Source organism: Fodinibius sp. (assembly GCF_034521915.1).
GTDB lineage: Bacteria > Bacteroidota > Rhodothermia > Balneolales > Balneolaceae > Fodinibius.
The window spans coordinates 288,017-403,359 of record NZ_JAXHLU010000004.1; the positions used below are offsets into that span (position 1 = coordinate 288,017).

The window sequence follows — 115,343 nt, forward strand, 5'->3', positions numbered from 1 at the left end:
GATTGTCACTGCCTTTCAGAAGTCAAATGTATTTGTCCCATCAGATCGTTTGGATAGTAATATTTTAGATGAGGCGTACGATCAGTACGAGCAGCAGTTTGATGAGCAATATGGAGGATTTGGTTCATCCCCCAAGTTTCCGAGTTCGCATAACCTAATGTTTTTGCTTCGCTATGCGGATCGTCATCAGGATTCAAAAGCGCTGGAGATGGTGGAGAAAACACTAACCCAAATGCGCATGGGTGGGCTTTTTGATCAAATCGGCGGAGGCTTTCACCGCTATTCGACGGATCAGAAATGGTTGGTACCACATTTTGAGAAAATGCTTTATGATCAGGCAATGTTACTGATGGCGTATACTGAGGGTTGGCAATGCACCAAGAACGATCTATTCAAGCAGACGACAGATGAAATTTGTAGTTATTTGATGCGTAAGATGCAGGATGAGAATGGCGGATTTTATTCTGCGGAAGATGCTGACAGTGAGGGAGAAGAGGGAAAGTTTTATGTTTGGAGTACTACCGAAATTCGAGAACTATTGCCGCTGGCTGAAGCAGAACTTTTTATCGATGCCTATAACCTGACTGATGAAGGTAATTATCATGATGAGGCTACCGGTCGGAAGACAGGCAAAAATATCCCGCATCTTCAAAAATTGTTTAAGGAGCTTGCCCAAGAACGGGATATGGAGCCTGAAAAACTTCGTGCTACATTGGCATCAATTCGGGAAAAATTATTGGAAAAACGCAAAAAACGAGTACATCCGCTCCTTGATGATAAGATTCTCACCGATTGGAATGGTTTGCTCATTGCGGCATTGGCCAAGGCCGGATCAGCTTTTGAAAATGAGCAGTACCTCGTGCAAGCTGAACGTTGCTGGAAGTTTATTGATAATGAGATGCTCACTGAAAAAGGAATACTAAAGCACCGTTATCGCAATGGGGATGTTGCTATTGATGGTCATGCCGATGATTATGCATTTGTGATATGGGGACTTTTGGAGCTGTATGAGGCTACATTTAGAACGGAATATCTGCAGCAGGCGGTTTCGTTGAATGAACAATTTGTGGATCAATTTTGGGATGACGAGAACGGTGGTTTTTACTTTACGGATGAAACTGCTGAGGAGCTGCTGGGGCGGAAGAAAGAGATTTATGACGGGGCAATGCCTTCGGGGAATTCCATTGCCATGCTGAACCTACTTCGATTGGGACGAATGACTGCCAATACTGAGTGGGAAGAGATGGCTGATGAATCGCTAAAGTTGTTTGCTGAAAGTATTGAAAAAGCGCCGACGAGCTTTGGAGCAGCTCTGCAGAGTGTGGATTTTCTGGAGGGAGATTCTCAGGAAATTGTTATCGCAGGTTCTCAAGATGATTCTGATATTGAAGAATTTATACGTCCGCTGCAGAACCGTTTTTTACCCCGTGCAGTTGTTATTTTCCATGATCCGGAGGATAGCACGATTGGCGATTTGGTACCGTATCTTTCCGATTTTGGGATGAAAGATGGTAAGCCTACTGCTTATGTCTGTCAGAACTATGCATGTGAGCTGCCAACAAATAGCCCTGATAAAATGATGGAGTTTATCGAATAGTAATTAGCATTAAACGTGTGCGCTTGATGCCACTGTGGAATGATGGTCCATTGAGATAGCAGCGTAAAACATAGATCTCTCACTTCGTTCGAGATGACAATTATAAGTTTTAATTTCAGTGAGACCCGTTGATGAAGAGAAATGTTGCTTCAGGGTTCAATGCTCTCGTAACTAATGGATTGTCTCACTCTTTCTGCAGCGTAATGATGGAAATATTGGGCGGGGCTTCGTACCGAATGGGAGCCAGGGTAAATCCCAGGCCGTTATTCACGTTGATCGGCAAACCATTTTCGTTGTAAAGTCCCTGAACGTATTTGGTTTCTTGCTGGGATGCTGAAAAATTCATTCCCATAAATGGCACATGTATTTGTCCGCCGTGGGTATGCCCGGATAGCACAAGATGGTAGTTCTGTTGCTGGGCTTTCGCTATTAATTGATCGTTGACTTGGTGGGATGCAAATATCTTTAGCGCGCTATCGGAAGCGCTTTTCGTCAGTGAATCTACGGTGGAGGAATCTGATTGCTTGCTGTATACTTCGGTAACGCCGGTAATGGTAATTTTGGTGGTACTGTCAATTTGGATGGTGTAATTTTCATCCTGCAGAAGTGGAATACTTTGATTATTCAATGCCTTTTTAACATGAGGTACACCGGCCCAGTAATCATGGTCACCGACGATGGCTATGGTTCCGTATTTTGATTTCGCTTTGCCCAATTCTTCTGCCGACATCTCAATAAAGTCGGTACCGTAGGAAATGAGATCGCCGGTAAAAATAATAAGGTCCGGATTTTGGGTGTTTATTTGCTGAATGTAATTCCGGATCTCGTTACGACCGGTGTATTCGTCACCTTGGATATCGGAAATATGAACGATTTTTAATCCTTGGAGCGATTTGGGCAGGTTTTCTACGGGAATGGTATGATGCTTTGCTTGCACTTGGGTTGTGTGGAGGTAGGTTTTTGTTGCAGTAAACAGGAATATAGTTGCGAATAGTGCTACGATCAGGTGAGGATGCCACCGGCTAATCACGTTTTTATCCCCATAAAAATAGTTTGTGATTACTTTGATGAGATCGGTGACTATGACCCAGGTTGCAAGCTGAAATACGAATATGAGTCCAAACCAGAACCAGTAGACCAAAGGTTGGGGATAGCTGAGCAGGTCGATGGTACTGGTAGTGTAAAAGTCGATTAGGGCAATGAGCGGATAGGCGTAGAATGTTAGTAGGATGATGGGTATGATTGCCCGTTTTTGGGAGTGGGATTTGAGGTTTGCGTAATAGCTAAATGATAGGTAAAGTTGGACGGGTAGCATGAGCAGTGCTACCACGAGTGTCATCCTAAGGAGCCAGGGCACGTTCTAGTAATTTATTTGGTTATTATTTTTTCTGAAACTTTTATGTGATAATGACTTACGTAATATTCATCAAATATACATTTTGTGATGGCTAAACAACAAGGGAATAGGAGAACGTTTAAAGAACTTTGTGCTGATTATGTACTAAATATTCTTGATCAGGATGAGCGCATGCGGTTTGAGGAAATGCTGGATGAGGCGACAGAAGAGGAACGGGAATTGTATCAGCAGATGCGCACGAAAGGAAATGAGCTGTTATTTTCTGAAAAGGATGATCCTTCGCCGGATGAGCTGAGAGAGCAACTGCTTTCAGAGGTGGAGGACGGGAATGAGCAGGAGACGGATCGTTCTTCGGAACAAATGGAGGTTGCCTCGGATGAAAAAGTTGTAGATGAAACTGATGATAATGGAGAAACCTATGTATCTCTTACATTAGTAACATCAATTGTTTTGGGTTTTATTTGTTTAAGCCTGGTATTTTATGCTTTTTCGCTGCGTTCGGAGATTAGTACCCAAGAGAGTACTATTACAGACCAAGAGGAGGAGATAGCTGATCTTGAAAATGAGATGAATGAGCTGCAGCAAATGCTTGCGGTGATAGATTCTCGTCAGCTGCATTTGGTGAGGTTGTTGGGCATGGAGGCAAATCCCTTTGGATATGGCAATGTAATTTGGGATTCCCAGAATAACAGGGCTGTTGTCCGGCTTGCCGAGCTGCCGTCTCCGGAAGAAGATGAGCAATACCAGTTATGGGCTATTTTTGATAACAAAGCCGTAAATATCAGCTCATTTTCTGTGGATGGTAATGGAGATGCATTATTTATGACTGAAAATCTGGATGGTTTGGATAGGCAAAAGGATTTTTCTTTTGCCGTTACGCTGGAGACTGATGGCGAATCGTCTCAACTAAATGGCGAAATGCACCTTATGGGAAGCTTTAGCGGACAATAATTGGTAACTAGTAATGAGTATTGAGAAGTGTTGATCCTCAATACTCATTACCCATTTCTAAACTTTATTGCTTACTCATTTTTTGAAAGAGGTAATCTTGAAAACTGAGTACTTTAACGCCTGATGGAACTTGAACCATGGCTTTGGCAATAGAAGAGGTATTTACTTCGGTAGTTTCTAACTTTGATACAAGCTGATCGTTTTTAAATACTTCTACCTTAAGTGGAAAATATTTCTCTTTGAACACGAGGTTAGTAGGCAGGCTACTGATAATAGTTTCAGCACTGCCGCTCCATGATTCAGCCAGCATGCCCCAGTTTACATCGAGCTGATTCGTCATCCATACTTCGGTATGTTCGTTGGGTTCTTCATCATCCCGAAAAATAAATTTGTCTGCCTGGTATCCGTGAATAGTTGCTGATTCACCGGTGCGTTCGTAATCAACATCATCGGCTTTGCCAGCTGCTTTGTTTGCACTCTGGCCATTTTCAAACATGTTCATCATGGAGGTGATATCGGATTTAGAAATTTTGAGGGCTTCATTATCACCGGTTAGAAACACAAAATCTTCAAAGTCGAGCCGAACAAGTACTCCTTCTGTTTGAATGGATTCCATAAATCCATATTCCTTTTTGCCCTGCAATAGAATGCGGTCGGGGGTTATATACAATGTGAAATTATCGTCTTTTTGCTCAACTCCTTCTGATGTATAGTTGTAGCTGTTAAAGGTTATTTTGCCCTCGAATTGTGCCGAAGCAGGCTGTTGACTAAAAGAGGCAACTAAGAGCATGGCCGAGAGATAATAGGACGCTTTTTTCATGATCAAAAAAGTTTAGGTAAATAATTGAATTATGCTTTTTTACATCAAAAACAAATACAAAGTTTCGCTAAAAATAAAAAGCCTGCCCAAATTAACGAGCAGGCTAGATAACGTTTGGCAACTACAAAGATTATGCTTCTTGTAGAACGTTGGTATCCACATTTACTTTATGGATCCAGCCACCGCCGACAACATCATCACCTTCGTAACAGACTACTGCCTGTCCGGGTGTAATAGCTTCTCGTCCGGTGGGGAAGGTAACTTCGATTTCGTCATCACCCAACTGTTTTAGTTGGCCAACAACGCCGTCATCGTTATAGCGGATTTTTCCGGTAATTTCCATCTTGCCGCCGGGTACTTCCCCGTACTTACTTAAATTGATATTTTTGGCTTTGCATGTAGTAGCTACTAGATCCTCTTTTTCACCAATGGTAATGACATTTGTTTCGGGATCTATATCGGTGACATACACGCGTTTGCCAAGCGCTAGATCCAAGCCGCGGCGTTGGCCTATAGTGTAAAAGGGATACCCTTCATGTTCGCCTACGATGTTTCCATCCTGATCAATAAACTTACCGCCTTTGACGCGTTCTTCAAGTCCATCAACACGATCTTTTAGGAAACGGCGGTAATCATCATCAGGGACGAAGCAGATCTCGTAGGAGTCGGGTTTGTCGGCTACTTTTGTGAGACCAAATTCTTCTGCCATATCGCGAATTTCAGTCTTTTCATAGCTTCCCAGTGGAAAGATAGTACGTGCCAAGTGCTTTTGCTCAACACCCCAAAGTGCATACGACTGATCCTTTTTGGGATCGAGCCCTTTGGAGATTACATATCGTCCGTTTTCTTCGCGCACGTTGGCATAATGTCCCGTAGCAATATAATCACATCCAAGGTTGTCGGCGCGGCGTAACAGTGCGGCCCACTTAATGTGCGTATTACATAGCACACAGGGGTTGGGCGTGCGCCCACTCATGTAGTCATCCACAAAACGATCGATAACCCAGTCGCCAAATTCGTCACGGATATCTACGATAAAATGCTTGAAGCCATGGTTGACGGCAATCTGTCGTGCGTCGTTCATGGATTCAAGGGTGCAGCATCCGGTTTCTTTATCAGATTTGCCGCCTACACGGGAATAATCCCATGTTTTCATCGTAATTCCGATGACATCATATCCTTGTTCTTTGAGCATAACAGCTGCAACAGAGGAATCTACGCCTCCGCTCATAGCTACTAATACTCTTCCTTTGCTACTCATGGTACTGGTTGAATTCTAAAAGTGTGAATGAACCTCGAAGATAAGGTTTTTTTATGTATTTCTTATGAAGAGAATTTGGCTTACTTATCGGAGATATCTCAGAGATATTACATGTATAGGTAGGGTTTCCAATCCTCCTGAACGCCACCAAGGATAGATTGTAGAAAGGTAATATGGATGGGACGAAAAGGCTTTTGCTTTAACGGCATTTCCGCTTCTTTGGGCGTACGGTTTCCCTTTTCAACATTGCAAGTATTACAGGCTGTTACTAGGTTCTCCCACGTGTCTTGGCCACCACGGCTTTTGGGTAACACATGATCAATCGTAAGATTTTTTGATGAACCGCAATACTGACAGGTTTTATGGTCGCGTTTCATAATATTATGGCGAGACAAGACGATCTGGTTATAGGGGATGTTGATGTATCGCCGCAATCGGATTACTGAGGGATAAGAAAAATCCTTTGAAACGGTACTGATGGTTCGCTCGGGATAGTCATGAACCATTTCGGCTTTATCTAAGAATAGAAGTTTAACCGACCGATGTACCGAGCAAATACTTAATGGTTGATAATCTTTATTTAATACCAGAACATTCGCGTCCATAGCATTTAAATTATTATTACAGTAATGAGATTAACAATAAAAAGAGGTTATAACGTTTATCTACATGTTTAATGTGTAGAATCAACATTAAATTTTATTCAAATGCAACATGCTGTTATGTATCAATAAGGGAATGATGTTATATTATTTATGTTGTAATGGCAGAAAGTTTTTTTGATATGATTCTCAAATCTTACCTATATCATCTGATAATTTTTTTATACCTTTCTGTCTTTTAAAAATGACTATCAGGCAATCAATGTCATGATAGATTTATAGCATTTAACAGTAACAAGATCAGATTACTTTTAATCTCAATTTATGCCATACAATAAAAATATGTACACCACCGGTTATTACAAAGAGCCGGGGCCTAAACTTGATGAAGAATCCCCTTTTGAATCGATGTTAGAGCGTTTCCGTTTTGCTGCGGAAGTGCTTGAGCTTGACGAAGGAATGTTCCAATATTTAGCAAGTCCTGTTAAACAGGTTATTGTTTCCATTCCTATTGTTATGGACAGTGGAGATATTCGTGTTTTTGAAGGGTATCGTGTTATCCATAATAACTTACTGGGGCCTTCTAAAGGCGGCATCCGTTATGCTCCGGATGTAACCCTTGAAGAGGTGAATGCATTAGCCGCTTGGATGACCTGGAAATGTGCAATTGTAAATGTACCATTTGGTGGAGCTAAAGGTGGTGTACGTGTTGATCCTAAACAGCTTTCGGATGGGGAGTTGGAGCGGCTGACACGTCGTTATACGGCGAATATGCTCGAGGTGTTTGGTCCCGATCGTGATATACCTGCCCCCGATATGAATACTAACGAGCAGGTTATGGCATGGGTGATGGATACCTACAGTATGAATGCCCATAAAACAGAAACGGCTGTAGTGACTGGCAAGCCTATCATATTGGGTGGTTCGCACGGACGTAAAGAAGCAACGGGTCGTGGCGTGGTAACGGTTACATTGGCTGCACTTAATAAGATGGGGATATTGCCTAATAAATGTACCGTCGCTGTTCAGGGATTTGGTAATGTAGGCTCTGTTAGTGCTAAGTTGATGTATGAACAAGGTGCCAAGGTTATTGCTATTAGTGATATCTCCGGTGGTTATTACAATGAAAACGGAATAGATATTCCAGCTGCAATAGAGTATGCACAAAATAATGATAATTCACTTGAGGGATATACTGAAGCCGAGAAGATCACCAACGACGAGCTGTTGCAGATGGAGTGTGATGTATTAATCCCGGCGGCTAAAGAAGATCAGATCAATAAAAAGAACGCCCCTAATATTAACGCCAAAATTATTGCCGAAGGTGCAAACGGTCCGGTGACAGCTAATGCCGATTCCATCCTCGAAGATAAAGGCATTATGGTAGTGCCTGATATTCTTGCAAATGCAGGCGGTGTTACGGTTTCCTACTTTGAATGGGTGCAGGATCGCCAGGGATATTTCTGGACTGAAGAGCGCGTAAATCGTCGTCTTAACAGGATGATGCGCAATGCATTCGATAATCTATTTGAAGTGCGGAACCAATATGATATTACGCTGCGCCAAGCTGCTTATGTGTTTGGAATTAATAAAGTAGCTATGACGCTGAAACTGCGTGGATTATACGCATAGTAGTTTTTCGCACTATGGGGATGTTTAAGGAAAGACATCCCTGATTATATCTTTCATTTATGTCAAATCGTGATACTAAAAAACTTGTTTTGGATTCCAGGTTTGAAGAGATGGAACGGTTGGAGCCGTTCATCAAAGAACTTAAACAGTGGGCTGATATTGATGATGAGGATTCCAGCCGGATTATGCTTGCGCTTAGCGAAGCTGTGAATAATGCAATTATGCACGGCAATAATGAGAATCCGGAGAAACAAGTTGTAGTGCTTTCAACGTTTGATGAGGAAAATGAGATTCTTACTATCAGTGTTGAAGATGAAGGCGAAGGATTTGATCCTGAAGAAATTCCCGACCCTCTAAAAGAAGAGAACTTATTAAATGAAAGCGGAAGAGGTGTTTATCTGATCAAGCAGTATGCCGATGAGCTACAATTTTCAAAAGGCGGCTCTAAGGCTACCATTTTTTTTCAGTTAGATAGTTGACATCAGTTTTAAATAAAAAGGGCGATGAAGCGTAAACCTCATCGCCTTTTTTAATGGGACAATTTGTATAAGCTGTTAGTTCGTAAGCTGAGCTTCCAACTGTTTTTTAAGCTGAGCTTTAGGTACCGCTCCAACAATTTGATCAACTACTTCACCATTTTTGAAAATCAGCAGTGAAGGAATGCTTCGGATACCATATTTTGTAGATGTTTCAGGATTTGAATCAACATCTACTTTTCCAACTTTTGCTTTTCCTTCAAACTCTTCAGCCAGCTCTTCAACAACAGGTCCAACCATTTTGCAAGGGCCACACCATTCCGCCCAGAAATCTACCAGTACCGGTTTCTCAGCATCGGCATTAATTACTTCATCTTCAAAAGAGTCGTCTGTAAATTCGATTGCTTTACTCATAATATTTCTTTCATCAATTCATTAATTGTTATTAAAGTAATCCTTCAATTCAACGATGTTAATATCGGATAATATCACCCAATTATCACATCGTTTCTTATTATAGAATACATTATCAAAACTTATCTTACCTCCCGTTACCATTATAACGGTTTAGGGCAATGGCTTCTTTACCTACAATGGATTTTAGTCCATCCAGCAATTCTTCGTTGGGATCTACAACAAACTTGCGGACGTGCATAGCAAAAGGCCTTTTGGCTTCGCTGCTTAATACGTTGAAGCGTACATTTGTTTCTCCCTGATTTTCTCTGAAGAGTTGTGCCATCTGTTTCAGATCCTCCTCATCTACATAATTGGTATCGATATCCAGTTTAAGTTCAATCTGGTCCTGATATTTTTCGCGCATACTCTCGATGCGTTCAAAACCATTGGCAATAATCTGTAGTTTGCCACGGGATGAATCGAAGCTGCCGTCGACTACAACACGCGTATCTTCCTGAATCATGCCCAGGCAGCGATCATATACTTCATTAAAGACCACGACTTCCACATGTCCATGGCGATCTTCCATTTCCAGGAAAGCGAAGGGTCGTCCCTTTTTATCCGTAACACGATTAACCTTGGTGATGATACCGGCAACGCGTACGTCTGTTCCGTCGTTAAGCTGATTTAGTTTCTCGGCATCCAGCGTATGGGAGCAGAACATATTCACATCTTCTTGAAATTTATCCAGTGGGTGCCCACTCAGATAAAAGCCGATGAGTTCACGCTCCTTATTGAGTCGCTCAATGTTTGACCATTGATCAACGGGTTCCAGCTGAGGTTCGTCAATGGCAGTTGAATTGTCGCTACCATCGCCGAACAGATCTGATTGATTAGAGTTTTCCATTTCCTGTACGCGCGATCCGTAATTGAGCAGAATCTCCATATGTTGTAAAAGCTGTCGACGATTGGGATTTAGCTCATCAAAAGCACCGGCCTGGAAAAGGCTTTCCAGCGTTCTTTTGTTACAGACGCTGGAATCAACACGGCGCGCGAAATCATAAATGGAATCAAATTTTCCGTTTTCTTCCCGTTCTTTCACAATCTCTTCAACCACATTCGATCCTACGCCTTTAATCGCTTCCATGCCGTATTGGATGCGTTTCTCCACGGCCACAAACTTTCCTTGTCCGCTGTTGATGTTGGGCGGATCAACGGTGATACCCATGCGGTTACATTCCTCAATAAACTTCGACACTTTATCAATATCGCCCATGTTATGGCTGAGGACAGCCGCCATATATTCCGCGGGATAATTGGCTTTAAAAAAGGCCGTCTGGTATGCTACTACGGAGTAAGCGGCCGAGTGCGATTTGTTAAAGCCGTAGTTGGCAAACTCGGCCATGATGTCGAAAAGCTCTTCGGCTTTTTCTTCGGAGACCCCGTTGTCGATAGCGCGTTTTGTAAAAATTTCGCGCTGCTCATCCATCACCTTTTTCTTCTTCTTACCCATGGCGCGACGCAGCAAGTCTGCTTCGCCGAGTGAGTAATTGGCGATTTTTTGAGCCGCCTTCATAATCTGCTCCTGGTAAATCATGATGCCGTAGGTCGGCTTCAGGAGTTCTTCGAGGTCGGGGTGGGGATATTCTACCTCTGAACGCCCGTGTTTGCGGTCGATATATTCCGGAATAAACTGCATAGGGCCCGGACGATAGAGAGCGTTCATAGCGATCAAGTCATCCAGCTCGGTTGGCTTCAGCTGCTTAAGGTACTTACGCATGCCATCCGATTCAAACTGGAAGGTGCCAATAGTATTTCCTTTTTGATACAGCTCATACGTCTTTTCATCATTCTCGGGAATCTCATCCAGCTCGTAGTGGATTCCGTGATTATTTTCTACATATTTGATGGATGTTTTGAGAATGGATAATGTTTTTAGGCCAAGGAAATCCATTTTAAGCAAGCCGCATTCCTCGGCGTGCGGACCGTCATATTGGGTAATTAATTCCTTGTCTTTGGATAGGGCTACCGGTACATATTCGCTGATTTCACCCGGTGCAATAATTACTCCTGCTGCGTGGATCCCCGTTTGTCTCGCAGAGCCTTCGAGTGTGCGGGCAAAACGCATCATCTTTTGCACTTGCGGATCGGGATGATCAAAAAGTTGTTTAATATCTTTGGCTGATTCAGGGTTTCGGGAGGGATCCAGTACTTTATCAAAAGTGTTAAGACCCGGTTGATCGGGAAACAATTTCGTAATTCGATTTACTTCCTGCAGCGGTACTCCCAGTACGCGTCCCACATCACGGATAGCCGTTTTGGCCTTCATCGTACCGTAGGTTACAATCTGCGCAACTTTCTCGCGGCCATATTTTTCGACCACATAGTCAATTACTTCTTGGCGGCCGCTGTCATCAAAATCGATATCAATATCCGGTGGACTTACGCGCTCGGGATTCAGAAAGCGCTCAAACAGCAGATCGTGTCGCATGGGATCTACATTAATAATCCCCAAACAGTAGGCCACAACAGAACCGGCAGCCGAGCCACGTCCCGGACCGACGAAAACATCCCGCTTGCGAGCTTCAGTTGTGAAGTCCTGAGTAATTAGAAAATAGCCGGAGAAATCCATTCGACTTATAATGCCAAGCTCCTGTTCAAGACGTTCGCTAATTTCCTGGGTAATTTCTCCGTAGCGCTTTTTCGCCCCCTCATATGTCAAATGACGCAGGTAGTCATCCATCGAATCAAATTGATCCGGGATACTGTAATGCGGAAGTAACAACTCAGAGCTGAGGTCAATATCGTCGACCTTCTCAATGATCTCGTTGGTATTGTCGATCGCCTGAGGAAGATCACTGAACAACTCCTCCATTTCTTCAGGCGTTTTCAGGTAGAAATCGGTATTTAAGTTGTTGTTGTCATCCGTAAAACGAAACCGATTGGGATCATTGATGTCGGCATTCGTCTGCAGGGCAAGCAAAATGTCGTGAGCTTCCGAATCCTCCTCATTTACATAGTGGCAATCATTCGTCGCCACCATTTTCACATTGTATTCTTTCGACCATTTTACAAGGATTTCATTGCAGCGATCCTGATCATTTAGGCCGTGACGCTGTAGCTCAATGTAGTAATCATCTCCAAAAAGATTGAGATACCATTCAAAAATGGCGCGTGCTTCCTTTTCGCTTTTATTAATAATTGTTTGATTGATCTCGCTGGCAATACAGCAGGTTGTAGCAATAAGGCCTTCAGCATACTCGGCCAGCGTTTCTTTATCAATGCGTGGTTTGTAATAGAGTCCCTCGGTATATCCCAGCGAACATAGCTTAGACAAGTTTTTATAGCCCGTCATGTTTTTGGCCAGCAATACCTGATGGTATCGGGTGCGATCTTTTTTGTCGTCCATCCCCGAAGGAGTTACATAAAACTCACAACCAATAATAGGTTTGACGCCGTGTTTATTGGCCGTGTTGACGAACTCCGGCACCCCAAACATATTTCCGTGATCGGTAATGGCGATCCCGGGCATACCGTTTTTTTTGGATTTCTTGATAAGCTGATTGATGCTCGCGGCACCATCGAGCATACTAAACTGCGTGTGATTATGGAGGTGTGAAAAATTCATTCAGGAGGCTTTTCTTATGATCCTTGGATTGGAATAATAATACTATTCCTGACCGACAATATTAAGGCGTATTTTTAGATAATTTTCAAAAAATATTCATTCGGGTTTGAATGGTGAGCGGAAACATTCTATTTTTAGTTTTACCTAATCAAACTGATCTAATATGTCCACTAAATATATCTTCGTAACGGGCGGAGTTACATCTTCACTGGGAAAAGGAATTATTTGTGCGTCGCTGGGGCGTCTGTTGGTTGCACGCGGTTTGAACGTAACGGTTCAAAAGCTTGACCCATATATAAATGTGGATCCCGGCACGATGAATCCCTATGAACACGGAGAGGTTTATGTGACCGAGGATGGTGCGGAAACCGATCTCGATTTAGGCCATTATGAACGATTCCTGGATATAAAAACATCTCAAGAAAATAATGTTACCACCGGACGTATTTACAATGATGTCATCTCTAAAGAGCGTCAGGGCGCGTATTTAGGAAAAACCGTTCAGGTAATTCCGCATATCACTGATGAGATTAAATCACATATCGTTGAATTGGGTGAATCCGGTGATTATGATGTAGTGATTACCGAAATCGGAGGTACTGTAGGTGATATCGAAAGCTTGCCCTATATCGAAGCTGTTCGTCAACTGCGGTATGATGTGGGACGAGCGAACACGCTTTCCATCCATTTGACGCTGGTACCGTATTTGTCGGCAGCACGTGAGCTCAAAACCAAGCCGACACAGCACTCTGTTAAAACGCTTTCTGAAAGTGGTCTGCAGCCTGACATTATTGTAGCTCGTTCTGAGTATGCGCTTGATGATACTATCCGCAATAAAATTGCTCAATTCTGCAACGTCGAATACGACGATGTGATTGCATCGCTGGATGCCGAAAGTATTTATCAGGTTCCACTGTTAATGCAGGATGAGGGCTTGGACAAGCGAGTAATTAAGAAGCTAAAGCTGGATGCCGGTGAACCAGATCTGGAGCGATGGAAAGGATTTGTTGAAGCGGTGAGAAATCCATCTACCCAAATTTCTATTGCGCTTGTTGGCAAGTACGTAGAGCATCATGATGCTTATAAATCAATTGTAGAGGCGCTCATTCATGGAGGTGCGGTTAACGATTGTGAAGTGGATATTCGCTGGCTGCAATCGGATGATTTGACGGCCGATAATATTGCCGAAAACCTGGAAGATGTTTCGGGTGTTTTGGTTGCTCCCGGTTTCGGAGGGCGTGGCATCGACGGTAAGTTGGCTGCAGCTAACTATTCCCGTAAAAATGGAATTCCTTATTTTGGGATTTGCCTGGGAATGCAGTGTGCCGTCATTGAATTTGCGCGAAATGTATGCGGATGGGAAACTGCCAACAGTACAGAATTTGATGAAGATACTGAGTATCCTGTTATTGATTTGATGCCGGATCAAAAGAATATAGAAGACAAGGGCGGCACTATGCGACTGGGATTGTATGATTGCAAGATTAAAAAGGATTCCAAGACGTATGAAGCTTATGGCAAGGAACTTATTGAGGAGCGGCATCGTCATCGTTACGAGGTAAATAACAACTTGCGTTATAAACTAGTGGAAGACGGAATGAAGCTTGTTGGTTTTAATCCCGAACGCGATCTTGTTGAGATTATTGAATTGCCCGAACATCCGTGGTTTGTAGGCGTACAGTTCCATCCCGAATATTGCTCAACGGTAAACAATCCACAGCCGCTCTTTGTTGATTTTGTTAAAGCTAGCTTAAAACATGCTAAAGAGAATGATTTGGCTGAGCCCATTAAACGGGAAAAGGTTGTCATTAATTAATAGAAGACGACATGTCACCGGATCAGACGTTTGCTAATAAATTGCGAGTACGAGTTTGCGGAGTGCTGATCCGAAATGACGAAATATTGCTGGCACAAATTCACTCTCCCATAACTGATAAATTGGTTTGGATGCCGCCGGGCGGTGGACTTATGTTTGGGGAATCGATGAAGGATTGTCTTAAACGAGAATTTAAAGAAGAGACTAATCTTACAGTAGAAGTTCAAGAGTTGGTGCATGTAAATGAGCTTTTACGCAAACCGTATCATGCTGTAGAATGTTTCTTTGAAGTTAAAAAGACGAGTGGAACGGAGAAATTAGGCAAAGATCCCGAGCTATCTTGGGATCGTCAACTTCTGCACGATTTGCAATGGATGCCTGTTGATAAACTGTCTGAACTAGACTTTGCACCTTCCAGTCTTGTAGAGAAAATTAAAAACTGGAACCAACGGTCAAGCTATCCTGTTTTTTAACAGCTTCTTACATCTGGGATGATAATCTATTTTTTTAATCCTAATGGGATTGTAATAAATTTAGAAGCTTAATTTTTAACCACATCTACTCTTATGTATAATCTTCGATTTTCAGTTCTAGCTATTTTGTGTGTGGCTTTAGTAGGGTATTCCTGCCGGAGTAATCAAAGTTCGAAAACAACGGTAATCCAAAATGTTAAGGGATATACCTTTTATGGTGGTGAGCTGAAAGAATTTTCAGCGTTGGCGTTTAAAGATGGTAAGGTCGTGGATGTGTATTCTGATACAACCTTTGAATCGTCGTCTCAAACAGAAGTGATTGACGGGGAGGGAAAGGTAATGCTACCTGGCCTTATTGATGCCCATGGTCACGTGATGGGATTGGGAACAATGCTCATGAATGTAGATCTGATGGGTATTAAATCGTTGGATTCGGCGCTGGCACATATCGAAGAATATGCATCTGAGAATCCCGATTTGAAGTGGATTGAAGGACGAGGCTGGAATAATACGCATTGGGGCGATGGCGGTTTTCCCACAGCCGAAGATCTTGATAAAGTGGTAAGTGATCGTCCCGTTTGGTTGAGCCGAGTCGATGGTCATGCCGGCTGGGCAAATAGCAAGGCTATGGAGATGGCAGGTATTACTGCTGAAACGGAAGCGCCGGAAGGTGGAAAAATTATTCGCGACGAAAATGGGGAACCTACTGGTGTGTTTATAGATGAAGCAGAACAGCTTATTGCTTCACATATTCCCGAACCAACGGATGAAGAGCAGCAAATGGCTTTGAAAAATGCACTCCAGCGAATGCGCAGCAAAGGACTGACAAGTGTCCACGATGCAGGGATTTCTGCAGAAATTTGGGAGCTCTATAAAAAGTTTGCCGATGAAGGAGAACTAACAACACGAATTTATGCGATGATTGGCGGAGCCGGTGACACGTTTGATGAGCTTGGCAAAAATGGTCCCATTACTTCATACGCAGATGATTTGTTGGCACTGCGCAGCGTTAAAATTTATGGCGACGGTGCATTAGGCAGTCGCGGTGCTGCTATGTTGGAGCCTTATTCCGATGATCCCGACAATACTGGCCTGCTGTTCCACACCCAGGAGGAGATGAACCAGATGGTGTTAAAAACAATGTCGGAAGGATTTCAGACAAATATCCATGCGATCGGAGATGCAGCTAATCGTCAGGTGCTTAATGCCTTTGAGAATGCGAAAGATAGTTTGGGAGATCAGGGACTCAGAAATAGAGTAGAACACGCACAGATTGTTTCTCAGCAAGACATTCCCCGTTTTAATGAGCTTAGTATTATCGCTTCCATGCAGCCAACCCATGCTACTAGTGATATGAATATGGCAGAAGATCGCGTGGGCCCCGAACGCATTAAAGGCGGCTATGCCTGGAAAACGTTTGTAGATCAGGGTACGACGGTAGCTTTCGGCTCAGATTTCCCGGTGGAACATGTGAACCCGTTTTATGGTTTGTACTCAGCGGTAACCCGACAAGATCATCAAGGGAATCCCGAAGGTGGTTGGTATCCATCCGAAAGTTTGAATCGGGAGCAGGCACTTCGCTCTTTTACCTTGGATGCCGCTTATGCTGCCCATCAGGAAGATATGCTTGGCAGCTTAGAGCCGGGCAAATGGGCTGATTTCATCCTTGTGGATCGCGATTATTTCGAAGTTCCGGAAAGTGAGATTTGGCAAACAAAAGTGCTCGAAACCTGGATGGGCGGCGAAAAAGTATATTCTGCAGACAAATAATTTTTGATTTATGATCATACGTTTAGAACAGTTAAATCCTATAATTGGGGATATCAGTGGTAATATTTCGCTCATTGAGAGGGCCATGGCCGATGCAGAAGCAGATCATGTGGATTTGCTTGTGTTACCGGAATTAGTGGTTTGTGGGTATCCGCCGATGGATTTAATTGAGCGCCAGACGTTTTTAGATACTATCTACCAGGCGAATGAAAGAATTATAGCAAACTCTGGGGATACTGCGGTGTTGTTTGGAACGGTAACCTCCAATAATAGTTCCGGTCGCAAATGTTTTAACAGTGCGCTTTTGGCTCATAGCGGAGAAAAGATTACAGAAGTGCATAAAACACTGCTTCCCACCTATGATGTGTATGACGAGCTCCGGTATTTTGAGCCCAATGATACGTTTGAATGCGTTGAGTTTAAGGGGACACAAATTGGGATTACCGTATGTGAAGATATCTGGTATAATTTTGAGCTTCCGTATTTGACGTATGATGTAAACCCTGCAAAGGAGTTGGTGGAAAAGGGAGCTGAAGCAATTTTTAATCTCTCGGCATCCCCATACACTCGAAACAAGCCAAAAAGTCGTCAAAAAATGTTACAGCAGCATATTGAACGTTTGGAGGTCCCTGTGTTCTATGTAAATCAGGTGGGAGGAAATACAGAGCTGATTTCAGATGGTGATTCAATGGCTATTAACAGCGATGCCAATATAGTGGGAAGAGCTCCGCTATTCGAGGAGGCCCATATTGATCTCGACTGGGAGCCTAAAACAGATGCATTGGAAAATATAGGACCTGCGCCTGCAGAGGTTTCGGAGAAAATTGCTCAGATGTTCAACGCTTTAAAGTTGGGCTTACAAGATTACCTTGATAAAACAGGTATTGCCGATGATGTTGTTTTAGGACTAAGTGGAGGAATTGATTCTGCGTTAGTTGCCGCCATTGCAACGGAAGCTTTAGGGGCAGAGAATGTGGTCGGTATTACCATGCCGTCAGAATTTTCATCAGAAGGAAGCGTTACCCATTCGCAACAACTGGCACAAAATCTTGGAATCGAGCTACATGAGATCGCGGTTAAAGATCTGTATGATCAGTTTAACACTGCCTTGAAGCCGTTATTTAAAGACGCTTCTTTTGGAGTGGCCGAAGAAAATTTGCAACCTCGTATTCGAGGTACATTGTTGATGGCATACTCCAACAAATTTGGTAATATGCTGTTAAATACCGGTAATAAATCTGAGCTGGCCACTGGTTACTGTACCTTATATGGCGATATGGCCGGAGGATTGGGAGTTATAGCGGATCTGTATAAGCTTGAAGTGTATGAAATGGCTCGCTGGCTGAATGAAAAGTATTATGGCGAAGAAATTATTCCGCAAGAAATCATTGACAAGGCACCGAGTGCCGAATTGCGTCCCGACCAAAAAGATGCAGATAGTTTGCCGAAATATGATATTTTAGATCCTATTCTGGAGGCTTATATTGAAAAGCAGCTCTCCATTGCAGAAATTGCCCAACAGGGCTTTGATATTGATACCGTTCAAGAAATTGTTGCACTGGTTGATCGTAATGAGTATAAGCGCTTTCAGGCGGTTCCTGCACTAAAAGTTAGCGATAAGGCTTTTGGGACGGGCAGACGTTGGCCGTTGGTACAGCGTTGGACAAATAACCGAAATTGACGTTATTAAAAGAGCGTATCAAAAAATTTAACTATATATCGAAGCATGCTATGCAGAATAAGCTACAGCTTTTACTTGTTTTTGTCTTAATTATAGGCGTTACTCCCGCATTGTCCCAGCAGCAGGATGAGGATATACAGCTGGAGGAAAGCCCTATGCCTGCCAAGCTTCTTCCCTATAATAATCCCATGGTATCCGGGGATGATGATTTTGCTGACGAAGAAGCCCGACCGCAAGCAAAACTCGATAATTTCCAAAAAGATTTGATGCGTCGCATCGCTGATATATATCGCATGCATGTAAATGCAATTGAGGCGCAAATTCAGGATGATCCGCTGAGTGCCGAAACGCATATTACTGATGCCCTTAATGCTATGCAAAACCTATTGGATACCTACCCGGAGGTACAATCCAATGAGCGATTTAGTGCATTGTATCGATCGGTAATGACCGAATACCGAGAGTTTTATGGTGTAGAAGATTCTTCGAAACAGGTTAAGGGCGAAATTTTTGCCATTCAGAAAGAGCTGTACTCTAAGGAGGACGACTGGATGAGTGAAAATGAGGAATACGTACTCCCGGATAATATAACAACTCCCAAGACGGAAGTGCCTCTGGTTCAAAACCGTCAGGTCAATCGTCATCTGATGTACTATACGCTTAAACGTCCGGAAGTAATGGAAACGTGGTTGCGGCGTACCAAGAAGTATTTTCCAATGATGAAAAAAATATTTAAAGATGAGGGGGTTCCAACTGAGCTAATTCACCTTGCGATGGTAGAGAGTGGATTGAACCCTGAGGCGAGAAGCTGGGCATCTGCCGTTGGAATGTGGCAGTTTATTCGGGCAACCGGCTCTATGTACGGGCTGGAGGTTAACTGGTGGATTGATGAACGGCGCGATCCTGAAAAGGCAACACGAGCAGCAGCCCGACATTTAAAAGATCTCTACAATATTTGGGGCGACTGGCATCTGGCTATTGCTAATTACAATATTAGTCCCCGTGGGTTGAAAAGGGCCATTAGAGCAGCCGGCGAAGAGGATTATTGGGCAGCACTGCCTTATTTGCCACGCGAAACACAGGGATATGTGCCTGGTTTTATTGCCGCAACAATGATTGAGATGAATCCCGAACAATTTGGATTTAAAGGAACATATGAGGCCGATGAATATAATTACGAAGTTTTTGAGGTTGCGCCACTAATGCCGCTTGATGCCTTGGCAAATGCTGCTGGTATTACCACAGAAAAATTGAAGGAGTATAATCCTGAGTTGCTACGATGGGCAACGCCCCCGGGTAATAGTTATCCATTAAAATTGCCAGTGGGCACGAAAGAGAAGTTTGCGGCAAATTACGATAACATTCCCAAAGAGGAACGCAGCCAAAATGTAGCTATGCACACGGTGAATAGAGGAGAAACATTGGGATATATCGCTCGAAAATACGGTACTTCGGTACGAGCACTTTATGAGACGAATGAAAGTCTTTCAAATACTATCTATCCTGGTCAAAAAATTGTAGTGCCATTGGCACCTGGAAGCAGTGAAAAGATTGCCGTTAACAAACCTACTCATCAGCCCAGAGGTAAAACCTCTACAAGACAACAACGATCTAAGTCAAAAGCGCCGGCTAATTCAGCTCAGCTTAGTTATAAGGTGAAAAAAGGTGATACGATTGGTCATATCGCAGAATGGTATGATGTTCGAGCTTGGCAAATACGATCTTGGAATGGGACATCAAATTACATTCGTCCGGGAGAAGACCTGATTATCTATGTACCTCAATCTAAGCAGTCGTATTACAGCCAGATCAACAGCATGTCGTTTAGCAAAAAGCAAAAACTGGAACGTGAGCAGCGGTCAGGCAAAGATATAACTGAAGCGTATTTGGCATCAGCTGATGATGGAGAAGGAATTACATACACTGTCCAATCTAATGATACCCTTATTCAGATCGCTAACTCTTTTGGCGTCTCAGTAAATCAGATAAAGCGTTTAAATAATCTCAATGGCTCAAGAATTTTTGTTGGGCAACAGTTGAAGATTAAATAAGATGTACTTCAATGGGTAAAATGAGGAAATTTTTAGTTGCCGGCTTGCTGGCGCTGACATCGTTGGCGCTTATAGGTTTAGCGCGTAATCCGGATATTTATTTCCTCATTAAGAAGAACTTTACCATATTCAGCGAGGTATATCGCACGGTTTCCCTGGAGTATGTGGATGAGGTAGATCCTGAAAAACTAATGCGCAAAGGGATTGATGCGATGTTGGAGTCCCTTGATCCATATACCGTAATGATTGATGAAGCCCAGCAGCAAAATATGGAGATCATCAGTCGTGGCAGTTATGGAGGGGTGGGTTTGGATGTAGGATTTCGGGGAGGCCAGATAGTAGTGGTTGCACCTATCGAAGGATATTCGGCACATCGTAAAGGTATTCGAGCGGGTGATGTTATTAAAAAGGTTGATGGCATATCGGTTGCAGATTTGATGCCCGAAGAAGTCCAGAAATTAATAGATGGAGAGCTGGGGTCTACAGTTACGTTAACTATAAAGCGGTATGGTATAGACAATCCCATAAATTTTGAGCTGGAACGTCAACGTATTGAGGTAAAAAATGTAGGATATGCCGGTTTGGTGGGGGATTCTAAAAATATAGGCTATATACTGTTAAATCGTTTCTCAAAAGGTACGGCAGAGGAAGTTCGAAAAGCGATTGAAGATCTTACCACCAATAAGCAGCTTGATGGAATGATTTTGGATTTGCGTAATAATCCCGGTGGATTGTTAGAGGAGGCTGTAGGTATTGTTGATAAATTTATTCCACAAAATCAGATGGTTGTGGAGACGCGGGGACGCCAAAGTGAACACAATAATATATTCACAACCGAAGAAACGCCTGTTTTACCGGATATGCCTCTGGCAGTATTGCAAAACGGTGGTAGTGCCAGCGCATCAGAAATTGTGGCCGGCGCATTTCAGGACTACGATAGAGCTGTAATTATGGGAGAACAAAGTTTTGGTAAAGGCTTAGTGCAGACTGTAACTCAGCTTTCGTACAATACAGCTCTCAAAATGACCATTTCCAGATATTATATTCCCAGCGGTCGTAGCATTCAATCTATTACTTATACACACGATGATGATAACAGTGCGGTATTAAAACCCGACTCACTTCGCAAGGAATTTAAAACACGAAATGGCAGAACGGTATATGATGGCAACGGTATTGCCCCGGATATCAACATAAAAAATGAGGAACCATCGCTGCTGGAAACTTCTCTATTGAGAGAGAATCTATTTTTTGATTTTGCTAATCGATATGCAGCAATGCATGACAGTTTGAATGAGCCTTTTGGTTCTGATGCTCTATATGAAGAATTTACGGCATTTGTGTCTGAGAAGAATTTCCATTACCAAACGCCCTCAGAGAAGCATTTGACGAAAATTGATTCCCTGCTCAATGGTATAGAGGGGGATGGCAAGGAACATATTCAGGAATTGAAAAACGTTATTGGAGAAAAAAAGAAGCAACAGTTTATCCGAAAACGATCTGATCTTGAAAGAAGATTATATTTGGAATTGATAGCGCGTTACAAAGGCCGGCAGGGACAAACAGCTGCGTGGCTGCCACATGATGAGGCAGTTAATAAAGCAATTTCGATATTACAGAATAACGAACAGTATAATAGTATTTTGGCAGGTTCAAATTAGGAGTGGCTAAAGCAGATCTACATATTCATACAACGGCATCCGACGGACATTCAACGCCGCAGCAAATTATTAAAAATGCGGAAAGGCATAACCTGGATGTCATATCTATCACCGACCATGATACTATTCGCGGCTATAGAAAGGCGGTGGCAGAAGCTGAGGAAACAGATATTACATTACTTCCCGGGGTCGAAATCACATCAGATTTTAATGGCCGAGAGTGTCACCTGTTGGCGTATTGCTTTGATCCGGATCATACAGTTATTACTCAGTTATTAGCCCAGCATTATCGCTCCCGGTTGAAACGTGGAAAATGGATTGTTAATGAGCTCACAAAAAAGGGGCTTGATATAGATATTGAAGAGGTGAAGGCTGAGGCGAATGGTAGTAATATTGGTCGTCCGCACATCGCTTCTGTACTTATTGAAAAGGGATATGTTGCTTCTTTCAAGGAAGCATTTATTCGCTATCTGAGTGATCAGTCACTTGGTAGCATTTATAATGAGTATTATTCACACCAGAAAGTTATTGAGAGTGTGAAAGAGGCCGGCGGGGCTGTTGTTCTTGCTCATCCGGGAAATTTATATTCCGAGGATGAACTCGAAGAGCTTGTTAAGGCTGGAATCGACGGTATTGAGTTTATTCATCCCAGCCACGATTACGATCGGCAAAAACAGATTGAGGAATTTGCCGAAAAATATAACCTGCTGAAGACCGGTGGCAGTGATTTTCATGGGAGAGATAAGGAATATCAGAAATTTTTTGGAGTCGTCACTATTAATACCAAGTATGTAAATCGATTGGTTCGATTGACTGATCAGCGAAAAGCACTCAAAGTTTAGGTTATGGCAGAAAATATTTTACAAGGTGATACCGATGATAACGAGTTTACTATTGGTATTGCCATTGCAAAATGGAATTCTTTTATCACGGATGAATTACTGGATGGAGCACTTAATACGCTTAAAAGCAAAGGGATTAGTGACGAACAAATATTGATGGCTCGCTGTCCCGGAGCGTATGAACTACCATTTACAGCCCGGAAATTATTAGACCATACTGACGGAGTAATTACGCTGGGAGCCGTCATAAGAGGCGATACGCCACATTTTGACTATGTTTGTGATGCCGTAAATCGAGGTGTGACGGATCTTAATTTAGAGGGAAATAAGCCGGTGGTTTTTGGCGTTTTAACAACGGATAACGTAGCTCAGGCGCAGGAACGTGCTGGGCTTAAAGGGGATAAAGGAAATAAGGGAGCAGAAGCGGCGCTTGCCCTTATTGAAATGATCTCATTGACTAAAAAATTTGAAAAATTATAATTCTTATTAGCTTGAAATAACGGGTATAAAACTCTAATATTGATAGCTTAATAAAACACTGATCCTACGCATTGGAACCAATTTCGCTCACAAATAAAGAACAGAATAACAGTGACAAGAAGTCACAGTCCACGCTGATAGAGCAAGGGGCAGTCCCCGAGCATATCGCTATTATCATGGATGGTAATGGACGCTGGGCTAAAAGTCGCGGTAATATTCGTTCTTACGGGCATAAAGTTGGTGTGGAGTCTGTTCGGGATGTTACCGAAGCTTGCGCCCAAATTGGCGTTAAGTACTTGACGCTGTATGCGTTTTCCACAGAAAATTGGGGTCGTCCTAAGATGGAAGTCAGTGCTCTAATGCGTTTGCTGGCTCGTTCACTGCGTAACGAGGCTGAAAACCTGAATGAAAATAATATTAAGCTCGAAACAATCGGACAGATCGATCGGTTTCCAAAAAATTGTCAGCGAGAATTATCTGAAGCTATTGATCTGACCAAAGATAATGACCGGCTACAACTCTGTCTTGCACTCAGCTACTCGGGCCGTTGGGATATTACCGAAGCGGTTAAAAAGTTGGCCAAATCGGTAAAAAAAGGCGAAATTGATCCCGATGAAATTGACGATGAGATGATAAGTGACCATTTATCAACGGCTGATATCCCCGATCCTGAACTTATTATTCGAACAAGCGGTGAATATCGAATCAGCAACTTTTTGCTGTGGCAGCTGGCTTATTCCGAACTCTATATAACAGAAACATGCTGGCCGGACTTTCGCCGGGAAGAGTTATATAAAGCTATTCAATCATTTCAACAACGGGAACGTAGATTTGGTAAAGTTTCTGAGAACTCGCAAAAGAAATCTTCAGGTCTATACGTTCAAGAGCTGACACCCTAACCTTTCATATAAATATCGTAAGCTCAATTTTGTTTCAACAAAGAATCCACGTGAAGAAATTATTAGTTACTCTTTTCGTTCTCTGCTTCATCTATAATCCTGGTTTTTCTCAGGATAACTCCATTAATATTGAAAATCCGATGAATAATCGTCCCCAGCAGTTCGAAGTGCTGGGAGTAGAAGTGGAGGGGTTGACAACTTCGCGAGAGGATTTTGTGATTGGTACCAGTGGCCTGCAAGTTGGCACCCAGATCACTATTCCGGGGCAGGACTTGTCTAGAGCCATTAAAAGTCTCCACAGAACAGGGTTGTTTTCTGATGTTGAAATAATTGAGACCGGTCGTGAGGCAGGTGGTATATATCTGAAAATTGTTGTACAGGAACAGCCCCGGCTGGAGGGTTTTGAGATACACGGCACAAAACGATCGCATCGTAAAGATCTCGAAGAAAAGATCACCCTGCTTAGAGGCTATGCCGTTACTGAATCATCGTTAGCGCAGGCTAGAAATACCATACAGAGATATTATGACGATAAAGGGTATTGGTATACTGACATAGAAATTGAGAAATCTCAGCCCGATACAGTTCGGAATCGCGTAACGGTTCATTTCAATATTGATCCCGGAGAACGTTTGGAGGTAAAGGAGATTTCGTTTGAGGGTAATGAGGAGTTTAGTGATCGCAAGCTGCGGAAAGAACTTGGTGAGATTAATGAAGATCGCTGGTGGAAGTTTTTCTCCAAAAAGTTATTCAAGGAAGAAGATTTTGAAACAGCAAAAGAGAATTTGCGAGATTTCTATGGCAAACATGGGTTTCTTGATTTTCGCGTAATGAGTGATACGGTTTATACCTTTCCATATACGCAACGCAGGTTATTATTCCTTAAAACTCCTGCAGAAGGTATAAAAGTAAATCTTACGATTGATGAAGGACCCCAATACAAAGTCCGGGATATTGAATGGGAAGGTAATACTGTTTACACGGATGAACGGCTTACTCAGGTACTGGGATTTGAAAAGGGAGATATCTTCAACCAGAAGAAATTTCAAGACAAGATGCAATTCTCTCAAGAAGGCACTGATATAACTAGTCTCTATAGAGATATTGGGTACTTGTTCTTTAGAGTTGAACCTGAGATCGAGGTCGTTGGTGAAGACTCCGTGGATTTAAATATGAATATCTACGAAGATGAAATTGCTTATATCGAAGAGGTTTCTTTTACCGGTAATAACAAGACCCATGATGATGTAGTGCGAAGAACCCTGCGAACGGTACCGGGTCAGAAATACAGTCAGCAAGCTATTGTACGTACCATTCGTGAGCTGGGTCAGTTGGGATACTTCCGACCACAGGCAATTACCCCAAACCTGTCACCTGATCGTGAAAACCACACCGTAGATATTAATTACCAGCTTGACGAATCACAGAGTACTGATAACTTTGAATTCTCCGGTGGATTTGGTGGACAGGGTATTGGACTCATTTTATCAGCGCGATTGAATTTTAATAACTTTTCTATGCAGCGTGCCCTTAGGGGAGAGGGGTGGAACCCAATTCCTTCAGGAGATGGACAAAAACTATCACTTGGGGTACAGGTTACTGGCAGTGGATATCAGAGTTATAGTCTTGGTTTCCAGGAACCGTGGTTAGGCGGTAGGCCACTGTCGCTGGGTGTAAATATGAGTTATGATTTAATTAGTTATCGAGGCAGATCTTCCCGAAATGAATTGCTTTCAAGTAGCGTATCTCTCGGGAGGCGATTGAACTGGCCCGATGACTATTTCACTCATCGTTCTGAAATTTCGTATCAACTGTATGATGTGGCAGGCGGAGCATCATTCTTGGCAGAAGGGACATCCAGTATCCTTAGTATACGCCAGGTATTGGAGCGTAACTCTGTGGATAATCCTATTGCACCTACAACAGGTTCAAAGTTTAGCATCTCGGGCGAACTTGCCCCACCTTTACCCGGCTTTTCTCAGTTCTACAAGTTGAAGACAAAGTATCAAAATCACACAACGGTTGCTGGCAAACTGGTGATGACCAATACTGTTGAGTATGGTTACTTGGGTTATCTGAGCGATAGCCAGCGTAGTGATTTCCAACGTTTTAAGTTGGGGGGTACTCAGATGCAGCAGCGCCAGAGCTTTTTAGATGATAATATAGATCTTCGTGGCTTTCCTGGTGGACGCAATGGCTCTATTTCCCCAATACAAAATGGAGAACCCGTAGGCGGACGCTTATATACAAAGTACTCGTTTGAGCTCCGTTATCCTGCAATAACTGAACAGCAGGCACAGGTTCACCCATATATGTTTTTTGATTCAGGGAATGCATTTGCGAATACTCGAGAATTTTCACCTTTTGATGTAAAGCGTTCTGTTGGATTCGGAACTCGCATTTACTTGCCTATACTTGGGTTGGTTGATCTTAGTTATGGATATCGTCTTGATGGTATTCCAATTCCGAATAATCCAGTCAGACCGGGCGAATGGCAGTTCTTGTTTAACATAGGAGCTCCTTTTAATTAGTGAAAAAGCTGTTTTTACATAGCGCAATTACTTGTTGTTTACTGATGATCTGTGTAAGCATTACTGCTGCCCAAGATCAAAAAATCGGGTATGTAAACACTGACCAAATTTTGGCTCAGATGTCGGAATACCAGGGAATACAGGAACAGCTGAGTACGCTCAGTTCTGAGTGGAACAAACAGCTGGATAAAATAGAACAGGAGATTGAGCAGCTGAAGGAAGACTTTAAAGCTAAAGAGATTTTATATACTGAAGAGCTCAAAAAGCAGAAACAGCAGGAAATACAAAATAAAGTACAGCAACGCCAACAGTATTTGGATGAAAAATTTGGTGCTGAAGGCGAGTATTTCCAAAAACAGAAAGAGCTGCTTGAACCTATTCAGCGCAAAGTATTTGAAGCTATTAATAAGGTGGCGAATGACCAGAATTTTGATTTTGTTTTTGATCGTGCCCAAAATTCCAACATGCTTTACAGTGAGCAAGAATGGAATTTAAATGATGAGGTACTACAAGCGCTTGGTATTTCGTTAAATGGAGGAGGCAATTGATAAAAATAGTTTTTATACTCACAGGCCGAATAATTGAATCCTAAAGATAAATTGATCTGATGTTTAGAAAGTTAACAAGTTTATGTTTCTTATTTCTATTTGTTGTAAGTACATCGGCATTTGGGCAGCTGAATATAGGGTATCTTAATACCCAAGAGGTAATGAGCCAGATGCCTGAACGCCCACAAGTAGAGCAGGAATTGAATAGTTTTATTCAGGAAAAACGACAAGAACTACAGCAGCGTACAACGGAATTCCAGGATTCAGTTGCTGAATTCCAGCAAAATCAGGAAAATATGTCTGAGGCTGAAATCCAGAAGAAAGAAAAGCAGCTTGCTCAAATGGAAAGGGAAATGACCCAATTTCAGCGGGGACTTCAGCAGCAGATTCAACAACGCAGGGCTACATTGTTAGAACCCTTGTACAATAAGATGAATGAGGCTATAAGTACTGTTGCGGAAAGAAATGATCTCGATTTTGTAATTAACGAGGCAACCAGTAATGGTGAAAATGTTGTTTACTACGCTGCCAGTGAAAAAATGGATATTACCAAGCAAGTTTTACAATACATCAACGAAACATCTGACCAGAATTAATTGAAAACACATCATACTATGTTAAAACGAATACTATCAATATCACTACTTTGTTTTTTGGCCGTTGGCTTTACAGGCCTTTCTACTGCACAGGCACAGGGGCAGCAAATGGAAATAGGCTATGTTGATCCCCAGGCGATTTTGAATAAAATGCCAGAAATGAAGGCGGTTCAGCAGCGTTTGCAAAACTTTATTGAGCGGAAGCGAAAAGAATTTACGAATAAGCAGCAAGACTTCCAGCAGCAGCTTACTGAATACCAACAAAAAGCTGATGTTATTAATGAGTCGGCTCGTAAACGCGAAGAAGAACGTCTTGGTAAGTTGAATGCTGAGTTACAGCAGTATCAAACACAAATTCAGCAGGAAATTCAGAAGAAACAGCAAGAATTGGTAGGTCCGCTTCTGGATCAGATTGACAACGCTGTTGGTACTGTTGCTGAAGAGAAGGGCCTTACATATGTGATCAACACTACTACCAGTCAGGGCGATATGATTATTCTTTACGCTTCTGATGAAGCCCAAAAGAAATACAATATTACCGACCAGGTAATGCAGGAGCTGGGCATTTAAGGTAGCATGCATTGTTGGATTATATTTTGAGGCAGCTCATAAGGGGGCTGCCTTTTTTATTTCACCCTTCTCTTTCGGTTTCGGATATAATCCTCAAAAATATAGCCGCCCAGGTTATCAAGGGAGGCAAAATAAGCGCGTCCTTTATTTGCCTCGGTAAGATCTCGAACAAAATCTTGCAGATAAGGATCTCTGGCAATCATAAATGTTGTGATGTCAATATCATCACGTCGACATTTAACAGCTTCATCTAACACCCTGTTTACAATTTTTCGGTCGAGACCAAAACTGTTTTTATACATTTTCCCATTCTCAATAATACAGGATGGTTTACCGTCTGTGATCATAAAAATTTGCTTGTTGGCAAACTTGCGACGATGCAGGGTGTGGCGAGCCAGTTCGAGTGCCTGCTGGGTGTTCGTGTGATAGGGACCCACTTTTAAATAGGGAAGATCCTCGATATCCACTTTCCAGGCTTCATTACCAAAGGCAACAATATCCAGGGAGTCTTTGGCGTAATTATTCAGGATAAGTTCAGACAGTGCCATAGCCACCTTTTTGGCGGGTGTAATACGATCTTCGCCATAAAGTACCATAGAGTGGCTTAAATCAATAAGCAATACCGTAGCTACGGATGTGTAGTGATCGGTGTCATGAACACGTATATCGTCTTCATGCAGCTGCATCTGATCAATGTTACTGTGTCGCAGCATATTCATCATGGTACCCACACTGTCGATATTGGCAATGTCATCTCCCTGTTGCCACTTGCGCGTTTCGGGCTGACGTTCTAAGCCTTTACCGGTATGATCGGTCTGGTGATTTCCGGCAGCACCCTTTTTGAGATTGTTGAATATTTCTTCCAGCGACCGTTGGCGCAGACTTCGCTCTGTTTTGCGTGTGATTACATATATTTGTTGGTTATCATCTTGTTCGATGTATCCGCGTTCTTTCAGTTCATCGACAAAATCACCAATATTATAATCGTCAAACTGATTGGTGAGATCATAATCATTGTCAAGCTCTGTAAGCCAGCGCAGGGCCTGTTGAACATCACCGCTGGCAATGGTTAGTAGTTCTTGAAAGGTATCCCAAAGGGAATCAAAAGGGGATTGTCCCTTGGATTTGGCAAACCGTTCATCCCATTTTTGGTACTTGAAATGCATAGTAAAATGATTGACTTTAGCCTGAGTAATCCTAACGCTTTATAAATCCTTTTAATTCATTGTAATGAATAATTCGAGTAACTTAAATAACGCTGAATCCACGGATCGGATCGTGTTCGAGCGTCAGCTTTGGGAAGAAGAGTATGAGCGAGTGATGGGTTTGGATGAAGTGGGTCGGGGATGTCTGTCGGGACCCGTAGTAGCGGCGGGCGTTATTTTTGAGCCGGGGACTTTTGTGGAGGCGATTCGTGACAGTAAAAAGCTTACACTCGATAAGCGTAAGCAACTGACAGAGCAGATCAAAAAAGAGGCGCTGTATTGGACTATTCAATGGTGTAGCCCAACCGAGATTGATGAGCTGAATATATTACATGCATCAATTAAAGCAATGACAAAATGTGCCGAAGCTGACGGTGCCAATCCGGATTACCTGCTTGTTGATGGCAATCGGTTTAGTTCGGGGTTATGCCCGCACAAATGTATTGTCGGAGGGGATGACCGGTCGATGAGTATTGCTGCGGCCTCGATAATAGCAAAGGTGTATCGCGACGAGTTGATGATTGAGCTCCACGAGAAATATCCTCATTACGGTTGGGATACAAATGTAGGGTATCCTACAGCCAAGCATTTTGAGGGCTTAAAGAAGCACGGAGCCACAAAATTCCATCGACAGAGTTTTAATTTACGTACTGATAAGCAGTTAGACGAATAAAAGCTATCGGTAAATGCTGAACTGCCTTTTGTAGAAATCGAGATTTAAACAAATCCCTAACATTAGGGTGTTGGTGATGAGCGCAGATCCACCATAGCTAATAAAAGGGAGGGGAATCCCAATAACAGGTAATAAGCCGGTGGCCGATCCTACATTTATGAAGAAATGAGTAAAGAAAACAGTTAGTACACCCACCATCACCAGCTGAGCAAAGGGGTGCTTATGGACAGCGGCCATTTGCAGCAACCGTAATGTAAGTGCAAGCAATAGTAGAACAGTAAACCCGGCTCCGATAAAACCGAACTCTTCTCCAATTACGCAGAAAATAAAATCGGTCCACTGTTCGGGTAAAAAGCGCAGTTGTGTTTGTGTTCCCTCAAGGAAACCTTTGCCGTAAATTCCGCCGGATCCTATTGCTGTTTTGGCTTGGATAACGTTCCAGCCTGCCCCCTGAGGATCAAAAGAAGGATTTGTAAATGCCTCTATCCGGGCACGCTGATGCGGCTGTAATACTTGGTTGAGGGCAACCTGAATTCCAATAACAAGCAAAACTCCGGTGACAAATGAGGTAAATGTTAACCATGTTCGCCGCTGGATCATGAAAATTGCCAGTGTAATAATTACTGCGGCAATAAGTCCCCAGTACCAGGATATTATAGTGAGGTAGCCAATAATAGCAGGAGAAATTATAAATAATGAAATACCGTAAGGCAGTCCTGACCAAAACAATACCACCGGTATCAGTGCAAAAAAGATAATGGCCGTACCCATATCATTTTGAAGGATAACCAGAAAGGCCGGTAATACAATTAGGGAAACAGCAATAATTGCAGATTTTAGATTCTCTGCTGATATATTACGGCGGCTGGTTAAATAATTAGCTACGGCAAGTATTGTGGCAATTTTCATTACTTCACTCACTTGCAAGTTAAAGGGGCCCAGTTCAAGCCAGCTTCTGGCACCGTTTACTTCCTTGCCGATTAAGAGCGTAAGAATCATTAACACGATTCCAAGCCCGTAAAATACATAGGACCCCTCTTGAAAAGTTCGGGGATTGATAAATTGAAGTCCTATTAACAGTAGCACAGCAATGCCAAAGGAGATCAGTTGTTTGTAGAAATTAAATTGGATATAGCTGGGTAGAAACTCAGCCACAGGACCCTGCGTAGCACTGTAGATAGCTACCAATCCCACGGCAATAAGGCTTGCCCAAATGATGACAAGCGACCAGCTAAGTTCCTTGAGATTGATCATCTATATTTTCCTCTTCTTCATCAGTTTTTTGTTTTTTAGGCTCAAAAGTCTTCACATAGTTGTATACATACGATCTATCTATTTCTCCAGTTAGGTATTGCTCAATTAGGAGAGAAGCGATCGGGGCTGCAGAAATGGAACCATAGCCTCCGTTTTCAACAAGAACGGCAACAGCAATTTTAGGATCCTCTACCGGAGCAAAACTGATAAACCATCCATGATCTTGTCCATGGGGGTTTTGGGCTGTTCCAGTTTTTCCGGCAACTTTAACGCTATCGAGGTCAGCGTAGTAGCGACCACTGCCTTCGGTAACAACTCTGCGCATACCGTCTTTTACTACGGCTATTTCATCGGGATCGATCCAATCAATTTTTCCCTTTTTGGGGTTGGTTAACAGCATTGTTCCGTCATTTTGTCTTATTGCACTAACAAAATGAGGTTGGACTTTATATCCGCCATTGCCAATCTGGGCAGCGACTAATGCCATTTGAAGCGGAGATACGGCTACAAATCCCTGACCTACACCCAGACTAAGCTGGTCGCCAATTCCCCATTTCCCTTCGCCCAGCACACGATTTAAAAACGTACTGTCCGGAATGGTCCCTGCAACTTCATTGGGAATATCAATATTATTGTGCTCTCCCAATCCAAATGATGTAGCCAATTCGTGCCATTTATCAAGCCCCTTTTGAGTAGCAATTTTATCCATCAGCCAAAAGAAAAAAGTATTGCTGGATTCTTGAAGTGCCTTCCCTACATCATATTTGCCGGGATCGGCCAAATCATTGTATCGTCGACCACGGTAATAGTAGCCCGGATTATTGATTTCAGTTTCCGGAGTGATTATTCCGAGCTCTAATCCCATCAGAGCCATAAGCGGTTTAAAGGTAGAGCCCGGCGGTTGCTTGCCTGATACTGCACGATTGTATAGTGGATTGGTAGTGTCGGCATTGATACTGTCCCAATACGTTTTATCGAGACGCCCTGATAATTTTCTGATATCATACTCTGGGGCACTTACCATGCTGAGTACAGCGCCGTTTTCCGGATTTAATGCTACAACAGCCCCCTGTTTGCCTTGCATAAGATCTTCGGCCAGTAGCTGCAATTCTGTATCAATGGTGGTGTATAAATCTGAACCTTTTTTAGGACTCTCATCGAGTGCCCCATCTTGATAAGATCCCAAATTCTGCCCCATGGCATTAATTTTAATGTATTCGGTACCAAGAGTGCCGCGTAGTTGTTCTTCATATGCCATTTCCAATCCGCTTTTCCCTGTTTTATCACCGAGATGGTAGCTTTTTGTCCTCAGATATTCATCTTTGGATACTTCTCGCAAATATCCCAAAATGTGAGAAGCCTGCAGGCTATCCACGGGATAATCGCGTTTACTCTCAATTTGGTGACCTACTCCCGGGAGCTGCCAAATGCTTTCTTGAATGATGGAAAATGTTTCGAAATCGACTTCCGTAAAAATGCGGGATGAACGATAATAGGAATAGTCACGGGCCTCTTGTACTCTTTTTTCGACCTCTTCTACCGGCACATCCATAAGTTCAGCCAGGATGGGGGTATTTTTGGGATCGTAACTGGCCGGTGTAACGGTTATGGTATAGATTGGTTGGTTATCAACAATCAGGTTCCCATTGCGATCGTAGATCAATCCCCGGGCGGGATTGATAACTTCTTGCCGAAGCGAGTTTTCTCGACTGAGCGGATTATAAGTATCGTAGTCCAGTATTTGTAGCTGGAATAAACGTCCTAAAATGATAAGTCCCAAAATAATAATACATACCTGTAGTACACGCAGGGAGGTCTTGGTACGAATTTTTTTTCGGGATTGCATCGAATTAATTTGTTCTAAATAATTGAATAAAACTTGCTACAAAAGCAGTATATAAGCTGCTGCCAATAAGGTGTCGCCAGAAATACTGTTCTCCGGTATAACTTTCAATAGCAATATTGAGTCCAAGAAATATGAGATTATGGATCAGGGCCGCAATAGCAATAGTTAAAAATACCTGTCCAATAAGTAATTGTTTTTTTGATCCTCTTGGGATAAAGTTATAGCTCATGAATACTAATAACGTTTTGGAAAACATATTTAGTCCCCATAAATCGAGCATAGCATCTTGCAAAAATCCTAATCCTGCAGCCATAAGTAAAGCAGCTGTTCGGTCTTTACGTGCCATGTACCATACCAAAAATATAAGTAACAGATCGGGTTGGACCTGCATGATTTTAAGATGCCGGAAAAGCATAACTTGAATCAAGAGGAAGGCAAGCCCAATGCCAAAATTTTTAAAACGTTCAGGATTCATTGTAAAAGATTTTCATAATCTTCATTCAGTTTTCTGATGGTGGTATCCGGCTCAAATTTTACAATAAAGCCTTCGGCAATTTCAAACAGGTTTACAAATGGTTCAATATATACGCGTTGGGTTTCTTTACCTTCCTGTGGTTCGGTTCGCAGTACTTTTCCGATGGGGATATCAGGTGGAAATTGGTTGCTGTATCCTGAAGTAACTACCACTTCGCCCGTGTCAACATCGGTAGTTTGAGGAACATAATTAAGTTGTAGTTCTTTTTTACTTTCGCCATCCCATGAAACGATACCGTAGGCATTGGATTGCTGGAGTTTGGCACTAACCTTAAACAACGTATTATAATAAGGCATGATTTGCGAGTAGCCGTTTGCTGTTAAAATCACTTTGCCTACAAGTCCTTCGGATGAAACCATGGGCATACCATTGGTTATTCCTTCTTCCTTTCCGGCATCTACAGTAAGAGAATTGGTAACCGGATTGAGCTCTTTGCCCACTATTTGAACCGGATACAGGCTTAAGTTGCTCTCACTGCTGAATTGCAGTTGCTTTCGAAGTTGTTCGTTGCGCTGCTCTGCTGCTCTGAGACGGCTCAGTTCATCTAATAGTAAGACATTTTGTTTTCGCAGATAGGTGTTAGTCTTCAGGGCCTGTCGATATACCCGAACATTCGAGAGCGGTTCTTCCAGATAGCTGAAAAACGTTATTGATGCTTTCCGTAGATTATTGAGCCCGCCTTGATATCGACTAATCATCAGCGCTACAGCAATAATCAGAATGAGCGCTGTTATTATATGATCTTTAGCATCAGCTATTCTGGGAAGTTTGAATCGCATTCACCTTCTCTGGGTTTAAGAAATGACAGTTCTGTAATATTCTATATCTTCAAGAATCGCTCCCGTTCCGCGTACTACGGCCGTCAGTGGATCTTCAGCAATGTGAACAGGAAGATCGGTAGTTTCTATAATTAATTTATCAAGATTTTTGAGTTTGGCACCTCCACCGGTTAGCATAATACCACGATCAAGGATATCAGCTGAAAGTTCGGGGGGCGTCTGCTCGAGCGATTTTGTAATAGATTCTACAATAGTATTTACCGATTCAGATATCGCTTCCCGAACGTCTTTAGAAGAAACGTGACGAATTCTGGGGACTCCGTTGACCAGATCGCGTCCTTTCGTTTCCATTTCCAGTTCCTCATCCAATGGGGCCGCAGAACCAATTTCGCACTTTATCTTTTCGGCCGTACGCTCTCCAATTAATAGATTATGATTCCGCCGGAAATAATTGATGATATCGTCATTTAGCTCATCGCCGCCCAGACGAACAGATTGAGCATAAACAATACCTGAAAGGGCTATAACGGCAATTTCGGTGGTACCGCCGCCGATGTCCACAATCATATTTCCAATAGGTTCATGGACATTGAGCCCAATCCCAATAGCCGCTGCCATTGGTTCATCAACCAGATGTACTTCTTTAGCGCCGGCATGTTCGGCACTATCACGAACGGCTCTACGCTCTACCTCCGTAATGCCGCTGGGAACGCATACAACCATTTGACGCGTGCTTGAATACCATTTCATTTTAACCTTGTCGATCATTCCGCGGATCATCTGCTCAGCTACTTCGAAATCGGCAATAACCCCATCACGGAGCGGCCGAACGGTACGAATATTTTTGTGTGTTTTTTCGTGCATCAGTCGAGCTTCGTGCCCCGTTGCAACCGGCTCATTTTGTGAGTTCAGCGCTACGATAGAAGGTTCGTTTAGTACAATGCCCTCGCCGCGCGAGTAGATGAGCGTGTTAGCAGTTCCGAGGTCAATAGCAATATCGGTATATAGCCAATCAAACCAGCCTGCATTTTGCTGATCTTTCTTCTTTTTAGATCCGTGTTTATCCATGATTATGTTGTGTAGATGAGCTAATTATGATCAAGATGGTCGCCTGAATAATTTCAAAGAATGAAAATACAATTTTGTACATCTATTTGCGAATTAATCAGGATTAAAAGTAAAAACCAAATTGTTGGTTAATTTAGTGTCTGAAATGTCTGTTGCCGGTAAAGACCATAGCCATATTTAGTTTGTCAGAAGCTTCAATTACTTCTTCGTCGCGAATACTGCCACCGGGCTGTATTACACAGGTGGCGCCTGCATCGGCCGCAGCTTCAATACCGTCTGCAAATGGGAAAAAGGCATCTGAGGCAATGGCTGTGCCTTCCAGCGAAAGTTCTTCTTGTTCAGCTTTGGCAATGGCAATTTCTGATGCCTCGACGCGACTCGTTTGTCCTGTGCCAATGCCAATTGTTTGCCCATCCCTTGCATATACAATCGCATTCGACTTAACATGTTTCACAACTTTCCAGGAAAATAGCAGATCTTCGATCTCTTGTTCTGTTGGCTTTCTTTCCGTAACGGTTTTCAGATCCTTTCTGCCGATAGTTTTCACATCTGCATGCTGGCCTAAAGCTCCCCCAAAAATTGATTTGAACCGAAGATTTTGGTCAGTATTCGGTAGCTTTTTGATGCGAATGAGCCTGCGGTTTTTCTTTTGCTGAAGAAGTTCTAGCGCTTTCTCGCTATAAGAGGGAGCAATAATAATTTCCGTAAATATCTCATCAATCTTTTGGGCTGTATTTATATCCAGTTCTTTATTAACGACTACAATGCCGCCAAAAGGAGACATGGTATCAGTAGCAAAAGCTTTGTCCCAGGCATCTTCAAGTTTATCTGAGACTGCTACGCCACACGGAACGGTGTGCTTGAATATAGCACAGGTTGGCTTGTCATTTCTAAAATCAGTGATGAGATTAAGTGCGGCATCAACATCTGTAAAGTTATTATAGCTGAGCTGCTTGCCGTGGAAACAATCGATAAATTCGTTTTGATTGCCGTAAACCGCTGCTTTTTGGTGCGGATTCTCACCGTATCTAAGTGTTTGTGATTTTGGCAGCGAAATATTTACCTGTTGAGGTAATTCTTCATCTCCCGTTTCCAGATGATTAAAATAGTTGGCGATAGCTGCATCATAATTGGCTGTATGATTAAAGGCTGCCGTGGCCCACTGCCGGCGTTTTTTAAATGAAACTTCAGTCTGTTGTGTAAGTTCTTTACCAAACTCGCTGTATTGTTTTGGCGATGTTAATACACAGACATGGGCAAAGTTTTTAGCTGCTGCACGAATCATCGTCGGACCACCAATATCAATATTTTCAGTAGCCATGGCAGGGGTGCAATCGGGATCTGCTATCGTTTCTTCAAAAGGATATAAGTTGACCACAACTAATTCAATGGGAGTAATGTCGAGGCGATTCATCTCCTCCACATCGGGTTTATGACTGGTTCGCCCTAGGATACCTCCGTGAATAATGGGGTGAAGTGTTTTGACGCGTCCGTCGAGGCACTCTTCAAAACCAGTAACGTCACTGACATCGGTCACAGGGATATTGGCTTCTCGTATTTTTTGTGCTGTTCCTCCGGTAGAAATAATTTCTACATCTGATTGATGCAGATGCCTGGCAAGCTTAACAATGCCTGTTTTATTTGAAACAGAGAGAAGTGCTCTTTTAATCTTTAGGGGGTTTTTGGGGAGAGAGTCGAGTGGTTGTAATGACACGATTGAAAGATATAATTAAGAGTTGGATTTGTTATTGATCTGTTTAGCTAATTTCGCAATTACTTCGGGAAATAATTTGTGCTCCTCTTTTAAAATTCGCTGGGCCAGTGATTCGGGATCGTCTGATTCTTTAACCTGCACTTTACGTTGTCCTAAAATGGGTCCCTGATCATATTCTTCGGTGACTATATGTACCGTGCAGCCCGATGTTGTTTCTTCATTATCAATTACTGCGCGATGTACATTCATCCCATAAAAACCCTTGCCACCATATTTCGGTAACAGGGAAGGGTGGATGTTTACAATACGGTTCTTGTATCTATCAATAATTTCTGATGGGATTTTGATCATATAACCTGCCAATGCGATAAGCTGTGTATCCCATTTTTTAAGTTGGTTGATCAAGGTTTCAACGTAACTGGAATGAGAGGAAAAGTCGGTGGGACTTAAATATTTGTGATCAATATTGTGTTTTTGAGCGCGATTAATGGCTTGGATACCTCTTTTATTAGTAATAAGTCCGGCAATGCGTCCATTAATCTGGCCGCTTTCGACAGCATCAATAATTGCTTGGAAGTTTGTACCCGATCCCGAGGCAAATACTATAATATTAATCAAGATAAAGGAGCAAAATGGTTATTGATTTGCTCGCAAAGATAAATAAAAAAGCAGACAGATTAAGTACCGATTTTAAATGCTTTATTCTGCTTCTGAAGAATTACCTGCTCTGAAAACGTAGTAATTATTGAAGCTCCAGCTGATCTGGTTAAATGTGATTTTAATAATCGTAGCTATTGGTACTGCCACTAACATCCCGAGAATACCGGCCGTTTCAGCGCCAATCATAATAATAAACAAGATGGCTACCGGGTGGATATCGGCAGAACGAGAAAATATAAGAGGTTGCAGAACAACATTATCAAGAATTTGAACTGCAAGAATGGCAAGTACACAAGGTAGTACGAGGGAGAAATTTCCTGTCTCAATAATGGATACCACTATTGACAGGATGTATCCGATAATGGGCCCGAAGTAGGGAATGGTATTGGCAATTCCTACTGTAATACCCACAGAAAGTGAATTGTTAAGGCCAACGATTGATAATCCAATCCAAGAGGAAATTGCAATGATCAGACTCTGAATCATTACTCCCCTGAAATACAGGCCTAAACGACTTTCTATTTTGTCAATTAAGCTTAACACTGTTTCAAAATATTTGTTGGGAACTAATTTTAGAATATTGCGACGGATTTGGGTGCCATCTTTCAGGAAGAAGAAGGTGGCGAAGGGAATAATGAGTGCAGCAGAAAAAATATTAGTAAATATGCCGATAATGTTACTCAGCGCAGAAGGTATTTCGCCGACATCAAACAGGTCTTCCAGTACTGCAGCTAAGTTATTACTCAGGATACCATCCGGTAAAAAGGTAAACTTCTCTGTAAGCTGAATTTCAATTTTCTGCGTTATACTTTGGATGTTTTTAATGCTCAGCTGACTGGCTAACTCTACCATTTGATTGGCAATTATCGGAATAACATTAGTCGAGATCCAAACCAGAATTAATATAAGTGAGCTTAAGGTCAGCGTTATGGAAAAAGTTCGATTCATACCCGCCGCCTGCATCCGGTTTACAAGGGGATCCAGAATATAACTAAATATCATAGCTATAATCGCGTATCCAACCAGGGTGCCATAACGAAACACCAAATAACCAACTACAGCAATAGCAGCTAGCCCCACCACTGATTTTATTACGCGCTCAAGAGTAATATTTTTCATTGCTCAATAGCTTTCATTAGCTCATCTATATGTTGATAGATATTTGAGGATCGATACCCTTTGCGAGCCAGATGGTCAACCACCTTTTTCTTTCTTTTATAGGGATCTTCTTCTCTCAAAAAGCGTCTTTTCCCCTTTAAAACCAAATGTAACAAAACCTCTTTAATATTTTTATCCTCAAATACTTTTTGAATACTTTGCTCGGCTACATCACCCGAGATCCCCTTTTTATATAGGTGTGCCTTTATTTTATTGGGTCCCCAATTATTTAGATGACTTTTATCCTGTGCAAATTTTTCAGCAAAACTGGTATCATTCAGGTAACCCTTTTCTTCGAGCTCATCAAGGACGTTCTCGATAATATTTTTGGGATATTCTTTGCGTATTGCTTTGGTAAATAGTTCTTTCCGAGAATGGTCACGACTGCCCAAGCGCTTCATCATATATGATTTGACAGCAAATCGTCCCTCTTCGCGTTCGATTTTTCGCAGCAGCGCATGGGTTACCGTCTCTCCCTTGGCCAAGTTGAATTTGAGGAGCGTCTGCTCGGAAACACCGATCAGAAACTCCTCATCAACAAAAATGGAATAACGCTGCTTGTTCTTTTTTTGAACGCTGATGGAGCTTATTTTCCCGGGTAATTGTTGATCTGATTCATCAGCCATCACTAATCGTCGCTGTCAGAATCTTCTTCTTCAGTTTTTTCTTGGCCGTTTTCTTCCGCTTTTTCACTTTCTTCAGGAGGATTCATTTGCTCTCGAACCTGTTTTTCAATTTTTTCGGCAAGTTCGGGATCAGACTCAAGGAATTCGATCGCATTATCAGTGCCCTGACCAATAGGTTCTCCGTCATAGCGATACCAGCTGCCACGTTTTTCGATGATGTCAAACTCTACAGCCATATCGAGAACTTCGGCCAGACGTGAAATCCCCTTGCCATAAATAATATTGAACTCAACTTCTTTGAAAGGAGGAGCAACCTTGTTTTTTACAACCTTGACTTTTGTACGGTTACCCACCATGTCGTCGCCTTTTTTGAGGGAACCGATACGACGGATATCAATTCGAACAGAAGAGTAAAATTTTAGGGCGCGACCGCCGGAAGTTGTTTCGGGATTACCGAACATAACTCCAATTTTTTCACGAATTTGGTTAATGAATATAACCGCTGTCCGAGTTTTATTGATAATACCGGTAATTTTACGCATCGCTTGAGACATCAAGCGTGCTTGCAGGCCCATGTGTGAGTCGCCCATTTCGCCTTCCAGTTCAGCCCGTGGCACAAGTGCTGCTACAGAATCAATGACGATTACATCTAGGGCTGCAGAACGGATAAGGGTTTCTGTAATTTCGAGTGCCTGCTCACCGCTGTCAGGTTGCGATACGAGCAGTTCGTCGGTATTAATACCCAGATTTTTGGCATAACGAGGATCAAAAGCATGTTCGGCATCAACGAAAGCGGCATATCCGCCACCTTTTTGGGCTTCGGCAATAACATGAAGTCCCAACGTAGTTTTACCGCTGGCTTCAGGCCCGTAAATTTCGGTAACGCGTCCGCGTGGAATGCCCCCTATACCCAGTGCGTAATCTACCATAATAGATCCGGTAGAAATGCTGGGAACATCTTGGGTGGCTTCATCCCCAAGCCGCATAATGGTGCCTTCGCCGTGCTGTTTTTTGATTTGGCCGATGGCCATTTCCAGTGCCTTTTCGCGATCCTTATTGTCTTTATTGTTAGACATAAATGTTAGAATAATTAGATTTTTGTGTTTTCATCGGTCAATATATTAAATAATAATGACAACGTAGTGTCAGTTTATCTTCTTGTAATATAGTAGAGAACTACGGGGGCACTGAGCTATTAAAATATGTTCTAAAACTTTTCAATGCGTGCCGTGTGGTGGTTCTCCACTTAGTAAGATCGGTAAGACAGTGAATCCTTACACTAAGGATTTATTTTTGATGCCACACGTTTCAGCTCATCCATTGCTTTGGTGATTTGTTGACTCGTAATGTAAGGCGCCACACCAAAGCGGAGAATATCACCACGGGCATCAGTAAAAACTCCTTTTTCCATCAGTTTTGCTCTGATTGTTCGTGCAAAAGGAGATTGTAAAGCCAGGAAGCCACCGATATTTTCGACCGGCTGCTGGTGGGCAAGTTGAATAACCTCGGTATCAAAATCTTTGTCTAAAAAAGTCTTTTGAAGCAGCTTAATCTGTTGTTGGTACTGTCTGTAAAGCACCTCTGAAGTCAGTTCCATATTTTCAAAAAATTCTACGACTTTAGCTGCCCGGAATTGAGAGGAGGAGTCGAAAGTGCCGCTGGCAAAGCGCTGGTGATCATCGGCATAAGAAACACGATGCTCTTTGGTTTTATCGAGTTCACTAAAAGAGGCAAACCACCCGGTGATAGCGGGACGCAAATCACAATCGCTGGGATACCGCAAAAAACAATTTCCTTCGCCCCACTGCAGATATTTGTAACCGCCAATAAGGACATAGCAATCCGTGAGGTTTTCGTCAGAAATAGAAAGTGGTACGACGTTGGTTCCGTGGTAATCATCAATTAAAAGTGGAATATCGTGTGAACGACTAAGTTCGGCAATTTCGGTAATATGTTGATTTACAATTCCACTGTTAAAATAAACGCGTGAAAGCATCACCGCCGACACCTGATCATCTATTTGTCTCTCAATTTGTTTAACAATATCTTCGGCATGACCATCAACAGTAACAACCTCAAGCCCCTCCTCTTTAAGACGTTTTAGCTGGCGCGACATGGAATGAAATTCGCTGTCAGTAGTAATAATTTTAGGTTTGTTCTGCAGGTCAAAACTGGATAGCCACGATACTAATAACTGATGAGTATTTTGTCCCAGGCAATACATGCCATCCGGATCCTCGTAAAAGTTGCGTAGATACCTGCGAAGTATGTCAACTTTTTCAAATGCTGCTTCCCATTTATTGTCAACGTCAGTAGCTGCTACCTCAAACGATTCCTGAAGACCTTCTTTGGCAACATCTGGCCAGGCTTGGTGAGAATGTCCGGTAAAAAGCAGTCGGTTGCTGACATCAAAATGGGAATAGTGCGGTGCCAGTTTTTGGGCAAGTTCATCAATATCGTGTGTCATTGATACAAATTTTATAGGCTGTGATTTTAAATTTCTGATCGAATTTCCCAAAGGTCGGGGAAAATGCGTTGGTGCAGCGTTTTACGTAAATATTCAACGCCGCTTGATCCGCCGGTACCCATTTTATTTCCAATGGTACGTTCCACCATTTTTACGTGCCGATAACGCCATTCCTGCATTCCCTCATCAAAATCTATTAACAACTCACAGAGCATAGCCGTTTCCTGATCGGTTTGCATGATATCGAGCAAGACTTCTTGGTTTTTTTCTGATGGATCATAGAGTAATCCATTCTTGTGTTTGCGCTCCGGCATTTCGGCATCGTAGCCCTTCTGTTGAAGGTACTCGCAAAAACATTCCCAGAGTGTAGGTTCGGCCATTCGCTCTTTCATTCGATTCACATATTGGGGTTGGTGCTCGTGAACTTTAAGGATATGCTCAGATCGATGTCCGCACAAAATCTCCACCTCGCGAAACTGCACTGATTGGAATCCGCTGGCCTCATCCAAAAATCCGCGAAAGCTCTCAAACTCCAGCGGGGTCATAGTTTCCAGGATATCAATTTGGGCAACCATTGTTTTTAGTATAGTTAAAATGCGTTTCATTGTTTTAACAGCCGCCCAGGTTCTAGCCGCTTTTAGATCATCACGAAGCTTATCCATTTCGTGTAGAATCTGCTTAAACCAGAGCTCGTAGGTTTGATGGATAATAATGAAGAGCATTTCATCGTGCTCCTCCGGTTTTGAGCGCAGTTCTTGCAGATCTAAAAGTTCATCGATTTTCAGATAGTTGCTATAGGTAAGTTTCATCCCCAATAAGTATTTTTATACATTTACACAGCAGCTAATAATAGGTAGAATTTGCATTAGTCTCTATTACAAGATGAATGGCTGTTGTATGGATCTAAAATTGCTTAGATTTGGCGCGGAATCATCAATAAAAAAATGTTTATGAGTATTTTAATTGTCGATAGTGGAGCTACAAAAACGGAATGGTGTTTGGTTAATGATCAGACCAAAACATATTTTACCGAAGGGTTGAATCCCTATTATCATACCACAGAGAGTATTGAAGAAGTTATTCGCCAAAAGTTATTGCCTGAGCTTGAGGAATCTATCGACGAGGTTTTCTTTTATGGGGCAGGGTGCGACAGCGATGAAAAAGATCAAGTAGTGAAAGAAGCGCTCGATTCCTGTTTCGCTGATTCAAATAATAATGTATATCACGATCTGCTGGGAGCAGCAAGAGCTTGTTTTCATAATGAGCCCGGTATTGCCTGTATTCTTGGAACCGGTTCCAATTCGTGCCTGTATGACGGTGAAAAAATTGTCGAACATATTCCCTCGCTGGCTTTTATTTTAGGGGATGAGGGAAGCGCGGGCTATTTCGGTAAAAAGCTGATTAATAAATATTTTCGTTTCGAGATCCCCGAGGATCTCAAGCAAGATCTCGAGCAAAACTATAATATGTCGCTCGCTCATATTACGGAGGGATTATACGACGGCGATCAGAAAAGTAGATTTATCGCTTCTTATGGGGCATTTTTGGGCGACCATGCCGACCATCCTTTTATTAAAGAAATGCTGTATGAGGGATTTGAGAGTTTTATTTCCCGCATCTTATTAAACTATACGAATGCCACGGATTACGAAGTTCGATTTATTGGATCAGTCGCATTTGCCCATCAGGATTTAATCAAAGAAATTTTGAATAAGTATAATCTTAAACCGGGTTTGTTTGTTAAGAATCCGATGGAACGACTTGTAACTTTTCACACAGATCCAACGCTCAAACAATCGTGATTGATACGCATTGCCACCTTTATCTTGATCAATTTGAAGATGATCTTGATGCGGTTTTAGATCGTGCAGCCAAAGCGGGAGTCTCGCATATTTTTTTGCCGGCCATCGATCTGGATTCGCTTCCAAAAATGGATCAGCTTCAGCATTCAGAAATTGCCTTTCATAAAATGGCAGGGATTCATCCCACCAGTGTGAATGACGGTAAAGATATCATCGAAGAAAAACTGCATGATCTCTGCAGCAGGCCAGAATATGTAGCGGTAGGTGAAACAGGATTGGATTATTATTGGAGCGAAGATTACAAATCAGAACAGCAGGAGAGCCTACAGATGCATTGCAGGGTAGCTAAAGAAGTTCAGAAGCCCATTGTGTTGCACAACCGTGAAAGTACGGGTGATCTTCTTGATATTATTGAGGAGGAGCAGGATGGCAATTTAAACGGCATCTGGCATTCCTTTACCGGTTCGGTTGAGGAAGGTAAACGGGCTGTTGATCTGGGGTTAGAGTTAGGCATCGGAGGTATATTTACGTTTAAAAATGCCGGTGTTGATAACGCAGTAGCTCAGCTGCCTATCGAACATATGATGATTGAAACCGATGCTCCCTTTCTGGCACCTGATCCCAAACGCGGAAAGCGAAACGAGCCGGCTTTTGTAAAATATACTGCCGAGCGTCTGGCCGAAGTGATGGATATGTCGCTTGACGAGTTGGAATCGGTTACGGATGAGAACGCTTTACGGTTTTTTGGAATTAGCTAATCTCCGAAAATCCCAACTCTTTAAGGATTGGAAATTGCTTGAAGTAGGTTTTAGTCAGGTGGATTTGTGCAAATTGCTGACGCAGGGGAAATTCTGCTCGTAATTTGTTGAACATCTCACCTCGTTTGTGGGGATGATTTTTGACGATTTCCGTTAGCTGTTGCTCATAGTTTTTGATAGGATGTAGTTCGATCAAAAGGGATGACAGTGAAGTAAATTCATCCGGACGCTTGTCAAAGATGATTTTTTGATCATTCGTTTCAATTTGAGGCCGTTCCAAATCAAAGTGGTCAATTAAATCATCGGCAATAAATTTTGAGGCATTTTCTTTAGCCTGTATTGAATACCCTGCGATATGAGGCGTTTTTAAGAAGGCTGCTCCAGCGGTATCCAAGTGGATGTCAGGCTCATTTTCCCAGACGTCTATAATAATATCCCGTATTTTGCCCTGTTTCATGGTGTTAAGTAACGCACGTTCATCCACTACGCCGCCACGTGCTGAATTTATGATTAGATCAAATGTTCGGCCTTCTAATTTTCTTTGGTCTAGCCAGTGATACGTTGGATATTTACCCTTTTTGTTAAGCGGAGTATGGAAAGATAAAATATCACAACTTAATGCCTCTTCAAGTGATGCTGTTGTAAAACCGGAATCACGTTGGTCGCGGGGTGGATCATATGTTACTGTTTGTAATCCTACTTTTTTTAGGATGTCGGCCACCTTTGTACCAACATGTCCAACACCAATAATGCCAACAGAAACAGTTGACAAGTCCTTATTTCGTTTTTCCGACCAGAGTAAAAGTGCCGTTGCTATGTATTCAGCAACTGATCGAGCGTTACATCCGGCGGCATCCGCAAAGTGAATATTGTGATTACCAAGGTATTGGGAATCCACATGGTCTGTTCCTGATGAACCAGTGCCGATAAAGGTTAGGTTCTTTGGAATATTTGGCAGTGTCTGTTTGTTTATGGGGATAACCGTACGAATGAGCATTGCATGAGCCTGCTCAACCTCGGACGGTAAACCTTGAGCGGGATCAAAAAGTTGCAAATTTACACTTTCAGGTAGATAAGACTGTATATTATATAGATATTGATCGGCTAAAACGTTGATCATCAATGATTTTATATAAAGAGATTAATTAATCTGAGTCACCAAAAGGCTAATTTAACAGCATTATTTTATGAGTACCAAAGGGTATAATATTGTTTCTTTAATTCGAAAAAAAAGAGACGGACATTCACTCACCAGAGATGAGATATCTTATCTGATTGACCAATATACAAAAGATGAAGTTCCTGATTATCAGATGAGCTCTTTTTTAATGGCCTCGTTTTTAAATGGAATGGATGAAGATGAAGCTTCGGCTTTGACACATTCAATGCTCCATTCGGGTCGTGTGCTTGACCTCAGCGAAATTCCAGGCAAAAAAGTAGATAAACACTCAACAGGTGGCGTGGGTGATAAATTGTCGCTGATTCTGGCTCCTATTGTTGCCAGCTATGGGGTACCCGTACCTATGATTTCCGGTCGCGGATTGGGACATACTGGTGGAACGCTTGATAAAATGGAGTCTATACCGGGCTTTAACGTAGATATGACCTTGGATCGGTATCAAAATATTTTAGCTAAGTGCAATATGGTGATGGCGGGACAGACGGAGGAGGTGGCTCCCGCAGATAAGCGCTTGTATGCTTTGCGCGATGTGACAGCCACCGTAGAATCTATTCCCTTGATAGCAGGCAGTATTATGAGTAAGAAATTGGCCGAGGGTATCGATGCTTTGGTACTGGATGTGAAATTTGGTTCCGGGGCCTTTATGAAAATGCATGAAGATGCTCAGGAACTGGCTGAAACACTCGTTGCTATCGGTGAAGATTTTGGAAAGGAAACGGTAGCTTATTTGACGAATATGAATCAGCCTCTGGGATATAAAGTTGGAAACTGGTTGGAGGTTGAAGAATCCATGGAAGGGCTACAAGGGAATGGTCCGGATGATGTGATGGAGATTACCCACATGCTGGCAGGGACCATGATCATGCTGGGCGGTAAGGCTGATATTGTAGAAGAAGGTATAGAAATGAGTCATGAAGCCGTGCAAAATGGTCAGGCTTTTGATAAATGGCTGGAGTTGACTGAAGAGCAGGGCGGAGATACCAGCGTGTTAAAAGACTTTTCGACCTATGATCACGCGGAACACTCTTTTGATTTTACAGCCAGAGAATCAGGATATATTTCCGAAATAGATGCGTATAGTATAGGTATGGCGTCGCTTGAACTGGGTGCGGGACGTAAGAGAAAGGAAGATGATATAGATCCGGCAGCTGGAATAGAACTACACCATAAAATTGGATCTAAGGTTGAAAAGGGCCAGCCGCTGATAACAGGTTACATGAATGATAAAAGTTTAGTTGAGTCATCAAAGAATTATTTAAAAGAGGCATTTACAATCAAAAATGAAGAGCCTGAAGAAACTGAGATGATTACACATCGTGTGGATCGTGAAGGCATTCATACCATCGGAGGTTAATATGATTACCCTCCAGGTGTAGCTCCACCAGTCATTAGGTAAATACCTAACGCTAGTAATACCAATGCCAAAGCGACTTTTAGTCTTTTAACTTGGATGCGTTGAGCAAAATACCAACCTGTGGCCGTACCGATTAATAGGGGAACGACTAAAATGCCGGCTAATACCCAGTCTACGGCTCCCTGTAGAGTATAGCCCACAGTTGCCATTCCCGAAATAAAGATAGATTGCACCTGTGCTAAGGCAACAGAAAGTAGCATGGGAGCCCCTAAAACAACAAGCAGGGGAACAGCCAATACGGGCCCACCTACACCCAATAATCCACCTGGCAATCCCACCGCAATGCCTACTGCTCCCATCCAAATGAGTCCTTTTGCGCTGTCAATATCGAGGCGTTTATCGGGGGCAAGCTCGTTGTATTGGCGATAGAGAATTATAAATCCGGTGACAAAGACAAAAAGTCCGAGAATTACAGCGAATGTCGCAGTGTCTAAAAGCTTATTGATTTCTGATCCGGCGTAAGCCCCGGCAATTGATGTCAGGCTAAGTACCATGGCCGCTTTTAATGCCTCTTTTCTTTTTAGTTGCCCCGATTGTAGATATCCCAGGCTACCCAATATTCCTGTTGCAATAAACATGGCACTTGCCGTTCCTGCGACCGTACCGGGATCTAGCGGGAGCAATACAAAAAGGGAAATAGTTACGAAAATTCCGCCCGGTCCAATGGTGGTGATACAGAATCCACCAATTAGGGCGATGACAATTAGCAGAACGAGTAAGGCGGTGCTAACTGATGTACCCGCAATAAAAAATGTTGTCAATAAACTCATTTTTAATATAGCACTGTTATGAAAGCATTCCGCCAAAAATAGCTTCAAGAACTCCCTGACCAGAATTAATGGCAATGTAAATCGAAAATAGTACTAAAACGACATTGGCAATATTTAGTTGCCAGTTATTGGTTTGACTTCCCATCAGGTTTTTATCATTAACCGCCCAGAAAAGTAATACTGCTGTAACGGGAAGTCCAAAAACCCCATTATAGGCTGGGAACAGGGTCACCATCTCAACAACACTTAGGCCCGTAATTTCTGAAACTAGCGGTGAAAACATCCCTATCACAATAGAACCTGCAAAAATAATTTTAAATGCTTTGCTATTTCCTTCTTTATGATCGATATCCAGTGCTTCAAGAATCATAAAGGGAATGGTCCACATAATAGGGACTATGCTATTAAAAGCTGCAGCAATGACGCCAATCAGAAAAACAATCATCGCCCATTGGCCAAGTACAATTTCGAGCGCTTCGCCCGGTGCAATAAATGAAGAAAGTTCGGTATATCCTGCGGGACGAAGAACAGCTGCTGCAACAATGATAATGGCAAGCGTGATAAGGCCGCCAACCGTATAACCCAGACTGAGATCGGTACGCATCATTTTAACATGCTTTTGGGAGTTCCACCCTTTTTGTTTTACCAAGATAGATTCCAGAAAGAAGTTAGGCCACAAGGCCGTTGTCCCCAGTATAGCAGCGCCCATCATCATGGCCCCGGTATCAGGAATGGATGGAATAAAGCCGGCCATGGTATCTACTAATGAGGGTTGGCTTGCTCCGGCTACTACAAGATAGAGGATGAGCAAAAGGAACATCATTGCCGTCATTACTTTCTCAACATAGGAGTAATTGAGAATTCCTACCAATATGGCACAGATGCCGGTAACGATAGCGAGGGGTTGCCAGGAGACAGCTCCGCCGGAAAGAATCTCAAAACTCTTTCCTACAGCTGCTGTTAAGCCCAAGGTCCATGCAATACATCCAATAGATAAGAAAAGTGCTATGGTTAGAGCTCCTTTTTTTCCAAGTTTTTGACGGATGAATGACATGAGCGTATCACCAAAAATACCCAGACGTGCACTCATGTCTTGAGCCATAAAGCCTAATAATACAGCCCCAATAACGGCCCAAATGAGTACATAGCCGTATTCAACGCCTGCTTGACTAGCGATAAAAATTGACCCTGAACCGAAATAACTGGCTACCATAATGAATGATAAACCGTATTTATCAAAGAAATTTACAAATAGTTCTTTCATGTACTGTGATTATCAGTTTAAATCTGTTAAAAAAAGAGTTCTAATTTTTTGATCGATTATGTTGGTAGAAAGGTAGGATATTAAAAATAGGCAATGGCCAACTTTTAGCTTGATATAGGTAGTAATGCTTTTACTACTTAAATATCTGATTAAAAGTCATTTATAGCGTATAAGCCTATCTTTTGGGCAGGGGAAATATAGTTATCTTATTAGGTATAATAAACTAAAATAGCCGTATAAAATATTTCTATAATTACTAGTAAAAAGCTATACGAAGCAAGGAATATGAAATAGGCTGCAATTTTTTAAAATTCTTATAACATTTCTCTATCCTTTACGTAAGTTCAAAATGATACATTTAATACATAATATCAGGTATATTACAAGTTAATCTAGTAGTAGGGCAGGGCAAAATTTAATAAAACCAATAATACTATGTTTAAAAGATTTGTACGAGCAATCAAGTCGCTATTTGGTGGGTTCGTGAGTTCAATGGAAGACCCAAAACTTATTCTGGAACAGAACATCCGGGATCTTAATGATCAGATTCCCCAGATGAATGAAAATATCGCTACGGTAAAAGCGAATAAAATTATGCTCCAGAAAGAGGTGAATAAGCTGGAGAAAAAGATTAAGGATTTAACGGCTAAGATAAAGTCTGCTATCCAGGCCGATCGCGACGATATCGCCGAAGGATATGCCATGCAGCTTGAGAAGGCCAAGGAAAACCTGGAGACTTCAAAAGAGCAGTTAAAATTTGCTGAACAGGCTTATGAAAAAGCGTTAAAGGTAAAAAAAGCATTTATGCGCGAAAAGGATCGTAAGATTCAAGAAGCAAAAGAAGCGATGCGTGCTAGTGAACGTGCTGAATGGCAGGGTAGAATTGCCGATGCGCTGGAGCAATTTGAAACTGGTGGGCTCGATCAGACACATGATGAGATGGTTAATCGGCTTAATGAACAAACGGCTAAGAACGAAGCCCGTATGGAAGTGGCTTTGGACAGTGTTGACACGGAAACGATGGAAATCGAAGCCAATGCGGAGAAGCTGCGCGCCCATGAGCTGGTAGAGCAATTTAAGGCCGAAATGGGTAAGGTAGATACCTCCGAAAAAGAAAAGAGTGTAGGTTCGTCTGATGGTGATAAAGAGATTGAAATTGATGAGCAAACATCGGAAAAGCAACAGGATAAAACGATTGGTAATAAAGAACAGTCTAAATCCTAATCAATGATGTTGAGCCATGGCTAACGATAGCAGAAGTGAGCGGGAACGTCTCAAAGAAGAATACAAGGAGCACTATCGCAAGATGCGCGAAATAAAAGAACGCGCATCACGAGCCAAGCGTACGCAGAATATTGTCGGTGCGCTTAAAAGTATGGATAAAACAGAAATGCTGAACTCTTTTGATGACTTTCTCTATTCGGTAAAGCATAAGTTGGCCTCGGTCGAGGCCCGGCTTGATTTGGCCATGGATAGCCTCGCAGATGAAAGTGAGGATACTATAAGTCAGCAAGAAATGGACGAGGAGATGAGGAAGTCCAAAGCAAAAGATACCCTTCGTCAAGTAAAAATGGAGATGGGACTTTTGTATAATGAGATCGAAGAACAGGCAAATAACATCAAGGTTAATAAAACGATCGGCAGGGATTCTACAGCACTTTCTGACAGATCTGACAATGAATATGAAGAAGAGTAAGCGATTATGAGTGATGATAAATCCATAAATTTTACGCGCGAAGCATTTTTACATCCCATTAATTTAGGAGTACTGCTTATTGCCGCAATTTCTGCTTTTGCAATGAGCGGCATGGGATTAATTTCGAGCCTGATTCTTACGATGACATTCGGTGTGGAGCTTATGTACTTGGGTATTGTTCCGCGTTTGCCCCGATTCCGAAAAAATATAAAGCTGAAAAAAGTGCGGGAACAAAATCCTGCAGCAAAGGAAAAATCTACCTTCCAGGAACTTGATAAAAAAAGTCAGAAACGCTTTTTGGTGTTAAAACACCTTGCGAAATTAATTAAGGAGAATTTTGATAAGCTTCCGTATAGTTCACAGGGATTATTGGAAAATATCCGCGATAAGATTAAAGAACTTCTTTCGAATTATCTTACCTTGCTGGATCTCCACAAGCGGTATCGTTTATATATGGATACCTCGGTAGAAGAAAGCCTGAAACAGGAGGTTCAAAAAGAGGAACGCGAGATGCAGAACATGGATTCGGAACGATTGAAAAGAACGACAGCCCGGCGCGTAGGTATTTTAAAAAAGCGGCTCAAAAAGTTTGAGGTAGCCAAGGAAAAATATCTCATCTGCGAAACACATCTTGAAACGATAGAAGATGCCATCAGATATATTTATGAGCAATCCATGACGATGAGTAATCCCGAAGAAATTGGATTCCAGCTCGATAATCTTCTTGAGGAAGTTGAGGAAACATCGCAGCTAATTGATGATTTAGATGGAGATATTTTACCCTATAGTTCCGATCTTGACGATATTGATTTAGATTCTGATTTTTTAGAAATCGAAGATGAACTAAAACAGGAAAAAGAAGTCGACTCGAAGGTTGATGCTTCAAGTCGAGTTAAGGAATAAAGTATTTATGAGTAAATCGTTTAGTACTATTACGCTTGAAACCGACGACAAGGGAATAACTACTGTTACTATTAATCGCCCTAAAAAACTGAATGCCTTAAATGACGAAGTGTTAAATGAGCTTGCCGATGTTTTTAAGGATATTCAAATAGATGAAGCAATAAATGCCATTATTGTGAAGGGAGCCGGAGACAAGGCTTTTGTAGCTGGAGCTGATATTAAAGAGCTTCGCGAGTTGGATAATCGATCTGGAAGAATGGCCTCTCAAAAGGGACAACAGATTTTTCAACTTATCGAGGATACCCGCAAACCGGTTATTGCGGCCGTAAATGGATATGCATTAGGCGGTGGGGCAGAGTTGGCTATGGCGTGCCACTTGCGCATAGCTGGTGAGAATGCGGTATTTGGGTTGCCTGAAGTTGGATTAGGACTGATTCCGGGCTACGGCGGTACGCAACGCTTGCCCGGGTTAATAGGGAAGGCTCGTGCCTTGGAAATGATTTTAACCGGAAAACAGATAAAAGCCGAAGAGGCCCACCAGCTGGGTTTGGTTAACGAAGTAAGTTCAGATCCCGTAAAAGCTTCAAAAGAGCTGTTACATAATATTCTGAAAAACGGTCCCCTTGCTGTCAGAAATGCTATTAAAGCTGTTTATCATTCTGACCACCGTTCCGGCTATCAGGTAGAAGCGGATGTGTTTGGTGAACTTTGCGAAACCGAAGATTCTATGGAAGGAACGTCAGCATTTCTCGAAAAACGAAAACCTGAGTTTAAGGGGAAATAATTACGTAGAATACTGTATCTCTTTCGAGATTTCCTGTAATTTATTTCAGTAAATTAATCTGTATAATACCTGGCAGTAAGCTAAGGTACACAAGAAACTATAGTGATCGAATTACTCCTTATAATATTTACCATTATTCTCAGTGGATTTTTTTCGGGATCCGAAATAGCTTTTGTCAGCTCCAATAGACTAAAGCTGGAGATAGAGTCCCGAAAAGGCTCATGGACGGGGCGAATTGTAAATGATTTTATCCATAATCCGGAAACCTTTTTAACCACTACATTAGTAGGTAATAATGTAGTTAATGTAGTGTATGCTACGTTGATGACGATTTTCTTGGTGGGCCCCATCACCGAAATTTATCAAAGCTGGGTGGGAGCAATGCCATCCGAAGCGCTTGTTTTAGTGATTCAGACGGTGATTGCCTCCGTAGTGATTATGCTTTTTGGTGAAATAATTCCCAAGGCCCTGTTTCGCATAAATGCTGATTGGTGGATGAAAATAATTGCCATTCCCCAAAAAGTGTGTAACCATCTGTTTAAACCACTTATCTTTGTAGCTGATAAATCCTCGGATTTAATTATTAAGCTTATCAATCCCGAAGTTGATCGCTCGGGCAAAGTTTTTCGACGTGAAGATGTAGAGCTGATATTTCAAGAGCTGCGTGATAGCGGGGGACATGATCTGGATAAAGATGATTCTGAAATCCTTCACAATGTGCTTGAGCTTTCGAATAAGCGGGTGAAGGAATCGATGATACCGCGTACTGATATAGTGGCCGTTGAAAAAAATACCAGCATCGACGAAACCTTAAAGCTTTTTATCTCTTCAGGATTTTCAAAGCTTCCCGTTTACCAGGAATCTATTGACGATATCATTGGAGTTATCTTTGCTTACGATCTGTTTAGCAATCCCGATAGCTTGTCAGAAATAATACGTCCCATTAAGTTGGTGCCCGCATCACAAAAGTCGAAAGATCTGCTTTCAGAATTTCGCAGCTCAAATATTTCGGTGGCTATCGTTATCGATGAATATGGAGGTACGGCCGGAATGATTACCATTGAAGATCTTTTAGAGGAGGTTGTCGGTGATATTCAGGATGAATACGATACTGAGGATCGAATCCTGAAAAAGATATCCGGCAATAGTTATATTTTGAGTGGCGGGGTCGAGATTGAGGATCTGCTTCAGAAATTTCCTGAGATTGATCTTCCGGAGGAATCCACTGAATATGAAACGATAGCCGGGTATATTATTAATGAATTGGGGCGTATTCCCAAAGTGAATGAAGAGCTTTTGATTGACGGTAAGAAGATTATTATTAGTAAAGCAACACCAAGCCGTATTGAGACCGTTAAAGTAATTGTGATGGATCAACTCTGATCATTTCTATCAAATACATACAACATTTATGTTTGATCATTATCCCAGTTGGGCTCAGGAGTTTGCCCAGAAATATTTAAGTCGTACGATTAATCAGTTTATCCTGCATGGAAATGTACACGATTTGGTTCCACTCCAGCGCAAAGAGCAAACAGATTTTGTTCGCCTAAAATCGTTTTTGTCAGAAGAGTTTTTCGGCGCGCGTGACTATGTTATTTTCTATGATCGCTCATCGGGTATTTACTTTCGGGATGGGGAGTCGAAAAAAGATTTCAACCGTGCGTTGTCGGGCCGCGATTCATTGATGGGAACGGATTACGCCAATAAGATGCCCAAGGATCCCGTGCGGGTGTTTTCGTTGTTGGAGCAGTATTTTCGAGTTCGTATTGACGATAAAAAGAGTATTGCCCTGATCATTGATTATGCAGATACCATCGTGCCTATGAACGAAGCTGGCACCAGTGGATCTGAAGATCGTACGTCAATGGTTTATTTGTCACGATGGGCGCATGATCCCATGTTTTTAGCGGCTGATTTTACCACAGTATTACTGACCGAAAATCTCGCAGATCTAAATAAAACGCTGGTACAAAATCCATACACGACGGATATTAAAATCAATATTCCTGATGAGCAGCAGCGCCGGCAGTTTATCGATTTTGAATCTTCAGATGAAGAATTCCAGGCATTTTCAAATGTAAACGAGAAAGTAGTTGCTCAGCAAACGGCCGGACTCAATTTCATTAATCTTCGTAGTATTCTTTCCAATGCCCGGGAGAATAATGAGAAAATTACCCATAATCGACTAAGCGAAGCAAAGAAAGAGCTAATCGAGGCCGAGGCGTATGGACTTTTGGAATTTGTGGAAACGGAATATACGCTCGAAAACGTGGCGGGACATATCAAGGTCAAAGAGCATCTTCGGCACGCTGTTAAAGCCTTAAAATCTGGGCGACAGGATGTGCTTCCTATGGGTTACCTTGTTTGCGGACCCGTTGGTACGGGCAAAACTTTTTTGGTGACCTGTTTTGCAAGCGAGGTCGGTATCCCGATGGTGAAGCTTAAAAACTTTCGGAGCCAGTGGCAGGGTGTGACTGAAGGAAATCTGGAGAAAATTCTCGGGCTGCTCAAAGCGATGGCCCCGGTTGCAGTGATGATTGATGAAGCCGATGCCTACCTTGGTGATCGCGATGCAAGCGGTGACAGTGGTGTTTCTAGTCGCGTATTTTCGCAGATCGCTACCTTTATGAGTGATACCCGGAATCGAGGTGAAATTATATGGTTTTTAATGACTGCGCGGCCTGATCTTATGCCAGTAGATCTTAAACGCCAGGGACGAGCCGAAGAACACCTGGCATTGTTTCCACCGCACACCAAAGAAGAAAGAGTGGACTTATTCAATGCTATGAAAAAGAAAACAGGCCTGCAGCTTACCGAAGAATACATGCCGCAGGTTATAGAGCAGGGACTCAAATCATTTTCTGGGGCCGATATGGAAGCTGCCCTTACGCGTGCAAAGTTCCGTGCAGCTGCGCAGGATATGGATAAGGTTACCCCCGAAATTTTAGATTTAGCCCTTAACGATTTTCTACCGCCAACCTATCCCGAGGAGATTGAGTTGCAAACGCTCAGTGCCGTTATCGAATGCACTTCCAAAGAATTATTGCCGGAGCGATACCAGGAAATGGACCGAGGCGAAATTCTTAGTAAAATCGAAGAATTGAAATATCGTATCGGCTAATTAGAGCTAAAAAAGATTATTATTATCCTGATAAGATTTGGCGAGCAATTTTTGGGATGCTGTTATATATGGAAAACTGATCACAGCGAAAATTCGTCCAATTCACTGAATTTTTCTTCTAATTCTTCTTTCATTAAAGTACCGAATCTGAAATTCTAAGAGTTCTCTTATTCAACCGAAATATAATCCGATGTCCGACAAACTCAATTCCATACGTATATTACTCGATAAAACTGATAAGAAGATCGTCGAGGCTTTGGCCAAGCGGCAGGAATTAGTTCGTGAAATTTCGGAACTAAAAATCAATGATGAGTCCGATATAAGAGATATTGAAAGGGAAGAAGAACTGCTGTCAAAAATAACAACATTAGCTCGCGAAGCCGGCCTTGATCGTTACTTTGCCGAGCAGTTGTTTAAGGATATTATCCATCATTCTGTACGTTTTCAGACTCATTCACTGGTTGATCATCAGAATGTTGAAAAAGAGGCCGATGTTGTTCAAATAGCGTACCAGGGAACCGACGGGGCCTTCAGTCACCAAGCTGCATTCCGTCATTTTGAAGAGCGCTATGATAAGGTTGAATGTTTCGGCTATGATACATTTCGTCAGGCTGCCGAAGCTGTAAAGGAGGAAAAGGTGGATTACGCTATTTTGCCCATCGAAAATACGACAGCCGGTTCCATCAATGAAACCTATGATCTTCTAGCGGATGATGATCTGCATATTGTCGGTGAAGAAGCGATTCGCATTATTCATTGTTTGTTAGCTTTGGAGGATATTCCCGTTGATCGCATCCGACGAATTATGTCTCATCCGCAGGCTATAGCGCAGTGCAGTAACTTTCTGGCGAAGCTTCACGACTGCCGGGTTGAATCCTATATCGATACGGCGATGGCGGCAAAGAAAGTGCTTGAGGACGGTGATTTATCTCAGGCTGCTATTGCCGGAAGTTACGCGGCAGATATTTACGGACTTAAAATATTAAAGCGCGATTTAGCCAATCAATCCGAAAACTTTACCCGTTTTGTGGTGGTTGCACGTCAGCCGGTGGACGTTGATCCACAAATTCCATGCAAGACATCGTTATTGATGGTGACAACGCATGAACAGGGAGCACTAGTCGGGTGTTTGAATATTATAGCAGATCATGATATTGACATGACTAAGCTCGAATCGCGTCCCAAGCCCAACGAACCGTGGAAATACCAGTTTTATCTGGATATCAAAGGAAATATTGCCAACGCGGAGGTCCAAGTGGCACTTCAGGAATTAGAACAAGAAGCTAGTTCGCTGAAGGTGCTCGGATGCTATCCCGCCCAAGTGGGAACCCCGAATGAATGATGAACTGTTATTGAGGCTGGCCTTCTTCTTTGAATACTTCGATTAAGAATGCAATATGATCGTTGAGATCAGTATCAATTAATTGGGCTGCTTTTTTGATATCATCACGCGGTACATCCGCCGCAAAACTACTGTCTTTAAGTTTTTTGGTAACAGATTTTACCCGCATATCTGCGAATCCATTGGGACGAACCAGAGAAACCGCGTTCATAAATCCGGAAAGTTCGTCGCAGGCAAACAGATACCGCTCTATTTCAGTTTCCGGTTCTCGTCCGGTACGTTCAGGTGCATGAGCTTCAATCGCGTTAATGATTGCTTCGGGATAACCTTCTTCAGGAAGGATCTCTTCTACGGCTTTTTTGGGGTGCTCTTCAGGATACTTTTCCCAGTCCAGATCGTGTAGCAGACCGGCTGTCCACCACGCTTCAATCTCTTCGTGAAATTTATCCAGTTTACGGGCATAAGCCTCCATAGCCCTGGCCACCATATGGCAGTGATGCCTGAGGTTTTCGTTTTCAATATACTGTTGCAGTAACTCTACAGATTCATCTCGTTTTTTCATGGTATCACTCTTTTAGGTTCACGGTTTTGATCACATTACCACAGATTAATTAATTGGGGTAGAAGTTCAGAATCAAATAGAGGGTTTCGTTAACTGGAGAAATTTACTGTATACTGCGATCTTTCCAATCTTGATAAAATCGAATAAGATTTGATACAGAATAGATCAGTAGAAAGGTGGCAATTAGGTAGGCCACCGAATCGGGATTTGCAACGATCAGTAAAGCTATAATTAGCGTAAGAGCACCCACGATGGAAAATTGAAATCCAAATAGCAGGATAAAGCCAAAAAGCCCTAAAAAGGCTGCAAACGTCACGGGAATAAGTTCAGGAAAAATAAAGATAAGTATTCCTGTGACTATTGGAATTGCCGATACTGTGGACGAAACTCGGAAGGCTATAAATAACAATCCTAATGCAACGAGGTAACCGCCCGCAATCAGGTAAAGAAAATTCGGATAAATGAGCGTGAGACATCCGGTAGCTAGTGCCAGCAGGGCGTTTAGAATTTGTCGCTCCCGTGTTCTGTAATCAATTTGAATACGATATTGCTCAAGCATAATGACTGAAAAAGTTAAATAGATTTATCTAATTGGAGTACAAAAGGATTGATTCAAATTAGGTTTAAAATGCTAGAAAAATTAAATGTAAAGAAGGGAATTATTACGATATTCCCATAATTAATCATTCATCAAATCAAGCGGATCTTCGGCACTGCCTACAATTGTTTCAATGGCATCAGTTAGAGTGACAAGACCAATTACACTACCATTTTCTTGTACAAGCGCCAGCTCATGATTTTTTTGCTGAAAATGGTCAATTAGCTTACTAACCGAAAGATCTGGCTGAACAGTCATTTTAGGCCAGTCAAAATCGTCAAGTTCCTTTTCTCCGCTCATTAGGCTTTCTGTGTTAGCCGTTATTTGTGGGGTATATAGTATGCCCTTGAAGTCATCAAGTGTATTGCCCACCAGAGGGTATCGTGCATGCATATGGTTGTGAATGGTATTCAGGTTTTCGCGGAATGATTTTTCAGTACTAAGGCTGATAATATCTTTTCGTGGAACCATAATTTCTTTTACAGTAATATCATCAATATCGAGTGCATTGATAACCTCTTCAAGACGATCATCTGATACTCCTTCTTTTTTCTTTAAGAGGTTAACCATCTCGGAACGGATATCACCGGAAGAAGCGTCTTCTTTAAGCCAGGCACGACCTATTTCAATGCCAAAAAGTTTTAACGTTGCTTTTGTTACCCGATCCCCAAATAATAGAACCGGATAAATGATGTAGGTCCACCAGTAGAGTGGTAAAGAAGAATAACGTGCTACCGTTTTGGCTCGCTCTACACCCAGGTAGGTGGGGGCTTGTTCGCCCCAGATTGTATGAACGAGATTAATAATTGTAACTGATATTACGATCGAAATAGTATGGGAAGAGAAGGAGCCGATTGTTCCTGCGGGCATAAGTAATTCAATTATTTCAGTTACGGCCGGCTCAGCGATAACTCCCAGTAGAATACTAGTGGTAGTAATACCTATTTGGCACGAGGTGAGATAAATTTCAAGTGTTTCGGTCATTTTCCAGGCACGGTTGAGACCGGCACTGTCTTCCAGTTCTTCACGATCGTATTGACGAAGACGTGTCAGTGCAAATTCAGCAGCTACGTAAAATGCATTAAGAAGAAGGAGAATTACACCACCGAGTAATCGTAAATACAGCTCCATAAAATCAGATTATTGTTGTTAAATAGTAACGATTGGCTACGAATATATTATGAGATACATATTCTTATTTTAAATATCCTTGCGGTAATTAACAGCCATAATATGAAACTCTGTTTTAATTAATCGTCGTATCTCCATCTTTCCACTCGATGGTTGTTTCTTTATCATCGTCAAATTTATCAACAGAACGAATCCATTCTTCGTTTTGCCAGATACGTGTGTATCCCTGTTCAAGAGCAAAATTGGGATTTTTGAGCTCCAATCGGTGACGCAAGCCCTTCAGTTTATCGCGCTTTTTCATGAAATGTACTTCACGCCGATGACGGATACGATCTATCAAACTATTTACTTTTTCGTGACTGCTTTCAACTTTTTGCTGAACCACTTGCAGGGCGTGTGATTGTACCAACTGCTGAATACGTTCTTTTTGTTCAGTAGTTCGCTCTTGGATGATATCGTGCAGTCGCGTAGTCAGATCATCGGCAAACATACGTACTTCGTTGATATCCGGGGTAGCCAGAATTGCAGCCTGTGTAGGCGTGGCAGCCCGGGCATCGGCCACAAAATCGGAGATACTGAAATCCACTTCGTGCCCCACAGCGCTAACGGTTGGAATGCTGCAATTAAATAGGGCACGGGCTACCGCTTCCTCATTGAACGGCCAAAGATCTTCCAGCGACCCACCGCCCCGACCAACGATGAGCAAATCCACATTTTGCTCTTGAGAAAACCAGTTGATGGCTTTTACCAGTTGCGGGGCCGCATTTACGCCCTGCACGCTTGCGTGATGGAGCAACACTTCGGCCACCGGCCAGCGGCGTTGCAGCGTATCGCGGATGTCATGAAAAGCTGCTCCCGTAGCAGAGGTAATAACGCCGATTTTAAAAGGGAATTTTGGTAACGCTATTTTGTGCTTGTCATCAAAAAGTCCTTCTTCTTTAAGTTCCTTTTTGAGCTTTTCGAAGGCTTCCTGCAGCGCACCTTTGCCTGCTTGCTCCACTGATCGGACGATAAGCTGGTATTTTCCGTGTGGCGGATAGACCTGAATATCACCGCCGGCAATAATTTGTTGTCCGTCTTCGAGCTCAATGCCCAGCCGTTGATTAACGCCCCGCCAGATCACAGCCGAAAGCTGAGCATCTTCATCTTTGATTGTAAAATAGGTGTGTCCTGCCCGGCTGGTAGAGGCATTGCTAACTTCACCCTCTACTTTGATATCGAGGAAGTTACCTTCGAGCAGAGTTTTTATTTCATCGGTTAATTCTGAAACCGAAAGTATTTGGGGAGTAAAAAGATCCGATTGACCCATTTTTTAATATAATTTTCAGAGGTCAGCATTCAGTAGTATCTTTGTTTTTCTGATTACTGATAGCTGACAGTAATTTGCAGGTTATTGAATTCTGTTGAAAACATGTATATTTGCTCACAAAAATAACGGAAAGTTTTTATGAGTTACACGCCTAATTTATTGCTACAAAACGTCAGGCCGGTCGGCAAAGATTTTGACGGTTCGCAAACGGTTGATATCCGTATAACGGATGGGAGTATTTCTGAGATTGGCACTGAATTGCATTCCCAAAAAGAAAATGAGACGATCTATGATGCCGACGGTTCTTTTGTTTCGGGTGGATGGATGGATATGCACGTGCATCTGCGTGAACCCGGTTATGAGCATAAAGAGACAATAGAAACCGGTTGTGCGGCGGCGGCTTTCGGGGGATTTACCGAAGTGGCTTGTATGCCTAATACGAATCCGCCAATTCATACCCGGGATGTTGTGGAGTTCATTAAGAAAAAATGTGAGCAATTACCGGTAGAAGTACATCCCATCGGCTGTGTTTCCAAAGAGCGGGAAGGCAAGTCGATTGCTGAGATGGGCGACATGAAAGCGGGCGGTGCGGTAGCGTTTAGTGATGATGGTGATCCGGTTTATAATTCACAGTTGATGCGCGTAGCGCTGGAATATTCCTCGATGCTGGAAATGCCAATTATCAATCACGAGGAGGATTTGAAGCTTTCGCGACCGGGGCACATGCACGAGGGAAAAGTTTCGGCGCGGCTCGGAATTGAAAGTACTCCCGGCATTGCTGAAGAAACAATGATTGCCCGAGATATTCTGCTGGCCGAATTTACCGGCGGACATATTCACGTTGCGCATATCAGTACGGCCAAAGCAGTGGACTTGGTGCGACAGGCCAAGGCCGATGGCATCAATGTAACGACCGAAGTGTGTCCTCACCATTTTGATTTGACGGATGAGGAAATTGAGCGACGCGATTTCGATACCAACGTAAAAATGCATCCCCCGTTGCGAACGCAGGAAGATGTGGATGCCATGATCGAGGGACTGGCCGACGGTACTATCGATGCAATTTGTACCGATCATGCGCCCCATGCTATTGAGGAAAAAGAAGTGGAATTTATCTATGCTCCCAACGGAATTATCGGCTTGGAAACGGCCTGGGCAGTGAGTGTAAAACGCCTGTTGGATTCGGATATCTTAGATTTGCAAACGTTACTGACAAAATTTGTGGAAAAGCCGCGTGAGATTTTGAATCTCGATATCCCAAAAATAAAAGAGGGTGCAAAAGCTAACTTGACCTTTTTTAATGTGGATGAGGAGTGGACGTTTAATGAATCAACCGTACGATCGAAATCCAAGAACTCTCCCTATTTAGGGGAAAAATTAAAGGGACGAGCTGAAGCAATTTATAATAACGGCCGATTGGTGATCAATGAAATTTAATTACAGAATGAAACGGCTGCTTATACGTTATTGAGTTCTAAATTCGAATTGATGGCATTTCTTTTGGATCGATTTTTTCTGATAACTGTATTTATTGTACTGCTTGGCATTAGTGGGGTTTCAGCGCAACATGTGCCGGATGCAGAATTTGGCAGTATACCTGACTCGTTGTTTCAGATGCAGCAACCGGGTAATGATACGCCCTATAGGATTACTAATAAAGAGCTGGATGTATCATTTCAAGAGGCAAATGAGTCAATAGTAGCAGTGCTGGAACATCATATTCGGATTAAGGTTTTCGATGATTCGGTTCGCGAAGCCTCGGTTGTTGCGATACCCTATTATTTTGATAATGATATGGAGCGCGTTACTTCACTTGAGGCCTATACCTATCTGCCTTCCGGCGAACGAGCGGCTTTGTCAGAGCAGGATATTCGTACTATCAATATCAATTCACGTTATAGCGTTAAGGAGTTTGCTATGCCTGCTGTTGTAGAGGGGGCAGTGATTGAATATCGTTATACGATTGAACGTCGGTATATTGAGGAGTTGCCCGATTTTTATCTCTCCCACGAAGTACCTACAGATAACGCCAAGCTCACGATTACTTATCCCAAATACCTGCGATATCAATCGTTTATCGAAAATTTTGAAGGCAAGATAAAACACGATGTGGTGTATACCGATACCAGCTCGGTCCCGAAAGTGTTTACGATTCCTCAACCACAGCCAATTGTCACTGAACGCTGGATGGCCCGGGATATTCCGCCTGTTAAAGAAGAGGCTTATATATCTACGTTGGATGATTACAGGGGTAAGATTAAATTTTTGCTCAGTGAATTTGGTATACCACGTCAGCAGCTCGAAAATAACTGGGAAGTTGTAGTGGCTCGTATCCGGGATAAAACGGATCCCTGGGAATCGATCAACAAGAATAGTGCAGCGAAAGTGAAGTCTGATTCTATTGAACAAGCGTTGGATATTGCACCCAAAAGACAGATTCAGGATAGTATTTATCACTATCTGAATAAGCGGGTTAATTTTTCAGGCCAGCATACGGCCTTTAGTCAAGCTTCGGGGAAGGAGGTGTTGGCCGGCGAATCTTCCAGTCAGGCGGCTATCAATCAGACCCTTGTTGCTATGCTTCGGGCTGCCGATATTGATGCTCATCCTGTGTTAATTTCTACCCGGAAGTCGGGAAAAATTAATATGGATTTTCCTTCTTTTTATCAGTTTAACGGGTTGATGGTTCGGTCAGAAATTAATGGAGAATCGTACCTGATGGATGCAGGATTTCCTTATAGTCAGCCGGGATTAATTCCTGTGGATACCTATGGCAGTCGTGGGTTGGTGCTCAGAAAAGATGGATACGAATGGATCGATATAAATCCTGATAAAAGTCTTTTTGATATACAGGTTCAAATTGATGGTCAGCTCGAAAGAAATGGTACTATTAAAGGAACTGTAGATGCGGTGCAACAGGGCTATCCTGCCCAAATAATACGCCAAAAAAAGGCGGATGGAAACAGTGAAAGCGAGATTTTGCGTCAAACGCTTTTTGACGGATATCCTCAAATGAGAATCTCTGATATAAAAGTTAATAATGCAGAAAAATATGGACAGCCGATAGCAATTACGGCTGATTTTGAGATCGAAAACTATGCTACGAGTTTTACTGATGGACTTAAATTTCGTCCTTTGATTGTGGGGTATAGGAATGAAAATCCATTTTCGGGCCCCGATCGTAATCTGCCCATCACACTTGATGCCCCTGAAAAGCTTGACTTGTCATATTCAATTGAACTGCCGGCGGGCTACACCATAGCTGTTAATGATGACCGAACGATTAGGTTTTCAGGGGCGGAATTTATAGAACGTTATGATAATACATCGGGACAGCTCAATTATCGATATCAGATAAATATTGATCAGCGGAATTTTTCTGCCGATTATTTTCCATCACTATACAAGTTATACAACCGTTGGGTTGAACTCAGTAACAGCTCATGGCTTATCGAAGAATAACTGTTATCATAAAACTGATATCCTTGTAACAGAAATCTTTTAATGAAGAGAATATAATAATGCTGCTTGCTTTGGAAACAGCAACAAAAGTATGCTCTGTTGCTTATTGTGATGAAAATAGAAACGTTTATGAACAAAGGACCAACAAACGGGGTACGCATTCCGAACAACTTTTTCTTTTTATTGAACAATTGCAGAATGAGCACGATTTCGAAATAAAAGATCTTGATGCTGTTTTGGTAAGTGAAGGTCCGGGTTCTTATACGGGATTACGCATTAGTGCCAGCGCAGTTAAGGGGCTTCTTTTTCAAACTGAGGTGCCTCTGATGGGTATAAATACGCTGGCATCGTTTGCGATGCAGGCAACTCGGGAAAATCCCAAGGTTAATCGTATTCATAGTATTATAGATGCTCGGCGCGTGCATGTATATCACCAGCAATTTGTTTTTGCTGATGGAAATTTATCAACGGAGGATGAAGTGGAAGTGATTCCTATCAAGGCATTTGAAAAAATGTTAAGGAAGGATGATGTTGTCATAGGTACGGGATTAGATAGAATCGATCAGCAGGTATTGAGTAAGACCGGTACATTTGGTATTGATTTAATAACTGCAAGATCACTTATTTCGCTATATCAAGCAGGCTTTTCTGATTTTTATAAGCAAGATAATCCGGAATTATTTGAACCAAAGTATTACGCGTCAAATCAGGTAAATTAATATAGAATTTTTGCAATTTAGGTTCTGTAGATTCCTAAATTGCTTAAAAAAGTTTTGAGCAATTAAACAGAAGTCAGAAAAAAAATAATTATGAAAAAGTTATTAAAGCTAATTGCGATAGTTGGAATTACGGCTGTGATATTGTTCCCGGGTAATGCCAATGCCCAAAACGATTATTATTTCCCGGAAATAAATGAGAAGGAATTTAATGAACAGATTCCGTCGCCTGCACAGTTTTTGGGTTACGATATTGGAACCCATTATACGAGGCATGATCGCATTGTGGCTTATTTAAAGGAATTGGCTCGTATTTCGGATAAGGCAAGCTTTCAGGTTATTGGGGAGACCTATGAAAAGCGACCGCAAGTAATACTGACGATTACATCTTCAGATAACCACTCAAACATTGAGAAAATTCGAGAAGAACATCTTACCCTTCTTAATCCTGAAGTGCCCGCGTTGGAACCACAAGAAGGAAAGTCTATAGTGGCCCTGAATTACAGTGTGCATGGCGATGAGACATCTAGTGGCGAGGCAGCAATGCTGACGGCTTATTATTTAATTGCTAACCAAAGTGAGGAAACTCAGAAGTTTTTGGAAGAGTCGGTAATCCATATCGATCCTGCTCAAAATCCTGATGGCCGTGACCGTGCGGCTCACTGGCATAACAGTTATAAATCTTTTCCACCGGTCGCTGACCCCGCTGATGCTGAACATAATCAAGCCTGGCCCGGAGGACGAACAAACCATTTCCTGCATGACTTAAACCGCGATTGGTTTGCAGTTACGCAACAGGAGAGTGAAAATCGTATCGACTTTTATCATAAGTGGTACCCCAACGTGCAGATCGATTTTCATGAAATGGGAACCAACAGCACATATTACCTTGAGCCGACGAAGCCGGTTCGGACCTGGAATCCCATTATTCCGGACTATCACTATGAGGTCATGAATCCACTGCTGGCAGAGTACCAAACTGATGCCCTTGATGAACTTGGGGCATTATACTGGACGAAGGAGATTTTTGACAATATTTCGCCTATTTATGGTTCCACCTATCCTGATATTCAAGGTGGAGTTGGAGTCACTTTTGAAGTCGGCAGCTCTCGGGGACTGGTACAGGAAAGTGATGCGGGGAAAGTCACTTTTCGATCGACGATTCGCAAACATCTGCATACGGGTATTGCTACAGTTCGTGCCGCCGTTAATGAAAAACAAAAACTATTTAACTATCAGAAGGATTTCTTTCAGTCAGCCCTTGAAAAAGCATCCTCACAGCCTACAAAAGCGTATATTTTCGGAGATGCTGATGATCCTTCGCTAACGCACAAATTTTTGGATCTGCTGCTGAAACATCGTCTTGATGTTTATGAGGTAGATAGAGATATAGAACAAAGTGGTAAGGAATTTAAGGCCGGGAGCAGTTATATGGTGCCAACCGACCAGATCCATTACCGGGTAATCCATGATATTTTTGAGGCTAATACCTCATTTCCTGACAGTGTGTTTTATGACATTACCGGGTGGTCGCTGGTACATGGCTATGGCATAAAGTATGAGGAGTTGGAGTCGGATAACTTTCAGAATTTTCAAGGGAATAAAGTCTCGGAACTCCCCGAACGTAAGGGAATGGTTAAAGGTGGATCTACTGAATACGCTTACCTGCTGAAATGGTCGGATTATAATGCATCGCCGGCACTTTATGATCTTGCTTGATTCAGATCTTACGGTGCGTGTAGCACACAAACCGTTTACAGCAAATATAGGATCAAATAATAAAGAAGAATTTGGATATGGCAGCATCGTAATATCAGTGCGTGAACAAAGTATGAGCTCCACTGAACTATATCAGAAATTGCGTTCTGTAGCTAGTACTCATAATGTCACATTTTATTCTGTGGGTACCGGAATGACGCCGTCGGGTATTGATCTGGGAAGTACAAATATTAATCCAATAGACAAACCTGAAGTAGCTATGGTAGTGGGAGAAGGAACCAGCAGCTATGAAGTTGGTGAAGCATGGTTTTTACTTAACAAGCATGTTGGAATGGAGGTTACAAAACTTCGCAGTCAGCAGTTTGGCCGGACTGATCTGCAGCGATATAATACCATTGTGCTCGTTGATGGTAATTACAGTGACTGGGATGAGAATGCGGTGGAAAAGCTGAATCGTTGGGTAAATTCCGGAGGTGTGCTTATTACAAATGAAGATGCCTCGAAATGGGCAATTGAAAAGGAATTGGTCAGCGAAGATTTGATCAAGAGTTTCGAAGAAGACACCACCTCTAAAAAGCGTTATGATTACGAAGAACAGTCCGACCGATGGAGAGCAAAAACAATTCCGGGCACTATCCTGGAGGCTGATATCGACCCATCAAATCCCATTGCCTTCGGTGTGCCAGATCGCCGGCAGCTATTTATAAAGAGTAGCGATTTGTTTTTGAAGCAAAGTGAAAATCCCTATGGTACAGTTGCCCAGTATTTAGATGAACCTTTTGTAGGGGGGTATATTAATGATGAAAATCTGGAAAAAGTCAGCGGTACTTCTGCTATTGTAGTTCGAAGTGAGGGAAAGGGTAATGTGGTGTTATTTGCCGATGATCCCAATTTCAGAAGCTATTGGCACACAACCAGTCGCTTATTTCTAAATGCTATTTTCTTTGGTCAGAACCTTAATTTATAATGGGTAAAATGGTTTCTGGCAAATAGGCTGAAGAAATAAAAGATTTTAGCTTCGACCGATAATCATTATTTTTGAGAATCATTTAAAATGAAATAGGACATACATGGCTTGGTTTAAACGTAAGGACAAGAATATACAAACCGATCAGCGTAAAGAAATGCCGGAGGGTGTTTGGATAAAAGTACCCAAAACCGGTGAAACAGTGCACCGCCGAGAACTCGAGGATAATCTCTGGGTAGATCCGTTGAGTGGGTATCACTTCCGTATCGGGAGTGATGAATATTTCTCTTTCCTTTTTGATAAAGGAGAATTTAAGGAGATCGGCCAGGATATTGTTCCCACCGATCCGCTGGAATTTGAAGATCGCAAGAAGTACAGCGATCGTCTCGATGAATACCAGGAAAAAACCGGTAAGACTGATGCCGTGCGCGTAGGCATTGGCAAGATGAACGATCTGGATGTCGTGATTACGTGTATGGACTTTAATTTTATCGGTGGCAGCATGGGCTCGGTCGTAGGTGAGCGTATTGGTATGGCGATTGATCATGCCCGTAAAAATGAAAAACCTCTTATTATCATCTCACAATCGGGCGGCGCGCGTATGATGGAGAGTGTTTTGAGCCTTATGCAGATGGCCAAGACGTCAGCAAAGCTGGCGCAGCTCGAAGAATCGGGCGTTCCCTATATTTCACTGATGACGAATCCAACGACGGGTGGCGTAACGGCCAGCTTTGCAATGCTTGGTGATTTCAATATTGCTGAGCCGGAAGCCCTTATCGGCTTTGCCGGCCCACGAGTAATTCGTCAGACCATTGGTCGCGATTTGCCGGAAGGATTTCAACGCTCGGAATATTTACTTGAACATGGTTTTCTGGATTTTATAACACCTCGTCCCCAAATAAAAGGAAAGCTCACCAAATTGATTAAGATTCTACTCCATAAATACGAGGAGTAACATATTAAAACGCCATAATTTTATAGCTCTTCGCAAAATTGTTTAATAAAATGACTCTCCATGGTTTCGGAGCACCATTCTTAGTATAAAAATTATTTATTATGAAAAAACTGCTTCTAATTATTGTTGCAATAGGTTGGCTGATTCAGCCCGCCTTGGCTCAGGACAAGAAACAAATTACATTTGAACATGTCGTTGACCAAACGTTTTCTCCGGAAGAAATACGCAATGTAAACTGGATGCAAGACGGTCAGTTTTATACCGCTTTGGAGCGAACAGAAAACGATATCGAACTCCGTAAATACAACATTCTCAAAGGGGATTACGAAGTTCTCGTGTCAGCTTCTGATCTACAAGTTGAGGGTCGAGAGAAGCCAATTCCTATTCAGGGATACCAGTTTTCATCTGATGAAACGAAGATTCTGATTAAATCAGATGTTGAACAGATCTGGCGGAGAAGTACAAGGGAAAACTATTTTGTATATGATCTTGAAACCGGAGAAACACAAAAGCTGACGCAGTCTGATCAAAAGCAGCAGTACGCACAGCTCTCTCCTTCAGGAAACAAAGCCGCCTTTGTGCAGGATAATGATCTCTATTTGGTGGATTTAGAAAGCGGCGAAGAGAAGGCAATTACTGAGGATGGTAAATTCAATCATATTATAAATGGAGCTACCGACTGGGTGTATGAAGAAGAGTTCGGTATCGCCAAGGCGTGGTACTGGTCACCCGATGGAAACAAGATTGCCTTCTATCGTTTTGATGAATCGCATGTAAAAGAGTTTTTTATGACGGATTGGGGGGAGTTGTATCCCGGGTTGACGCGCTTCAAATATCCAAAAGCCGGTGAAGAAAATGCGATTGTTAAAATTGGCGTTTACGATCTGGAATCCGAGGAAACAACCTGGATGGATGTTGGGTCAGAGAACGATCAGTACATTCCCCGTATCAATTGGACGAAAAATCCGGAGATGTTGGCGATCCGCCGAATGAATCGCCTGCAAAATAAACAGGATCTGATGTTGGCTGATGTGAAAACCGGTGATACGGAGATCATCAAAACAGAAACATCGGATGCCTGGATAGATGTAAATGACGATCTAAAATTCCTGGAGAACGGGGAGCAGTTTATCTATGTAAGCGAGGAATCGGGTTATAACCATATTTATCTGTATGACATGTCCGGTGAGCAGATTCGCCAGATTACGAAAGGAAACTGGGAGGTAACCAATTATTTGGGGTATGATGAAAATTCGAATAAAATCTACTATGTAAGTACAGAAGAATCACCGCTGCAGCGCCATTTGTACAGCATCAATATTGATGGCAGCGGAAAGAAAAAGCTGAGTGATGGTGAGGGCTGGAACAGCGTCAATATGAGTCGTGATTATGAGTACTATATACAGACAACTTCGTCGCCCGGAAATCCACCAACCTATACCTTGCATGAAGGCGATGGTATGCAAGTTCGTGTTCTTGAGGAAAATGAGGTACTGGAGCAAAGGCTTTCGGAATATGCAATGCCATCAAAAGAATTTATTGAAATACCATTAGAGCAGGCTTCGCTCAATGGATACATCATGAAGCCTTCCGATTTTAATCCTGATAAGAAATATCCTACGCTGTTTTATGTGTATGGTGGGCCGGGAAGTCAGACGGTAACAAAGAGTTTTAGCTCAGGACAACGTGCTATGTGGCACAAATATATTGCCGAGCAGGGTTATATTGTGGTAAGTGTCGATAATCGCGGTACGGGTGCTCGTGGACGTGATTTTGAGAAGCAGCTCTATAAAAAATTAGGGCAGTACGAAGTAGTGGACCAAATTGATGCTGCCAATTATCTAACGGATACCTATGACTTTATTGATGAAGATCGATTAGGTATCTGGGGATGGAGTTATGGCGGGTATATGTCGAGCCTGGTGCTGGCACAGGCCAATGATCTTTTTGACACTGCTATTGCTGTAGCACCGGTTACAAACTGGCGCTTTTATGATACTATCTATACCGAACGATTTATGCAGACCCCACAAATGAATCCGGAAGGATATAAAAAAGGGTCTCCTCTTACCTATGCCGATCAGATTGAAGGCAATTACTTGCTGGTGCACGGCACCGGTGATGACAATGTTCATTTCCAAAATTCTGTCGAACTGGTAAATAAATTGGTGGCTGAAGGAGTTCAGTTTGAATCGATGTATTATCCAAATAGAAGTCATGGCATTTATGGAGGCAATGCGCGCAAGCACCTCTACAAAATGATGAGTAATTTTATTTTAGAGAATTTATAGTATGGGCCGAGTTCAATTTGCCGATTACGCAAAAATTTATGTTACCGGCGGTGACGGCGGACCGGGATCGGTTCATTTTCGCCGGGAGAAATACGTACCAAAAGGCGGACCCGACGGTGGTGACGGTGGCGATGGCGGTGACGTGATTTTGAAAGGGAATGAGCAATTGAATACGCTGCTTGACCTCCGCTATAGAAAATACGTCAATGCTAAAGACGGAGATCGCGGCGGCCCCAGTAAAAAGAAAGGTAAAGACGGAAAAGATGAGATCCTGGAAGCTCCGCTTGGCTGCGTAGTGTATGATGCGGATACCAAAGAACGTCTCGGTGAGATCACCGAACATGAGCAGGAAATTGTAGTGGCACAGGGCGGTAAAGGCGGATTGGGGAACTGGCATTTCCGAAGTGCAACCAATCAGACCCCACAGCATGCCCAGGATGGTGAAAAAGGAGATGAGCGCGCGATCGAAATCGAGCTTAAGCTCATTGCCGATGTAGGTCTCGTTGGATTTCCCAATGCGGGCAAAAGCACACTTCTTTCAACAATGTCTGGCGCCAAGCCAAAAATTGATTCCTATCCCTTTACGACACTTCAACCCAATCTCGGGGTAGTGACTATGCCCGATTATCGTACGTTTGTGATGGCGGATATTCCCGGTATTATCGAAGAGGCGCACGACGGGCGTGGACTCGGGATCCAATTTTTACGACATATCGAGCGCAATAACGTGCTACTTTTTATGGTAAGCTCGCAGCAGGATATTGAGTATGAATATAATGCGTTGCTCGAGGAATTGGAGCAATATCGGGCTGATTTGCTGGATAAACCACGCGTTTTGGCCATTACAAAGATGGATCTTCAGGAGAATTACGAGCTCGACGAAGAAAAAAAAGTTGATTTAGATATCCCAGTAGTTGAAATTTCGTCTGCAACCAACTACCATATAGATGAACTTAAAGAAATCATCTGGGAGAAATTACAAGAAATTGAATCAACAAGAGAAGACGTATAATCCGCCGATAAGAGAATTTGTCGCCTTACATTTAATGGATAATCTGGGTGCGCAGCGTATTCGTTTGCTGTTGCAAGCCGTAGAACATCCACAGCTTATTTTTCGCCTTGAGCGCCACGAGCTGCAATCTATTCATGGAATTGGCCCCAAGACAGCCGATGAAGTACTGGGTTTCAACGAGTGGAATGAGGTCGATCGCGTCCTTGAAAAGACCGAACGCACCGGCGCACAAATTATGACGTACTGGGATGATGATTATCCCCATTTGCTGCGCGAAATTTACGATCCACCGCTCATGCTCTGGATCAAAGGGGATCGCTCGGTACTCGATACCGATGCCATTTCTATTGTTGGTACTCGTCGCGTCGGGAACTATGGAAAGAAAATGGCCCAAAAATTCGCTAAGGAATTGGTTGACCATGGCTTAACAATTATTAGTGGATTGGCATATGGTACGGATGGAGCAGCCCATCAGGCCACAGTAGATGCCGGCGGAAAAACGGTGGCCGTTCTGGGATCGGGCATTGACTGGATTTATCCGAGTGATCACAAAGGATTGGCAAAAGCCATCGTAGAAACGGGTGGCGCAGTTATTTCTGAGTTTCCGCTGGGCACAGCTCCGGAAATGGGTAATTTCCCAGTTAGAAATCGGATCGTCAGTGGAATGAGCTTAGGAACCTTGGTAGTGGCATCGGGTTTGGAGGGAGGCAGTATGATTACCGCCAAATCGGCCCTGGATCAAAACCGGGAAGTGTTCGTTATTCCGCATCCGGTAGGTCATCCCAATGCTATTGGTTGTAATAGTCTTATTAAAAGAGGTATGGGAAAGCTCATCCAGAATGTTGAGGATATTCTAACCGAAATTCAGGTTCATATCCAGGAAAAGGAAACTGAATCAAATTCTGTAGATAGGCCCAGATCTTCTCAGAATAAATGGGAATCTATGGAGTTGGATAATCTATCAACAAGTATTTGTGAAGTGCTTACGGAACAACCGTTGCATATCGATCACCTGGCAGAGCGGTTAGAAATAGATACGCATAAACTTATGCCAAAGCTCTTGGAGCTCGAAATGCAGGGTGCGATCCGTCAGACGGCAGGTAAAAATTTTGAATTATTATAATCTGTTATTGTTTCTATTCGGTTTTTAAATTAGCCGTCAGAAAAGGTATTTTAATTCTAATGTTTCGAGTTCAAGATACCATATTGTCCGATGATATTGCCACGGCGCGCTTTGCATGCGATTTGCCGAAGTGCAAAGGGGCGTGTTGCGTGGTTGGTGATGCAGGTGCTCCTGTCGACAGTAATGAGCTCCCTCATTTAGAACAGGCTTTTGAACTCTTGAAGGATGAACTGCATCCTGAAGCCCGTAAAACGGTTGAAAAACAGGGCATTGTAGAGCAATCGAAACAGGGATTAGAATTATCGTGCCGTGATAATGAAGAATGCATTTTTGTTACCTATGAAGATGATATAGCCTATTGTGCTATTCAAAAGGCTTTTTTGGAAGGTCGCATCGAATGGGAAAAACCGATAAGTTGTCATTTATATCCCATCCGGTTGAAAAAAGTAGGCGAAAAGGAATATGCTAATTTTGAATACATCAATAAATTGTGCTCGGCGGCTTGTATAAAAGGAGAAAAAGAGAATATTTATTTATCTGAATTTTTAAAAGAACCGCTTGTCCGCCGTTATGGAAAAGATTGGTATAACGAGTTTGAAGAAAAGTGTAAGGAGATGAGAATTAAAAATAATAAGGCCGCCGTACTATGATTAAAACCGGCCAACAAATGAATCAGAAGCAGTCGCAACAGCAGCGGCTGTCTCCTCAACAGATACAGTATATTAAATTGCTGCAGCTGCCGACGGTGGCGTTGGAGCAGCGTATCAAAGAGGAGCTGGAAGAGAATCCGGTCTTAGAAGAGGGAGAACGGGAAGATTCTTTTGATGAGTTGGAGCAGCCGGAATTGGAAGAACAGCAAAAAGAGGAGGAGCTGGATCCCGTTGATCAAAATGAAGAGATTGATTGGGATGAGTTTATGCAAAATACTGATTATGACGGTGAAAATTATAGTCGAAGCTCGAGTTACTCAGGTGGTGGAGATGAAAGCTGGCGCGATTTGCCGAATCCTTACCACGAATCGTTATTGGAAGAGCTCGAACAACAGGTTAGTCTCCTCGATTTTAATGAAGAGCAAAAACTGATTGCGGATCAGATTTTAGGTTCGCTGGATCAGGATGGCTATTTTCGGCGCGAAATTGAGGCCGTGGTTGATAACATAGCCTTTAATCACGGGACGCTGACCAACGAGGAGGAAGTCGAGAAGGTACGTAAGGAAATCCAGCGATTGGATCCCCCGGGTATTGCTTCAAGGGATCTCCGCGATTGCCTGCTTGTGCAACTTGAATTGATGGATGATGAGGAAGGGCGCGATAATGCTATTAAAATGCTGCGCGATCACTGGGAGCTTTTTGAAAAAAAACACTTTAAGAAGCTAAAAAAGAAGCTCGATATCGATAATGAGGAGCTCCAAACAGCTTTTGACTGCGTTACGGGATTGGATCCCAAGCCGGGGGCCGTAGGAACTGCGGTTGATGACACTTCTAATTATATTGAGCCTGATTTTGAGGTTTATTATCAGCCGGCAGAAAAGGGAGATGTTGAGGGGGAAGAAGAGGGTGATTTTGTGATCACGCTCAATAATGGGAATGTGCCTCCGTTACGTATTTCTCCCCGTTATAAAGAGATGTGGGAAGATCTTAAAAAGAAGAAAAAATCCAACAAGCAGACCAAGGAGACGAAGAATTTTATAAAGAATAAGATAGAGTCTGCGCAGTGGTTTATTGATTCTATACGTCAGCGGCAAAATACGTTGATGAATACCATGAAAACCATAGTGGCTCTGCAGGAAGATTTCTTTAAACACGGAGAGGGATTAAAGCCAATGATCCTGAAAGATATAGCGGAGCGAGTAAATCTGGATATTTCAACTATCTCAAGAGTAGTAAATGGAAAATATGTACAGACTCATTTTGGCGTTTTTGAGCTGAAGTATTTCTTCAGTGAAGGTATCGAAACCGAAGATGGGGAAGAGGTTTCAAGTACGGAGGTCAAAAATGCTGTGCAGGATATTGTTGATAATGAAAATAAACAAAAGCCCCTCAGCGATCAGGCGATCGTTAAAAAACTCAAAGAGCGGGGATATAAAGTGGCACGTCGTACGGTTAGTAAATACCGAAAGAAGCTAAATATTCCTGTTGCTCGCCTCCGAAAACAGATTATGTGAGATTTAGAGCCAGAGTTAAGGCTTCCATCCACTGATCATATGTGAAAAACCACACGATAAGCCCGGCAATTATAATTGTGTAAGGAATAATTGTCTTAAACAGGTATTTGGTTTTAGATCTAACAAATCGACTGATATCAAGTGCTGAAAAGATGTAACTAAACAAGAATAAAAGTAGGCCAAGGGTTGTGAAAAGTGTTGCGCTTATAGATTGTGATGCTGAAAAGAATGTTATTGCCGCCGTACAAAAGATGAAGTTAAGTTGCAGTGGCCATGCTAAAACGGTTGCTATCTGTGTGAATGATTTTATCTTGTTATGGCTAAAATAGAGCCAGATTATATTTAGGAGTGACCACAGTACAATGATCAAAAACGTCCATACAAAAATTGACATTGGACTATTGCCAGCTATTGAAAGTTTGGGGAAATGATGGAAAAAAGCCTGTTGTCCCATTGGGGTTAGTAATGTAGAGAATACTGCATATGTGGATATCGATAAGAGTAGTACATTTTGCAAAATGATAATGATAGCGGGCACCGGAGAGCGAATGAGGCGCTTAAAAATATCATCAATAAAAAACTTGTGAGCGGTAAAGTATCGGAATAATGATTTGCGATATAACGGGCTGGTATTATAGTGCAGCGCCACGGTTCCCCAGGCCAACAAGAGCAAGATCATAGGCAACGTAGTGTTGCCTGGAGATGGAATATTTTCGTTGGGAAGAGGAAAAACCTGTTCCGATGTTGAGGAGATACTCTGTAAGGTTTCTTTAAATTGAGGATGCTCTTCGATCATTGTAAGCAGCCATCCCGAGTCAACAAAAATCGTGTTGTTTTTAGATTGAGTAACTGCTGTAACGAAATTTTTGAAGGGTCTTAAAAATGGTTTCATTTCAACCGAAGGGGCGTAATAGAAATAACTGCCGGTGTTTGTTGAGAAAATAGGTGGAGAATCAAAGTTTTTAGGTGTTATGGGTATCTCAACAATTGAAAATGAAACGACAGAGCTATCTGTTTGCGAAGTGGTCCTGCTTATGTGGTATAAGTCTATTTTTCTTGCCTGCTTTATTTTTTCGGCAAACGATGCAGCCGCTTTCCAGAAGTTGGGATTGTATACGCTACCGTAGTTAAATAAGCCTATTGCCTCTACCGAGGGTTGTGAAAGGTAATTGGTGGCATTGTTTTCGATGTGGGTAATGAGACTTGAGTCAGGTTGGGCGAACGTGTTGGTAACGGGAAAATTAATATTCAGGTTACCATATACCGTAAATTCCAAACTGTCTATCTGATTCCATACTTCTGATGACGGGGGGCTATGTATTTCAAGAATAGAGATACCAAGCTCGTGAAATTGCTTCAGATCTGTGTTGGCAGAGTCGGTCTCACTTGGAATATCCCACGCCACACCTAGCGTTGACTGTCCATATAGCTCTGTTTGTGAGCCCCCAAGGAGTAAAAGCGCGACGAAAAAATAACGTAAAAGAGAGTTTGTCAATGTACGGCAGAAAGAGATTTATTTGGGATCAATCGTCTTTTCGATAGGCAGCTCAGTGGTTTCCTTAAAACTACTGAGAACAACATTTGATCGGCTTTTGCTAACCCCATCCCAAGATTGGATTTTTGAAAGCAGCTGTTCGAACGAGGATGTATTTTCGGTTCGAATTTTTAGAATATGTGATCCGTCCCCGGTTATAGAATGACACTCCAGAATTTCCGGTTCCGCCACTGCATTTTCAATAAAGATAGGGTAATTATCCGACCCATCTACTTCTACAAATACGAATGCTGTTATATCAAATTTAAACTTTTTGGAATCAAGAAGGGCAGTATATCCCTTTATTAATTCTTTTTCTTCAAGTTTGCGCATCCTTTCTGACACAGAAGGGACGGACAGGTGAACAATTTCAGCCAGTGTATTACGCTGTGACCGTCCATCTTTTTGTAGATGTTTTAATATCTTGATATCAATTTCGTCTAATCCTTGAGCCATGATCTGTAATATATCCTTAATTTTCTATTAATTTTTAAAAATAACCTTAAATAATTAGGAGTTCAAGCTTTTAGAATGAGTTTGATGAAGATTTTTTTGATAATTTTAGAAAGAAGTTTTTACTGATATTTTGAGTTCAAACCTTTCATCAAACTCTCTTATCTTTAGCCAAACTGTCAACGAAATTTCAAATAAATTATCCGATGTTAGACGTCACTTTTATCAGAAATAATCCCGACTTAGTTAAGCAGGCGATGAAAAATAAGGGAGAGGAAAATCCCCAGATTGTTGATGAGGTTATCAGTGTTGATGAGCAGTGGCGTTCGCTGGTGGAGGAGACGGATAACCTGCGTAATGAGAGCAATACAAAAGCTAAGAAAATTGGTGAGCTAATGGGGCAGGGTAAAAAAGAGGAAGCCCAGGAAATTATTTCTTATACCACCAAGCTAAAGGAGCAAATCCAAGAAAAAGAAAACAAGCTGCGTTCACTGAAAACCGCTCGTGAAGATCTGTTACTTAAAATACCTAATGTCCCGCATGAATCGGTTCCGGTAGGAAAAACTGAGGAGGATAATGAGGTTTTTAAAACGTGGGGAGACCCCGACAAAGAAGACTGGCGTAAGCCGCACTGGGAACTTGTTGAGGAGCAAGGGTGGATTGATTTTGATCGTGGTGCCAAAGTTACGGGTGCGGGCTTCCCTTTTTATGTAGGTCCGCTGGCCAGGTTACAGCGTGCGCTGATTAACTACTTTTTGAATAGCGCTGCCGAGGCTGGTTATACGGAGTTACAGGTGCCTTATTTTGTAAATGAAGATTCGGCGCGTGGTACGGGACAAATCCCCGACAAAGAAGATATGATGTATGAAATTCCACGTGATGAGTTTTTTGCAATTCCAACGGCCGAGGTACCAGTAACCAATTTCCATCGCGACGAAATTTTAGAGGATGACGATCTACCGATCTATTATACCTCCTATACGCCTTGTTGGCGACGCGAGGCCGGTTCTTACGGCAAAGATGTGCGGGGACTCAATCGCCTGCACCAGTTTGACAAAGTTGAGCTGGTAAAAATTGTGCATCCCGAAAAGGCTTATGATGAGCTGGAAAGCCTGCGCCTACACGCTGAATCACTACTGGAAGAGCTGAAAATTCCGTATCGTACCCTTTTAATGTGTACCGGGGATATGGGCTTTACCCAATCTAAAAAGTATGATCTTGAGGTTTGGAGTCCTGGCCAGAAGCAATGGCTGGAGGTAAGTTCCTGTTCCAATTTTGGGAGCTTTCAGGCACGACGTATGATGATCCGTCGCCGGAAAGAAAATGGGGACACCGAAATTGTACATACGCTTAATGGATCCGGGTTGGCATTACCTCGCGTCGTGGCAGCAATTTTGGAAATCTACCAGCAAAAAGATGGCAGCATCGAAATTCCAGAAGTGTTGCAACCGTTTATGGGTACTGATGTTATAACACCAGAAAATTAATTATCCATTAAAAGAGAGAACTATGGAGCACGATATTTGGGGCAGTCGATCGCTTGCAGAAAATCAGGTAGAATATATTACCATTGGGGATCTGCACCTGTGGATAAAATACAGGAATGAAGAGGTATGGATTGCTGATGTATATAGTGATGAACTTAAACGAAAAGCCAATCCCGAACAGCCTCCAAAAAATGTGGAATGGTCGCGTTGGGCGCATAAAAATAGTTCTCCTGAAATTACTGTTTTCCCGGCTTATCCTGATAAACCGTTAGTGGTTCATTCGGAGTTTAGCCTGAAAGTAAGTCCTGAAACCCGGATACAAATATTTACGCGTATTCCTATCTGGGTTCGTATATCTCTGGCTAAAAATAATTATCAACTTATTGAATTACCTGCGGTAAAGCTTTCGCGAACTTGGTTTGGTACTTTTACTGAGGGAGAACTTTGTTATCATGCAATCACAAAGGCACGCAGAGATTTATCTCACGTTGACAAAAAGCCTTATTTAGTGAGTTGTCCAATAAAAATTGTTAATAAATCTGATGAAGAGCTTACCTTTACAAATTTTTGCCTTCGGGTAGAACGGTTAAGCATGTATCTTCATGATAACGAGCTGTGGGCCGATGAAACGGAGATTATCTATCAGGGCGAAGATCTGCACAGTGAAGTTATTATGACGGGTAAACTTCCCGAGGGAATCACTAAAAAACAGTTACTCACCAAGCCACGTAAGCAGGTACATAAGAGTTTGGCTACCCGGACATTTAAACGCTTTTTTAAAGATACAGGTCTTATTGATCGTTAAATCATTTTATACCAATGGATTTATTTAATATTTACAATTATTTGTCGGAAGAAGCAGTACACCAGATTATAAAAGTGCTGCTTATAATTGTTATAAGTATTCCGATTTTGTTGTTGTTTCGGGGATGGGCTCGCCGCTTTTTTACCAAAAAATATGCTCCTCATTATGGTATGCTGGCCGGTAAAGTCGTCTTCTACACCGGTATTATTTTGATTATTATTACCGTAATGGGACAGCTGGGCATAAGCTTGGCTCCACTGCTTGCCGGTGCAGGTATTGTAGGTGTAGCGCTTGGCTTTGCCTCACAGACTAGCGTGTCTAATATTATTAGCGGTTTGTTTTTAATTGCTGAACAACCCTTCAAAGTAGATGATATTATTGATGTTGGGGGAACTATAGGAATTGTAATGTCGATCGATGTTTTATCGGTGAAGCTTCGCACTTTCGATAATAAGTTTGTACGTATTCCCAATGAGACGATCATTAAAACCCAGGTTATTAATTTAACACGATTTCCGATCCGTCGTTTCAATGCAAAAGTATCAGTAGCTTATAAAGAAGATATCGAGAAAGTGCGGGAAATATTGATGGAGGTAGCCGAAAAAAATCAGTATTCGTTAAGTGAGCCTGAGCCCCAAATTATTTTTGAGGCATTTGGCACCTCATCTATTGATCTTGATTTTAGAATTTGGGCTCCTGTCGATGAGTGGATTTTCCTGAAGAATACTATACAAGAAGAGATTAAAAAACGGTTTGATAAAGAGGGAATTGAAATTCCATTTCCGCATGTCTCTTTTTATACCGGGGAAGCATCTAAGCCTTTACCGATTGAGTTGATTCAAAAAAAGGAATCATTATCGGTGACTAATGATCAGTAGTAAGAAGATCTGTTTTCAATAGAAGTTCGAATAGCTTTGTAAATGAAATACAGACCTGCTATTGCCAATGCTAAAATTACAGCAACTCCCCAGAAGATATAAGCAAGATAAGGGATTAAAAGTATACAGAGCATACTGATAAAAAATCGCAATGGGTTGGAATAAAAGCTGTAGGCATTGATGCCGGTAGCAAACAGTCGAAGGATTCTGTTAAACATTTTGTTTTCAATTTTTTAGGATTCTTACATCTTCCTGTACGATTCTTAAGGAATATTGATTCAATAGAAATTCAAGATAGTTTAAATAATGCCCGATTTATTGATTGGCACAAGCGGTTGGTCCTATCAAAACTGGAGCGACTTTTATCCAAAGGATGTTTCCCAAAAAGATTACCTTGAATATTACACCAAACAGTTTAACTCTGTAGAGGTCAATGCTACTTATTACAATCTTCCATCAGAAAATACGGTGAAAAAATGGAGGGAAACGGCTGACGACGATTTTTGCTTTTCAGTAAAAGGTCATCGTCGGATTACCCACTATAATAAGATGAAAGATATTGATGAGCCGCTAAATCTATTTTTAAATCGAGTTCGGTTGTTGGATGATACACTAAAAACTATTTTTTGGCAGTTTCCTCCGAATTTTAAAAAGAATGCACAACGGCTCAAAAGCTTTTTGAAAAAGCTTCCCGATGATCAGCAGTTTGCTTTTGAATTCAGGCATATTTCGTGGTTAGACGAAGAGGTGTATGATATGCTGTCAGATAAAAATGCAGCCATTGTCTGGCAGAGTTCAGGAGAATTTCCCAATGACTGTACGCCCACTACAGATTTTATCTATATCCGATTTCACGGACTCACGGGATACCGGTATTCTTACAAAAAATCGGACTTGGAGCCATGGGCAAAAATTATACAAGACAACCTGAATGAGGATCGTGATGCACAGATCTACTTTAACAATCCGGGAGGTAATGCTGCGGAGAGCGCCCAAATGATGCGAAAATTACTCAGCTGATCTTATTACTTAGTTCTTTGTTGGGATAATAAGTTATAATGCTACTGCAAACATCTCCTGCTCTTTGAATTTCATAAGCAGATTGATAATCGGGTCCATCTCAGACTCTTTCATGATTTCGGCGCGGATTTGTCGACTATTGTGAATGCCTTTTAAATACTGACCGTAATGTTTTTTCATGATGATAACTCCGTACCGCTCTCCGTGATGATCAACCGATCGTCGCAATTGTTCGGCACATAGGTCAATGCGATCTTCGATCGTGGGTTCCGGTAGTAATTCGCCGGTATCGATAAAGTGGCGCGTACGTTCAAAAATCCATGGATTACCGATGGCACCGCGTCCGATCATTATGCCGTCAACGCCGGTTTCGTCGAACATACGTTTTGCATCTTCGGGGGATGTAACATCACCATTGCCGATAATAGGAATCTCCAAACCTGGTGTTTCCTTAACGTATTTTAGATAATCCCAGCGTGCATCACCCTTATATTTTTGGGCACGTGTACGGGCATGTATGGCCAGAGCTTTAATACCAACAGATTGCAGACGAAGTGCAACTTCACGAATTTTAATTGATTGATCATCCCAGCCGAGACGCGTTTTGGCGGTAACCGGAATATTGTCAACAGCATCAACAACGCTGGCGGCCATGCGTTCCATCATATCAAGATCGCGCAGGCATCCGGCACCGGCACCTTTTTTAGCAATTTTATAAACCGGGCATCCAAAATTGATATCTATAATATCGGGGTTATTACTCTCAGCTGTTTTGGCAGCATCTTCCATTGCTTCCTCGCGTCCGCCAAAAATCTGCACGCCAAAGGGACGCTGTTCCTCGGTAAAATCCATTTTGTGCAGGGCTTGGTCGTTATCACGAACAATGGCCTCTGAACTTATAAATTCGGTATATACGACAGCGGCTCCTTTGCGACGGCAGATAGTACGAAATGGAGAGTCCGTCACATCTTCCATAGGTGCCAGAAGAACAGGTTTATGGCCGAGATCAAGGTCGTCTATTTTCATAAAAAATTGCTATTTTAATTCCTTTAAAATGACTATTAAAGATATTGATTTTTTATCAAACATCGATAGGTCACATTTTCGAGGTTTTGAAACATATTGCTTACTATGTTGACTAGTCATTTCAAATTGAATCACTTATATTAATTATCCTATAAATCGAAATAATTTTAGTTTAAACCCGGGAGCTACGCTATGGCTTTAGCAAAAAAAAGTATTGAAGAGTTACTTGGAGATGAAGCAGAAGATCTGCTGACACACAAGTGTGAAACCATTTCAAAAGATAAATTGCATTTACCCAGCCCAACATATGTTGATGATATGCTGGGTGGATCTGATCGAAATCCGCGTGTATTGCGAAGTTTGCAAACGTTATTAGATAATGGTCGATTAGGGGGGACAGGATATCTTTCTATTTTACCTGTTGATCAGGGTGTTGAGCATTCGGGCGGAGCTTCGTTTGCACCTAATCCTGATTATTTTGATCCGGAAAAAATTGTTCAACTTGCTATTGAAGGCGGATGCAATGGCGTAGCATCTACATTTGGAGTGTTGGGATCTGTAGCGCGCAAATATGCTCACAAGATTCCTTTTATCGTTAAGATTAATCATAACGAACTGATGACCTATCCCAATGAATATAACCAGATTATGTTTGGGTCGGTAGAGCGTGCTTTTGATATGGGTGCTGTTGCTGTTGGAGCAACTATCTATTTCGGATCTCAAGAATCGAGCCGCCAAATTCAAGAAGTGTCCAAGGCTTTTGAACGGGCGCACGAGCTGGGAATGGCTACTATTCTGTGGTGTTACACCCGAAACTCGGCATTTAAGGTAGATGGTGAAGATTATCATGCTGCCGCTGATCTTACCGGTCAGGCTAACCACTTGGGTGTGACAATTCAGGCGGATATCATCAAACAGAAACAGCCAACCACTAACGGAGGATACAAGGCGCTTAATATGGGCGATTCTTCGTACGGTAAGTTGGATGAAGATATTTATGATAAACTCTCCAGTGATCATCCTATCGATTTAACGCGCTATCAGGTAGCTAATGACTATATGGGGCGTGCGGGATTGATTAACTCTGGTGGTTCTTCCGGGGAGAATGATTTTGCACAGGCAGTCCGTACTGCTGTAATTAATAAACGTGCCGGTGGCATGGGATTAATCAGTGGGCGCAAGGCATTTCAGCGTCCTATGGATGAAGGCATCCAATTACTGAACTTTATCCAGGATGTTTACCTCGATGACGATATTACGGTAGCATAAAGAATCCCCCTACTTTTCAGGCCTTATGGAGTTTTCCATAAGGCCTTTTTTATGAAGTAAAAACAGTTTAACTACGTTTTATGGTATAGCTCCCTTATTTTTGTTTGATTTATATTACATCCCAGAAGTAAAAATAATAGATACTTAATTCTACTGTAGAACTACTTTCTTTGTCTAATAAAGAAGAGCAAATACAAGAGGACCCCAAGCGGTATTTTCCCAAAAAATATCTCTTTATTTCTATTGGGCTTAGTGTAGCGACAATGGCATTTGTCATTTGGCTTACCTATACACCCGGGGTTTTGACTCATCTTAAGGCGAAGCGGCTTCCCGGTATTATTATTGCAATCGTGGTTTCTTTTATGCGGTTGGGATTTTCAGCTGCAAAGATTAGATATTTGTCTGAAAAGGCACTCGATTGGATGGCATCATTCAGGGTAATGCTGAGCTGGGATTTTATCTCCTCAATTACGCCATCGGTTGTGGGCGGAGCTCCCATGGCTACTTACGCATTGACTAAGGAGGGATTTAATTTCGGACAATCTTCGGCCATCATGCTTTATAGCCTGCTTCTTGATCAGCTTTGGTTTGCAATGGCTGTACCTATTTTGCTGGTGTCGGGTATTTTCTTTGAGGTCGTGCCGAACAATACGGGATTTATTGGCCATGCTTCCATGATGTTACTCTATATTGGCTTGTTAAGTTATGCCGGTTTGATGGCTTATGGAGTGCTCAAAAATCCCAATGCGATTCGAAAAGTCGTAAACTGGTTATTTAAACTTCCATTTTTACGCAAGTGGAAAGATACCATTGCAGGCGAAGTTGATAACTTGGTTGAATATGCCCATGAACTCCGCAAAAAACCGAATAGTTTTCTGTTTAAAGCATTTTTTCTGTCCACAATGTCGTGGCTGTGTAGAATTGCACTGCCGACTATTGTAGTGCTGAGTTTGCTGCCTGCTGATGTTATTTTATCGGTGTTACGAAGCCTGGCAATGAATCTGGCATTTCTGATTATGCCGACTCCCGGTGGCAGTGGGGGCGTTGAGGGGTTGTTTGCGATTTTCCAGGGTCCGCTTATGGATCGAAAAGCTTTTATAGGCTTAGCCGTTTTTGCCTGGCGGGTTATCAGTTATTACATAAGTATCGGATTGGGAATGATGGCAACGACTTGGTATATCAACCGTTCTATGGTAGATACGCTAAGTGATGAGGCGGCGAAAGAAAAGATTGAGAGTGATTTACCATCATAAAACAAATTAACACATATGCCTAAAGATCGATTACAGTATGTTTGTGGAGATTGTGGACACACTTCTACCAAATGGTTGGGGAACTGTCCCAATTGTGGTGCTTGGCATACGTTTAAGGAGTTTAAAGTAGAGCGCAAAACGAAATCCGAGAAAGAACATAAGGGCAAGGTGGAAGGACTTGAAGATTCGCAACCTCCGCAAAAGCTCGACGATATTGATATGGATTCCCAGGAGCGGTTTCTGAGTAATATTCAGGAATTTGATCGCGTACTGGGCGGGGGCTTTGTTACCGGTTCTTTTGTATTGATTGGTGGTGATCCCGGGATTGGCAAAAGCACGCTTACACTACAGATTGGTAAAGCACGTCCCGATTTAGAAATACTCTACTGTGCAGGAGAAGAATCTGCGGGACAAATCAAACAGCGCGCAAAGCGGTTGGGTGTAGAGTCGGATAATTTCTATATCTATACCGAGACCGATATTAATAAGGTACTCAAAGAAGCACAAAAATTAGATCCGGATTTGTTGATCGTGGATTCAATTCAGACGGTATACCGTACCGAGCTGACGAGCATGGCCGGAAGTATACAACAGGTTAAGGAGTGTGCAGCGTTATTGCAGCAGCTGGCTAAAAAGCAGGATATTACTACATTGGTGATTGGTCACGTAACGAAAGAGGGAACTATTGCCGGTCCGCGCGTGCTGGAACATATGGTGGATACCGTGTTGCAATTCGAAGGCGACAGCAATTACAACTATCGGATGTTGCGTAGTATAAAAAACCGATTTGGACCGGCGCAGGAAGTGGGCGTTTTTGAGATGAAGGAATCGGGTCTGGAAGATGTGCTAAATCCATCTCAGCTGTTTCTTTCGGAGTATAACAGCAAGGTGAGTGGCAATGCCGTAATTTGCTCTATTGAGGGTTCTCGTCCGCTTTTGGTTGAAGTGCAGGCATTGGTAACACCCAGCAACTATGGAACGCCACAACGTACGGCTACAGGCTTTGATCATCGCCGCTTATCCTTATTGCTTGCCGTTTTGGAAAAACGTGGAGGATATCAGTTCTCAGGGCAGGATGTTTATCTGAATATAGCGGGTGGATTAAAGATAAATGACCCGGCTGCTGATCTAGGTGTAACTATGGCTCTGGTATCCAGTTTTCTGGATAAACCGATTTCCAATAAAGTGGCGTTTTTGGGAGAGGTTGGGTTAGGAGGAGAAGTGCGTACAGTCAATAAAATTGATCACCGGTTAACGGAAATCAATAAGCTCGGCTTTAAAAAAGCTATAATACCTCAATCAAATACCATTGAGCAAGATATAGATCTGAAAATAAACGGGGTAGGCAATATTTCTCAAGCGATAAAAAAAGCCCTTCAGTCATAACTAAAGAGCTTTTAAAAATCGCATAAAAAGTTCTTAATACTTGTTACGCTCTCGTCTGCGTTGTTCACGGATGCTCTTCTTCAGTGCCTCGCGACGTTCTTTCGAAGGCTTGGTATACTGTTGATTATCTTTGTATTCGTTGAGAATTCGTGAACGTGCAACTAGTTTTTTGAACCGGTTAACCGCTCGATCAATGCTTTCGTTATCTTTTACTTTAACTCCAACCATATATTGTATATTGTTTTACTTTCAATTCTCGGACGCGAAATATAAGGATTCTTTTATAAAGGTACATATTTATAACAAAGAAAAAGTGCTTGCCATTTCTAATAAATCTTAAACTGGATGCCGAATCCAAATTCAAAACCTGAGCCGTACCATTTTTGATTATCTGTGGCATGAACTCTATAAGGACTTCCATCAGGATACCGCTCTAAAATTTCTTCTATTGTGGTGATATCACTTCGCACTAATCGATATCCCCCTTGCAGGGTAAGTGAGATAGATTTTGCTAAAGGCCATTCTATTTCAAGATAAGGTTTAAATGTATCCGGAAATTGATCTTCAATCTTTCCGCCCACAACATCGCTTTCTCTTCTGTAGTCATTAACCGCAAACCGACTTATGTTAATACCACTTTTAAGCCTAAATATATCATTGTTAATAACGGCATAAAAGATTCCGGCACCATATAAAAAATCTACGGCAGAATGGAATCCCCGGAAAAGTTGAAAGTTCACGCCAAAGCGAGATTGTTCAAAATCTGAAATAGAAATAATGATGCCTTGTGATTGTGTACCTGTATGTTCGATGCTGTTGACCTGAAAAGCAGGTATAACATTTGCCTGAATCCCCGCCCAAAGGTTTGGTACTTTGTTCCCCTGAGCCAAAGCTGATGTTGTCGAAACTGAAAGTATGAATAAAATTACAATGCAGAACTGTTTCATCCCTAAAAGTTTAATAGTACATTAAAAGTTAACGTGCCTCCTGAGTGTTCCTGTGTGAAGTTATATCGAAGCCGATATTGTGGTTTGACAGTAATAGAAAACGATTTACTCACGCTAAATTTAGTATCCAATCCCAGTTGCGGACCGGCTACAAAGCCGTCAAATCCCTGCCGTAGATTCCCAGACGAAATTGGTGGTTGGTAATCGCCGATTCCTGCTAATGCCCCGATATTTGGCATAAATGTAATATTATCAGAAATAGATAGCGATTTATAAATTGATGATACACCAAGTATGGAGGTTAGAGAGGGATTAGTTAAACCCTGATAATTTTCAAGGTTTACATTAAAGCTATGATAAATAGATAGCTCATTTCGGAGTAACAAGTTATTATCCCAGTGATTGATTTGCCCGGCTGTTATACCAAGGTTCAGAATTGATAACCTTGAATTATTTGAACTACTATATTTTAATTCGGAAAATAAGAATTCACTGTGCAGGCTTACATCATATCGGTTGTTGAATCGATACCCAACAGCCGGACCGATAAGTTGGGTATCTTCAAAAATCCCACCTTGCAGATAAAATGATTCTATGACTGGAGTAAAAAAGCCAGGCTCATCGTCATAGACGGTTTGAGCGTGAGTAGGAGTAATTAAAGTCGTGAAAATTATAAAAACTAATGCTAATATAAGCGGGACTGTTTTGTAAGGTTGCATAATGTGGTGTTAGGGAGTTAGTAGCGTCTGATGATCAATAGATTAATTAATCAATATTATAATAAAATTAAGGGGGGCGAAAATCTAATCCAATACTATTGGATTCTTAATAAACTCCTCTGGAATTTCATCCTGATTGACTCCCAGCCCAAATAGTGCATAATCGTATTTAGCGGGATCTTGGGGGTCCAGCAGCCGAAGTGCTTTGGTGAGTTCCTGCACCGCCCACCAGTCGTTATACGTTCGGGAAAGAAGACCTAGTGCTCGCGCCTGCCGTGCGACATGTACATCGAGGGGAATCATTAATTCTGATTGCGGTAAAAAGTCCATTAATCCCAGGTCGACAGGACTATCATCTCGCACAGCCCACCGTAAAAAAAGATAGAGTCGCTTGCAGGAACTTTTTTTATCGGCATTGGATACGTGTTTGCGCGTACGCTGCGGAGCTTCTGGATGTTGGGCAAAAAACTGCTCGTGAAATACCGACATCAGCGGACGGTTACTTTTATCAGCTTTTTGATAACAGTACGTCCAGAAATCCTCAAAAGAATTATAATCCTGTAGAATATTCTGCAAAATTTTTACCAGCCACTTCATATCCATAGGTTTAAAAGTGCGGTGTTTGAATCCCTCGAAACGTTTGGCATCGCGATCAGAAAAATTGGCAATAAAATCGGCGGGACGATTATCCATACGGTCCAGAAAATCGCGCACTTTTCTAATGACCACATCACGGCGTCCCCACGCCATCGTGGCTGCAAAAAATCCGGCTAAAAGCTGGTCCTCTTTTTGATTGAAGGCGTGCATAAATAAAATAGGGTCATCATCGATATAGTCGGGCTGTTCAATCTTTTTTACCCATTGATCCAAGAAGGGTTTTAGCTCTTTGATCTCGTCGGGTGATCGCTTTTGAAGTTTCGGTGGCATAAAATTTATCGTTGAAGTTAGTGTCATACTGAACCCCAATGTGTCGGAACAGGTTTGGTTTAAGCATCTGAAACAATAAATAACAGATCCTGAAATGAATTCAGGATGACATCCTGCTTATATCTTCAGTTCCTGCTGACCTTTATCTAAATTCATCAGCTTTTCGGTAAGCTTTCGATTGGCTTTTGGAAATGGATAGTCTTCAAGCTCATTAATAGCAATCCAGCGGATTTCCTGGCTTGATTTTGGTTTGGGTATTCCATCCACCAACGTACATAAATATGCGTGCAGAGTAATTTTAAAATGAGAATACGCATGATTGAGCTTCATAAACGGTTTCGAAATTGAAATGTCAATATCCAGCTCCTCTTTAAGCTCCCGACTCACGGTATCTTCCATATCCTCGCCTTCTTCCTGTTTGCCGCCTGGAAATTCCCACATGCCGCCCAACATGGCGTCATCAGGGCGCAGGGCTATGAGAACTTCTCCATCCTTATTCGTGACGATACCTACGCCAATGTGATGGTGTGGTCGTTTTTTTGCGGATGACTTATAAGGAATTTCTTCAGTTTTGGCTGTTTTATAGGCTACGCAATTTGCTTGTATGGGACACTCCTCACAATCGGGATTAGAGGGCGTGCAAATCGTAGCGCCGAGCTCCATAAGGGCCTGGTTATAATCGCCGGGGCGTTCATCAGAAATCAATTCATCAGCGGCATCCTGTATAGCATTTTTTGTGGATGAACTGCGCACATCATCTTCAATTCCAAGATAGCGGCTGAGCACGCGAATCACATTCCCATCTACTACAGCATGCTTTTTTTGAAAAGCAATGCTCAGCACAGCTGCCGCGGTATAAGGTCCCACCCCTTTAAGTTTGGTTATCTCATCCCAGGTTTCGGGAACATTACCATCGAACTCGTCTACAACAAGCTTTGCCGCAGCATGAAGGTGTCGAGCACGGCTGTAATAACCGAGTCCCTCCCACACTTTAAGGACTTCTTGTTGGTCAGCTTTGGCCAGATCGTAAACTGTGGGGAAATGCTCCATAAACCGATTGAAATAGGGAGTGGCCTGATCCACACGGGTCTGCTGCAGCATAATCTCTGAGACCCATATTTTATAGGGATTATCACAGTCGCGCCAAGGCATCTCACGTTTATTTAGATCGTACCAATCCAATATCCGACTTTGAAATGTACCCGTATCCAATGGTTGCTACTTTCTAAAAGTTAAAATGATCTGCGTTAATTGTCGGCTTATTCGTTGCGGGGATTCTCAATAACATTAATGGTGATGTCAATCGATTTTGCAGCCCCATATTGATCAGTTGCAATTACCCTGAATTCATTCTTACCTATTTGGCGCGGAGTAGGGGTCCACGTGAATTCTCCTGTTTTTTCGTCAATAGAAGCACCTTCGGGCAAGTCTACGCCCAGATATCGAATCAGCTCTTTGTCGCTCCCGTCAGGATCGGTTGCTTTAATGGGTAACGAAAACTCCTCGTTGATGGGGATACTTATCGTTCGTATAGGTGCAAACCGGGGTGGCGAATTAAAGGATGTGACTTCAATATTAATGCTGCTACTATCCGTTTTACCGCTGTTGGTTGACGCGATTATTTTAATGCGATGATTTCCAACATCATCGGCCGTAGGTTGCCAGAAAAAACTCTGTCCCCGTATTTCGGCATGTGTTATGTTATCAGACTGATAAGAAATCTGCACTGCATTTGCAGGAATATTTTGCTCAAATCTAATGGGAAATAACAACGATTTTGTATGTGGAACTACCTGATCGGAAATATCTTTCAAAGCAATTTCACCGGAGTACGTTTTACTTAACTCTGTACTTACATCATCGTCAGAACCACCGGGAACGGATGTTATTGTTCGGCTAAGCTTATCATATTCAGAAACCCATAGGTCACCGTTTGTCACTGTAAAGTTATTCCCGGCGTCTTTGTCTTCTTTCCATAAGTCAGGGCTTCTATTTTGATAGGAGGTCCAAACTCTGTTTGAGCTGCCCTGAATAATGAGCCAGTTTTTCCAGGATTCTATCTTAACCACAGGTTCGTCGATACTGCCAAGTTGTGATGTGTTGCCGGAGCTGTCGAGTTCGTATATAGTACCATTAGGACCTGAACCGTAAACAGTGTTATCGATCAAAAATATTTTACTGATATCTTCGGATAACTCCAGCTCTTTTGCCAGCGTTAGTTGCTCATCTTCATAATCAAAATGATAGAGTTTTTGGCTGGATGAAAGCGCAAAAAGCTGATCGTTCGAGGCTTCGAGATCAACAATATTTTCTCGACTCAAGCGGGAACGTTCTACATAATCCATGGTGGAATCAACTGCAGCAGGCGTACGTAGCGAAAGTTTTCCGAGTCCTTTATCACCGAGCGCCACATATAGATTATTGCCGATCCTTTTAGCGTCTCGGGGATTGGCAGGCAATAGAGTGGAGGAATAGACTCCCAATACCGAAGTGGGTTCCAGAACAGTTAGCCGCCGGCTGTCGCCCCAAAGGTAAGCAAATCGAATATCAGCCGTCATCGTATTTCCCCGCTGCTCCATGCCGGTTGATGAATAGAGCCACTGCAGGGTATCTTGCTGAGTGCGAAATACAGCCATCCCTTCACTGTCAGACAAAACATAAACATGGGCAGCTGAACTGCCTACTGTTATGGTTGATGGAATTTCTAATACATAAGAGAAATCTTTTTGCAGGGTAGGTTGGGCCTGAACATTGATTGCAATACAGAAGAGTAAGCCGACAAAAAAAGTGAATAGTTTGTTATTCATAAATTTATAGCCAGTGATGTTTTTGATACCAGTGGATGGTACGCGAAATCCCTTCACCCAACGAGTATTGCGGGGTATAGCCAAGTTCACGGTGTGCTTTTTCATGGGAGCACGTCCATTCCAAAATTAATTCTTTTGCTTTTTCCCTGTTAAGAACGGGATAAACTCCAAAAAATGATGCAGCTTTTTCTACCGTGCCCGCGATGGTTTTTACAAGCTTGGGCTTAACGTAAATGGGTAACGTTTTTTTACCTAACACTTTAGAAGTAGTTCCGCGAATTTGATTCCAGGTGTAGATTTCCGGCCCGGATATAAAATAGGTATGAACTCCTTTGTCGGTTTGACCCACTGCTTTTAAAATCCCATTAATTACATCACCCACATAAATCATCGAAATTTTGGGATGCTCACCATCGCCAATAATGGGACAGATCCGTTTATTGACCATCTTAAAGAAGCTGTAGATTTGATCTTCGCGCGGACCATAAACAGCGGGCGGACGCAAAACAGTAATAGAGGTATTTCCATTTGATACCTCGTGTATAACTTTCTCCATTTCTTTTTTAGATTTCCCATAATTACTAATGGGATTCATCGGCTGGTCTTCGGTAACAGGACCGTCTTCGCTGGGGCCGGCTGCAGCCAACGATGATAGTACTACCATTTTGGGAACGCCTTCTTTTTGTGCAATACGGAGAAGGTTTTCAGTGGCATCCACATTAGCATGCCTCAGCTCCTCATAAGTGGGGGCTTTCACACGTCCGGCAATATGAAAAATCACATCTACATCTTTGAGGGCTTTTTTAAGCACAGGCAGGTCATCAAGATCACCGTGGACACGAGTAAAATCCTTGTTCTTAAGCCATTTTTCATTGTTGCGAATGAGACAACGTACCTCAGAATAGTCGTCAGAATCTATTAACGTATCGGCCAGATGACTTCCAATAAAACCTGTGCCGCCGGTTACGAAGGCTTTCATCAAATTTTGTATATTTGGGGCCTAAATTAAACTGTGATTGTTAAAAACATCTCAAGTTTAAAACAGTTATTAAGATACAAATATCAAAGATGTATTGGAAAATTTATGCAAGAACTTAGAGTTGCCATCTTTACCGGAAATTACAACCATATTCAGGATGGTGTTTCGTTGACTCTGAATAGGTTAGTTGGGTTTTTAGAGGAAAAAGGCGTTCCGGTAATTGTCTTTGGACCCACTGTTGATGAGCCGGCTATTGATCATGAAGGAGAATTTGTGCCCGTTCCCTCGGTTCCGGTCCCGGGACGATCAGAATATCGTATTACCGTTGGATTTCCCGAAAAAGCTCAGCGACGACTTCGAGAATTTGATCCTACGCTTATTCATTTAGCTACCCCCGATGTGTTGGGATTTCGTGCTATGCGGTGGGCTCAGGCCAATAATATCCAGCTTGTAGCCTCGTATCATACTCATTTTACCAGTTATTTAAAGTATTATAATTTGGATATGCTAGAAGTGCTGGGTTGGAAATATATTGGCTGGTTTTATAGTCAGTGCAAACATATCTACGTACCCTCGCCTTCGATGGCTGATGAACTTAATGAGGAAGGGATTGATGAAGGTATCCGGATTTGGGCTCGCGGCGTAAATACGGATCAGTTTAATCCCGATTTTCGGGATATGGAATGGCGCCGATCGATTGGGTTTGAGGATGACGATAAAGTTGTAACTTTCGTTTCTCGACTTGTTTGGGAAAAAAATCTCCAGACTTTTGTCGATACCGTGAAGCGTCTGCAGCAAAATCACTCCAATATCAGAGCGATGATTGTGGGTGACGGTCCGGCTAAGAAAGAACTCGAACACATGTTGGCCGAAGCTCATTTTACGGGATTTATTACCGGTGATGAGTTGAGCCGTGCTTATGCCAGCAGTGATGTATTTCTGTTTCCATCCGAAACTGAAACTTTTGGAAACGTAACGCTCGAAGCGATGTCCAGCGGTTTGCCTTGCGTTGTTGCTGATGCTACGGGAAGTCGTTCACTGGTCGAATCAGGGGTAAATGGATTTTTAGCTGCCCCTCGCGACACTCAGGGATTTGCGGAACGGGTGGCTGATATTGCATACGATGAAGAGCTTTGGGATCAGATGAGTAAAGCAGCGCGACAAAAAGCGTTGGCTTATTCCTGGGAAAATGTAAACAATAAGTTATTGGAAAATTACCGGGAAGCGCTCAACGAACCTCAACCTACCCTTAAATTTTAGTTTAATTTTTAATCGTGCGAATTTTATACGTTTCTCATACACATCCGCCAGAAGGAGAAATCCTTGAAAATGTAGGTGGAATGCAGCGAGTAAGTCAGCAGTTGATAAATGAACTCAGGCGCAAAAATGAGGTAGAAGTTTTTACAGAGACGATTAACGTATCTGAAGATGGTAAAATAGCTTTGCAAACTGCTGCCTTTCTTTTTAGAAACTTGTTTGAACTACCTCATAAAGTTCGCGAATGCGATGCCGATGTAGTGGTATTTTCGTCAATGGTTACGGCAAGTCTGGCCTATTTTATTCGGGATAAAGTTTCGGTACCGATGATTACTATAAATCACGGTCGTGATGTTACTCTGCCGGTTAAAATTTATCAGTGGTTTGTACCAAAGATTTTTGAAAATCTTGATGGTGTTATTTCCGTATCTCGTGCAACGCGGCAAGAATGCATAAAGAGGGGAATGGATCCCGAAAAAGGAGTGGCATTGCCGAACGGATTTGATTTTAAAAAGCTGAACAATTTTCCGGATAAAAAAGAATCCCGAAATCGATTGCAGCAGAACTTTCGGATTCCACTCGAAAATAAGTTTATGCTTCTTACTGTTGGGCGAAAAGTTAAACGCAAGGGACATGAATGGTTTATACGCGAAGTTATGCCCAGGTTGGGTGATAATATTGTTTATGTAACGGTGGGAGATGGCCCGGAGTTTGATAATATTGTTGAGGCAGTTAATCAATCAGAATGCGAAGATCGTATCTTTCTTTTGGGACGACAACCTGATGAAGTATTGAACCAGGCTTATGCAGCTGCTGATCTCTTTGTGATGCCTAATATTCCGGTAGAAGGGGATATGGAAGGATTCGGTATTGTACTACTCGAAGCTAACATGGCACGAACACCTGCTGTAGCTGCTGATCTCGAAGGTATAAAGGATGTAGTTACCCAGGGTGAGAACGGATATCGTGTGCCGACTCGTGATGCCGACCAATTTGCAGAAACAGTAAATAATATTCTTTCCAATAATTTGGAACAATTTTCGAAGCAAACGCGTAGTTATGTGCAAGAGCAATTTAGTTGGAAGCATGTAGCAGACCAGTATATTGATTTTTTTCAAACTATAAACAACAGATATACTCCTGAGAACTCTAATTAATATTATCTTATTGATAATTTGATTGACGGTTAATATGGAAGTATATTTGCAACGATAAGCACTTATTTAAAAGCCGAAAAATGGAACGAATGGCTGATTCTAAATCAGATGTAAAATCAAACGATATTTTTGCCAAGGCCTACGATTTTACCAAAGCTGAGGAAATAAAATCCAAGGGACTTTATCCCTACTTCAAGCCCCTTCAAGCTACCGACGGGACAACGGTTCAGATCGACGGTCGCGAAGTAATTATGGCCGGCTCCAATAACTACCTGGGATTGACAAATGATCCGCGTGTTATTGAGGCTGCTACCGAAGTTTTAAAAGTTTATGGAACAGGTTGTACAGGGTCTCGGTATTTGAACGGTACGCTTGATTTGCATATCGAGCTTGAAGAGAAATTAGCAGAGTTTATGCGCAAAGATTCCTGTGTGTTGTTTAGCACGGGATACCAAACTAATGAAGGTGCGATTCAGACTATTGCAGGTCGTAAAGATGTGATCTTTTCCGATAAAGATAATCACGCCTGTATTGTAACGGGAACACTTGTTTCGAATGCCAAGACGATGCGTTTTCAGCATAATGACATGGAACAGCTGGAGATGTTGATGAACCGTGCCGAAGAGGATGCCGGCAAAATTATTGTTAGCGACGGTGTCTTTTCGATGTCGGGAACTATTGCAAATGTCCCGGAGCTTGTACAACTGAAGAACAAATATGATGCTCGTCTTTATCTCGATGATGCTCATGCAATTGGTGTGATTGGTGAGGGCGGCCGTGGTTCAGCTTCAACATTTGATTTGCTGGATGAGGTCGATTTGATTAGTGGAACATTTTCAAAATCATTTGCTTCGCTTGGTGGATTTTTGGTTGGCGATCATGAAGTAATTGAATATATCCGACACAATTCGCCCGCACATATTTTTAGTGCGTCTATGCCTCCCGCCAACGTAGCAACAGTTCTTAAAGCACTTGAAATCTTACAGGATGAAACCTGGCGTCTGGAGCGATTGGATGAGATTTCCAATTATATGCGGGAATCGCTACGCGATATGGGCTTTAACGTCTGGAGCAGTCAAACGCCAATTATTCCGGTGGTAATCGGCGAAATGATGGATTGCTTTAAGTTTTGGAAAGGTCTTTTTGAAGCTGGTGTTTATGTGAATGCAGTGGTTCCTCCCGGAGTACCACGCGGTCAATCACTGGTCCGCACCAGTTATATGGCAACGCATACTGATGACCATTTGGATCGCATTCTCGATGCCTTCCGTAAAGTGGGTATCGAGCAAGGTATTATTGATCAGAATGGCCATTCACTTCTCGAAATGGATTAAGTTGTGAAAACTACTCAGCGAATAAATGGTATTACGCTTGCCACCACTAAAAAAGAGCGTAAGCAATTTATAAATTTTCCATATCAGCATTATTCTGAAGATGAGAATTGGATTCCTCCATTAAAAATGGAGCAGAAAAAACTCATCGATACAGAGAATAATCCATTCTATAATAATGGTGATATTGCCTTGTTTTTAGCCGAGCAGGATGGTGAACTCTGTGGAAGAATAGCCGCTATACAGGATCGTCGCTATAATGAACATCACAACAACAAGACTGGTTTTTTTGGGTTCTTTGAGTGTATTAATGATCAGTCGGTGGCTAACCTTTTATTTAAAGTGGCAGGCGACTGGCTAAAACAGCGTGGACATACCGATGTCTTGGGTCCGGCAAATCCGAGCATGATGGATGAGATCGGTATTTTGGTTGATGGTTTTGAATATGAACCCAGCTTCATGATGCCATATCACAAGCCTTACTATGATGATTTGATCACCAATGCCGGACTTGAAAAGGAGATGGATTTGTATGCTTTTCGGGTGACGCAGGCTAATGTAACACTAGATCGAATTTATCGAGCTGAAGAGATTGTCCGCCGCCGATTACCTAAACTCAAGATCCGCGAGATTGATACCAAAAATATTGATCAAGAAGTGGAAATTGTACGAAATATATTTAACCAGGCATGGTCGCAGAATTGGGGGTTTATTCCGCTTTCAAAAGAAGAGTTGGAAGAGTTGGCCAGTGATCTGAAGCTTATACTGGATCCGAAAGTTGCCCATGTGGCAGAAGTTGACGGTGAGCCGGTAGCCTTTTCGATTGCTCTTCCGGATTTAAATCAAGCCTTGAAACATACCGACGGAACATTGTTTCCAACAGGTATTTTTAAGTTGCTTTGGCACCGTCGAAATATTAATCAAATTCGTACAGCCTTGATGGGAGTTATTCCAGAATATCAGGGCAGAGGCATTGATGCTCTGCTCCATAAAGAGGCAATAATTAACGGTAGGGAAGTCGGGTATAATTCGTCTGAGTTGAGTTGGGTTTTGGAATCTAACAAAAATATGATTCGTGTGGCTGAGAAGCTTGGTGCCAATATTGAAAAGACCTATCGCATGTACCAAAAGGATTTGTAGCATCAAATTTTAGCTCTTGTGGGGTTCTTTGATGATCTGATTTGGAGCAAATTTTACTGCCCTCCCAGACTCCGAAATCTCCGAAAAATTTCCTACCTTTGTATGCCTAAGCAGAATATACTTTCTGCAGTATTGAAAAGAATTTCTGACTAAAAAAATTGAGTATTATGAGTGATTACCGGATTGAAACTGATTCAATGGGAGAAGTTAAAGTGCCGAAAGATGCTTATTACGGTGCGCAAACTCAGCGCGCGGTCGATAATTTTCCGGTAAGTGGAATAAGATTTAGCCGGGGATTTATTGAGGCGCTTGGATTGGTTAAGAAAAATGCTGCAAAAGTAAATGCGGAATTGGGCGAACTTGATGAAGGTGTTGCAGAGGCAATTCAAAGAGCGGCATCGGAAGTAGCAGAAGGTAAGTTTGACGAGGATTTCCCCATTGATATTTTCCAGACGGGATCGGGGACATCAACTAATATGAATGCCAATGAAATTATTGCAAAACGGGCGAATGAGCTTAAGGGAGATGATGTTGATACCGAAATTCATCCCAACGATCACGTGAATTATGGACAGAGTTCCAATGACGTTATACCGACTTCAATTCGTATCGCGGCAATCTTAGCTATAAAGAACAATTTAATTCCCGCTCTGGAGCATTTGCAGCAAGTATTTAAGGAGAAAGGAGAAGAGTTTGCTAATGTTGTTAAAACAGGTCGCACTCATCTTATGGATGCCATGCCGGTCACGATCAAACAAGAATTTGACGGCTATGCACGTCAGCTTGAGCTTGGTGTTGAACGCTTGGATTCTGCATTAGAGCGAGTGACCGAACTCCCGCAGGGAGGAACAGCAGTGGGAACGGGATTAAATACCAATCCCAAGTTTGGTTCAGAAATGGCTAAAGCGCTATCCGAGGAAGTTGATGCTGATTTAAGCGAGGCCCAAAACCATTTTGAAGCACAGGCAACGGTTGATGCCCCTGTGGAATTGAGCAGTCAGCTAAAAACGATTGCTACTGGACTGATGAAGATTGGGAATGATCTTCGGTGGATGAACTCCGGCCCCAACAGTGGAATTGGAGAAATTCATATTGAAGCACTGCAGCCGGGCTCCTCAATCATGCCTGGTAAAATTAATCCAGTCATTGAAGAATCAATTACACAAGTATGTGCGCAGGTAATTGGTAACGATTCTGCAGTAACCGTAGCGGGTCAGTCTGGAAACTTTGAATTAAACGTTATGCTGCCGGTTGTTGCTCGTAATTTGTTAGAATCAATCAATATTTTAGGAAACGCCGTGCGTAACCTGGCCGATAAATCCGTTTCTCGATTGAGCGTAAATAAGGAACGTGTTGCCGATATGGTGGGTCGAAATCCCGTGCTGGTTACTGCGTTGAATCCACTGATCGGATACGACAAAGCGGCAAAAATTGCGAAAAAAGCGTTTTCTGAAAGTCGTCCGGTCAAAGAGGTAGCACGTGAGATGACAGACTTGAGTGATGAAGAATTGGATCAGGCATTAGATCCTATTAAAATGACAAAAGGCGGTTTTATGGAGTAGGTTTTAAAATAACTATCTGAAAATAATTTATACTGCTGCAAAAGTTTTAACTGAAAACGGATATTATGGCACCTACAAAGACAAAAAAGGAGAAGAAATCGTCAGATGTTTCTTACTCCCAAGAGCAGAAGCAAGAGATCTTAAGCGATTATAAATTAGCTTTTAAAAGTCGAGAAGCTTCTTACTTGGGACGAAAAGAAACCCTTACCGGAAAGGCGAAGTTTGGAATTTTTGGTGACGGTAAGGAGATGCCGCAGATTGCGATGGCAAAATTTTTTAAGGAGGGAGATTTCCGTGCCGGCTACTATCGTGATCAAACTTTTATGATGGCGATTGATCAGATTACGGTGCAGCAGTTTTTTGCCCAACTCTATGCCCATGCGAATGTTGAGGAAGAGCCTCATTCCGGCGGACGTCAGATGAACGCGCATTTTAGTACGCGCAGTCTCAATGAGGATGGCAGCTGGAAAGACCTGACGTCAATGAAAAATACGTCACCGGATATTTCTCCTACTGCAGGACAGATGTCTCGTTTACTGGGCTTAGCTGAAGCTTCAAAAGTATATCGCAATCATGATTCGCTTTTGGAGCAGGAAGAATTCCAAAAGTTTTCGGATGGAGGAAATGAAGTTGCATGGGGAACTATTGGGGATGCCAGTACCTCAGAAGGTGTTTTCTGGGAGACTATCAATGCTGCAGGTGTTCTGCAGGTCCCTATGGTGATGTCGGTTTGGGATGATGGGTATGGTATTTCGGTACCCCGTAAATATCAGACGACAAAAGAAAGCATTTCTGAAGTACTAAAGGGGTTTCAGCGAACGGAGGAGCAGGAGGGAATTGAAATCCTGAAAGTTAAGGCCTGGGACTATCGAGCGCTTATGGAAACTTACGAAAAGGCTGCACAGATTGCTCGCGAAGAGCATGTGCCTGTGTTGGTTCATGTTACCGAGGTTACCCAGCCGCAGGGGCACTCTACATCAGGATCGCATGAGCGTTATAAGTCTGATGAGCGCTTGGAATGGGAAGAAGAGTATTGCTGTCTCAACAAAACACGAAGCTGGATGATCGAAGAGGATATCGCTTCGGAAGAGGAGATCGAAGCAGTCGAAAAGGAAGCTGAGGAAGAAGTTAAGGAAGCTCAAAAAGCGGCCTGGAAGTCATTTAAATCAGAATTAAAGGAAGAGCTTGAAACGGCAACAGCGCTGATTGAAGATCTGGCTTCTGAAAGTAGTAAGCCGGAGAAGATGGAGAAAGTAATAAAGGATATGAAGGCTCCCCTTGTACCGCTTAGGAAATATATCCTTTCCGGTGTTCGTAAGGCATTGCGATTGACGCGGAATGAAAACACTACTTCGCGCGAAAGGCTAATGCAGTGGCTGGAAGAAAGTAAAGAGGCTAACAGTTATCGCTATGATAGTTATTTGTACAGCGAGGGCGAACAGTCACCGTTAAATGTGGAGGAAAACCCACCTGTGTACAGCGATGATCCCAAAAGTGTGGATGGACGTGTTGTACTGCGGGATAATTTTGATAAGCTTTTTGAAAAGTATCCTGAAACGCTGGTTTTCGGTGAGGATACCGGAAAGCTGGGCGATGTAAACAAGGGACTTGAAAATATGCAGGATAAATACGGAGAGCTGCGTGTCAGCGATACCGGCATTCGTGAGGCTACTATTCTCGGACAGGGTATTGGTATGGCGCTTCGCGGATTGCGACCTATTGCTGAAATCCAGTATTTGGATTATCTGCTCTACTGTTTTCAGGTGTTGAGTGATGATCTTGCCACTGTTCGTTATCGAAGTATGGGTGGTCAAAAGGCTCCACTAATAGTGCGAACGCGTGGTCATCGTCTGGAGGGTATCTGGCACACCGGATCGCCCATGGGAATGATTATCAACGGTATAAGAGGCGTACATGTTTGTGTGCCGAGAAATCTTACCGATGCTGCTGGAATGTACAACACGCTGCTTAAGGGTGATGATCCGGCGTTAATAATTGAGCCACTAAATGCGTATCGATTAAAGGAAGATCTACCCGAAAATCTTGGAGAATTTACGGTACCGCTTGGTATTCCCAAGGTGGTTTCTGAAGGCACGGATATCACCATCGTTTCTTACGGATCTACCTGTAACATTTGTGAAGATGTGTTGCCGGAATTAGAAGAGGTTGGCATATCGGCTGAGCTTATTGATGTGCGAACATTATTACCATTTGATCGCAATCATGATATTGTGGAATCCCTCAAGAAAACCAATCGTATTCTGTTTGTGGATGAGGATGTTCCCGGCGGTGCTTCAGCCTTTATGATGAATAAGGTAATTCAAGATCAAAAAGGTTATTACTACCTGGATTCCGAGCCGCAGTGCCTGACGGCTAAAGAGCACCGTGCTGCATACGGCTCAGACGGAGACTACTTCTCAAAACCCAACGAAGAAGATATCTTTGAGGCGGTATATGCCCTGATGAGTGAGGCTAATCCGGCAAAATATCCCCCGATTTACGAATAGAAAAATAGAAAGGGACTATTTTAAATAAAAATATCAGTTTCTATCTTTCTGCAACAGGAGTTGGTCTTGTCCATTACGGGCTGCAACATAGATATCGAGTAGATTATCCCCATTGAAGTCCGCTACTTCTATATCCATAACGGGAGGAGTAAAATTTTCGGGCAGCCAATTGGTCGATTGATCTGAAAAATATCCACTACCATTATTGATAAGTATACGCAAGCCTCCATTATAATTTCCAATGATCAGATCGAGATCACCGTTATTATCAAAATCAGCAAATTCAGCATCAAAAGTATTGGTCGAAATTGTAGGCAATCGATCGGATGTTTGATCGGAGAAAAACCCCTGACCGTCATTGATTAGCAGGCGATCTTGAGGATTTGCATTTTCCTGAAACCCGGTATTACCGTAATAGATATCCAGGTCGCCATCCCTGTCGATATCAGCAAGTGTAATATCTTGGCTTTCCTCAATAGCATTAATATATGGAATGCGGTTTGCAGATTGGTTTGAGAAAAAACCCGACCCGGTGTTAATAAGTACGATGTTAGGCCCCTCATTGGTAGCTAAAAGATCAGGCAGATTATTACCGGTGATATCACCAACCGCAATATCAAATGTGGCATCCAGGATTTGAGGAAGCCGCTGAGAAGTTTGATTATTGAAAAATGCATTCCCGCTGTTTTCGAGCAGTATGTTTTGTCCGCGATTTCCAATAAATAAATCCATCGATCCATCATTGTTGAAATCGAGTGATGTTGCAGAGGTAAAATTGCCGGCTACAGGGATTCGATTCGATAAATCCGAAAAAGTGCCCGAGCCGTTATTAATTGCAAGCTCACTGGATTGATTTTGTTCACTTGGAAAAAAAAGATCGAGATTTCCATCAATATTGAAATCAGCGATGGCAATATCTTGTGAGTTTAAATTTTGTGTCGTCAACCGATCGGAGGTTTGATCGCCAAATAGACCGTCCCCATCGTTTATTAGAATTTTGTTGCTTTGTAGCCCAATGGCTAAGACAAGATCGAGGTTGCCATCATTATTAATATCAACGGCTTTAGCGGTATTTGTCTGGAAGTTGCGATTACCGGGAAGGTTGGTAGAACTTACGTTATTAAAATAGGGTGTTCCATCACCTGGATCAGATCCGCCATTATCATCATCCGGGGCATTCAAGTTCCATCCGCATGCGCTTACCAATAATCCCGTAACAAAAAGAAGTATGATTGGATATCTCATGAGAATAAAGGTAATTACTTCTCCGGATTTTCGCTAAATACTTCTTTTCGCGATTAGAATAGAACTGAAAATAATTACAGGATCAGAATATCGATAATAACAAATGCCCAGATGGCAGGCAGGTACCCGAATGAGGCAAACATTAATTTTTTGGCGGAAGGTTTGTCGCGATCTTTGGCGAAGATAAGTCCATAGTACAAGAATACTATACTACTTAAAAGTCCGCCGATCAGATAGATCCAACTGTTCATTCCAATATAAAACAGTCCATAAGAAACCGGGAGTAAAGCAATCAAACACCCAACGATTAAAATTGTTGCCTTAATTCCTTTGGGGTCATTTTTGGGAAGCATCTGGAAGCCTGCATTGCTGTAGTCATCTTTGCAGACCCAGGCAATGGCCATTACGTGGGGAATTTGCCATAGAAATACGATACCAAATAGTAGCCACATGCCCGTACTTCCCAGATGGCCTGTTGCAGCGGCCCAACCACCTACCGGAGGTAGTGCGCCCGGTATTGCGCCAATGAACACGTTAGCGACCGAAATACGCTTCATAGGCGTGTAAATTCCCAAGTAGATCAGGGTTGTCAGTAGTGACACTAATCCCGCCACGGCATTAACGGCAAGTATTAAATAAAATAGTCCACCGGTAATTAATGTGAGGGAAAATAATACGCTTTTCTTAGGCGATATTTTACTTGCTGGAACAGGACGTTTTTGGGTCCGCTTCATTTTGCCGTCGTACCGCCATTCCAGAAATTGATTATGTGCTGCTGTGCCGGACGCGATCAGCCAGGTCCCAAGTGTGGCATGAATGAGAGTGATGTAATTGATTTGACCAGCTGATCCCAAGACAAATCCGATCAGCATGCTTGCTAATACCGTGAGGGTAATACCCGGTTTGGTAAGCTCATAGTAAGCCGCTATTCGCTGGGTATCTAAAAGCTTTGAAAGGGAATATTCTGTAGTTAGCTTCATTACTGAATCCGTAGTTTTGTCAGGTGCAAATGTACTAATTTAAATTGAAAATTGTTACCCCCTCTGAGGTTGTAAATATTATATTGGTTGTATGAAGAGATTGGATGTATGGAGAATAATATCTAGTAGAACTACTATTTTTTATTCTACAGATCAATCAATAGTTATCAAGCAGATAATTCTATTTATATCTAAAATGGGAATATGGGGCAATAGAAAAGCCGATCGAGGATACGATCGGCTTATAGTATTTACAAAGGTATTAATCGTTTTTCTCAGAAAGCTGGTATTACTTCAGCACGGAATAGGGTATCTAAAAGTGTAAGACTCACTAACAGTCCAAAAAAGGCTAATCCTGCCACTAACAGTATGGAATTAAATCGTTCATCCCAATAAAGATTCATGAAGAACAGGGCAACGAGGCCTGCTTTTACAACAGCGATTCCCATTGCTGTGATTATATTCCAAGGCGTGGGCATGTGGATATAATTTACTCCAACGGTAAGAATTGTTAATACCAGCAATGCGGCTGCAACGCCAAGTAAGGTTTTATCTGTGGATATATGATGTCCGCTCATGAGCTGTAAAATATTTTAAGTTATCATTCAATGAGATAGAAAAGGGGAAAAAGGAAAATCCAGATGATATCAACGAGGTGCCAATATAGACCCGTAATTTCAATGGGGGTATAATACTCGCTGTCAAAATGGTTCTTTAAGGATCTCCAGAGCAACCAGCTCATTAATCCCATTCCAATTAACACGTGAATGCCGTGCAGGCCAGTCATCAGGTAGTACAGGCTAAAGAATACATTTGCCTTTTCATGTGCAATGCCCCCAAAATCATAGAATTGGCCGGGAAAAATACCGAGCTCAAACTTATGGGTCCACTCAAAGTATTTAATAATCATAAACACGGCGGCAAGAGCCAGCGTTATGCCCAAGTTAATGGCAATATTCTTCTTTTGATTAAGCTGAGCTGACTTGATAGCCATTGCCACTGTTAAACTACTACCGATAAGTACTATGGTATTAACACCGCCCCATAAAGTATTGAGCTCTGTAGAAGCTTGGGTAAACAGATCGGGATACCATAATCGGAATACAATGTAGGCGGCAAAGAGTCCGCCGAACATCAGAATTTCTGTTACCAAAAATATCCACATTCCCATTTTTGCAGTCTGGAACTGCTGTTCGGCATCCACAAAATGATGCTGAAAAAATCGTGAATGTGTTGTGGAAGATGAATGATCTGCCATAATCAGGTTTTAATGATTTTCAGGTTTATACGTTGTTACTCAGCGTTAATTTCTTTCCCATCAGTTGTTACTTCGAGATCACTCTCTTGGCCGTGTCCATTAGTTGTAGATTCCGCCAGACCTAACTGAAATTCTTCCATCGGCTTGTGATAATCATATGGACCGTTAATAATTACAGGTATATGATGGAAGTTATGCAGTGGCGGACGTGTATTTATTTGCCATTCGAGTGCACGACTTCCCCAAGGATTTGCTGTAGCTTTTTGGCCGCCAAAGAGTGACTTAACCAAATAGTAGAACACCATCAGAAAGCCAAGCCCCAGAATATACGATCCTATAGTTGAAACCTGATGGAACGGTTGAAACTGTTCGATATAGTTGAAATATCTTCTAGGCATTCCCTGAGATCCCATTACAAACTGGGGAAGGAATGTGACATTAAATCCTACAAAGATAATGGCACAGGCAATTTTTGCCATTGTTTCGTTGTACATTCGCCCGGTGATTTTAGGCCACCAGTAGTGCAAGCCGGCTAAGAACGCCATCACCATACCGCCGACCATTACAAAGTGGAAGTGTGCTACCACGTAATAGGTGTCGTGCAGGTGAACATCCAAGGCAATTGATCCAAGTACAATACCCGTAAGTCCGCCTACTAAGAAGAGGAAGAAAAATCCAAATATATATAGTAGCGGTGATTTTAGATCAATCGAACCTTTATACAGGGTTGCGGTCCAGTTAAACATTTTAATGCCTGTTGGAATGCCAACCAAGAAGGTCAAAAATGAAAAGACCATTGAAGCCAATGACGCCTGCCCGGATACGAACATGTGGTGTCCCCAGACGAGGAATCCGATAAAGGCAATGGCTAGTGATGATAGTGCAATAGCCCAGTATCCAAAGATATGTTTGCGAGAGAATGTAGTTATAATTTCTGAGACGACACCAAAGCCGGGCACAATCATAATGTATACCGCGGGATGGCTGTAGAACCAGAAAAAGTGTTGAAATAATACCGGATCGCCGCCCATTGCCGGATCAAAAATCCCGATTCCCAAAATGCGTTCCATGCCAACAAGTGCAAGGGTTATTGCAAGTACGGGTGTTGCCAAAATTTGAATAATACTTGTTGCATATAATCCCCAGCAGAAAAGCGGTAGTTTATCCCAAGTTAGACCCGGGGCGCGCATTTTATGGATGGTGGTAATAAAGTTTACTCCGGTAAGAATAGAGGAAAATCCGATTACAAATACCCCGAAAACCATCGTTGTTACGGCACCACCGGTGGTAGAGGAGTAGGGAGTATAAAAAGTCCATCCTGTATCAATCCCACCATTGAGAATGGAAAAGATAGCGATACCGGCTCCAGTTAAATAGAGATAGAAACTTAATAAGTTAAGCCTGGGAAAGGCTACGTCTTTGGCTCCAAGCTGCAGTGGCAAAATGAAGTTTCCAAGCGCTGCAGGAACTGAGGGTACAAGAAACAGAAATATCATTATTGCACCATGCAGCGTAAACAGCTGATTGTAGGTATTAGCTTCAATAAAGGTCTTGGCTGGGGTCCATAGTTCGGTACGTACTAAAAGGGCCATTATACCACCAACGAAAAAGAAGAAGGTAATGGCTCCCAAGAACATGATGCCGATCTTCTTGTGATCGACCGTTGTCAACCAAGACCAGAGACCCGTTTCCTCATTTAAATAGTGCTTGTCAGGGTTATCATCGGGTTTATACCGCTGGACCTGTATCTTTTTAGATGTAGAACTTGCGTCTGCTGTATCCATATTACTTCAATGTTTTGATGTATTCGATAATCGCATTAATCTGCTCATCGTTAAGTTGTCCCTGGTAAGTATTCATAACTGCAGGGTATCCTTCAACGATTTTTGCATTAGGCTCCAGAATAGATTCGCGAATGTAGTTTTCATCTACGGTCAACGTTGAGCCGTCTTCAAAAGTTTGTTCACTGCCAAATTTTCCTTGCCAAGTGGGGCCGGTCATTTGGCTGCCATCCACAGAGTGACAGGTTGTACAAGCCCATTCCTGAGCCAATTGCTCGCCCCATTCTTCCGGAGCAAGATCTTCAGGTTTAGAACCACCGCCGGCATTTTCAGCAAGCCAGTTTTCAAATTCTTTCTCTTCATGTACAATAACTTCTCCTAACATATCGGAGTGGCCATCACCGCAATATTCCGTACAAAATATGGTCGATTTCCCGGGCTCAGGAGCATTAAACCACATTTCGGTATATCGCCCCGGCACAACATCTTGTTTCAGGCGATAGTCCGGAACAAAAAAGGAGTGAATCACATCTTTTGAGCTCATGATAAGTTTCACGGGACGATCGGCCGGTACGTGTAGTTTGCCGGTTGATTGAGCACCATTTTCGTACTGAAACTGCCAGATCCATTTTTGGGCCGTAACGTTCACTTCATAGGCATCGTCAGGTACGACCGTTTGATTCATAAATACTTGGTATCCCCATCCAAATACGATAAGAACCATTATCAGGGGAATAACTGACCACGTAACTTCCAAGGCATTGTTATGGGTTATTAGTGGTGTTACTTCATCTTCAGACTTGCGACGATATTTATAGACGAAATAAACAATGACTGCAATGAGTCCAATCGTCAAAATAAGACTGCTGCCATGTACAAACCAGAAAAGAGCATCGGTTTGTTCGGCCAGCGTAGATTTTGCCGGGGGTAAAAAGAAGTCTTTAATCGCGTCCATTCGTTTCTTTTATTTGCTTTTCATTATTAGAATATCTGTGCCGCAACCACATAAAACCGAGGAATATACCCAGAATTAACATGGTAGCAAAGCCGCCAACCTGCATGATTTTCCAGGCTACCGGTACATATGTATTGGAATCCGCATCGTATTGATAACAATAGAGTAATACTTGTTCTGCAGCACTTCCGATGTTACCATCAGCTGCGTCATATAGCGCATTCCGCAAATTAAATTCATCAAACTTGAGCCCGTATAGGTAGCGTGTTATTATGCCATCGGGACTGAGAAACATGATAGCAGCGCCATGTGCATATTGTCCATCTTCAAGACGCCTCATGTTAAATCCAACGGCCTCAGTAAGTTTGTTAATATTTTCTTGACTTCCGGTTAGAAAGTGCCATCCGTCACCGGCACCTTCTCTGTCTAGTTTATTTAAAAAACGTTCCTTGTTTTCAGCAGCCAAAGCTGTCTTTTCACTGGGATCAAAACTGAATGTAACAATATTGTATTCCGTGCCCGGCGACCACTTTAAATCTTTAACTCCTTTAAAAATGGCCTCTTTTATCATCGAGCAAAGTTGCGGACACTCATAATAAACCGGATTCAACAGTACCGGCTTGCCGTCAGTGAATAATTCTTCAAGTTTTATAGAATCGCCTTTTGCATTGGCGAATGTTAAATCGAGCGGTATCTGTTCACCTAATCGCTCTTCAACTCCTACATCTTCCAGTTGGCTCGGCTTTTTTTGATTCAGTTGCGCATTGGAAGAGTAGGGTAGTAAAAACAGGCTTATTACTGCTATTGAAAGCCCAAAATGTTTCATAAATTTTTATCTATTCTTCATCGGCAGCCATCTTATTGATGGCACTGTCGATAGGAATTCTGTAAGTACCGTTTTCAAGATCTACAACACCAAAACTATCGAGTTGTTGTCTTGCTTGTCTTTTCATCTGGTTAACCTGATAGTATTCACTTTCAGATGATACACGTTCTTGAGTAGCTTCTGTGTTGTACTCATACATCTCATAAAGACCGCGTACAAATATAACAACCAAAATTGTACCAAAAAGACTCCAAAAAATAAGGCGTTTGTAATTTAGCTTATCTTGCATCACTCCGTGTTCAACAGAGTTGGCTAACTCTTCGTCAGTTACTTCAACATCAATGGTTTCAACTGGTTCTTCAGGAGAAGATGTATCTTTATCTTCTTCAGTCTTAAAAACATCTTCTCCACCTTTTTCAAGCTCAGTTGCCCACATTAGAATAACCGAAACGGGTACATCATATTTCTTTGATAGTTTGTCCAGATTTTGCTTGGACTGGTCTAATGCTTTTTGCGCAACTTCTTTTTTAAAATCGGCAGAATAATTTTGCTTCTCGTTAGCCATGAAAATAAAAGCTTTATTAGCAGTGACAGCTTTACTGCGTTAGTAACAGATTTAATGTTTGTTAAGTGAATCTCCCAATTTCGGATCGTTAATAGGCACCATTTTATTTTGTTTAAACTTATAGAAGAATAATCCTAAAAAGATGCCTCCAAGTCCAATGAAGCTGGTAATAGTCATCCAGTTAAGATGAAATCCATGGTGATTGAGTACCGGCATAACAAGCCAGTAAAGTTCAACCAGATGTGATACTAAAATCAAGGTGGCAATACTGCCTACAACTTTTGGTTTGGATTTTGGTCCTTTTGGAAGTAAAACTATAAATGGAATTACAAAACGTCCCAATAGGTAAAACCATGCTAAATATTCATATCCACCGCTAAGCCGTTCTAAATACCAGACGGTTTCTTCGGGGATATTGGCATAGTAAATCAGTAAAAATTGACTAAAGGCGATATAGGCGTAGAATACGGTAAAGCCAAACATCTGCACACCCAGATCATAAATATGTCCTTTCTGGATGGTATTTGTAAGTAAATCATTTTTCCAGAGGAAAAATATGATTAGAATCAATGCTGCGAATAATCCCTGGAAACTCATTGCGAAGTAATAAACGCCAAAAATAGTAGAATACCAGTGGGGATCAAGCGACATGATCCAATCAAAAGAGGCAAAGGCAAGGGTAATGGCAAAGAAAAATAGTCCCGGACCACTGGTTCTGCGCAGTAGAGTTTGCAATCCCCAGTCGCCGGTTTTATCCATTTCAACCGATTTTGAATAAAGCCGATAACCAAGGAAGCTCCAGAGGGCGAAGTAGATAAACTGACGAATGATGAAGAATGTCGTATTCAAATAAGGTTCTTTCCCCTGTAAAACCGGATCGGCGGCAATGGCATCAGCGTGGGTCCAGTGATAAAGAGAGTGCATTCCAAAAAAGATGGGAATAATAAACAATCCCCAGATCCAGAAATATGAAGAAAACGTCTCTGGAATTCTTCGCAGCACGGCACTCCATTCTGATCGTGTTAAATGCTGAACCATAACAAAGAACAAACTTCCGAGTGCTATGCTTGAGAAAAAGGAAAAACTTACCAGATAAGAAAAGAAAAACTGATCATGATCAAGGAAGTATCCAACACCGGTAGCCAAAAGGCCTACAATTCCCACTCCAAATAATGATTTGGTTACATTCAGATCAGAAGGAAACTCCAGTGTATCAGTTATTTTGGGCTTGCTCATAGATTAAACCAATCGTTTATATACGTTAAATACGTTTTTAAAATATTATTCAGCGTTTTCACTCAATGATTTTATATACTCAACGAGTGAGTTTATTTTGCTATCACTTAGAAAATCGTATGAAACCATAGAAGGAGGATATCCTTCTACTACTTTAGCTGATGGATTTACGATAGATTCTGTCAAATATTCTTCATCAGCGGTGGCTGTGGATCCGTCGTCAAACGTTCGTTCAGACCCATATAAATTTTGCCAGGTTGGCCCAACCATTTTAGAGCCATCGATAGAGTGACAGGTAGTGCAGCCGTTATTTTGTGCAATCGTTTTACCACGTTCTACGGAAACTTCTCCGCCATCGCCGCTCGCCTGGGCTTCTTTTTTGGCCTGTTCGGCAGCTAATTGTTCCTGATAATCTTCTTCTAGAGCAGCCAGATCTACATCGTACTCTTGAATTTCATCTTCAGAAACATTTTGACTTTTCTGCAGTGCACGCACATAAGCTACAATAGCCCATCGATCTTTGACAGAAATTTGCGTAGCATATGATGGCATGTTTCGAATTCCATTTGCAATAACAGAGTAAAGGTATCCATCGCTTTGATTTCTCAAACGTTCAATATGGAAACTCGGAGCGGGAACATATCCGTAATTGTTTGCCATAATAATGCCGTTTCCGTCACCTGCTATTCCATGACAGGGCGTACAAAATACTTCGTATTGATCTTTACCTCGGTAAATAAATGATTTTGTAACATCAACGGGGATATCTTCCACAAAGCTGCTGTCCTCATTAATGCCTTGGTATAAAGCTTTGTCTTCTTTAAGGTTTCCACGTGCTATTGTTCCATCAACCGGCTTTCGCATAGCTCGATTGTCCGCAAAGAACTCATTCTTTTCCTGTGCTTCAAAACGTTTTTGTTGATCCATATTCATATTAGGGTGAACAGGCTGAGATTGAAACTTTTCACCCCTGCACCCAGCTAAAGCCAATGGGAAGACAATAACAGCTAATAATAAGTACTTGGAAACTTTCATCGGATCGTTATGCGAACTAAAGATTTTTGTGGTCAATTATTCCGAATCGTATACGGTTTCAATGTGTGTTGCTCCATTATCCTGGAACAGCTTTTTTACTTTCTCTTCAGAAAAGAGATCATCAGAAGCTTCAATATGAACAAAGAAGCCATCATCCGACGCCTTTGAAAAGCGCTCTACATTAAATAATGGATTATACAGGCGTGGCAATTTATTGAGAGCAAGCATACCAAAAGTAGCGGCAAAGGCTGCAAGCAGAACGGTTATCTCAAATGTTATGGGTACATAAATTGGAAAGTTGATAAATGGCTTACCGCTAATGTTCATCGGATACTCGTAGCCCATTACCCATATCATTAATGCCAGTGCACCTATCATACCGGTAAGAGCTCCACCCAGTACAATCCAGCCAAGGGGAGATTTTTTTAATCCCATGGCTTTTTCCATCCCGTGGATGGGAAAGGGAGCATAGGTATCGAAATCCTGGTATCCGGATTTTTTAACCGAAGAAGCGGCATCAACGAGCTCTTTTGGATTTCTGAACTCGGCCAATACACCGTAAATTTGTTTGTTTTCTGCGTCCATAAATATCAGTTACTAAACAGTTTGCTCTTGTTGAACAACAACAGGTTTGGTTTTCTCTATATCAAATTCGTTGGTTTCTTCATCGTAGTTGTGCGGATCTGCCTGCGGCATAACTCCTTTAACTTCTGCAATGGCAACCATTGGCAAGAAGCGCAGAAATAGCAGGAAGAAGGTGAAGAAAAGTCCAAATGTTCCAACGTACGTTATAATATCCCAGAAAGTGGGTGAATAATAGTCCCACGCAGAGGGCATAAAGTCTGTTGAGAGTGAAGCAACGGAAATCATAAAGCGTTCAAACCACATTCCAATGTTCACAATAATGGAAATAACAAATGTGATAGCGACGTTGCGTCGTATCTTCTTGAACCAGAGGAATTGCGGGGTTACCACATTACAGAACATCAGGATCCAGAAGCCCCAGGCATAGGGACCAACGACGTAAAGCCAGAAAATTCCTTGTTCGTAAATATAGCCGCTATACCAAGCTATAAAACCTTCCATCAGGTACGCAAAAGCAACCAGGTTACCTGTTATCATCATCACAAGATTCATCTTTTCCATGATATCAATGTTCATGATGTCTTCAAGACCGTAGATTTTTCGAGCGATCAACATCAGCGTTAATACCATGGCAAAGCCGGAATAAATAGCACCGGCTACAAAGTAGGGCGGAAAAATGGTACTATGCCAGCCCGGTATAACTGAAACGGCAAAGTCAAAAGATACAATGGTGTGAACCGAAAGTACCAGCGGAGTGGCAAGGCCGGCCAAAATCATGTAGGCTTTTTCGTAGTTCCACCAGTTTCGAAAACTGCCCGTCCATCCGAGGGAGGCAATTCCATATGAAATTTTAGCAATTTTATTCTTGGCTTTATCGCGGAGCGTGGCAAAGTCGGGAATCAATCCAACATACCAGAAGAGTAATGAAACGGTGAAATACGTGCTTACCGCAAAAACATCCCAAAGTAGCGGACTCGAGAAGTTCGGCCAGGCTGCCATCGAGTTGGGAATGGGGAATACCCAATAGATAACCCAGATACGTCCCACGTGGATAGCAGGGAAGATACCGGCACACATTACAGCAAAAATTGTCATGGCCTCGGCAAAACGGTTAATCGCCGTTCGCCAACCTTGTCTAAAGAGGAAAAGAATAGCAGAAATAAGTGTTCCGGCGTGACCAATACCAACCCACCAAACGAAGTTGATAATAGCCCAACCCCATCCGGCCGGGTTATTAAGTCCCCAAATTCCGGTACCATCCCAGACCAGATAACCGATTGCCCCTAAAAGGGTAATCAATAAAATATTGGCAAGGCCAAAAGCTAAGTACCATAATTTTGGAGTGGGAGATAATGGAGTCTTGGCAATAAGATCAGTTATACTCCCAAAGGAATGATCTCCTTTTACGAGTGCTGGCTCTGGTACGTATTTATAATCTGTGCTCATCGTAAAGTATGTTGAAAATTAAGCCAATTTGGGATTGGGATTACGAACTTTAGCAAGATACGACGTTCTTGGTCGCGTATTAAGCTCTTCGAGAAGCAAGTAGTTACGGTTGTTCTTCTTCGTTTTTACTACTTCGCTTTCGGGATCGGTGAGATCACCAAAGTAGATAGCATCTGCGGGACAAGCTTGCTGACAAGCCGTCTCTACAGCACCATCTTCAGGTTTCATGGTTTCGCCGTTTGTTTCAATATCGCGATTGATCTTGGCGCGGTTTACACGTTGTACACAATACGTACATTTTTCCATCACGCCGCGGAATCGCACGGTTACTTCCGGATTCATCGCCATCTGGATGATTTCCGGATCGTCTCCACCTGTTAAAAATTCCTTAGTATAGTTGAAGAAGTTGAAGCGACGAACCTTATATGGACAGTTATTTGCGCAATAACGGGTTCCGATACAGCGGTTATAGGTCATCTGATTCATGCCATCATCGCTGTGGGTGGTTGCCGCTACAGGACAAACCTGCTCGCAAGGAGCCAGCTCACAGTGCATACAAGGCACAGGCTGGTGTAGGGCATTCGGATCGTTGACATCACCGTCAAAATAGCGGTCATTTCTGATCCAGTGCATCTCGCGTCCACGACTTACCTCGCGCTTACCTACCACCGGAATGTTATTTTCGGCCGTACAGGCAATCGTACAAACGCCGCAACCGGTACAGGTATTTAGGTCGATAGACATACCCCATTGCGGTTCTTCTTCGGGATACTCCTGTTCGTCAATAGAATTAAATATCGAAAGGGGCCGATCTTTTCCGTGTTCATCAGCATAAGCAAGACCGGGCATCTCGGCATCGTAGGAAGATTCGTAAGTCGAGAAATTTGGATTCTCTTTATATTCTTGAAGGGTGGCATGTCGCAATAGCGATCGCCCTTCCATCGTGTTATGGTCTTGCGTACAGGCTATCTCATACGTTTTGCCAGTTTTTTCTACTGATACATTGCTGGCAAAATGCATATTAGTTGTTGTGCGCAACGGATAGGTATCAACACCTGTTTTATTAGCTACGCGCCCAACACCTTCGCGACCATATCCCACGGTAATGGTGATGCTGTCGTCGGCATGGCCGGGTTGAACCCAAGCCGGAATCTCAATAGTAGTACCGTCAACAGTAATAGAAATAACTTCGACTTCTGATTTTCCAAGGCCTGCTTCTTTTACACCCAGGTCGTCTGCTGTTTTCTTACTCATCAGCGCAACATTATCCCAGGTGATCTTTGTCATCGGCTTGGGAAGCTCTTGCAGCCATCCGTTA

The 115,343-nt window shown here is 42.3% G+C and carries 101 protein-coding genes (2 of these 101 running past the window's edge); 52 read left to right on the plus strand and 49 right to left on the minus strand.

Going from position 1 to position 115,343, the window contains the following annotated elements:
• Positions 1–1,597, plus strand: the 3' portion of a protein-coding gene (locus tag U5J89_RS03940) for a thioredoxin domain-containing protein (RefSeq protein WP_322574303.1). 494 nt of this gene lie to the left of the window's left edge; 1,597 of the gene's 2,091 nt are visible here — the last part of the coding sequence; its start codon lies beyond the left edge, outside the window; its stop codon occupies positions 1,595–1,597.
• A 184-nt stretch (positions 1,598–1,781) separates the two neighbouring features.
• On the opposite strand, the gene U5J89_RS03945 is transcribed toward U5J89_RS03940, so the two are convergent.
• Entirely contained in the window at positions 1,782–2,936 is a 1,155-nt protein-coding gene (locus U5J89_RS03945) for a metallophosphoesterase (RefSeq protein WP_322574304.1), read from the minus strand.
• A gap of 105 nt (positions 2,937–3,041) precedes the next feature.
• Between U5J89_RS03945 and U5J89_RS03950 the strand changes: the two genes are divergently transcribed.
• Positions 3,042–3,905 carry an anti-sigma factor domain-containing protein gene (locus U5J89_RS03950; protein ID WP_322574305.1) on the plus strand — a complete coding sequence of 288 codons (864 nt, stop codon included), beginning with the start codon at positions 3,042–3,044 and terminating at the stop codon, positions 3,903–3,905.
• Between the two features lie 64 nt (positions 3,906–3,969).
• Here U5J89_RS03950 and U5J89_RS03955 read toward each other — a convergent pair whose 3' ends face one another.
• The 3 genes from U5J89_RS03955 to U5J89_RS03965 all read right to left on the minus strand — a co-directional run bounded on the left by U5J89_RS03955 (position 3,970) and on the right by U5J89_RS03965 (position 6,591).
• A complete protein-coding gene (locus tag U5J89_RS03955) occupies positions 3,970–4,725 on the minus strand; it encodes a hypothetical protein (RefSeq protein ID WP_322574306.1) in 756 nt (251 codons plus the stop codon).
• A 130-nt stretch (positions 4,726–4,855) separates the two neighbouring features.
• Positions 4,856–5,986: a tRNA 2-thiouridine(34) synthase MnmA gene (gene mnmA, locus U5J89_RS03960; RefSeq protein ID WP_322574307.1), complete on the minus strand. Its 1,131-nt coding sequence runs from the start codon at positions 5,984–5,986 to the stop codon at positions 4,856–4,858.
• 107 nt (positions 5,987–6,093) lie between these two features.
• Positions 6,094–6,591, minus strand: a complete 498-nt coding sequence (locus U5J89_RS03965; RefSeq protein ID WP_322574308.1) for an HNH endonuclease — start codon at positions 6,589–6,591, stop codon at positions 6,094–6,096.
• Between the two features lie 321 nt (positions 6,592–6,912).
• Between U5J89_RS03965 and U5J89_RS03970 the strand changes: the two genes are divergently transcribed.
• Both U5J89_RS03970 and U5J89_RS03975 read left to right on the plus strand, forming a co-directional pair.
• Entirely contained in the window at positions 6,913–8,220 is a 1,308-nt protein-coding gene (locus tag U5J89_RS03970) for a Glu/Leu/Phe/Val dehydrogenase (protein ID WP_322574309.1), read from the plus strand.
• A 59-nt stretch (positions 8,221–8,279) separates the two neighbouring features.
• On the plus strand, positions 8,280–8,699 hold the full coding sequence (locus U5J89_RS03975; protein ID WP_322574310.1) for an ATP-binding protein: 420 nt from the start codon (positions 8,280–8,282) through the stop codon (positions 8,697–8,699).
• Between the two features lie 75 nt (positions 8,700–8,774).
• Here the strand turns inward: U5J89_RS03975 and trxA are convergent, their stop codons facing one another.
• Together trxA and dnaE are read right to left on the minus strand one after the other, a co-directional pair.
• Positions 8,775–9,110, minus strand: a complete 336-nt coding sequence (trxA, locus tag U5J89_RS03980) for a thioredoxin TrxA (protein ID WP_322574311.1) — start codon at positions 9,108–9,110, stop codon at positions 8,775–8,777.
• 127 nt (positions 9,111–9,237) lie between these two features.
• The gene (gene dnaE, locus U5J89_RS03985; protein WP_322574312.1) at positions 9,238–12,720 is read right to left on the minus strand and encodes a DNA polymerase III subunit alpha; all 3,483 of its coding nucleotides are present in this window, start codon (positions 12,718–12,720) and stop codon (positions 9,238–9,240) included.
• A 163-nt stretch (positions 12,721–12,883) separates the two neighbouring features.
• Between dnaE and U5J89_RS03990 the strand changes: the two genes are divergently transcribed.
• The 13 genes from U5J89_RS03990 to U5J89_RS04050 all read left to right on the plus strand — a co-directional run bounded on the left by U5J89_RS03990 (position 12,884) and on the right by U5J89_RS04050 (position 28,638).
• Positions 12,884–14,536 carry a CTP synthase gene (locus U5J89_RS03990; protein ID WP_322574313.1) on the plus strand — a complete coding sequence of 551 codons (1,653 nt, stop codon included), beginning with the start codon at positions 12,884–12,886 and terminating at the stop codon, positions 14,534–14,536.
• Between the two features lie 11 nt (positions 14,537–14,547).
• Entirely contained in the window at positions 14,548–15,009 is a 462-nt protein-coding gene (locus U5J89_RS03995; RefSeq protein WP_322574314.1) for an NUDIX domain-containing protein, read from the plus strand.
• Positions 15,010–15,102: 93 nt separating this feature from the next.
• Positions 15,103–16,779 (plus strand): amidohydrolase, encoded by a 1,677-nt coding sequence (locus U5J89_RS04000; RefSeq protein ID WP_322574315.1) that lies wholly within the window; start codon positions 15,103–15,105, stop codon positions 16,777–16,779.
• A 10-nt stretch (positions 16,780–16,789) separates the two neighbouring features.
• Positions 16,790–18,460 (plus strand): NAD+ synthase, encoded by a 1,671-nt coding sequence (locus U5J89_RS04005; RefSeq protein WP_322574316.1) that lies wholly within the window; start codon positions 16,790–16,792, stop codon positions 18,458–18,460.
• Positions 18,457–20,511 carry a LysM peptidoglycan-binding domain-containing protein gene (locus U5J89_RS04010; RefSeq protein WP_322574317.1) on the plus strand — a complete coding sequence of 685 codons (2,055 nt, stop codon included), beginning with the start codon at positions 18,457–18,459 and terminating at the stop codon, positions 20,509–20,511. Before U5J89_RS04005 ends, U5J89_RS04010 begins: the two co-directional genes overlap by 4 nt.
• A 20-nt stretch (positions 20,512–20,531) precedes the next feature.
• The gene (locus U5J89_RS04015; RefSeq protein ID WP_322574318.1) at positions 20,532–22,172 is read left to right on the plus strand and encodes a S41 family peptidase; all 1,641 of its coding nucleotides are present in this window, start codon (positions 20,532–20,534) and stop codon (positions 22,170–22,172) included.
• Positions 22,173–22,174: 2 nt separating this feature from the next.
• Positions 22,175–23,014: a PHP domain-containing protein gene (locus U5J89_RS04020; RefSeq protein ID WP_322574319.1), complete on the plus strand. Its 840-nt coding sequence runs from the start codon at positions 22,175–22,177 to the stop codon at positions 23,012–23,014.
• Between the two features lie 3 nt (positions 23,015–23,017).
• The gene (gene ribH / locus U5J89_RS04025; RefSeq protein WP_322574320.1) at positions 23,018–23,494 is read left to right on the plus strand and encodes a 6,7-dimethyl-8-ribityllumazine synthase; all 477 of its coding nucleotides are present in this window, start codon (positions 23,018–23,020) and stop codon (positions 23,492–23,494) included.
• 80 nt (positions 23,495–23,574) lie between these two features.
• Entirely contained in the window at positions 23,575–24,393 is an 819-nt protein-coding gene (locus U5J89_RS04030; protein WP_416208497.1) for an isoprenyl transferase, read from the plus strand.
• Between the two features lie 50 nt (positions 24,394–24,443).
• Entirely contained in the window at positions 24,444–26,924 is a 2,481-nt protein-coding gene (gene bamA, locus U5J89_RS04035) for an outer membrane protein assembly factor BamA (RefSeq protein ID WP_322574322.1), read from the plus strand.
• A 44-nt stretch (positions 26,925–26,968) separates the two neighbouring features.
• On the plus strand, positions 26,969–27,472 hold the full coding sequence (locus tag U5J89_RS04040) for an OmpH family outer membrane protein (protein WP_322574323.1): 504 nt from the start codon (positions 26,969–26,971) through the stop codon (positions 27,470–27,472).
• 59 nt (positions 27,473–27,531) lie between these two features.
• A complete protein-coding gene (locus tag U5J89_RS04045) occupies positions 27,532–28,068 on the plus strand; it encodes an OmpH family outer membrane protein (RefSeq protein ID WP_322574324.1) in 537 nt (178 codons plus the stop codon).
• Positions 28,069–28,086: 18 nt separating this feature from the next.
• Complete coding sequence (locus tag U5J89_RS04050; protein ID WP_322574325.1) at positions 28,087–28,638, plus strand: OmpH family outer membrane protein; 552 nt, start codon at positions 28,087–28,089, stop codon at positions 28,636–28,638.
• Between the two features lie 56 nt (positions 28,639–28,694).
• Here the strand turns inward: U5J89_RS04050 and U5J89_RS04055 are convergent, their stop codons facing one another.
• Positions 28,695–29,804 (minus strand): vWA domain-containing protein, encoded by a 1,110-nt coding sequence (locus U5J89_RS04055; protein WP_322574326.1) that lies wholly within the window; start codon positions 29,802–29,804, stop codon positions 28,695–28,697.
• 64 nt (positions 29,805–29,868) lie between these two features.
• Here U5J89_RS04055 and U5J89_RS04060 point away from each other — a divergent pair, with 64 nt between their 5' ends.
• The gene (locus U5J89_RS04060; RefSeq protein ID WP_322574327.1) at positions 29,869–30,516 is read left to right on the plus strand and encodes a ribonuclease HII; all 648 of its coding nucleotides are present in this window, start codon (positions 29,869–29,871) and stop codon (positions 30,514–30,516) included.
• A 3-nt stretch (positions 30,517–30,519) separates the two neighbouring features.
• Here the strand turns inward: U5J89_RS04060 and rodA are convergent, their stop codons facing one another.
• From rodA to U5J89_RS04120, 12 genes are all read right to left on the minus strand, one after another.
• Entirely contained in the window at positions 30,520–31,770 is a 1,251-nt protein-coding gene (rodA, locus tag U5J89_RS04065) for a rod shape-determining protein RodA (protein WP_322574328.1), read from the minus strand.
• On the minus strand, positions 31,748–33,616 hold the full coding sequence (gene mrdA, locus U5J89_RS04070) for a penicillin-binding protein 2 (protein WP_322574329.1): 1,869 nt from the start codon (positions 33,614–33,616) through the stop codon (positions 31,748–31,750). The genes rodA and mrdA overlap by 23 nt, the downstream gene beginning before the upstream one ends.
• Before the next feature lie 4 nt (positions 33,617–33,620).
• Positions 33,621–34,091, minus strand: coding sequence for a rod shape-determining protein MreD (gene mreD, locus U5J89_RS04075; RefSeq protein ID WP_322574330.1), 471 nt, complete (start codon positions 34,089–34,091; stop codon positions 33,621–33,623).
• Entirely contained in the window at positions 34,088–34,930 is an 843-nt protein-coding gene (gene mreC / locus U5J89_RS04080; protein WP_322574331.1) for a rod shape-determining protein MreC, read from the minus strand. Before mreC ends, mreD begins: the two co-directional genes overlap by 4 nt.
• A gap of 15 nt (positions 34,931–34,945) precedes the next feature.
• Positions 34,946–35,998 carry a rod shape-determining protein gene (locus U5J89_RS04085; protein WP_322574332.1) on the minus strand — a complete coding sequence of 351 codons (1,053 nt, stop codon included), beginning with the start codon at positions 35,996–35,998 and terminating at the stop codon, positions 34,946–34,948.
• 133 nt (positions 35,999–36,131) lie between these two features.
• Complete coding sequence (gene purH / locus U5J89_RS04090) at positions 36,132–37,712, minus strand: bifunctional phosphoribosylaminoimidazolecarboxamide formyltransferase/IMP cyclohydrolase (RefSeq protein ID WP_322574333.1); 1,581 nt, start codon at positions 37,710–37,712, stop codon at positions 36,132–36,134.
• A gap of 15 nt (positions 37,713–37,727) precedes the next feature.
• Complete coding sequence (purN, locus tag U5J89_RS04095; protein ID WP_322574334.1) at positions 37,728–38,330, minus strand: phosphoribosylglycinamide formyltransferase; 603 nt, start codon at positions 38,328–38,330, stop codon at positions 37,728–37,730.
• 81 nt (positions 38,331–38,411) lie between these two features.
• Positions 38,412–39,491 carry an AI-2E family transporter gene (locus U5J89_RS04100; RefSeq protein WP_322574335.1) on the minus strand — a complete coding sequence of 360 codons (1,080 nt, stop codon included), beginning with the start codon at positions 39,489–39,491 and terminating at the stop codon, positions 38,412–38,414.
• A complete protein-coding gene (locus tag U5J89_RS04105; RefSeq protein ID WP_322574336.1) occupies positions 39,488–40,156 on the minus strand; it encodes a regulatory protein RecX in 669 nt (222 codons plus the stop codon). The genes U5J89_RS04100 and U5J89_RS04105 overlap by 4 nt, the downstream gene beginning before the upstream one ends.
• Before the next feature lie 2 nt (positions 40,157–40,158).
• Positions 40,159–41,232 carry a recombinase RecA gene (recA, locus tag U5J89_RS04110; RefSeq protein ID WP_322574337.1) on the minus strand — a complete coding sequence of 358 codons (1,074 nt, stop codon included), beginning with the start codon at positions 41,230–41,232 and terminating at the stop codon, positions 40,159–40,161.
• Positions 41,233–41,435: 203 nt separating this feature from the next.
• Positions 41,436–42,623: an aminotransferase class V-fold PLP-dependent enzyme gene (locus U5J89_RS04115; protein WP_322574338.1), complete on the minus strand. Its 1,188-nt coding sequence runs from the start codon at positions 42,621–42,623 to the stop codon at positions 41,436–41,438.
• A gap of 26 nt (positions 42,624–42,649) precedes the next feature.
• The gene (locus U5J89_RS04120; protein ID WP_322574339.1) at positions 42,650–43,432 is read right to left on the minus strand and encodes a tryptophan 2,3-dioxygenase; all 783 of its coding nucleotides are present in this window, start codon (positions 43,430–43,432) and stop codon (positions 42,650–42,652) included.
• Positions 43,433–43,573: 141 nt separating this feature from the next.
• Here U5J89_RS04120 and U5J89_RS04125 point away from each other — a divergent pair, with 141 nt between their 5' ends.
• A complete protein-coding gene (locus tag U5J89_RS04125; RefSeq protein ID WP_322574340.1) occupies positions 43,574–44,425 on the plus strand; it encodes a BadF/BadG/BcrA/BcrD ATPase family protein in 852 nt (283 codons plus the stop codon).
• Positions 44,422–45,183, plus strand: a complete 762-nt coding sequence (locus U5J89_RS04130) for a TatD family hydrolase (RefSeq protein WP_322574341.1) — start codon at positions 44,422–44,424, stop codon at positions 45,181–45,183. Before U5J89_RS04125 ends, U5J89_RS04130 begins: the two co-directional genes overlap by 4 nt.
• On the opposite strand, the gene U5J89_RS04135 is transcribed toward U5J89_RS04130, so the two are convergent.
• Positions 45,176–46,303 (minus strand): 4-phosphoerythronate dehydrogenase, encoded by a 1,128-nt coding sequence (locus U5J89_RS04135; protein WP_322574342.1) that lies wholly within the window; start codon positions 46,301–46,303, stop codon positions 45,176–45,178. The genes U5J89_RS04130 and U5J89_RS04135 overlap by 8 nt on opposite strands.
• Before the next feature lie 67 nt (positions 46,304–46,370).
• Between U5J89_RS04135 and U5J89_RS04140 the strand changes: the two genes are divergently transcribed.
• Complete coding sequence (locus tag U5J89_RS04140) at positions 46,371–47,717, plus strand: thymidine phosphorylase (protein WP_322574343.1); 1,347 nt, start codon at positions 46,371–46,373, stop codon at positions 47,715–47,717.
• A gap of 5 nt (positions 47,718–47,722) precedes the next feature.
• Here U5J89_RS04140 and U5J89_RS04145 read toward each other — a convergent pair whose 3' ends face one another.
• Positions 47,723–48,547, minus strand: coding sequence for a sulfite exporter TauE/SafE family protein (locus U5J89_RS04145; RefSeq protein WP_322574344.1), 825 nt, complete (start codon positions 48,545–48,547; stop codon positions 47,723–47,725).
• Positions 48,548–48,563: 16 nt separating this feature from the next.
• Positions 48,564–49,811 carry an Nramp family divalent metal transporter gene (locus U5J89_RS04150; protein ID WP_322574345.1) on the minus strand — a complete coding sequence of 416 codons (1,248 nt, stop codon included), beginning with the start codon at positions 49,809–49,811 and terminating at the stop codon, positions 48,564–48,566.
• A gap of 435 nt (positions 49,812–50,246) precedes the next feature.
• Here U5J89_RS04150 and U5J89_RS04155 point away from each other — a divergent pair, with 435 nt between their 5' ends.
• The 7 genes from U5J89_RS04155 (at position 50,247) to pheA (ending at position 57,660) form a co-directional block, all read left to right on the plus strand.
• A complete protein-coding gene (locus tag U5J89_RS04155; protein WP_322574346.1) occupies positions 50,247–51,035 on the plus strand; it encodes a PspA/IM30 family protein in 789 nt (262 codons plus the stop codon).
• Positions 51,036–51,051: 16 nt separating this feature from the next.
• Positions 51,052–51,507, plus strand: a complete 456-nt coding sequence (locus U5J89_RS04160; protein ID WP_322574347.1) for a hypothetical protein — start codon at positions 51,052–51,054, stop codon at positions 51,505–51,507.
• Between the two features lie 6 nt (positions 51,508–51,513).
• On the plus strand, positions 51,514–52,410 hold the full coding sequence (locus U5J89_RS04165; RefSeq protein ID WP_322574348.1) for a hypothetical protein: 897 nt from the start codon (positions 51,514–51,516) through the stop codon (positions 52,408–52,410).
• 7 nt (positions 52,411–52,417) lie between these two features.
• Positions 52,418–53,194: an enoyl-CoA hydratase/isomerase family protein gene (locus U5J89_RS04170; RefSeq protein ID WP_322574349.1), complete on the plus strand. Its 777-nt coding sequence runs from the start codon at positions 52,418–52,420 to the stop codon at positions 53,192–53,194.
• A 102-nt stretch (positions 53,195–53,296) separates the two neighbouring features.
• Complete coding sequence (locus U5J89_RS04175) at positions 53,297–54,577, plus strand: hemolysin family protein (RefSeq protein WP_322574350.1); 1,281 nt, start codon at positions 53,297–53,299, stop codon at positions 54,575–54,577.
• 28 nt (positions 54,578–54,605) lie between these two features.
• Positions 54,606–56,318, plus strand: a complete 1,713-nt coding sequence (locus tag U5J89_RS04180; protein ID WP_322574351.1) for an ATP-binding protein — start codon at positions 54,606–54,608, stop codon at positions 56,316–56,318.
• Positions 56,319–56,508: 190 nt separating this feature from the next.
• Entirely contained in the window at positions 56,509–57,660 is a 1,152-nt protein-coding gene (gene pheA / locus U5J89_RS04185) for a prephenate dehydratase (RefSeq protein ID WP_322574352.1), read from the plus strand.
• Between the two features lie 7 nt (positions 57,661–57,667).
• On the opposite strand, the gene U5J89_RS04190 is transcribed toward pheA, so the two are convergent.
• The 4 genes from U5J89_RS04190 to xseA all read right to left on the minus strand — a co-directional run bounded on the left by U5J89_RS04190 (position 57,668) and on the right by xseA (position 61,260).
• A complete protein-coding gene (locus U5J89_RS04190) occupies positions 57,668–58,222 on the minus strand; it encodes an HDIG domain-containing metalloprotein (RefSeq protein WP_322574353.1) in 555 nt (184 codons plus the stop codon).
• A gap of 103 nt (positions 58,223–58,325) precedes the next feature.
• Complete coding sequence (locus tag U5J89_RS04195) at positions 58,326–58,781, minus strand: hypothetical protein (RefSeq protein ID WP_322574354.1); 456 nt, start codon at positions 58,779–58,781, stop codon at positions 58,326–58,328.
• A 120-nt stretch (positions 58,782–58,901) separates the two neighbouring features.
• On the minus strand, positions 58,902–59,951 hold the full coding sequence (locus U5J89_RS04200; protein WP_322574355.1) for a CNNM domain-containing protein: 1,050 nt from the start codon (positions 59,949–59,951) through the stop codon (positions 58,902–58,904).
• 115 nt (positions 59,952–60,066) lie between these two features.
• A complete protein-coding gene (xseA, locus tag U5J89_RS04205) occupies positions 60,067–61,260 on the minus strand; it encodes an exodeoxyribonuclease VII large subunit (RefSeq protein WP_322574356.1) in 1,194 nt (397 codons plus the stop codon).
• Between the two features lie 138 nt (positions 61,261–61,398).
• Here xseA and U5J89_RS04210 point away from each other — a divergent pair, with 138 nt between their 5' ends.
• From U5J89_RS04210 to rpoN, 11 genes are all read left to right on the plus strand, one after another.
• Positions 61,399–62,697, plus strand: coding sequence for a dihydroorotase (locus tag U5J89_RS04210; protein ID WP_322574357.1), 1,299 nt, complete (start codon positions 61,399–61,401; stop codon positions 62,695–62,697).
• A 30-nt stretch (positions 62,698–62,727) separates the two neighbouring features.
• Positions 62,728–64,722, plus strand: a complete 1,995-nt coding sequence (locus U5J89_RS04215) for a DUF3857 domain-containing protein (protein WP_322574358.1) — start codon at positions 62,728–62,730, stop codon at positions 64,720–64,722.
• Between the two features lie 71 nt (positions 64,723–64,793).
• On the plus strand, positions 64,794–65,441 hold the full coding sequence (gene tsaB / locus U5J89_RS04220) for a tRNA (adenosine(37)-N6)-threonylcarbamoyltransferase complex dimerization subunit type 1 TsaB (RefSeq protein ID WP_322574359.1): 648 nt from the start codon (positions 64,794–64,796) through the stop codon (positions 65,439–65,441).
• Between the two features lie 90 nt (positions 65,442–65,531).
• Positions 65,532–67,157, plus strand: coding sequence for a M14 family zinc carboxypeptidase (locus U5J89_RS04225; protein ID WP_322574360.1), 1,626 nt, complete (start codon positions 65,532–65,534; stop codon positions 67,155–67,157).
• Entirely contained in the window at positions 67,144–68,124 is a 981-nt protein-coding gene (locus U5J89_RS04230) for a hypothetical protein (protein ID WP_322574361.1), read from the plus strand. Before U5J89_RS04225 ends, U5J89_RS04230 begins: the two co-directional genes overlap by 14 nt.
• Positions 68,125–68,227: 103 nt before the next feature.
• Positions 68,228–69,079, plus strand: a complete 852-nt coding sequence (gene accD, locus U5J89_RS04235; protein WP_322574362.1) for an acetyl-CoA carboxylase, carboxyltransferase subunit beta — start codon at positions 68,228–68,230, stop codon at positions 69,077–69,079.
• 101 nt (positions 69,080–69,180) lie between these two features.
• Complete coding sequence (locus U5J89_RS04240) at positions 69,181–71,370, plus strand: S9 family peptidase (RefSeq protein ID WP_322574363.1); 2,190 nt, start codon at positions 69,181–69,183, stop codon at positions 71,368–71,370.
• Between the two features lies 1 nt (position 71,371).
• Positions 71,372–72,382: a GTPase ObgE gene (obgE, locus tag U5J89_RS04245; RefSeq protein ID WP_322574364.1), complete on the plus strand. Its 1,011-nt coding sequence runs from the start codon at positions 71,372–71,374 to the stop codon at positions 72,380–72,382.
• Positions 72,318–73,505, plus strand: coding sequence for a DNA-processing protein DprA (gene dprA, locus U5J89_RS04250; RefSeq protein ID WP_322574365.1), 1,188 nt, complete (start codon positions 72,318–72,320; stop codon positions 73,503–73,505). The genes obgE and dprA overlap by 65 nt, the downstream gene beginning before the upstream one ends.
• Before the next feature lie 59 nt (positions 73,506–73,564).
• Positions 73,565–74,155, plus strand: coding sequence for a DUF3109 family protein (locus tag U5J89_RS04255; protein ID WP_322574366.1), 591 nt, complete (start codon positions 73,565–73,567; stop codon positions 74,153–74,155).
• The gene (gene rpoN, locus U5J89_RS04260; protein ID WP_322574367.1) at positions 74,152–75,669 is read left to right on the plus strand and encodes an RNA polymerase factor sigma-54; all 1,518 of its coding nucleotides are present in this window, start codon (positions 74,152–74,154) and stop codon (positions 75,667–75,669) included. The genes U5J89_RS04255 and rpoN overlap by 4 nt, the downstream gene beginning before the upstream one ends.
• Here the strand turns inward: rpoN and U5J89_RS04265 are convergent.
• Positions 75,662–77,074 (minus strand): hypothetical protein, encoded by a 1,413-nt coding sequence (locus tag U5J89_RS04265; protein ID WP_322574368.1) that lies wholly within the window; start codon positions 77,072–77,074, stop codon positions 75,662–75,664. The genes rpoN and U5J89_RS04265 overlap by 8 nt on opposite strands.
• Positions 77,075–77,182: 108 nt before the next feature.
• Positions 77,183–77,659, minus strand: a complete 477-nt coding sequence (locus U5J89_RS04270; RefSeq protein WP_322574369.1) for an Lrp/AsnC family transcriptional regulator — start codon at positions 77,657–77,659, stop codon at positions 77,183–77,185.
• A 203-nt stretch (positions 77,660–77,862) separates the two neighbouring features.
• On the opposite strand from U5J89_RS04270, the gene serS reads away from it, so the two are divergent.
• The 4 genes from serS (at position 77,863) to U5J89_RS04290 (ending at position 81,846) form a co-directional block, all read left to right on the plus strand.
• The gene (gene serS, locus U5J89_RS04275) at positions 77,863–79,143 is read left to right on the plus strand and encodes a serine--tRNA ligase (RefSeq protein ID WP_322574370.1); all 1,281 of its coding nucleotides are present in this window, start codon (positions 77,863–77,865) and stop codon (positions 79,141–79,143) included.
• Between the two features lie 22 nt (positions 79,144–79,165).
• Complete coding sequence (locus U5J89_RS04280; protein ID WP_322574371.1) at positions 79,166–79,948, plus strand: DUF432 domain-containing protein; 783 nt, start codon at positions 79,166–79,168, stop codon at positions 79,946–79,948.
• A gap of 14 nt (positions 79,949–79,962) precedes the next feature.
• A complete protein-coding gene (locus U5J89_RS04285) occupies positions 79,963–80,826 on the plus strand; it encodes a mechanosensitive ion channel family protein (RefSeq protein ID WP_322574372.1) in 864 nt (287 codons plus the stop codon).
• 306 nt (positions 80,827–81,132) lie between these two features.
• A complete protein-coding gene (locus U5J89_RS04290) occupies positions 81,133–81,846 on the plus strand; it encodes a DUF72 domain-containing protein (protein ID WP_322574373.1) in 714 nt (237 codons plus the stop codon).
• A gap of 33 nt (positions 81,847–81,879) precedes the next feature.
• Here U5J89_RS04290 and dusB read toward each other — a convergent pair whose 3' ends face one another.
• Positions 81,880–82,872, minus strand: coding sequence for a tRNA dihydrouridine synthase DusB (gene dusB, locus U5J89_RS04295; RefSeq protein ID WP_322574374.1), 993 nt, complete (start codon positions 82,870–82,872; stop codon positions 81,880–81,882).
• Positions 82,873–83,064: 192 nt separating this feature from the next.
• On the opposite strand from dusB, the gene U5J89_RS04300 reads away from it, so the two are divergent.
• The 3 genes from U5J89_RS04300 to radA all read left to right on the plus strand — a co-directional run bounded on the left by U5J89_RS04300 (position 83,065) and on the right by radA (position 86,780).
• Positions 83,065–84,141: a class I fructose-bisphosphate aldolase gene (locus tag U5J89_RS04300; protein WP_322574375.1), complete on the plus strand. Its 1,077-nt coding sequence runs from the start codon at positions 83,065–83,067 to the stop codon at positions 84,139–84,141.
• A gap of 170 nt (positions 84,142–84,311) precedes the next feature.
• Positions 84,312–85,394 (plus strand): lysylphosphatidylglycerol synthase transmembrane domain-containing protein, encoded by a 1,083-nt coding sequence (locus U5J89_RS04305; protein ID WP_322574376.1) that lies wholly within the window; start codon positions 84,312–84,314, stop codon positions 85,392–85,394.
• A 15-nt stretch (positions 85,395–85,409) separates the two neighbouring features.
• Entirely contained in the window at positions 85,410–86,780 is a 1,371-nt protein-coding gene (gene radA / locus U5J89_RS04310; protein ID WP_322574377.1) for a DNA repair protein RadA, read from the plus strand.
• Between the two features lie 33 nt (positions 86,781–86,813).
• On the opposite strand, the gene rpsU is transcribed toward radA, so the two are convergent.
• The 7 genes from rpsU to U5J89_RS04345 form a co-directional block, all read right to left on the minus strand.
• On the minus strand, positions 86,814–87,008 hold the full coding sequence (gene rpsU, locus U5J89_RS04315) for a 30S ribosomal protein S21 (protein WP_322574378.1): 195 nt from the start codon (positions 87,006–87,008) through the stop codon (positions 86,814–86,816).
• A gap of 98 nt (positions 87,009–87,106) precedes the next feature.
• A complete protein-coding gene (locus tag U5J89_RS04320; protein ID WP_322574379.1) occupies positions 87,107–87,727 on the minus strand; it encodes a hypothetical protein in 621 nt (206 codons plus the stop codon).
• A gap of 2 nt (positions 87,728–87,729) precedes the next feature.
• Positions 87,730–88,446, minus strand: coding sequence for a hypothetical protein (locus U5J89_RS04325; RefSeq protein ID WP_322574380.1), 717 nt, complete (start codon positions 88,444–88,446; stop codon positions 87,730–87,732).
• A gap of 84 nt (positions 88,447–88,530) precedes the next feature.
• On the minus strand, positions 88,531–89,373 hold the full coding sequence (locus U5J89_RS04330) for a TIGR02757 family protein (protein WP_322574381.1): 843 nt from the start codon (positions 89,371–89,373) through the stop codon (positions 88,531–88,533).
• 117 nt (positions 89,374–89,490) lie between these two features.
• Entirely contained in the window at positions 89,491–90,585 is a 1,095-nt protein-coding gene (gene mutY / locus U5J89_RS04335) for an A/G-specific adenine glycosylase (RefSeq protein ID WP_322574382.1), read from the minus strand.
• A 47-nt stretch (positions 90,586–90,632) separates the two neighbouring features.
• Entirely contained in the window at positions 90,633–92,285 is a 1,653-nt protein-coding gene (locus U5J89_RS04340) for an Ig domain-containing protein (RefSeq protein WP_322574383.1), read from the minus strand.
• A complete protein-coding gene (locus tag U5J89_RS04345) occupies positions 92,185–93,159 on the minus strand; it encodes an NAD(P)-dependent oxidoreductase (RefSeq protein WP_322574384.1) in 975 nt (324 codons plus the stop codon). The genes U5J89_RS04340 and U5J89_RS04345 overlap by 101 nt, the downstream gene beginning before the upstream one ends.
• A gap of 105 nt (positions 93,160–93,264) precedes the next feature.
• On the opposite strand from U5J89_RS04345, the gene U5J89_RS04350 reads away from it, so the two are divergent.
• From U5J89_RS04350 to U5J89_RS04375, 6 genes are all read left to right on the plus strand, one after another.
• Positions 93,265–94,419 carry a glycosyltransferase family 1 protein gene (locus tag U5J89_RS04350; protein WP_322574385.1) on the plus strand — a complete coding sequence of 385 codons (1,155 nt, stop codon included), beginning with the start codon at positions 93,265–93,267 and terminating at the stop codon, positions 94,417–94,419.
• Between the two features lie 14 nt (positions 94,420–94,433).
• Positions 94,434–95,573 carry a glycosyltransferase family 4 protein gene (locus U5J89_RS04355; protein WP_322574386.1) on the plus strand — a complete coding sequence of 380 codons (1,140 nt, stop codon included), beginning with the start codon at positions 94,434–94,436 and terminating at the stop codon, positions 95,571–95,573.
• A gap of 89 nt (positions 95,574–95,662) precedes the next feature.
• Positions 95,663–96,907: an aminotransferase class I/II-fold pyridoxal phosphate-dependent enzyme gene (locus tag U5J89_RS04360; RefSeq protein ID WP_322574387.1), complete on the plus strand. Its 1,245-nt coding sequence runs from the start codon at positions 95,663–95,665 to the stop codon at positions 96,905–96,907.
• Positions 96,908–96,910: 3 nt separating this feature from the next.
• Positions 96,911–98,044, plus strand: coding sequence for a GNAT family N-acetyltransferase (locus U5J89_RS04365; protein ID WP_322574388.1), 1,134 nt, complete (start codon positions 96,911–96,913; stop codon positions 98,042–98,044).
• 167 nt (positions 98,045–98,211) lie between these two features.
• Positions 98,212–99,606, plus strand: coding sequence for a class II fumarate hydratase (locus U5J89_RS04370; RefSeq protein WP_322574389.1), 1,395 nt, complete (start codon positions 98,212–98,214; stop codon positions 99,604–99,606).
• Positions 99,607–99,671: 65 nt separating this feature from the next.
• Entirely contained in the window at positions 99,672–102,113 is a 2,442-nt protein-coding gene (locus tag U5J89_RS04375; RefSeq protein ID WP_322574390.1) for an alpha-ketoacid dehydrogenase subunit alpha/beta, read from the plus strand.
• A 33-nt stretch (positions 102,114–102,146) separates the two neighbouring features.
• Here the strand turns inward: U5J89_RS04375 and U5J89_RS04380 are convergent, their stop codons facing one another.
• The 13 genes from U5J89_RS04380 to U5J89_RS04440 all read right to left on the minus strand — a co-directional run.
• Positions 102,147–103,358: a VCBS repeat-containing protein gene (locus U5J89_RS04380; protein ID WP_322574391.1), complete on the minus strand. Its 1,212-nt coding sequence runs from the start codon at positions 103,356–103,358 to the stop codon at positions 102,147–102,149.
• Between the two features lie 74 nt (positions 103,359–103,432).
• Positions 103,433–104,338: a heme o synthase gene (gene cyoE / locus U5J89_RS04385; RefSeq protein WP_322574392.1), complete on the minus strand. Its 906-nt coding sequence runs from the start codon at positions 104,336–104,338 to the stop codon at positions 103,433–103,435.
• Positions 104,339–104,613: 275 nt separating this feature from the next.
• Positions 104,614–104,916, minus strand: a complete 303-nt coding sequence (locus U5J89_RS04390) for a cytochrome C oxidase subunit IV family protein (RefSeq protein WP_322574393.1) — start codon at positions 104,914–104,916, stop codon at positions 104,614–104,616.
• A gap of 23 nt (positions 104,917–104,939) precedes the next feature.
• The gene (locus U5J89_RS04395; RefSeq protein WP_322574394.1) at positions 104,940–105,596 is read right to left on the minus strand and encodes a cytochrome c oxidase subunit 3 family protein; all 657 of its coding nucleotides are present in this window, start codon (positions 105,594–105,596) and stop codon (positions 104,940–104,942) included.
• 35 nt (positions 105,597–105,631) lie between these two features.
• The gene (ctaD, locus tag U5J89_RS04400) at positions 105,632–107,380 is read right to left on the minus strand and encodes a cytochrome c oxidase subunit I (RefSeq protein WP_322574395.1); all 1,749 of its coding nucleotides are present in this window, start codon (positions 107,378–107,380) and stop codon (positions 105,632–105,634) included.
• A gap of 1 nt (position 107,381) precedes the next feature.
• Entirely contained in the window at positions 107,382–108,332 is a 951-nt protein-coding gene (coxB, locus tag U5J89_RS04405; RefSeq protein ID WP_322574396.1) for a cytochrome c oxidase subunit II, read from the minus strand.
• Positions 108,319–109,158, minus strand: coding sequence for an SCO family protein (locus tag U5J89_RS04410; RefSeq protein WP_322574397.1), 840 nt, complete (start codon positions 109,156–109,158; stop codon positions 108,319–108,321). Before U5J89_RS04410 ends, coxB begins: the two co-directional genes overlap by 14 nt.
• A gap of 10 nt (positions 109,159–109,168) precedes the next feature.
• Entirely contained in the window at positions 109,169–109,723 is a 555-nt protein-coding gene (locus U5J89_RS04415) for a transposase (RefSeq protein ID WP_322574398.1), read from the minus strand.
• Positions 109,724–109,774: 51 nt separating this feature from the next.
• On the minus strand, positions 109,775–110,959 hold the full coding sequence (locus U5J89_RS04420; RefSeq protein WP_322574399.1) for a hypothetical protein: 1,185 nt from the start codon (positions 110,957–110,959) through the stop codon (positions 109,775–109,777).
• Positions 110,960–111,004: 45 nt separating this feature from the next.
• The gene (locus U5J89_RS04425; RefSeq protein WP_322574400.1) at positions 111,005–111,886 is read right to left on the minus strand and encodes a c-type cytochrome; all 882 of its coding nucleotides are present in this window, start codon (positions 111,884–111,886) and stop codon (positions 111,005–111,007) included.
• A gap of 144 nt (positions 111,887–112,030) precedes the next feature.
• Entirely contained in the window at positions 112,031–112,579 is a 549-nt protein-coding gene (locus U5J89_RS04430; protein ID WP_322574401.1) for a DUF3341 domain-containing protein, read from the minus strand.
• Between the two features lie 12 nt (positions 112,580–112,591).
• Positions 112,592–114,025, minus strand: a complete 1,434-nt coding sequence (gene nrfD / locus U5J89_RS04435; protein ID WP_322574402.1) for an NrfD/PsrC family molybdoenzyme membrane anchor subunit — start codon at positions 114,023–114,025, stop codon at positions 112,592–112,594.
• A gap of 18 nt (positions 114,026–114,043) precedes the next feature.
• Positions 114,044–115,343, minus strand: partial view of a TAT-variant-translocated molybdopterin oxidoreductase gene (locus U5J89_RS04440; protein WP_322574403.1) — the 3' portion only. 1,751 nt of this gene lie beyond the right edge of the window; the window shows 1,300 of its 3,051 coding nt (coding positions 1,752–3,051); its start codon lies off the right edge, out of view; its stop codon occupies positions 114,044–114,046.

Coding starts and splice junctions, on each gene's coding strand:
- U5J89_RS04425 (WP_322574400.1), bottom strand. CDS start 111,886: ATGGATCAACAAAAACGTTTTGAAGCACAGGAAAAGAATGAGTTCTTT.
- radA (WP_322574377.1), top strand. CDS start 85,410: ATGCCTAAAGATCGATTACAGTATGTTTGTGGAGATTGTGGACACACT.
- U5J89_RS04420 (WP_322574399.1), bottom strand. CDS start 110,959: ATGAGCAAGCCCAAAATAACTGATACACTGGAGTTTCCTTCTGATCTG.
- U5J89_RS04085 (WP_322574332.1), bottom strand. CDS start 35,998: ATGGATAAACACGGATCTAAAAAGAAGAAAGATCAGCAAAATGCAGGC.
- U5J89_RS04255 (WP_322574366.1), top strand. CDS start 73,565: ATGTTTCGAGTTCAAGATACCATATTGTCCGATGATATTGCCACGGCG.
- U5J89_RS04100 (WP_322574335.1), bottom strand. CDS start 39,491: ATGAAAAATATTACTCTTGAGCGCGTAATAAAATCAGTGGTGGGGCTA.
- U5J89_RS04270 (WP_322574369.1), bottom strand. CDS start 77,659: ATGGCTCAAGGATTAGACGAAATTGATATCAAGATATTAAAACATCTA.
- U5J89_RS04060 (WP_322574327.1), top strand. CDS start 29,869: ATGAATAATTCGAGTAACTTAAATAACGCTGAATCCACGGATCGGATC.
- nrfD (WP_322574402.1), bottom strand. CDS start 114,025: ATGAGCACAGATTATAAATACGTACCAGAGCCAGCACTCGTAAAAGGA.
- U5J89_RS04045 (WP_322574324.1), top strand. CDS start 27,532: ATGTTTAGAAAGTTAACAAGTTTATGTTTCTTATTTCTATTTGTTGTA.
- U5J89_RS04015 (WP_322574318.1), top strand. CDS start 20,532: ATGAGGAAATTTTTAGTTGCCGGCTTGCTGGCGCTGACATCGTTGGCG.
- U5J89_RS03965 (WP_322574308.1), bottom strand. CDS start 6,591: ATGGACGCGAATGTTCTGGTATTAAATAAAGATTATCAACCATTAAGT.
- U5J89_RS04360 (WP_322574387.1), top strand. CDS start 95,663: ATGGCTGATTCTAAATCAGATGTAAAATCAAACGATATTTTTGCCAAG.
- U5J89_RS03995 (WP_322574314.1), top strand. CDS start 14,548: ATGTCACCGGATCAGACGTTTGCTAATAAATTGCGAGTACGAGTTTGC.
- U5J89_RS04000 (WP_322574315.1), top strand. CDS start 15,103: ATGTATAATCTTCGATTTTCAGTTCTAGCTATTTTGTGTGTGGCTTTA.
- mnmA (WP_322574307.1), bottom strand. CDS start 5,986: ATGAGTAGCAAAGGAAGAGTATTAGTAGCTATGAGCGGAGGCGTAGAT.
- ctaD (WP_322574395.1), bottom strand. CDS start 107,380: ATGGATACAGCAGACGCAAGTTCTACATCTAAAAAGATACAGGTCCAG.
- xseA (WP_322574356.1), bottom strand. CDS start 61,260: ATGGGTCAATCGGATCTTTTTACTCCCCAAATACTTTCGGTTTCAGAA.
- dprA (WP_322574365.1), top strand. CDS start 72,318: ATGAACTTAAAGAAATCATCTGGGAGAAATTACAAGAAATTGAATCAA.
- rpsU (WP_322574378.1), bottom strand. CDS start 87,008: ATGGTTGGAGTTAAAGTAAAAGATAACGAAAGCATTGATCGAGCGGTT.
- U5J89_RS04200 (WP_322574355.1), bottom strand. CDS start 59,951: ATGGAGCTGTATTTACGATTACTCGGTGGTGTAATTCTCCTTCTTCTT.
- coxB (WP_322574396.1), bottom strand. CDS start 108,332: ATGGACGCGATTAAAGACTTCTTTTTACCCCCGGCAAAATCTACGCTG.
- U5J89_RS04330 (WP_322574381.1), bottom strand. CDS start 89,373: ATGCCACCGAAACTTCAAAAGCGATCACCCGACGAGATCAAAGAGCTA.
- dusB (WP_322574374.1), bottom strand. CDS start 82,872: ATGAAAATAGACGACCTTGATCTCGGCCATAAACCTGTTCTTCTGGCA.
- U5J89_RS04005 (WP_322574316.1), top strand. CDS start 16,790: ATGATCATACGTTTAGAACAGTTAAATCCTATAATTGGGGATATCAGT.
- U5J89_RS04105 (WP_322574336.1), bottom strand. CDS start 40,156: ATGGCTGATGAATCAGATCAACAATTACCCGGGAAAATAAGCTCCATC.
- U5J89_RS04390 (WP_322574393.1), bottom strand. CDS start 104,916: ATGAGCGGACATCATATATCCACAGATAAAACCTTACTTGGCGTTGCA.
- U5J89_RS03975 (WP_322574310.1), top strand. CDS start 8,280: ATGTCAAATCGTGATACTAAAAAACTTGTTTTGGATTCCAGGTTTGAA.
- U5J89_RS04210 (WP_322574357.1), top strand. CDS start 61,399: ATGAGTTACACGCCTAATTTATTGCTACAAAACGTCAGGCCGGTCGGC.
- U5J89_RS03955 (WP_322574306.1), bottom strand. CDS start 4,725: ATGAAAAAAGCGTCCTATTATCTCTCGGCCATGCTCTTAGTTGCCTCT.
- mreC (WP_322574331.1), bottom strand. CDS start 34,930: ATGCGATTCAAACTTCCCAGAATAGCTGATGCTAAAGATCATATAATA.
- recA (WP_322574337.1), bottom strand. CDS start 41,232: ATGTCTAACAATAAAGACAATAAGGATCGCGAAAAGGCACTGGAAATG.
- dnaE (WP_322574312.1), bottom strand. CDS start 12,720: ATGAATTTTTCACACCTCCATAATCACACGCAGTTTAGTATGCTCGAT.
- U5J89_RS04415 (WP_322574398.1), bottom strand. CDS start 109,723: ATGGCTAACGAGAAGCAAAATTATTCTGCCGATTTTAAAAAAGAAGTT.
- U5J89_RS04380 (WP_322574391.1), bottom strand. CDS start 103,358: ATGAGATATCCAATCATACTTCTTTTTGTTACGGGATTATTGGTAAGC.
- U5J89_RS04120 (WP_322574339.1), bottom strand. CDS start 43,432: ATGAAACTTACCTATAGCAACTATCTGAAAATCGATGAACTTTTAGAT.
- mrdA (WP_322574329.1), bottom strand. CDS start 33,616: ATGCAATCCCGAAAAAAAATTCGTACCAAGACCTCCCTGCGTGTACTA.
- U5J89_RS04150 (WP_322574345.1), bottom strand. CDS start 49,811: ATGAAAGAACTATTTGTAAATTTCTTTGATAAATACGGTTTATCATTC.
- U5J89_RS04340 (WP_322574383.1), bottom strand. CDS start 92,285: ATGAAAAAGCACACCGTGAACTTGGCTATACCCCGCAATACTCGTTGG.
- U5J89_RS04290 (WP_322574373.1), top strand. CDS start 81,133: ATGCCCGATTTATTGATTGGCACAAGCGGTTGGTCCTATCAAAACTGG.
- U5J89_RS04320 (WP_322574379.1), bottom strand. CDS start 87,727: ATGAAACAGTTCTGCATTGTAATTTTATTCATACTTTCAGTTTCGACA.
- U5J89_RS04430 (WP_322574401.1), bottom strand. CDS start 112,579: ATGGACGCAGAAAACAAACAAATTTACGGTGTATTGGCCGAGTTCAGA.
- U5J89_RS04285 (WP_322574372.1), top strand. CDS start 79,963: ATGGATTTATTTAATATTTACAATTATTTGTCGGAAGAAGCAGTACAC.
- U5J89_RS04240 (WP_322574363.1), top strand. CDS start 69,181: ATGAAAAAACTGCTTCTAATTATTGTTGCAATAGGTTGGCTGATTCAG.
- U5J89_RS04170 (WP_322574349.1), top strand. CDS start 52,418: ATGAGTAAATCGTTTAGTACTATTACGCTTGAAACCGACGACAAGGGA.
- U5J89_RS04180 (WP_322574351.1), top strand. CDS start 54,606: ATGTTTGATCATTATCCCAGTTGGGCTCAGGAGTTTGCCCAGAAATAT.
- U5J89_RS04230 (WP_322574361.1), top strand. CDS start 67,144: ATGATCTTGCTTGATTCAGATCTTACGGTGCGTGTAGCACACAAACCG.
- U5J89_RS04165 (WP_322574348.1), top strand. CDS start 51,514: ATGAGTGATGATAAATCCATAAATTTTACGCGCGAAGCATTTTTACAT.
- U5J89_RS03990 (WP_322574313.1), top strand. CDS start 12,884: ATGTCCACTAAATATATCTTCGTAACGGGCGGAGTTACATCTTCACTG.
- rpoN (WP_322574367.1), top strand. CDS start 74,152: ATGATTAAAACCGGCCAACAAATGAATCAGAAGCAGTCGCAACAGCAG.
- U5J89_RS04155 (WP_322574346.1), top strand. CDS start 50,247: ATGTTTAAAAGATTTGTACGAGCAATCAAGTCGCTATTTGGTGGGTTC.
- U5J89_RS04280 (WP_322574371.1), top strand. CDS start 79,166: ATGGAGCACGATATTTGGGGCAGTCGATCGCTTGCAGAAAATCAGGTA.
- obgE (WP_322574364.1), top strand. CDS start 71,372: ATGGGCCGAGTTCAATTTGCCGATTACGCAAAAATTTATGTTACCGGC.
- U5J89_RS04160 (WP_322574347.1), top strand. CDS start 51,052: ATGGCTAACGATAGCAGAAGTGAGCGGGAACGTCTCAAAGAAGAATAC.
- cyoE (WP_322574392.1), bottom strand. CDS start 104,338: ATGAAGCTAACTACAGAATATTCCCTTTCAAAGCTTTTAGATACCCAG.
- serS (WP_322574370.1), top strand. CDS start 77,863: ATGTTAGACGTCACTTTTATCAGAAATAATCCCGACTTAGTTAAGCAG.
- mreD (WP_322574330.1), bottom strand. CDS start 34,091: ATGAATCCTGAACGTTTTAAAAATTTTGGCATTGGGCTTGCCTTCCTC.
- U5J89_RS04115 (WP_322574338.1), bottom strand. CDS start 42,623: ATGACACACGATATTGATGAACTTGCCCAAAAACTGGCACCGCACTAT.
- U5J89_RS04145 (WP_322574344.1), bottom strand. CDS start 48,547: ATGAGTTTATTGACAACATTTTTTATTGCGGGTACATCAGTTAGCACC.
- U5J89_RS04055 (WP_322574326.1), bottom strand. CDS start 29,804: ATGCATTTCAAGTACCAAAAATGGGATGAACGGTTTGCCAAATCCAAG.
- U5J89_RS03970 (WP_322574309.1), top strand. CDS start 6,913: ATGCCATACAATAAAAATATGTACACCACCGGTTATTACAAAGAGCCG.
- U5J89_RS04225 (WP_322574360.1), top strand. CDS start 65,532: ATGAAAAAGTTATTAAAGCTAATTGCGATAGTTGGAATTACGGCTGTG.
- U5J89_RS04190 (WP_322574353.1), bottom strand. CDS start 58,222: ATGAAAAAACGAGATGAATCTGTAGAGTTACTGCAACAGTATATTGAA.
- rodA (WP_322574328.1), bottom strand. CDS start 31,770: ATGATCAATCTCAAGGAACTTAGCTGGTCGCTTGTCATCATTTGGGCA.
- U5J89_RS04050 (WP_322574325.1), top strand. CDS start 28,087: ATGTTAAAACGAATACTATCAATATCACTACTTTGTTTTTTGGCCGTT.
- U5J89_RS04350 (WP_322574385.1), top strand. CDS start 93,265: ATGCAAGAACTTAGAGTTGCCATCTTTACCGGAAATTACAACCATATT.
- U5J89_RS04300 (WP_322574375.1), top strand. CDS start 83,065: ATGGCTTTAGCAAAAAAAAGTATTGAAGAGTTACTTGGAGATGAAGCA.
- U5J89_RS04040 (WP_322574323.1), top strand. CDS start 26,969: ATGATCTGTGTAAGCATTACTGCTGCCCAAGATCAAAAAATCGGGTAT.
- U5J89_RS04195 (WP_322574354.1), bottom strand. CDS start 58,781: ATGCTTGAGCAATATCGTATTCAAATTGATTACAGAACACGGGAGCGA.
- trxA (WP_322574311.1), bottom strand. CDS start 9,110: ATGAGTAAAGCAATCGAATTTACAGACGACTCTTTTGAAGATGAAGTA.
- ribH (WP_322574320.1), top strand. CDS start 23,018: ATGGCAGAAAATATTTTACAAGGTGATACCGATGATAACGAGTTTACT.
- U5J89_RS04325 (WP_322574380.1), bottom strand. CDS start 88,446: ATGCAACCTTACAAAACAGTCCCGCTTATATTAGCATTAGTTTTTATA.
- U5J89_RS03950 (WP_322574305.1), top strand. CDS start 3,042: ATGGCTAAACAACAAGGGAATAGGAGAACGTTTAAAGAACTTTGTGCT.
- U5J89_RS04370 (WP_322574389.1), top strand. CDS start 98,212: ATGAGTGATTACCGGATTGAAACTGATTCAATGGGAGAAGTTAAAGTG.
- U5J89_RS04140 (WP_322574343.1), top strand. CDS start 46,371: ATGAGTACCAAAGGGTATAATATTGTTTCTTTAATTCGAAAAAAAAGA.
- U5J89_RS03945 (WP_322574304.1), bottom strand. CDS start 2,936: ATGACACTCGTGGTAGCACTGCTCATGCTACCCGTCCAACTTTACCTA.
- U5J89_RS04345 (WP_322574384.1), bottom strand. CDS start 93,159: ATGAAAGCCTTCGTAACCGGCGGCACAGGTTTTATTGGAAGTCATCTG.
- U5J89_RS04125 (WP_322574340.1), top strand. CDS start 43,574: ATGAGTATTTTAATTGTCGATAGTGGAGCTACAAAAACGGAATGGTGT.
- U5J89_RS04410 (WP_322574397.1), bottom strand. CDS start 109,158: ATGAAACATTTTGGGCTTTCAATAGCAGTAATAAGCCTGTTTTTACTA.
- U5J89_RS04375 (WP_322574390.1), top strand. CDS start 99,672: ATGGCACCTACAAAGACAAAAAAGGAGAAGAAATCGTCAGATGTTTCT.
- accD (WP_322574362.1), top strand. CDS start 68,228: ATGGCTTGGTTTAAACGTAAGGACAAGAATATACAAACCGATCAGCGT.
- pheA (WP_322574352.1), top strand. CDS start 56,509: ATGTCCGACAAACTCAATTCCATACGTATATTACTCGATAAAACTGAT.
- U5J89_RS04395 (WP_322574394.1), bottom strand. CDS start 105,596: ATGGCAGATCATTCATCTTCCACAACACATTCACGATTTTTTCAGCAT.
- U5J89_RS04135 (WP_322574342.1), bottom strand. CDS start 46,303: ATGATCAACGTTTTAGCCGATCAATATCTATATAATATACAGTCTTAT.